Here is a 113,024-nt window from a genome sequence, read left to right as displayed (position 1 = left end):
CGCCCTGGAGGACCGGCGCGAGGGGATGAACGCCTTCGCGGAGAAGCGCAAGCCCGTGTTCCGCAACCGCTGAGCGCGCCCGCGCCTCGGGCGGATCGCCATTCGGGCGGCGACGGACGCGCCCTCCATTCCCTCTCCCGCTCAGGGGGCGGGGGGCTGGCGCCGATGGGCGCGGCCGGGCTCAGCCTGCGGCGATGGCGGCACGTCGGCCGTGAGGGCGCAACACCGGGTGGCCCGGATCCAAGCGCGCTCTTCCCCCCTCGCAAGCCGGAGAGGGGCCGCACGCCCGGATGCGACGGGGACTCTCGAACGTCGAGCCGGCCTGGAACATGGAGCCCAGGCGTCTTCTCGGTGCGAACCGGCGTCCGCCAACCTACACGGCGGCGAGGATGCGCTCCTGCAGGGCGCTCGCGCCGGCGGCGCCCCGGCGCGGGCGCGGCAGGTCCACGGGCACGTCGAGCGCGACCTCGCCGTGCTTCAGCACGATCACGCGGTCGGCGAGGGCCACCGCCTCGGCCACGTCGTGGGTGATGAGGATCACGGTGAAGCCCCGCTCCCGCCAGATGCGTTCGGTGAGGGCGTGCATCTCGATGCGGGTCAGGGCGTCGAGGGCGCCGAAGGGCTCGTCCAGCAGCAGCACCGCCGGATGGCTCACCAGCGCGCGGGCGAGGGCGACGCGCTGCTTCTGCCCGCCGGAGAGCACGAACGGCCACTCCCGGCCGCGATCGGCGAGGCCGACGTCGCGCAGCGCGCCGGCCGCCGTCTCGCGCCAGCCGGGGCCGCGGGCGATGCCCACATTCTGCAGGATGCGCTGCCAGGGCACCAGCCGCGCGTCCTGGAACAGGAGGCGCACCTGGGGCGCGAGGCCGGTGACCGGCTGCCCGCCCACGCGCACGGTGCCGGAGGTGGCGCCGTCGAGCCCGGCGATGAGCCGCATCAGCGTGCTCTTGCCGCCGCCGGAGCGGCCCACCACCGCCAGGAACTGGCCGGCGGGAATGTCGAGGTCCAGCCGGCGCAGCACGGTGCGGGTGCCGAACGCCTTCACCACGCCTTCGAGGCGCACCGCCTCGCCGTGCCAGGGGCGGTCGGCGCGGGGCTCCGGGGCCTCCCCCTGCGCGGGGAAGGCGGCGGCTTCGGGGGTGAACACCTCCATCATCATGCCGGCTCCGCCCCGGCGCGATAGGCCGGGTGCCAAGCGAGCGCCCGCTGCTCGATGGCGCGGGTGAGGCTGTCGGCGAGCTTGCCGAGCAGGGCATAGGCGATGACACCCAGCACCACCACGTCGGTCTGCAGGAACTCGCGGGCGTTCATGGTCATGTAGCCGATGCCGGAGGTGGAGGAGATGGTCTCCGCCACGATCAGCGTCAGCCACATGATGCCGAGCGCATAGCGCAGGCCCACCAGGATGGAGGGCAGCGCCCCCGGCAGGATGATGCGGAAGAATAGCGCCGCGGGGGAAAGGCCGTAGACGCGCGCCATCTCGATCAGTCCGCGGTCCACCGTGCGGATGCCGTGGAAGGTGTTGAGATAGATGGGGAAGGCGACGCCGATGGCGACCAGGAAGATCTTCGCTTCCTCGTCGATGCCGAACCACAGGATCACCAGCGGGATGATGGCGAGGTGCGGCACGTTGCGCAGCATCTGCAGGGTGGAATCGAACGCGGTCTCCGCCGGCCGCCACATGGCGTTGGCGACCCCGAGCACGAAGCCGATGCCGCCGCCGATGGCGAGCCCGATGAGCGCCCGCTGCGTGCTGACGGCGATGTTGGAGACGAGGCTGCCGTCCTTGAAGGTACGCCAGAAGGCGAGCGCCACGTCGCTCGGCGCCGGCAGCACCCGCGAGGAGAGAAAGCCGAGGCTCGCCGCCGCCTGCCACAGCACGATGACGCCGAGCGGCAGCGCCCAGGGCGCCAGCGCCGGGCCCAGCCGGCCCAGCGCCCGCCGGAGGCCCGGCAGGGGCGAGGCCCGCTCGCGCAGGGGCAGGGGCAGGGCGACATCGGAAGGGGCGAAGGATTCGGCCATGGCGTCTCTCCTCGGGGGCGGCCGCGTCAGGACTTCGGCGCGCGCAGCGCGTCGGAGATCTTGATGGGGGCGGGGATCAGGCCGAGCTTGTGGAAGGTGTCGGCCACCTGCTGCTGCTGGGCGGCGACCTCGGGCGTCAGCGGCTTCACGTCATACTGCTGGCGGGCGAGGGCCACTTCCAGGATGGGGGCGGGAATGCCGATCAGCGGCGAGAACTGCGCGGCGGCGGCCTGCGGGTTGGCTTTCGTCCAGGCGCCGATCTCGGAGACGGCGGCCAGCAGCGTGTCCACCACCTGCGGCGCCTTCTCCGCGAAGCTCTTGGTGGTGAAGTAGAACTGGTAGTTGGAGACGATGCCGGTGCCATCGGCGAGGGTGCGGGCCTCGATGGTCTTCTCGGCGGCGGCCTGGTAGGGGTCCCAGATGGCCCAGGCATCCACCGAGCCGCGCTCGAAGGCGGCCCGCGCGTCGGCGGGGGTGAGATAGGCGGTCTTCACCTCGGAATAGGGCACGCCCGCCTTCTCCAGCGCCTTCACCAGCAGGTAGTGCACGTTGGAGCCCTTGTTGAGGGCGATGGTTTTGCCCTTCAGGTCGGCCACGCTCTTCAGCGGGCTGTCCTTGGGCACCAGGATCGCCTCGCCGGTGGGGGCGGCGGGCTCGTAGCCCACGTAGACCAGCGGCGCGCCGGCGGCCTGGGCGAAGATGGGCGGCGCCTCGCCGGTGTTGCCGAAGTCCACCGCGCCGGCATTGAGCGCCTCCAGGAGCTGCGGGCCGGCGGGGAACTCCGCCCATTTCACGGTATAGCCGAGCGGCTTCAGCTTCTCTTCCAGAAGCCCCTTGTTCTTCAGGAGAATGAGGGTGCCGTACTTCTGGTAGCCGATGCGGACCACCTTGTCCTCGGCGGCGGCGGGGGTCTGGAGCGCGGCGCCGAGGCCGAGCGCCAGCAGGCCGGCGCCGGCCGCGCGCGCGAGGGCGCGGCGGGAGAGGGAGAAGGGCATGGGATCCTCCGGGGATGCGGGCGCGCGGGTCAGGCGCCGAGGTTGCGGTAGGCGCCGGCCCAATAGAGCAGGGGCTCGGCGGTCTCGGTGATGCGGCTCGCGACCACGCGGCCGATGATGATGAAGTGGGAGTGCCGCTCGATGGCCTCCTCCAGCTCGCAGTCGAAAGCGGCGAGCGCGTCCGCGAGCACCGGCGCGCCGGTGCCGAGGCGGGTCCATTCGGCGCCCCGGTAGCGCTCGGGCCCCTTCAGGCCGCCCTTTCCGGCGAACTGGTCGGCGAGCGGCTGGTGCTCGGCGCGCAGCACGTTGATGGCGAAGCTGCGGTGGGCGCGGAGCGCGTCGAGGGAGGAGGACGCGCGATTGACGCAGATGAGCAGCGTCGGCGGGTCGATGGAGAGGGACGACACGGAGGTGGCGGTAAGGCCGGTGCGGCTCTCGCCGGTGCCCACGGTGAGCACGCTCACCGCCCCGGCCAGCTTGCGCATGGCGGCGCGATAGGCGAGCACCTCGGGGGAAAGCTCGGGCACGGCGGCGGCCGGCAAAGCGGTGGCCTGCGCGGTGGTGGAATGGGCATTCATGCGGCAACCTCCGGGGGCAGGGGCCGGCAAGACCGGCGCGCGGGATGGCCCCATCACAAAAATAGTTTGTAGATAAAAATAATAGACATTAGATTTATGGCAGTCAACAAAGTTCATGCGTTTACTTTAGTATCGTATGAGGGTGCGTGACCGGGCACGCCGGACGCGTGGGGTATCGCGAAGATATCCGCAGCCGCGCGCGGCGTGGCGATCGTGTCCGGCAAGGGCCCCGCGTTGTGCCGTAGCGGAGAGGGAGACGAGGCATGCTGAACGCCTGGCACGACGGCCGGACCATCCTGGTGGTGGGCGGCGGCTTCACCGGCACGCTGCTGGCCCTGGCGGTGGCGGCCCGGCCCGGCCTGCGCGCCGTGCTGATCGAGCGGGAGCCCCGCGCCGGGCGCGGCCTCGCCTATGGCGCGTGCGCGGATCTGCACGTGCTCAATGTCCCCGTCTCGCGCATGGAGGTGGGGCTGGAGCCCGGCTTCGGCCAATGGCTGGCGCAGCGGCCGCAGGCGCTGGCCGGGGCGCTCGACGAGGCGGGGGGCGATCTCGCCCGCGCCTTCGTCGCCCGCCGCCTGTTCGGAGATTATCTCGCCGCGCGGCTGGAGGAAGCGCTGGCCCGGCCGCAATCCCCGCTCATGCGCGTGCGCGGCGAGGCGGTGCGGGTGGAGGACCGGCCGCGGCCCGCCGTCGTCCTCGCCGATGGGCGGCGCCTGGAGGGCGACGCCGTGGTGCTCGCCACCGGCAACCTGCCGCCCCGGCCCCCGCGTTGCCGCGACGACGGCTTCTACGACACGCCGGCCTTCGTGCCCGACCCCTGGGCGCGCGACGAGCTTGCCGCGGTGGGGGACGACGCTCCGGTTGTCCTCATCGGCACCGGCCTCACCATGGTGGACGTGGCGCTGAAGCTCGCGGCGGGCGGGCACCGGGGACCGCTGGTGGCGGTCTCGCGCCATGGGCTGCTGCCGCACGCCCACCTTCGCCCCGCCGCGCCGGAGGCGGCCGGCGCGGCTCCGGTCCTGGCCGACCTCGCCGGGGCGGGGCCCGCGGAGGTGCTGCGCCGGCTGCGCGCGGCCGTGCGCGCGGCGGGGGTGCCCTGGCAACGGGTGATGGATGCCGTGCGCCCGCAGCTGCCGGGCATCTGGAGCCGCTGGACCCTGGTGGAGAAGGCCCGCTTCCTGCGCCACGGCCGCACCCTGTGGGACGTGCACCGCCATCGCATGGCGCCGCGCATCGCCGCCGGCCTGGACGGCCTGCTGGCGCAGGGGCGGCTGCGGGTGGTGGCGGGGCGCATCGCCGGCTTTCGCCGCGCCGAGGGGGCGGATGGGGCCGTCAGCGTCCAGGTGCGCCCGCGCGGCGGCGGGGCAAGCCTCGCGTTCGAGGCCGCCCATGTGGTGAACTGCACCGGCCCGCGCTCCGATCTCGCGGAGATCGGCGTGCCGCTGTTCGCGGACCTGCGCCGGGCCGGACGCATCGCGCCCGATGCCCTGGGCCTCGGCCTCGAAACGCGGGACTGCGCGGTGGTGGACCGGTTCGGCGCCGCCAGTTCCTGGCTGTTCGCGCTCGGCCCCCTCACGCGCCCGGCGTGGTGGGAGATCACGGCGGTGCCCGAGGTGGCGGTGCAGGTCCACCGCCTGGCGGCGCACCTGGCGCGGCCGCGGGCGGCGGAGCAGGCAGGCACCCTGCTGGAAGACTTCATCCACCTCGGCGAAGGCATCTGACACCGCCGGCCCCGGTCTTGCGGCGGTGGCGGGCGCGTTTCCCGGCGAAGCCGATACCCGCCCGCCTGAAGGCCGCGCATCAATGCAGGGCTCCTGAGCGCCTGCATTGAGGCTGCGCGTGCGCGCCCCGCCGGAGGGCGCTGCGGGGGCCGCACGCAAGCGCGGCGTGGCCCGGCCACCGGCCCGTGCGCCACGCGCGCCGGCCTCCGCGCGGAGCGGTGGGCCGTCAGCGCAGGCCGAAGCCGAGCGCCTGGAGCGCCGCGCGCATGCGGTCGCGGCCGCTCAGGGCCTCCGGCCCGCGCACGCGGTTGAGCGCCGTGCCGGCCCAGCCCACCTGCGGCATGTGCTGGTCCTGCTGGAATGAGGTCAGCGCCGTCTCATAGGCGTCGAGGGCATCCTGGGGCAGGCGCGGGTCGTAGCGCTCGCGGTGCACCACGAGGCGCTGGGAGAGGCGGGGCTTCACCTGCGCCGGCCGCTCGGGATCGGGCCAGCCCACGCACAGGCCGAACACGGCGAGCACGTTCGGCGGCAGGTCCAGGAGCTGCGCCACCTCCTCCGGCCGGTTGCGCAGGGCGCCGATGTAGACTCCGCCGAGGCCGAGGGATTCCAGCGCCACCAGCGCGTTCTGCGCCGCCAGCGCGGCATCGATGATGCCCACGAACAGGGTTTCGAGGAAGCCGAGGGCATCGGTGGGCGCGCCCGCCCGCCGGCCGATCTCCTCCAGCCGCGCGAGGTCCGCGAGCCACACCAGCACCAGCGGCGCTTCCGTCACGTGCTTCTGGCCGCCGGCGATCTCCGCGAGGCGGGCCTTGGTCTCGGGCTTCTCCACCGCCACCAGGGAGAAGGTCTGGAGATTGGAGGAGGAGGGGGCGGACTGGGCCGCCGCCGCCAGGGTCTCCACCAGCCCCTCGGGCAGCGGGCGGCCGGAGAAGGCGCGCACGGAACGGTGGCCGAGCAGGGCGGCGATGGTGTCGTTGACATGCACTCCGGCCGGGGCCTCGGCGGTGCCGTAGCGGGCGTCGAGCAGGGCGCGCAGGTCGTTTACGGGCGCGGGACGGAGCTGGGTGTGGCTGGCGGACATGGGCTTCCTCGCGGAACAGGGGCGGGGTCGGGCCGCCCCGCTTCCGGCGCGGACGATAGCATTTTCGGGGCTTTTCCCATCCGTCCAGTCGTCGACCGGCGTCCGATGGGCTGCGCGCAACGCCACACTGGGTCGGGCGGATGCCCGCGAGCCGGGCTCGCGGGCCCTCGTGCTCAGCTTGCTGCGGTTTGGCGGAGGGCTCGGATGTCGAATGCGCCGCCGGTCTGGGTGCCCTGCTTGGTGACGGCGGCCTTGCCGAGGAGGGGGAACACCAGCTCGGCGAAGCGGATGGATTCCTCGAGGTGCGGGTAGCCCGACAGCACGAAGGTGTCGACGCCCAGCGCCTGGTATTCGCGCAGCCGCGCGGCGATCTGCTCGGGGGCGCCCACCAGCGCGGTGCCGGCCCCGCCGCGCACGAGGCCGACGCCCGCCCACAGGTTCGGCGCCACCTCCAATTGGTCGCGGCGGCCGCCGTGCAGGGCCGCCATGCGCTTCTGGCCCTCGGAATCCATCTTGGCGAAATTGGCCTGGGCGGCGGCGATGTCGGCGTCGCTGAGGCGGGAGATCAGCCGCTCCGCCTCGGCCCAGGCCTCGGCCTCGGTCTCGCGGGCGATGACGTGGAGGCGCACGCCGAAGCGCACGGTGCGGCCGTGGCGGGCGGCGCGGGCGCGCACGTCGGCGATCTTCTCGGCCACGGCGGCGGGCGGCTCGCCCCAGGTCAGGTAGGCATCCACGTGCTTTGCGGCCAGCTCGTGGGCGGCGGGGGAGGAGCCGCCGAAATAGAGCGGGGGATAGGGCCGCTGGACCGGGGGATAATAGTTGCGGGCGTTCTCCACCGTGAGGTGGCGGCCGCTGAAGCTGAAGGCCTCGCCGGTGGCGAGGATCTGCCGCCAGACGGTGAGGAACTCGTCGGCGGCCTCGTAGCGGGCGTCGTGGTCGAGGAAGATGCCGTCGGCGGCGAGCTCGGCGGCGTCGCCGCCGGGCACCACGTTCAGCAGCAGGCGCCCGTCGAGGGCCTGGTCGAGGGTGGCGGCCTGGCGGGCGCAGGCGGTGGGGCCCATGATGGAGGTGCGCAGCGCCACCAGCAGCTTGATGCGGCTGGTGAGGGGGATGAGGCTGGAGGCGGTGACCCAGGGGTCCTGGCAGCTCGATCCGGTGGGGATGAGGAGGCCGTCGTAGCCGAGGCGCTCGGCGGTGACGGCGATCTCGCGCAGGTAGGCGTTGGTGGGCTCGCGCCCGAAATCGGAGGTGCCGAGGTAACGGGTATCGCCCGAGGTGGGGAGGAACCAGAAGACTTCCGGGGAGGGAAGGGTCGCCATCGCATCGATCCTGTCAGAACGGCCGGGCCTGCGCCGTCCGTTCCCGGACGCGCGGCGTCACCTCCTGTGATAGGCGGCACCCGCCGCCACGGCCATTCCAAAGACATAGGGGCGAGAAGAAGAGAATTCTCCCAACGCCCCTATGATGGAGAATTATATTCCAACCCTGGCGGAGTCGCCTGTTCCCGCGAGCTTTGAAAGACCGTCTTCCGGCAGAGGGAGGTCGCGGCGCTCCTGTGCTTGAACTCCGGCGAGGCAGAAAAAATCTTCTCTTTTCGCGCTCATGTTTGGAATGGAGCGCCACTGGCGTGTCCCTCTACATTCCCAGGCATGATGAAACGGGCGCCGTGGCGCCGGGCGTCGCGCGCGGGCTGTCGTTCCGGCGCGGCGCGGGCTTGGCCGAGGCAGCGGGGAAGGCATATGAGCACACCGAAGAAGCGTATCATCCTCAATGCCTTCGACATGACCTGCGTGGGCCACCAGGCGGCGGGCACCTGGCGCCATCCTTCCAGTCAGGCCTCGCGCTACAACGATATCGAATACTGGACGAACCTTGCGATCGAGCTGGAGCGGGGCGCGTTCGACGCCCTCTTCATCGCCGATGTGGTGGGCGTCTACGACGTCTACCGCGGCTCCGCCGAGGCGGCGCTCCAGGATGCGGCCCAGGTGCCGGTGAACGACCCCTTCGGCGCCATTTCCGCCATGGCGGCGGTGACGAAGAACGTGGGCTTCGGCGTGACGGCCGCGGTGACCTTCGAGCACCCCTACCTGCTCGCCCGCCGCCTCTCGACCCTCGACCACCTCACCAAGGGCCGCGTGGCCTGGAACGTGGTGTCCTCCTATCTCGACTCTGCCGCCCGCAACATCGGCATGGACCGCCAGATCGCGCATGACGCGCGCTACGATCTCGCGGAAGAATACATGGAGGTCGTCTACAAGCTGTGGGAAGGATCCTGGGAGGAGGGTGCCGTCCTGCGCGACAAGGAGAAGGGCATCTTCACCGATGCCTCCAAGGTCCACCCCATCCAGCACGATGGCGAATACTTCAAGGTGCCGGGCTTCCATTTGTGCGAGCCCTCGCCGCAGCGCACGCCGCTGATCTTCCAGGCCGGCGCCTCGGCCCGCGGCCGGCGCTTCGCCGCCCGCCACGCGGAGGCGATGTTCGTGCTCGCCACCTCGCCCGAGACCGCGCGCAAGCTGACCGACCAGATCCGCGCCGAGGTGGCCGCCGCCGGCCGCGAGCCCGACGCGCTGAAGATCTTCACCCTGCTGACCGTCATCACCGGCCCCACCGACGAGGCGGCCCAGCGCAAGTATGAGGAATACCTCTCCTACGCCAGCGCGGAGGGCGCGCTCGCCCTCTACGGCGGCTGGACCGGGCTCGACTTCTCCTCCCTCGACCCGGACCTGCCGCTCACCGCGGTGGAGAACGACGCCCTGCGCACCACGCTGGAATCCCTCGCCGCCGACGGCGAGGCCTGGACCGTGCGCGAGGTGATCCGCCGCCGGTCCATCGGCGGGCTCGGGCCGGTGCTGGTCGGCGGGCCGCAGAAGGTGGCCGACGAGCTGGAGCGCTGGGTGGACGAGGGCGGCGTGGACGGCTTCAACCTCGCCTATGCCATCACCCCGGCCTCCACCACGGACTTCATCGATTTCGTGGTGCCGGAGCTGCGCAGGCGCGGGCGGGCGCAGAGCGATTATGCCTCCGGCCCGCTGCGCGAGAAGCTGCTGGGCGATGCCGGCGGGCTGGCGCGCGCCAGCCATCCGGCGGCGCAGTGGCGCAGCCATTACCAGGGCCGGGAAAGCGTCGCCGACGCGAGCCGCGGCCGCCCCTTCGACGCGCCGCCGGCGGGACGCCTCGACGCGGCGGAGTGAGCCGGGCGGGCGAGGGGGCGGTCGTCCCTTCGCCCCGGCCTTGCCCCGGCGGTTCAAGCCAGCGGGCCCGTCCGTGCCGAGGCGCGGGCGGGCCCGTTTTCGTGCGCGCCATGTCCGGCCGCCGCCTGGCGCGCCGGGAGGGCCGCTCCCCTGAGGGCATTCCTCGCGGAGGCTACCGCCGCGCGGCGGTGCGGGTTTCGATGGGATAGGCGGTCGTGAACTTCATCCGCTCCATGGCGAAATGGGAGGTCACGTTGCGCAGCGGCACCGCGTCGGTGAGGCGCCGGTAGAAGTGGTCGAAGGCCGCCATGTCCGGCATCGCCACCCGCAGCAGGTAGTCCATCTCCCCGGCCATGCGGTAGACCTCCAGCACCTCGGGCATGCCGTCCACCACGTGGATGAAGCTCTCCCGCCATTCCTTCGTGTGGTCGGGCGCCTCGATGCCGACGAACACCGCGAGGCCGAGGCCGAGCTTCGCCGGATCGGCGATGGCGACGCGATGCATCAGCACGCCCGACGCCTCCAGCTTCTGGATGCGCTTCCAGCATGGGGTCTGCGACAGGCCGACCTTGTCCGCCACCTGGGCCACGGTCTGGGTCGCGTCGCGCATCAGCTCGGCGACGATCTTGCGGTCGATCTGGTCGAGGCCGCTCATCCATATTGCTCCCGTGGCTTGGCCCGCATGCGGAAAATGTATCTAATCGATCATATTTATAGAGAATAAAATGCGGCACAAGTCAATCGCGCGCAGCCGCGCGATGGCTCAGCCGAAGGTAGCAGTGTCTGGATCGCCGGGCGGGCCTCTTCGGCCGCGCGGGCGCCGCCTTCCGAAGGGGCTCCCCCCTTCACGGCGGCCGGGCCCGCGACGGGCCTTTCAGGAGGGCTTGCCGGCGCGGGTTTCGGCCGCGAGGTGGCGGTGCAGTGTGGAGCGGTGGATGCCGAGCCGCCGCGCCGCCATGGAAATGTTGCCGCCGCAGGCGGCGAGGGTGGCCTGGATGGTGGCGCGGGTGACGGCCTCCAGCTCCTCCCCGGCCGGCGGCTGCGGCGCCGTGGCCGAGGCGGTGGCCTGCTCCCGCACATCGGCGGGCAGCGCGTCCATGTCGACGAGGCCGTCGGGCTCGGCCAAGGCGTGCAGCACCTTCAGCGTGCCCACGAACTCCCGGAAATTGCCGGGCCAGGAGTGGCGCGCCAGGGTCGCCACGCAGTCCGCCGAAAGGGCGGGGCCGCCGGGCCCGCCGGCCAGCTCGCTCCAGAAGCGGCGCACCAGCGCCTCCCGCTCCTGGAGCTGGCGCAGGGGCGGCAGCGCCACCCGGTACTGCGCGATGCGGAAGTAGAGATCGGCACGGAAGCTTCCGGCGTCCACCTGCTGCTTCAGGTCGCGATGGGTGGCGCAGATCAGGCGGAAGTCCACCGGCACCGGCCGGCCGCCGCCCAGCGGCGTCACCTGGCGTTCCTGCAGCACGCGCAGGAGGCGGGTTTGCAGGGAGAGCGGCATGTCGCCGATCTCGTCCAGGAACAGCACGCCCCCGTCCGCCTCGCGCAGCAGGCCCTTGAAGCCGGCGCGGCGGGCGCCGGTGAAGGCGCCTTCCTCGTAGCCGAACAGCTCGGATTCGATCAGCCCCTCCGGCAGCGCCGCGCAGTTCACCGCCGCGAACGGCCGTCCGGCGCGGCTGGAGGAGAGGTGCATCTGCCGGCTGAACACCTCCTTGCCGGTGCCGGTCTCGCCCTGCACCAGCACCGGCACGCCCGCCTCCAGCAGGCGCACCGCGCGCGCGAGCGCCTGGGCGGTGGCGGGGTCGAAGGCGGGGGACGGGCCGCCCTCGGCCGACGGCGGGGCGGGGGCGGCGGGCGCGCCCTCACGGGCGGCGGGGGTGGCGGCGGCCGGCCGCTCCAGGCGCAGGTGGAGCGTGTCGCCGGTGGTGCTGCGCACCCGGCGCTCCTCGCCCGCGCGCCCCAGCGGGCCCTCGAACAGGTCGCCGTAGCGGCGGTTGCGCAGGGCATCCCAGCCGAGGCCGAGCTGGGCGAGGCCGCCGCGGTTGGCGGCCACCAGCCGGTAGTCCTCGAACACCAGGATGCCCTCGCGGCTGGTGCCGAGGAAGCTCGGGTCGGAGTGGAAGCGCACCACGGCGTGGTTCGGGAAGGCGCCCTCGAACAGGCGATGCTCCACCTGGGTCACGGCCAGCTCCAGCAGCCCCATGGCGTGAAGCTGCGCCACCGCCGAGGGGCCGGACAGGTCGATGAGGCCCACCACCTCGCCATAGGGATCGAGGACGGGGGCGGCCGCGCAGCTCAGGATGCCGTGGGCCTCGGCGTAATGCTCGGCGCCGCGCACCTCCAGCGCCCGGCGCTCCACCAGAGCGGTGCCGATGGCGTTGGTGCCGAGCGCGGTCTCGCTCCAGCTCACGCCCGGCAGCAGCGCGACCTTGGCGGCGCGGTCGGCGAAATCGACCGAGCCCACGGTGTCGAGCACGAGGCCGGAGGGATCGGTGAGGATGACGATGGAGCCGGTGGCGGCGGCGTCGGCGCGCAGCGCCTCCAGCTCCGGCCGGCAGCGGCGGCGCAGGGTCTCGGCGCGCTCGCGGTGCTGGCGCAGCTCCCCGGCGGTGAGGGGCTCGGCCCTGGGGCGCCCGCCGGCGGTGAGGCCCTGGGCTGCGCAGCGCGTCCATGAGCGCAGGATGGGCGCCGCGACCCCGCGCGGCTCCGTCTCCCCCGCGAAGAAGCGCTGGCGGGCTTCCGCGAGGGCCTCGTGCGTGAACAGGCGGGCGTCGCCGGACGGAATGGTCTGCAGCATCGGCACCTCGGGGCGGTTTCGTTCCCGTGCGCGGAGGTGTCGCAAGATGCGACACCTGTCGCGCCTGATTGTTCTTATGGGCGACAGTTTCGCACGAGGATTTGCGCCGCGTCCAGCGCCGGCGGAATGGAGCGTTTCAAGTCTAGGTGCTTGGCATTCCCGCGCAATAACTTACCGCAGTGCAAGAACAAAAGTTCGCGGAACTGCCGCCAACTGGCACGGCGGGTGCGATAGGATGCGCCGGCCCAGAAACGGGAGGAAACCATGAACAAGCCAGAATTCCTGAACCAGGATAAGACATCGCCCTTCAAGGCCCGCTACGGCAACTTCATCGGCGGCGCCTTCGTGGAGCCGGTGAACGGGCGGTATTTCGAGAACATCTCGCCCATCAACGGCAAGGTGATCTGCGAGGTGGCGCGCTCCGACGAGCACGACATCGAGAAGGCGCTGGACGCCGCCCACGCCGCCCGCGAGGCCTGGGGCCGCACCCCCGCCGCCGAGCGCGCGCTGGTCCTCACCCGCATCGCCGACCGCATGGAGGCGAACCTCGACCTGCTGGCGCTGGCCGAGACCTGGGACAACGGCAAGCCCATCCGCGAGACCACCGCCGCCGACATCCCGCTCGCCATCGACCACTTCCGCTACTTCGCCGCCTGCGTGCGCTCCCAGGAAGGCGCGCTCTCCGAGATCGACCACGACACCATCGCCTACCATTTCCACGAGCCGCTCGGCGTGGTCGGCCAGATCATTCCCTGGAACTTCCCCATCCTCATGGGCGCCTGGAAGCTGGCGCCCGCCATCGCCGCCGGCAATTGCGTGGTGCTGAAGCCGGCCGAGCAGACCCCGGCCTCCATGCTGCTGCTGGCGGAGCTGATCGCCGATCTCCTGCCGCCGGGCGTGCTCAATGTGGTGAACGGGTTCGGCCTGGAGGCCGGCAAGCCGCTCGCCTCCTCCAAGCGCATCGCCAAGATCGCCTTCACCGGCGAGACCGGCACCGGCCGCCTCATCATGGGCTATGCCAGCCAGAACCTCATTCCGGTGACGCTGGAGCTGGGCGGCAAGTCGCCCAACATCTTCTTCTCCGACGTGGCGGCGGAGGATGACGACTTCTTCGACAAGGCCATCGAGGGCTTCGTGATGTTCGCCCTCAACCAGGGCGAGGTGTGCACCTGCCCCAGCCGCGCCCTGGTGCAGGAGAGCATCTACGACCGCTTCATGGAGAAGGCGCTGCAGCGGGTGGCCGCCATCAAGCAGGGCTCGCCGCTCGATCCCTCCACCATGATCGGCGCCCAGGCCTCCAGCGAGCAGCTCCACAAGATCCTGAGCTATATCGAGATCGGCAAGGCGGAAGGCGCCAAGGTGCTGGCCGGCGGCGAGCGCAACACGCTGGAGGGCGATCTCGCGGAAGGCTTCTACGTGAAGCCCACCGTGTTCCTCGGCGACAACTCCATGCGCATCTTCCAGGAGGAGATCTTCGGCCCCGTGGTGTCGGTCACCACCTTCAAGGACGAGGCCGAGGCGCTCCACATCGCCAACGACACGCTGTTCGGCCTCGGCGCCGGCGTGTGGACGCGGGACGGCTCGCGCGCCTACCGCTTCGGCCGCGCCATCGAGGCGGGCCGCGTGTGGACCAACTGCTACCACGCCTACCCCGCCCACGCGGCCTTCGGCGGCTACAAGCAGTCCGGCATCGGGCGCGAGACCCACAAGATGATGCTCGACCATTACCAGCAGACCAAGAACCTCCTGGTCAGCTACAGCCCGAAGAAGCTCGGCTTCTTCTGATCGCGCCGCGCCCTCCCGCGGGAGGGCGCGGCCCCGGTTCCGGCCGGCGGCGGGGCGGGGATGCCCGGCATCCTCAACACTTCCGTCCCGCCGCCGGGGGAACTTGAGGTGCGCGGCGTCGTTTCTTCGGCAGCGGACTCCATCCTGCCGCGGGCGGCGTCTCGGACGACGTAAGCTCAAACGCGCTCAAGGGAGGACCTGACGGCCATGACTGAGGCCGGAAGCCAGTTTCCCCCTGGTTTCCGGCGGCCGTCGCGACCCAGGGCGTGAATGTGAACGGCGCGCCTTCCTGCCCCGGGCGCGCCCTGCCGCGGGCTCTCGCCCTGCTCCCTCTTCCCGCCCCTGCTGCCCGGAGCCGCCGCCACGGGCCTGCGCGCGGAGGGCGCGCGTCCTGCGGGATGCCAGCTTCCGCCGCCGCCTGCCGCGGCGCGCCGGAGGACCGGCGGCGCGGGCGCTCAGCCCCGCGCGCCGCCGCATACAGGGACCGAAAGGGAAAAGCATGACGAAGACCATGAAGGCCGCTGTCGTCCACGCGTTCGGGAAACCCCTGTCCATCGAGGAGGTTCCGGTGCCGACGCCGGGGCCGGGGCAGGTCCTCGTCAAGATCGCGGCCAGCGGGGTGTGCCACACCGATCTCCACGCCGCCGAGGGCGACTGGCCGGTGAAGCCGCAGCCGCCCTTCATTCCCGGCCACGAGGGCGTGGGCACGGTGGTGGGCGTGGGCGCGGGCGTGAGGCATGTGAAGGAGGGCGACCGGGTGGGCGTGCCGTGGCTCTACACCGCCTGCGGCCACTGCAAGCACTGCCTCGGCGGCTGGGAGACCCTGTGCGAGGAGCAGCAGAACACCGGCTATTCCGTGAACGGCGGCTTCGCCGAATATGTGGTGGCGGACCCGAACTTCGTCGGCCACCTGCCCAAGAACGTCTCCTTCACCGAGATCGCGCCCATCCTGTGCGCCGGCGTCACCGTCTACAAGGGCCTGAAGGTGACCGACACCAAGCCCGACGACTGGGTGGTGATCTCCGGCATCGGCGGCCTCGGCCATCTCGCCGTGCAATACGCCAAGGCCATGGGCCTCAACGTGATCGCGGTGGATATCGACGACGCCAAGCTGGAGCTCGCCCGCACGCTCGGCGCCGCGCTCACGGTCAATGCCCGCACCGCTGATCCGGTGGCGTTCGTGAAGAAGGAAGTGGGCGGGGCGCAGGGCGTGCTCGTCACGGCGGTCTCGCCCAAGGCGTTCGAGCAGGCGCTGGGCATGGTCGGGCGCGGCGGCACGGTCTCGCTGAACGGCCTGCCGCCCGGAGACTTCCCGCTCTCCATCTTCGACACGGTGCTGAACGGCATCACCGTGCGCGGCTCCATCGTCGGCACCCGGCTGGACCTCCAGGAGGCGCTGAACTTCGCCGACGAGGGCAAGGTGAAGGCCACCATCCACACCGACAGCCTGGACAACATCAACGACATCTTCGCGCGCATGCATAAGGGCGACATCCAGGGCCGCATCGTGCTCGATTTCGCACGCTGAGGCCCCGATGCGCCCCCGTGCGGGGGAGTGTCGCCGCGAGATGCCGGGGCGGCCCTTTCTTCGAGAAGGGCCGCTCCGGTCGTTTCCGGGCGCGGCGGCCTTGGCTGCCCATTTCTTCGGCACGAGTGCGCAAGGGGGGCGATCCGCCCGAAAAGTGGCCTTGTCCTTGCTCTCCTCCATTCAGGCTTAGGTCCATGGAGAGTTTCGAATGTCAGACGATGTTCTGCACCCGGTCGTGGTCGCGAAGAAGACCGTCGAGGCCGACAACATGGTCTCGCTGGAGCTGGTGGACCCCGCGGGCGCCGCGTTGCCGGCCTTCTCGCCGGGCTCGCACATCGACGTCACGCTCCCCGGCGGGCTGGTGCGCCAGTATTCGCTGTTCAACAGCGCCGCCGAGCGCAACCATTACCTCATCGGGGTGTGGAAGGACGCCAACAGCCGGGGCGGCTCGCTTGCCCTCTACAACGACGTGAAGGTGGGCGACACGCTCACGGTGAGCGCCCCGCGCAACCGCTTCGCGGTGCCGAAGGGCACCGCCCGCGCCGTGCTCATGGCGCGCGGCATCGGCGTCACGCCCATCCTGAGCATCGCCGACCACCTGAAGGCGAAGGGCACGCCGTTCGAGCTGCACTATGTGTTCGCGGGCGGCTCGCCGGGCTCCTTCAAGGGCACCATCGAGGCGTCGAGCTTCGCGGGCGACACCACCTTCTACCTCGAAGGCGCGCAGCCGCCCTTCAACCCCGCCGCCATCCTGGCGGATCGGGCGGACGACACCGAGCTGTTCATCTGCGGTGTGGACTGGTGGATGGACCCCATCGCCAAGACCGCCCAGCAGAAGGGCTTCGGCGCCAACCGCATCCATATGGAGCGGTTCGGCGGCAAGGCGCCCGCGCCTCTGCTCGACAAGGTGTTCTTGGTGAAGATCGCCTCCACCGGCAAGACCTGCGAGATCCCCGGCGACAAGTCGGTCTCGGCGGCGCTGGAGGAGCAGGGGGTGAAGGTGGAGACCGCCTGCGAGCAGGGCGCCTGCGGCACCTGCAAGGTGAAGGTGCTGGAGGGGGACGTGGACCATCGCGACAAGCGCCTCACCGCCGCCCAGCGCGAGGAAGGCTGGATGCTCGCCTGCGTCTCGCGTGCCAAAGGCGACCTGCTGGTGTTGGACTTGTGACAATCCCGGCCCGGGAGCGGCCCGCCCGCGCGGGTGGGCCGCTTCCTTCGATACCGTCCGGCGCAGCGCGGCCCTGGTGAATTCGCGCGCGCCGGCCGGGGAAATTTTGAGCATCGGCGCCTCCGCGCGCCGGGGCACCCGCCCATCTCGATCGGACGTCTCCACCCTGGCCCTTGGAGGGCGCGGACATGGTGAACGAGCAGGACCTGTGGCGCACCGCCTGGATCATCGCCGAGCAGTATGGCGCGGAGGGCGCGGATTTCGCCGCCACCATGGCGCAGAGCTTCGAGAGCGGCGGCAAGCAGGACGAGCAGGAAGTGTGGCTCGCCATCAAGCACCGGGTGGAGGAGATCACCCGCGCCGCGCCCGGCCGCCAGTAGCCGGGGGCCGGCTCCTCAGCGTCCGGCCGGCGCGTCGGCCCGTTCCAGGAGGGCGAGGAGGCCTTGCAGCAGGGCGGCCGGGGCGGGCGGGCAGCCGGGAATGCGCAGGTCCACCGGCACCACCGCCTCCACCGCGCCGACCACCGCGTAGCTGCCGGCGAACGCGCCGCCATTGATGGCGCAGTCTCCCGCCGCCACCACCCATCTGGGCGCCGGGGTGGCGTCGAAGGTCCGCCGCAGCGCCTCCGCCATGTTTCGCGTCACCGGCCCGGTGACCAGCAGCACGTCCGCATGGCGCGGCGAGGCCACCAGCTTCAGGCCGAAGCGCTCCAGGTCGTAGAAGGGGTTGGAGAGGGCGTGGATCTCCAGCTCGCAGCCGTTGCAGGAGCCGGCGTCCACCTGCCGGATGGCGAGGGAGCGGCCGAGCCGCCGGGTGGCGGCGGCGCCCAGCGCGCGCGCGAGGGCGGCGATCTCGTCGGGGGCGGGGGCGGCCTCGGTCAGCGGGCCGCCGAGGAGGTTCTTCAGGAGAAGGCGGCGCATGGGTTCCCCCTGGAGTGTCTTCCGCGCGCACCGGCGCGCGACAGCCGCCATGGATGCTTGAGATCACGCATTTTCTTCACGCGAACCGGTTCCCACTTCGCTTGAACACGCTCTAGAGATCGCAGCCGGCGTAGGAGCAGTTGAACGACTTGTTGCACAAGGGAAAGTCCGCCACGATGTTGCCCTCGATGGCGGCTTCCAGCAATGGCCACTGGAACCAGGAGGGGTCGCGCAGGTGGGCGCGCGCCACCCGCCCCTCGCGGTCGAGCCGGACGAAGGCGAAGATGTCGCCGCGAAAACCCTCCACCAGCGCCACCCCCTCGCCGGGGCCGTCTTCCGCCGGCACGCGGATCTCGCCCTCGGGCAGGGTGTCGAGGAGGCGCGTGACGAGGGAGAGGCTCTCCTCGATCTCCGCGATGCGCACCCGGATCCGGGCGTCCACGTCCCCTTCGTCACGCACGGGCACGGCGAAGGGCAGGCGATTGTAGGGCGGGTAGGGCAGGGCGCGCCGGGCGTCGAAGGCGCGCCCGCTGGCGCGGCCGACGAAGCCGCCGGCCCCGAACCGGCGGGCCAGCGCCGGCTTCACGATGCCGGTGCCCACGGTGCGGTCCTGGATGGAGGTGGTGTCCTCATAGAGCCGCGCCAGCTCCGGGAAGGCGGCGCGCGCGATCTTCACCAGCGCCCGCACGGCGGCCATGCCCTCGCCCGTCAGGTCGCAGGCGAAGCCGCCGGGCACCACCTTGTCCATCATCAGGCGGTGGCCGAAGGCGGCCTCGGCGGCGCGCAGCACGCGCTCGCGCAGCACGCTGCAATGGGCCAGCATGAGGGCGAAGGCGGCATCGTTGCAGATGGCGCCGACATCGCCGAAGTGGTTGGCGAGCCGCTCCAGCTCGGCCGCCAGCGCCCGCAGCCAGATGGCGCGGGCCGGCACCGCGATGCCGCGCGCCGCCTCCACCGCGCGGGCGAAGGCCAGGGCGAAGGCCACCGTGCTGTCGCCCGAGGCGCGGCCGGCGAGGCGCACCGCCTCCGTGACCGAGGCGCCCGCCATCAGCCCCTCGATGCCCCGGTGCACGTAGCCGAGCCGCTCCTCCAGCCGCACCACGGTCTCGCCGTGGCAGGTGAAGCGGAAGTGGCCGGGCTCGATGATGCCCGCGTGCACGGGGCCCACGGGGATCTGGTGCAGCGCCGCGCCTTCCGCGGGCAGGAAGGGGTAGGGCGCGGGCGCGGCGGCGGGGCCGGGCGCGCCGAGGGGCGTGGAAAGTTCCCAGCGGCCATGGTCGAGCCAGGGCCGCGCATCGTCCGCGCCCTCGGGCACGAGGCCGAAGAGGTCGCGCACCGCCCGCTCCAGGCGCTGAGCCGGCGGGTGCAGGCGGCCGACGGAGGGAAAGCGCCCCTCGGGGCAGGGGCAGGTGGCGATGCCCGCCTCGCCGCTCGCCTCATCCAGCAGCGCCATGTGGACCGCGTCCCGCTCGCCCCATAGGTCGCGCTCGCCCCAGAGCGAGACCAGGGTGAAGCGGCCCTGGGCGAGGTGCGCGGCGAGGGCCGACCACGCGCCGGCATCGAGGACGAAACGGCCCCAGGGGCGGCACGCATGGCTGGGCGTGCCGGCGGCGGAAAGGAGGGCGGAAAGGCTCTGCATGCCGTGCTCCTATCCCAAAAGCTGGGCCACGTGCCGCAGCCACGCCACCAGCGGCCCCGGCAGGTAGAGGCCGGCGGTGAGCACCAGCGCCAGATGGACCAGCATGGGCGCATGGGAGGCCCGGACCGGCGCGTCGCCCGGCGAGGGCGCGCCGAAGGCCACGCCGGAGAGCTTCAGCATCAGCGCGCCGAAGGCGACCAGGAGCCCCGCCACCAGCGGCACCGCCAGCAGCAGCGCCGGGAACGGGCGCGCGAAGGTGGAGGTGACGAGCAGGAACTCGCTCATGAACACTCCGCCCGGCGGCAGCCCGGCGATGGCGCACACCCCCGCCACCAGCGACCAGCCCAGCAGGGGGTGGGAGGTGGTGAGCCCGCGGATCTCGGAGAGCTTCTGCGTGCCCTTCACCTGGCACACGTGCCCCACCGCGAAGAAGATGGCGGACTTGGTGAGGGAGTGCATCACCATGTGCAGCAGCCCCGCGAAATTGGCGAGCGGCCCGCCGATGCCGAACGCGAAGGCGATGAGCCCCATGTGCTCGATGGAGGAATAGGCGAACAGGCGCTTGATGTCCCGCCGGCGGTAGAGCATCACGCCCGCCACCAGCAGCGAGGCGAGGCCCATGGCCATCAGCAGCGGCCCCGGCGCCAGCGCGCCGGGGTTCAGCGCCAGCAGCATCTTGAACCGCAGCACCGCGTAGAGCGCCACGTTGAGCATGAGGCCGGAGAGCACGGCGGAGATGGGGGTGGGCCCCTCCGCATGGGCGTCCGGCAGCCAGGCATTGAGGGGGAAGAGGCCCACCTTGGTGCCGTAGCCCAGCAGCAGGAACACGAAGGCGAGGTTGAGCAGCGCCGGATCGAACGCCGCGACGCGGGTGGCGAGTACGCTCCAGACCATGCCCTCCTGCCCCTCGCCCACCACCGGCTGGGCCGCCATGTAGACCAGGATGGTACCGAACAGGGCGAGCGCGATGCCCACCGAGCCGAGCATGAAGTACTTCCAGGCCGCCTCGATGGCCTCCGCCGTGCGGTAGAGCCCCACCATGAGCACGGTGGAGAGGGTCGCCCCCTCGATGGCCACCCACATGACGCCGAGATTGTTGGACAGGAGCGCCATGTTCATGCCGAACGCCAGCACCTGGTACATGGCGTGGTAGATGCGCAGGTTGGCGGGCGAGAGCCGGCCGGTCTCCATCTCGTGGGCGACATAGGTGGCGCTGAACACGGCGGTGGTGAAGGCCACGAAGGTGTTCAGCACCACGAACACGATGTTGAGGTCGTCCACCAGGATGAAGGGCCCGCTCTCCGGCCGGTGGAGGACGAGCCCGAGCGCCCCGAGGAAGGTCACGGCGCAGGCGGCCGCGTTGATCCAGGCGCCGGAGCGCCATGCGGGCCACGCCGCCAGCAGCGCGGCGGCGAGCGCCGGGGTGCCCAGGATGAGCGCGACGGCGGGGGAGAGGCCGGAAAGGCTCATGCGCGCCCTCCCCGGAAGCGGTCGAGGGCGTCCACGTCCACGGTGTCGAACCGCTCGCGGATGCGGAACAGGAACACGCCGATGACGATGAAGGCGATGAGCACCGAGAAGGCCACCGAGATCTCCACCACCAGCGGCATGCCCCGCGCCCCCGCGGCGGCGAGGATGAGCCCGTTCTCCAGCGACATGAAGCCGATGATCTGGCTCGCGGCATTGCGGCGCGTCACCATCATCAGCAGGCCCAGCAGCACCACCGAGAGGGCGAAGGCGAGATCCTCCCGCGCCAGCGGATCGGAGGTGGCGGTGACCGGCAGCATCACCACCAAAGAGAGGGCGACGAGGCCGATGCCGGCGAGCATGGCGGGGCCGGTGGACAGGGCCGTCTCCACCTGCCGGTGGATGCCGAGCCGCGCCACCATGCGGTGCAGGGCGAACGGGATCGCCAGCCCCTTGAACAGGAGGGCGATGAGGGCCGTGACATAGAGGTGCGGCGCGTGCTGGGCGTGGGCCTGCCACGCCACCGATGCGGCGAGGGCCACCGCCTGCAGGGCGAACACGTTGATGAGCGCGGGCAGGCGCCCCTGGTACAGCATCATCAGGCTGATGAGCACCATGGCGCCCGCCAGCAGGTGGGCGATGTCGAAGACGAGATGGGGGGAAATGGGCAGCGGCATGGGTCAGAGCCCCCGCGACACGAACAGGAGCAGCGTGCCGAGCAGCCCCAGCATGAGGGCGGCGCCGAGGAAATCCGGCACCCGGAACACGCGCATCTTGGCCAGCGACACCTCGAACACCGCGAGCAGCCCCGCCCCCGCCGCGAGCTTGCCGAGATAGGCGAGGATGCCGAGCGGCATGTGCATGAGCCCCGCGCCCGCCGGGGCGAGGCCCCACGGCACGAACACGCAGGCGATGAGCGAGATGTAGAGCAAGAGCTTGAGCTGCGCCGAAAGCTCGATGAGCGCGAGGTGGCGGCCGGAATATTCGAGCACCATGGCCTCGTGCACCATGGTCAGCTCCAGGTGGGTGGAGGGATTGTCCACCGGGATGCGGGCGTTTTCCGCCACCGCCACGATCATGAGGCCGATGAGCGCCAAAGCGAGCGACACGCGCAGGCCCACGCCCTCCAGCATCACCCCCGCCACCGTGGAGAGCTGGGTGGAGCCGGCCACCAGCGCGAGGCAGAACACCAGCATGATCATGGCCGGCTCGGCCAGGGAGGAGATCATCATCTCGCGGCTGGAGCCGAGGCCGCCGAAGGGCGTGCCCACGTCCATGCCCGCCAGCGCCAGGAAGAAGCGGGCGCTGCCCAGCAGCGCGGTGATGGCGATGAGGTCCGCCGACCAGGAAAACAGGAGCCCGGTGGCGAAGGTGGGCACCAGCGCCGCCGCCACCCAGGTCATGGCGAAGATGAGATAGGGCGCGGCGCGGAACAGCCAGGAGGCCCCTTCCGCCACCACCGCCTCCTTGCGGAACAGGCGGGCGAGGTCGCGATAGGGCTGGAACACGCCCGGCCCCTGCTTGCGCTGAAGGCGCGCCTTCAGCTTGCGCACCACGCCGGTGACGAGGGGCGCGAGCGCGAGCACCACGCCCATCTGCGTGCCCTGGATGAGGAGGTCGCCGATCAGGGCCATATGGCCAGCACCAGCAGCAGGAGGACGAGCGCCGCGAACACGATGCCCAGATATTGGCGGATGGTGAGGTGCGGCAGCACGTCGGCGCGCGCGGAGAGGGCGGCCACCGCCTGCGCGAGCGGGGTATAGAGGAGCCGCCAGGCGGGGTCGTCCTCGCTCAGGCGGATGCGGGCGGGGGCCATGTCGCCGGGCGGGGGCATGGTCACCTCCTCGCGGGCGCGCAGCAGGCCGGAGGCGAACACCCGGCGGATGGGCTGGGCGAAGCTCGACGCGGTGTATTGGCTCGCGGGGTCGTCGCCGGGGAAGCCGCAGTCCCAGGCCGGGGCCCGCCGCAGCGCGCGGGAGGCGAGCCGGTGGATGAGGAGGGCGGCCAGCCCCGCCGAGAGCGCGATGAAGACGAACACCAGCAGGCCGTTGTAGCTGGAGCGGCTCTCGCCCACCGGGATGATGGAGAGCCAGGCGACCTCGCCCTGGGCCGGCATGCGCGCGCCCATCAGCGGCGACACCACCTGCTGCAGCGCGTCGATGACCGGCCCCGGCAGGATGCCGGCGAGCAGGCACAGGAGCGCGAGGCCGACCATGGCCGTGCGCGACCAGCCGTCCGTCTCGCGCGCCTCGGCCGCCGCCGGGGAGCGCGGCCGGCCGAGGAAGGCGATGCCGTAGAGCCGCACGAAGCAGGCGGCGGCGAGAGCGGCGGCCAGCGCCAGCAGCGCGCCCACCGCCGGCACCAGCAGCTTGAGGCCCCAGGGGCCGAGCGCCGGGCTCAGCAATATGGCCTGGAAGGTGAGCCATTCGGAGGCGAAGCCGTTCAGCGGCGGCAGCGCGGAGATGGCGGCCGCGCCCACCAGCATCACAGCGCCGGTCACCGGCATGCGGTGGATGAGACCGCCGAGCTTCTCGAGATCCCGCGCGCCGGTGGCGCCGAGCACGGCGCCCGCGCCGAAGAACAGCAGGGACTTGAACAGCGCGTGGTTCAGCGCGTGGAACAGGCCGGCGGTGAGCGCGAGCGCGCCGGCGGCCTGAAGACCGTTGCCTTTGAAGGCGAGGGCGAGGCCCAGCCCCACGAACACGATGCCGATGTTCTCGATGGTGGAGAAGGCGAGCACGCGCTTCATGTCCGCCTGCAGCATGGCCTGCAGCACCCCCATGACGGCGGTGACGCCGCCCGCCGCCAGCACCGGCATGCCCCACCACCAGGCGGGCGGGCCGGAAAGATCGAACACGATGCGGATGAAGCCGTAGACCGCCACCTTGGTCATCACCCCGCTCATGAGGGCGGAGACGTGGCTGGGCGCGGCCGGGTGGGCGAGCGGCAGCCACACGTGCAGCGGCACCAGCCCCGCCTTGGAGCCGGCCCCGACCAGCGCCAGCCCCAGCACCAGCGCGGGCACCAGCGCGCCGCGGGGCGTGCCCGCCATGTCGGCGAAGGCATAGGCCCCGGAGGCGCCGGCGAGCAGGGCGAAGGCCAGCATCAGCATCAGGGTGCCGAAGGTGGCCATGACGATATAGACGAAGCCCGCCTTCAGGTTTTCCGCCGACCGGTCGTGGGAGACCACCATGGCCCAGGAGGCGAGCGACATCAGCTCCCAGCCCAGGAGGAAGGTGTAGGCGTCACCCGCCACCAGCACGAGGTTCATGGCGCCGAGGAAGGCGGGGAAGAAGGGCAGCACCCGCTCGGGAGCGGCCTCGTGCCGGCCGTAGCCGATGGCGTAGAGGCTCGCCGCCGCCCCGCCGAGGTTCACCACCGCGAGGAAGAAGGCCGAGAGCGCATCGAGCCGGAAGTGGGCGCCGATCCAGGGCAGGCCCAGGGGCAGCGCCAGCGCCGCCGGGGCCGCGAACAGGCCGATGAGGCCGCAGAGAAATCCGGCGGCGGCGATGATGCCGCTCACGCCATAGACCAGGGGCCGCCCCGCCGGCCGGCGCGCGGTGGCGAGCGCGAGCACGCAGGCGGCCGCGAAGGCCGGGATGATGAGGAGCGCGCCCGTAAGGGCGCCGCCCGCGCCGGCCCCGATCGCCGCCGCCGCGGCTGTCGCGCCTGCGGCCACGGCTCAGCCCTCCGTGCCTGCCGCGGGCGTGCGCGGGGCCTTCAGCCGCACGCCGCGCCCGCCGGCCTCGCTCGTCTCGTTGTCGGCGATGAGAGAGATGCCGGCCGCGTCCAGCGCGGCCACCAGCTTCATGAGGGAATCCACATTGCCGCGAATGACCCCTTCGCTCGCCTCCATGCGCTGGATGGTGGGCACGGAAAGGGTGGAAATGGCCGCGAGACCCTTCTGGTCGAGACCGAGCAGGGCACGGGCGGCACGGAGCTGGGCGGCTGTGATCACGGGCGCACGATGAGGCTGTGGATCTATCGGCTGTTAGAGCTACACCCCATCTTATCAGATTTCAACATCAATTTCTGATGTTTAAAACATCAAAATCCATGTGCGCCGCCGCCCCGGCCAGCGGGCGGGGCGGCGGCGTGGCCTCAGGCGATGAGCCGGTAGGCCGGCAGGGTGAGGAACTCCTCGAAGGTGTCGGCCAGCGACATCTGCGAGAACAGGGCGATGGCCTCGGGGAAACGGCCGGCGTCATAGGCGGCGGCGCCCAGCACGTCGCGCAGCTTCGCCATCTCGTCGTCCAGCAGGGCCTTGAACAGGTCCGCCATCACGGTGCGGCCGTCGTCCAGCGCGGCCTTCAGGTGGATCCACTGCCACACCTGGGCGCGGCTGATCTCGGCGGTGGCGGCGTCCTCCATCAGGTTGTAGAGCGGCACCGCCCCGCGCCCGCGCAGCCACGCCTCGATATATTGAACGCCGACGCGGATGTTCTCGCGCAGGCCCGCCTCGGTGCGGGCGCCCCGGTGCATCTCCAACAGGTCGTCGCGGGTCACGCCGGAGGGCGCGCGCACGGCGTCGCGCTGGTTGGCGTTCGGCATCAGGCGGTCGAACACCTCGCGCGCCACCGGCACGAGATCGGGGTGCGCCACCCAGGTGCCGTCGCAGCCGAGGCCGGCCTCGCGCTCCTTGTCGGCCTTCACCTTGGCGAAGGCTGCGGCGTTGGCGGCGGCGTCGCCCTTCACCGGGATCTGCGCGGCCATGCCGCCCATGGCGAAGGCGTTGCGGCGGTGGCAGGTTTCCACCAGCAGCAGGCAATAGGCCTTCAGGAAGGCCTCGCTCATCACCATGCGTCCGCGATCCGGGGTGAGGAAGCGCGCGTTCTTGCCCAGCCGCTTGATGAAGGAGAAGATGTAGTCCCAGCGGCCGAGGTTGAGGCCCGCCGCATGGTCCTTCAGCTCGAACAGGATCTCGTCCATCTCGAACACGGCCGGCAGGGTCTCGATGAGCACGGTGGCCTTGATGGTGCCGTGGGCGAGGCCGAGTTGCTGCTCCGCGAAGGTGAAGACGTCGTTCCAGAGCCGGGCTTCCAGGTGGCTCTCGGTCTTCGGCAGGTAGAAATAGGGGCCGGAGCCCTGGGCGAGCGCCGCCCTGGCGTTGTGGAAGGCGTAGAGCCCGAAGTCGAACAGCGCGCCGGACATCTCCTCCCCGTCCACCAGCACGTGGGCCTCCGGCAGGTGCCAGCCGCGCGGGCGGATGATGAGCACCGCCGGATTCGGCCCGAGCCGGTAGCTCTTGCCGCTGGCGGCGTCGGTGAAGTCGATGGCGCCGGCCCAGCGGTCCTTCAGGTTGAGCTGGCCCTCGATCATGTTGGCCCACGTGGGGGCGGAGGCGTCCTCGAAGTCCGCCATGAACACCTTGGCGCCGGAATTGAGCGCGTTGACGATCATCTTGCGGTCCACCGGTCCGGTGATCTCCACGCGCCGGTCGAGGAGATCGGCGGGCAGGTCCGCGATGGTCCATGCGCCGGCGCGGACGGCTTCGGTCTGCGGCAGGAAATCGGGCAGGGCGCCGGCGTCGAACTCCGCCTGCCGCGCGGCGCGGCGGGCGATGAGCGCGGTGCGCGTGGCGTTGAACCGGCGCTGCAGGGCGGCGACGAAGTCGAGCGCCTCGGGCGTCAGGATCTCGTCGAAGCGGGGGCCGGGGGCGCCGGTCACGGCGATGCCGGCGGGCGCGGGGTGCTGAGTGGTGTGCTGAGAGGTGTTCTTGGCGGCGGACAGAGTCATGGCGTGCGGCCTCCTTGAGCCACGCGGAGCGGAAAGAGCAAAAATGGGGGGGCGCGGCGGGGCCGCGCGGCGTTCAGCGCGCGGCCGATACGGCGGCGCGCAGGTGTTTGGCGGCGGCCTCGGGATCGTCCGCCGCGCAGATGGCGGAGATGACGGCGACCCCGTCCGCGCCGGCGCGGATCACGTCCGGCGCGATGACGGCGTCCACCCCGCCGATGCCCACCAGGGGCAGGCGCGTCAGCGCCCGCACGGCGGCGATGCCGGCGGGGCCGATGGCGGCGCCCGCATTGGCCTTGGTGCCGGTGGCCTTCACCGGGCCGACGCCGAGATAATCCACGCCCGAAAGGTCCGAGCCCGCGTATTCGGCGGGGCTGCCCACGGAGAGGCCGAGGATGCGGCCGGGCCCCAGCAGCGCGCGCGCGTCGCCGGGCGCCATGTCGTCCTGGCCCAGGTGCACGCCGTCGGCCTCCGCCGCCACCGCCACGTCCACCCGGTCGTTGACGATGAGCGGGATACCGAGGGGCGCCAGCAGCGCCTTCAGCGCGCGGGCCTGCTCCACCAGGGCGCGGCCGTGGGCATGGGGATCGCGCAGCTGCACCAGGGTGGCGCCGCCCTTCACCGCCGCCGCCACCGTCGCCGCGAGCCCGCGCGCCGCGGTGAGGCGCGGGTCGGTGACGAGGTAGAGCGAGAGGTCGAAGGCGGGAGCCATCGCGATGAGCCTGGATTGCACGGGACGGCGGAAGGCCGCCCCTTCCCTCTCTGGTAGCGCCGCGCGCGGGCGCTGTCCAACGGCGCGCGGGCAATGCACTTTCGTTGACGAGGCAATAATCTGATCGGGAATGATGCCGACTGTTGCCGTCCAGCTCTTAGCGACGTCACGCGCCCGCCGCCTCCCGGCCCAGCGCGGCGGGGCGGGGCCCGCCGGTGGCCCAGTCGAGCAGTTCCACGGTGTGGACCGCCGGCAGGGCCGTGCCGCTGGCGATCTGGGTGAGGCAGCCGATGTTGCCGGCGGCGATCACCTCCGCCCCCAGCGCCTCCAGGCTCGCCACCTTGCGGGCCTTGAGCGCGTCGGCGATCTCGCTCTGCAGCAGGTTGTAGGTGCCGGCGGAGCCGCAGCACAGGTGCGGGTCGGCCGGCTCCACCACCGTGAAGCCCGCCCGGCGCAGCAGGTCGGGGGGCGGCGCCTTCACCTTCTGCCCGTGCTGGAGCGAGCAGGCGGAATGATAGGCGACCCGCATCCCCCGCGCGGGGCCCACCGGCAGATCGAGGGTGACGAGGAATTCGGTGATGTCGCGGGCGCGGGCGGCCACCCGCGCCGCCTTCTCCCCATAGGCGGGATCGTGGCGCAGGAGGTGGCCGTAGTCCTTCAGCGTGGTGCCGCAGCCGGAGGCGGTGACGAGGATGGCGTCAAGCCCCTCGCCCTCCATCTCGCGGATGAAGGCGTCCACGTTGGCGCGGGCGAAGGCATGGGCCTCTCCCGCGCGGCCCAGGTGATGCACCAGGGCCCCGCAGCAGCCCTGGCCGGGCAGGCGCGCCACCTCCACCCCCGCCCGGTTCAGCAGGCGGATGGCGGCGGCGTCGATCTCGGGCCGGAGCACCTCCTGGGCGCAGCCCTGGAACAGCGCCACCCGCGCCCGGCGCGGCCCCTGTGCCGGGTGGACGCCGGGCCCGGCGTGGGCCGGCGCGACGGTGCGGGGCGCGAGGCGCAGCATGGCCGCGAGGGGCTTCAGCGGCCCGCGCGCGAGGAGGCCGGCGAACGGCCGCCCCAGGGCCGCCGCCTTCAGCGCGAGGCGCAGGCGGCTGGGATAAGGCAGCACACGGGCGAGGAGGCCGCGCACCAGCCGCTCCGCCGCCGGCCGCGCATGGGTGGCCTCGATGTGGGCGCGGGCATGGTCCACGAGGTGCATGTAGTGCACGCCGGAAGGGCAGGTGGTCATGCAGGAGAGGCAGGAGAGGCAGCGGTCGATGGGCTCCACCTCCTCCCGCGCGGCGGGGCGGCCGGCCTCCAGCATGTCCTTGATGAGGTAGATGCGCCCGCGCGGGCTGTCGCGCTCGTCGCCCAGGAGCACGTAGGTGGGGCAGGTGGCGGTGCAGAAGCCACAGTGCACGCAGGCCCGCAGGATCGCGTCCGCCTCCGCGATGGCGGGATCGGCGAGCTGGGCGGGAGAGAAATGGGTCTGCATCAGCGGCCTCCCGGCGGCTGGGGGAGCGGCTGGGGCCCGCGCGGTTCGGCCGGAAGTTGCGCGCGGGCGGTGCGTGCGGGCCGTGCCGGCACCGGGCAGGCGGCGCGTGGCGAACGAGCGGGCTCTGTCGCGCCGTGGACCGCCGCCCTGCCTGTCCTCGCGCGAAGGCTCTCGGGGCCACGGGCCGCCGGCGTGGGCACGGTCACGCCATGAGTCGTCGCGCGGGGCGCCTCCGCGCCGCGGGCTGTCGCCCTGCTGGTTCTCACACGAAGGCTCTCCAGGCCATGGGCCGCCGGCGTGGGCGTTGTCACGCCATGAGTCGTCGCGCGAGGCGCCTCCGCACCGAGGGCCGCCGCCCTGCGTGTCCTCGCGTGAAGGCTCTTCGGGCCATGGCCCGCCGGCGTGGGTGCTGTCACGCCAGGAGTTGTCGCGCGAGGCGCCTCCGCACCGAGGGCCGCCGCCCTGCGGATCCGCGCGTGAAGGCTCTCGGGGCCATAGGTCGCGGGCCTGGGGGCCGTCACACCATGAGTTGCCGCGCGGGGAACCTCCGCGTTGAGGGCTGTCGCCGTGCGTGTTCTCGCGTGAGGGTTCTCGGGGCCATGGCCCGCCGGCCTGGGCGCTGTCACGCCAGGAGTTGTCGCGCGGGGCGCCTCCGCGCCGCGGGCTGTCGCCCTGCGGGTTCTCACACGAAAGCTCTCCAGGCCATGGGCCGCCGGCTTTGGCACTGTCACGCCGGGAACCTCTGTGCCGAGGGCCGTCGCCGTGCGTGTTCTTGCGTGAAGGCTCTCGGGGCCGTGGGCTGCTGGTCCGGGCGCTGTCACGCTGGGACTTGTCGCGCGAGGCGCCTCCGCGCCGTGGGCTGTCGCCGTGCGTGTTCTTGCGTGAAGGCTCTCGGGGCCATTGCCCGCCGGCGTGGGCGCCGTCGCGCCGGGACTTGTCGCGCCGGGCGCTTCCGCGCTGAGGGTCGTCGCCCTACGCGTCCTCGCGCGAAGGTCCCGGGGGCCACGGGCCGCCGGCCCAGGTGCCATCGCGCCAGGACTTGCCACGCAAAGAGCCGCCGCGCCGAGGGAGCGTCGAGCCGAAGGGGGGCTGCGCGACGCCATCACCAGTCCTCGTGCATGCGGCGGGGGTTGAGCACCCCGGCCGGGTCGAAGCTCGCCTTCACCCGCGCCGCGAGCGCGGCGAGCGCGCCCTGCGGGGGCTGGAACACGGCCGTGCGCGCCCGTTCGGCGGCGGTGGCGCGCAGCAGGGTGGCGTGGCCGCCGTGGGGCGCCAGCGCGGCGCGCACCTGCCCCGCCGCGCTGTCCGCGCCGGCAAGCTCCAGCCAGACGAGGCCGCCGGCCCAGTCGCAGAACGCCTCGCCGCCCAGTTCGTCCGCGAGCCGCGCCGCCAGCGGCGGCCCGGCCATGGGCGCGGTGGAGATGCGCCACAGCGGCCGCGCGCCGCCGCTCGCGAAGGGAAGGGCATCGCGCACGGCGCGCCATAAGGCGGCGGAGGGTTCGCTTGCCAGCGTCTCGGCGGGGCCGAAGGGGGCGAGGGCGCGCGCCAGCGTCTCGCGCCGGGCGCGCACCGAGGGCTCCACCCCTTCGAGCCGCAGCGCCACCGCGCCGTTTCCCTGGAGGCCGGGCAGCCGCGCCGCGACCGGCGCCGGCAGGTGGGCCGCGCCCGAGACCTCGCAGGGCGCGCCCATGGCGGCGCTCATGGCCTGGGCCGCGCGGGCGGGCGCAAGGCCGGGCACCAGCAGGGTGCATTCCGTCTCGGGCCGGGGCAGCACCTTCAGCGTGATCTCGGTGGCGACGCCGAGAGTGCCGAAGGCGCCGGCCAGCAGGCGCGGCAGATCGTAGCCGGTGACGTTCTTCACCACCCGCCCGCCGGCCTTGAACACCTCGCCCCGGCCCGATACCGCCCGCACGCCCAGGGCGTGGTCGCGCAGGGAGCCCGCGGAAAGGCGGCGCGGCCCGGAGAGGTTCACCGCGAACGTGCCGCCGAGCGTGCCCGCCCGCGCCGGCCCGCCCAGCATCGGGCCGGGGTCCATGGGCTCGAAGGCCAGCATCTGCCCGCGCGCGGCCAGCATGTCCTCGATGTCGGCGAGCGGGGTGCCGCAACGGGCGGAGAGCACCAGCTCCTCCGGCTCGTAGAGGGTGACGCCCGTGAGGGCCGAGAGATCGAGCGCCGTGTCCGCCGCCGCCGGGCGGCCAAGGGCGTGCTTGGAGCCAGCGCCGGTGACGGCGAGGGTGCGCCCGCCGGCCGCCGCGGCTGCGACCATCTGCGCCGCCTCCTGTTCGTCGCGGGGGCGCAGGGCTTGGGTCCGGGTGTCGGCCATGGCTCAGAACCGCGGCAGGTCGGGAAAGGGCAGGGCGCCGCCGCTCACATGCATCGCGCCCAGCTCGGCGCAGCGGTGGAGGGTGGGGAATACCTTGCCGGGATTGAGCAGGCCCTCGGCGTCGAACGCGCACTTGAGGCGCTGCTGCTGGGCGAGGTCGGCCGCGTTGAACATCACCGGCATCAGGTCGCGCTTCTCGACGCCCACGCCGTGCTCGCCGGTGAGCACGCCGCCCACCTCCACGCACAGGCGCAGGATGTCGGCGCCGAACGCCTCCGCCGCCTCCAGCTCGCCGGGGGCGTTGGCATCGTAGAGGATGAGCGGGTGCAGGTTGCCGTCCCCGGCGTGGAACACGTTGGCGACCCGCAGCCCGTGGTGGCGCGACAGCTCGCGCATGCGCGCCAGCACGAACGGGAGCTGGCGGCGGGGAATGGTGCCGTCCATGCACAGATAGTCGGGCGAGATGCGCCCCACCGCCGGGAATGCCGCCTTGCGCCCGGCCCAGAAGCCGAGCCGCTCCTCCTCGCTGCGCGAGACGCGCAGGGTGGTGGCGCCGCAGTCGCGCGCCAGCGCCTCCACCGCGCCCAGCAGGTGCGCGCACTCGGCCTCCGGCCCGTCCAGCTCGACGATGAGCAGCGCCTCCACATCCAGCGGGTAGCCCACCTGCACGAAGGCCTCGGCGGCGGCGATGGCGTCCTTGTCCATCATCTCGATGCCGGCGGGAATGATGCCGGCGGCGATGACGCGCGCCACGCATTCCCCCGCGCTCTCGGAGGAGGGAAAGCCCACCAGCACGGCGCGGGCGGTCTCGGGCCGGGGCAGCAGCCGCACCGTCACCTCCGTCACCACCCCGAGCAGCCCCTCCGAGCCCACCACCACGGCGAGCAGGTCGAGCCCGCCGGCGTCGAGGTGGCGACCGCCGAGGCGCACGATCTCGCCGGTCATCAGCACCAGCTCGGCGCCGAGCACGTTGTGGGTGGTGAGGCCGTACTTCAGGCAGTGCACGCCGCCGGAATTCTCCGCCACGTTGCCGCCGATGGTGCAGGCGATCTGCGAGGAGGGGTCGGGCGCGTAATAGAAGCCCAGGTGCTCCACCGCCTTGGTGATGCCGAGGTTGGTCACCCCCGGCTCCACCACCGCGCAGCGGTTGGGGATGTCGATCTCGCGGATGCGCGTGAACCGCGCCATGCCCAGCAGCACGGCATCCTCGAGCGGCAGCGCGCCGCCGGAGAGCGAGGTGCCGGCTCCGCGCGGCACCACGCGGATGCGGTTCTCGTGGCAATAGGCCAGCACCGCCGCCACCTCCCGCGTGGTGGCGGGCAGCACCACCACGAGGGGAAGCTGCCGGTGGGCGGTGAGGGCATCGGATTCGTAGGGGCGCATGGCCCGCTCATGGTCGATCACCGCCCCGTCACCCACCAGCCGGCGCAGGTCGGCGGCGATGTCCGCGCGGCGGGCGAGCACCCGCGCGTCCGGCTCGGGCATGGCGAGGCGTGAGGATTGGCGTGAGAATTGGGCCACGGCACCCATGAGGCGTTTCCCTGTTTGGTCTTGTTTGGACGAATTATAAGGGGTTCGGCGGGAAAAGCGGTCGCCGATTGTTGCCTCGGCGGATAAAGTCTTCCGGCATGCGGCAACAATCCGCGCCGGAGGCGGGATGATCGACAATCTGGCGGACCTGGAGATCTTCGCCCGCATCGTCACCGCCGGCAGCCTTTCGGCGGCGGGGCGGGAGCTGGGCCTGACCCCGCCGGTGGTGTCGAAGCGGGTGCAGCGGCTGGAGGAGCGGCTCGGCGCGCGCCTGTTCCAGCGCACCACGCGCAAGGTGACCCTGACCGAGGCGGGCGAGGGCTTCTACGAGCGGGTTGTGGGCATCCTGGCGGCGGTGGAGGAGGCGGAGAACCAGCTCGCCCACGGCACCGCCGAGGCGCGCGGCCTGCTGAGGGTTTCGGCGCCCACCTCCTTCGGGCGCATGCATATCGCGCCCCACATCGGCCCGCTGCTGGCCGCCAATCCCGGCCTCGCCATCGACATTGAGCTCACCGACGCCTTCGTGGACATCGTGGGGGAGGGGTTCGACCTCGCCATCCGCATCGCGGACCTGGACGATTCCAGCCTGGTGGCGCGGCGCCTCGCGCCCGTGCACCGGGTGCTGTGCGCCACGCCCGAATACCTCGCCCGCGCCGGCACGCCCGGCTCCATCGGCGACCTTTCCGCCCATGTGCTGCTCGCCACCCACAGCCAGGACCCCTGGCGCCTCGAAGGGCCGCAGGGGCCGGTGACGCTGCGTATTTCCGCCCCCCTGCGCACCAATTCCAACGAGGTGGTGCGCGCCGCCGTGCTCGCCTCCGTGGGCATCGCCCTGCGCTCCACCTGGGACGTGGGGCCGGAGCTGCGCTCCGGCGCGCTCAAGGTGGTGCTGCCGCAGTGGCGGGCCTCCCACCGTGTGGGGGTGTTCGCGGTCTATCCCTCGCGCCGCTTCCTGCCGCGCAAGGTGCGCCTGCTCATCGACCACCTCGCCGCCCTCTACGGCCCGGTGCCCTCCTGGGACGAGGGGCTGGAGGATCTGTTCGGCACCGCAGCATCGAAAGCCGGTGCCGACGCGTGAAATCGGGTTGGCCGGGGCGGGGTACCGGGCCTAAGGAGAACATATCGTTTCCATTCCATTGCGCGCCCCGCCCCCCGCATGCACCGCTCCGATCATCCCCCCACCACGCTCACCCTCGCGGGCTTCATCGAGGGCGCGCGCACCATCTTTCCCCTCATGCCGGGCCTCGTGGTGTTCGCCATGGCGTTCGGCGCGGCGGCGGCCCAGAAGGGGCTGAGCCTGACGGAGGCGGGGCTGTTCAGCGGCCTCGTGTTCGCGGGCCTCGCGCAGATGGTGGCGCTGGAAGGCTGGTCCACCCACTGGACCGCGGCCTCCCTGCTCGCCCTCGGCTTCCTCACCATGACCGTGAACATGCGCCACGTGCTGATGGCGGCGGCGCTGCGGCCGTGGTTCGCGCCGCTGCCGGCGTGGCAGTCCTATTCCTCGCTGGTGCTGCTGGCCGACAACAACTGGGCGCTCGCCATGCGCTATTACGGCCAGGGCGGGCGGGACGCCGGCTATTTCCTCGGCGCCGGGGCCGTCACCTGGCTGCTGTGGGTGGCGGGCACGCTGGCCGGGCACGTGGTGGGCGGCGGCATCCCCGATCCCAAGGCGGTGGGGGTGGACCTGGTGGTGCCGGCCTTCTTCATCGCCATGCTGCTGCCCAACTGGCGCGGCCGGCGCGAGGCGGTGGGCTGGGGCGTGGCGGCGCTGGTGGCCGTCGGCGCCTCGTTCCTGCTGCCGGGCTGGTGGTTCATCGTCATCGGCGCCCTCGCCGGGGCGTTCGCCGGAGGCTTCACCGATGAGCGTTGACGCCGGCACCCTCGCCGCCATCTGCATCATGGCGCTGGCCACCGTGTTCAACCGCACCGCCGGCTTCTTCCTGATGCGCCTCATCCCGGTGACGCCGCGGGTGCGCAAGATCCTGGACTGCCTGCCGGGCTCGGTGCTGGTTGCGCTGCTGGCGCCCGGCGCCGTGCACGGCGACAAGGGCATGATCGCCGGCCTCGCGGCGGCGCTGGTGACCGCCAAGCTGGTGCGCAACGACATCATGCCGGTGGCGGCGGCCATGGCGGCGGCTGCCGCCGTCCGCGCCTTCGTGCCCTGAGGCGCGAAGGTTCCGCGGGCGGGTCCTCAGGCCAGGGGCCCACGAGCCTCACTCATGGGCCTGACTTGTCGGCCTTATTTCCGGGCCTTCGGCCGGGCCCGCGCTGCGTTTGAGCGAAGCCCGCCCGGCGCCGGTCCGGGACCGGGCTCGATGGCTTGAAACCCGCGCGGCGCTTGGGCGAATCCCGGCCGCCCCGGTCAAGGACCGGGGCCGGCGGCATCAGTGGTCGTCGTCGCGGTCGCGGCCGAAGGAGAGGATCTCGCGCTTGCCGGCATGGTTGGCCGGGCCCACGATGCCCTCGTTCTCCATGCGCTCCATGAGGCTGGCGGCCTTGTTGTAGCCCACCTGGAGGCGGCGCTGGATGTATGAGGTGGAGGCCTTGCGGTCGCGCAGCACGATGGCCACGGCCTGGTCGTAGAGGTCGCCGCCGGTCTCGCCCATCTCGCTCTTGTCGAACACGGCGTCGTCATTGCCGGAGGGGCCGTCGGCCTCCTCGTCCTGCACCACGTCCTCCAGATACTCGGGCCCGCCCTGGGCCTTCAGGAAGGCCACCACGTGCTCCACCTCCTGGTCGGAGACGAAGGGGCCGTGGACGCGGGTGATGCGCCCGCCGCCGGCCATGAACAGCATGTCGCCCTGGCCCAGCAGCGTCTCGGCGCCCATCTCGCCGAGGATGGTGCGGCTGTCGATCTTGGAGGTGACCTGGAACGAGATGCGGGTGGGGAAATTGGCCTTGATGGTGCCGGTGATGACATCCACCGAGGGGCGCTGGGTGGCCATGACGAGGTGGATGCCGGCGGCGCGGGCCATCTGGGCGAGGCGCTGGATGGCGCCCTCGATCTCCTTGCCGGCCACCATCATCAGGTCCGCCATCTCGTCCACGATGATGACGATGTAGGGCAGCGGGGAGAGGTCCATCTGCTGCTCTTCGTAGAGCGCCTCGCCGCTTTCCTTGTCGAAGCCCACCTGCACCTGGCGGGTGATGACCTCGCCCTTGTCTCGGGCCTCCGCCATGCGGGCGTTGTAGCCGTCGATGTTGCGCACCGCGAGGCGCGCCATCTTGCGGTAGCGGTCCTCCATCTCCTTCACCGCCCACTTGAGGGCGATGATGGCCTTCTTCGGGTCCGTCACCACGGGGGTCAGGAGGTGCGGGATGCCCTCGTAGACGGAGAGCTCCAGCATCTTGGGGTCGATCATGATGAGCCGGCAGGCTTCCGGCGTGTGCCGGTAGAGCAGGCTCAGGATCATGGTGTTGATGGCCACCGACTTGCCAGAGCCGGTGGTGCCGGCCACCAGCAGGTGGGGCATGCGGGCGAGATCGGTGATGACAGGCGCGCCGCCGATGGTCTTGCCCAGGCACAGGCCGAGCTTGGTGCGCGCTTCCTCGAACTCGTGGGAGGCGAGCAGCTCGCGCAGCCACACCGTCTCGCGCCGCCGGTTGGGCAGCTCGATGCCGATGACGTTGCGCCCTTCCACCACCGCCACGCGGGCCGAGACCGCGCTCATGGAGCGGGCGATGTCGGCGGCGAGCGCGATCACGCGGGAGGATTTCACCCCCGGCGCTGGCTCGAACTCGTAGAGGGTGACCACCGGGCCGGGATTGGCGTCGATCACCTCGCCGCGGATGCCGAAGTCGCGCAGGATCTGCTGCAGCATGGCCGAGCTCTGGTCGAGGAACTCCTCGGAAAGCTCATAGTCCGGCTCCACCTGCGGCGGCTCGCGCAGCAGGTCGAGGGCGGGCAGGTGATAGGCGAAGGGGTCGTGGCCCGGCTCCAGAACCTCCACCACGGCGGGAAGGTTCGCGGTCTCGGCGACGGCGGGCAGGGACGGGACGGACGTCTCGGGCGCGGGCAGCGCCACTTCCGCCACTTCCGCCGTCTCGGCCAGCGGCTCGGGCGCGGCGGCGCGGGGCTCGCCGCCGATGTTCAGGCGGTAGGGCTGCCAGGCGAAATGGGCGCTGATCTGGCTTGCCGCCCGCGCGGCCGCTTCCGCCTCGGGGGCGGGCTCCGCGGGCGGAAGGGGCGCGAGATCCTGCCCGCCCACCTCCGGCAGGGCGAGCGGCCCCACCACGATCATGCGCGTCAGCGCGCGCAGGTGCGCCGGGGCCGGGTCTTCCTCCACCGGCTCGGCGAGAGCGGCGGCGAGCGGCATGCCGCCGTCGAGCAGGGCGGTCGCACCCTCCAGGGCCGCCGCCGCGAGCTGGGCCAGGGTGCCGTCGAGCGCGGGCGCGTCGAGGGCCTCGCCCGTTTCGCTCGCCATTTCGGCGTCGTCCGAGGAGGCGGCCATCTCCGTGCCGGCGGTGAGGCCGGCGGTCGTCGCGGCGGCATCGTCCGCCGTGGTCTGCGTGGGCATTTCGAAAGCTGCGTCCTGGGGCGCGCCGGCGGACCAGCCGCCCTCGGTGGCCGCCGGCATGGCCTCGGCGTCCGCCATCGGGGCGTCCGCGGCGGCGGTGTCGGTGGCGAAGCCGGTGGTCACGGGCTCGATCACGGGCAGGTCGCCGTCCATGGGCGTCTCGATGACTGCGGTGTCGGCGATGAAGCCCGGCGCGATGAACTCCGGGTCGGCGGAAAGGGTGTCCGTCCCGCTCTGCACGGCAGGCGCGTCGGCGAAGCCTGCGTCAGCGGCGGGCGCGGCATCGGCGATGAAGCCCGTTGCGCTGAACTCCGGGGCGGCGGGAAGGGCTTCCGTCCCGTCCTGCATGGGGGGGGCCTCGGCGAAGCCGGTGTCGATGGCGGGCGCCGCGTCGGCGCCGAAGCCCGTGGCGATGAACTCCGGCACGGCGGGATGGGTTTCCATCCCGTCCTGCAGGGCAGGCACCTCGGCGAAGCCAGCATCGGGCGCAGCGATGGGGGCGGCGTCGGCGATGGCGCCCGTGGTCTCGAACGCCGGTGCGGCCGGGAAGATGGTGCTTTCGCCCTGGGTGACGAAGCCGGCATCCATGGGCTCGGGCGCGGCGAAGCCTGTGTCGCAGACCGGCGTGGTGTCGGGGGTGAAGTCTGTCATGGGGGCGGGCTCGGCCGGCGCCCAGACGGCGGCCGGCTGGGTGAAGCCCGTGGCCGGGGCCTCGGCGGGCGCCAGGGCGGCCCAGGGGGCCTGCGCGCCGGCTTCAGAGGTTTCGGGGAGCGGGGCCGGCTGGGGCTGGGCTTCGTCCGTGAACAGGGGTGCGGGCGTCATTCCGGCGGCCGGGAGGGCGCCGTCCATCCATGCGCCCATGGCGCCGGCGGGCTGGACCGGCATCGGTTCGAAATGGTCGGCTTGGAAAGGCGCGGCCGGAGCCTCGATCTCCACGGGCGTGAAGGCGGACGGCAGGGGCGCCATCGGCCCCATGTCCGCGACCGGCTCGGGCAGGGTCTGGAAAGCGGTATCGGCGGCCTCCGAGGGGAAGGCCGGCGCCTCGGCGCGCGGCGCGTCGGGGGCGGGCTCCTGCGTGTCGTGCCAGGAGAGCACCGTCTCCACCCCGTTCTCGTCCACGCTCCAGCCTTCCGCGTGGTGGGCGGTGAGGGGCATTCCGGCCGCGCCGTCGCCCTGGGCGCTCTCGCGCGCGGCGCGCAGGGCCGGAAGATCCGCGAACGCTTGCTCCAGCGCCGCGAGGTCCGCCCTCACGCTTGGCAGCGCCGGCGCATCGTCCTGGACGTCGAGCGGCATCTCCAGGAAGTGCCACGATGCCCCCGCCGTGCCGTAGCTGGGGAGGGGCTGGTCCGGGTCGTGCGCCTGGCCGCCGCCCTGGGCCGGCTGCTCCTCCGGCGGGCGCAGCAGGTGGTCCGGCGTGCGGGTGAAGCGCGTGTTCTGGTCGAGCGTGAAGGGCCGCAGCCAGCTCGGCACGAAATCGGCGTTGATCCAGCTATGGACCGTGGAGGCGCCCGGAGAATCGAAGGCCGCCTCCTCGTCCTCCGAAACCAGGAGCGAGGGGAAATTCACCATTCTCGGAGGCTGGTTCGAAGAGGACATCGGCGCAATTCCAGGGCTACGCGGTACTCTTCAAGGCATAGGCCGCCGACCTTAAAAGGAGGTTTCGCGCCCGGCCCCGTGGGTGCCTGCCGGGGGCGGATTCCTGTGCACGGTGCCCGCGGCCGGGCGCTCTTTTCCGCTTCAAGGCGCCGGTAAAAGGTTCTAATGGCGAGCGCCTGTGGCGCGCGGCCGGGGTGGCGGCGGCCGCATCGGGGGGCGAGGGTCCGCGCATCCATGGCTTCAGCATCCGTCTGCATCATCGGCGCCGGCCCGGCCGGGCTCATGGCCGCCGATCGCCTCTCCGCCGCCGGGCTGGCCGTCTCGGTCCACGAGCGCATGCCCTCGCCGGCGCGCAAGTTCCTGATGGCGGGGCGCGGCGGGCTCAACCTCACCCATTCGGAGCCGTTCGAGCGCTTCCTCTCGCGCTACGGGCCCGAGGCGGGGCGGCTGGAACCGGCGCTGCGGGCCTTCACGCCGCAGGATCTGCGCGCCTTCGCGGAGGCCCTGGGCGAGCCCACCTTCGTGGGCACCAGCGGCCGGGTCTTCCCCGAGAGCTTCAAGGCGAGCCCGCTGCTGCGCGCCTGGCTCCGCCGGCTCGCGGCGCAGGGCGTTTCACTCCATGTCCGCCACGACTGGCTGGGGTGGGACGCGGCGGGCCGCCTGCGCTTCGCCACGCCGGAAGGGGAGATCACCCGCGCGCCGGATGCCACGCTGCTCGCCCTCGGCGGCGCCTCCTGGCCGCGCCTGGGGGCGGACGGCGGCTGGGTGCCGCTGCTGCGCGCGCGGGGCGTGGCGGTGGCGCCGTTCGCGCCCGCCAACATGGGGGTGCGCATCGCGTGGTCGGAGCCGTTCCGCGCCCGCTTCGCCGGCGCGCCGCTGAAGCGCATCGCGCTGGCCTGCGGCGCGGCGCGCGCGCGGGGCGAGGCGGTGGTGACCGAGGCGGGGCTGGAAGGCGGCGCCATCTATGCGGTGTCGCGGGCGGTGCGGGAGGCGCTGGGCACGCCGGGCGCCACCCTGTGCATCGACCTGCGGCCGGATCTCGACACGGCGACGCTTGCCGCCCGCCTCGCCGCGGCGCCGTCCCGGCTGTCCTTCGCCAATGTGCTGCGCAAGGCGGCCGGGCTTTCTCCCGTGGCGGCGGGCCTGCTGCGGGAAGCGCTGGGCACCGCCCGCCCCGCCGGGCCGCGGGCGCTCGCCGAGGCCATCAAGGCGGTGCCCCTGGCGGTGGCGGGGGTGGGGGATCTCTCCCGCGCCATCTCCAGCGCCGGCGGCCTCGCCTGGGACGAGGTGGGCCCCGATTTCCAGTTGAAGCGGCTGCCGGGGGTGTTCGCGGCCGGCGAGATGCTGGATTGGGAGGCGCCAACCGGCGGCTACCTGCTGCAGGCCTGCCTCTCCACCGGCCGCGCCGCCGCCGAGGGGATACGCGCCGCTTTGGGCGCATCTTCCGCCCGCACGGAAGCGCGGCCGCCGTTTTAGTCTTCGGGCCGGTGCTTTTTCCGCACGCGAAGCGGCTCCACTTCGCTTGAAAACGAGAGCTAGCCGCTGAAGCCCCCGGCATCGAGATAGGCCTGCTCCTCCACCGTCATCGCCCGGCCCAGGATGGGGTTGCGGTGGGGAAAGCGGCCGAAGCGGGCGATGGCCTCCTGGTGGACGAGGGCGTAGGCCAAGCCGTCCGCGTCACCCGCCGCGCGGTAGAGCGCCACGCATCGCGCCTGACAGGCGGTGTCCTCCGCATGCATGAGCGGCAGGTAGAAGAAGCCGCGCAGGCTGGGCGGCGCGTTCACCTCCGGCGCGGCGTCGAAGCCCCGCGCCACGGCGCTCTCGGCTTGGGCGAGGGCCGCCCCGTCGGTGGCGAAGGCGGCCGGCGTGCCGCGGAACACGTTGCGCGGCACCTGATCGAGCAGGATCAGCAGCGCCGCCGCGCCCTCCGGCGTCCCCGCCCAGGTGTCCAGCGCGCCGGCGGCGGCAGTCCTGTAGGCCGGCAGCAGGCGGGCCCGCACCTCAGCGTCGAAGGCCGGCTCGCCGCCGAACCAGCGCGCGCGCCCCGCCGCGCGCCACCAGGAGAGAATGGCGCCGGGCGTCTCGTCGGGCGTGCTCATCGGGCCATCCCCGGCGGGGCGAGGGGATTGTCGGTGAGGGCGGCGCGGTCGGGCGCATCCACCTGCGGCACGCCCAGGAAGGCGTTGAACAGGCGCTGGATCACCTCGGGGGCGAGATCGCGCACGATCATCACCAGCCGCGTGCGGTGGTCGTCGTCGGGCCAGGCGGAAAGCCGCGCGGGCGGGTGCAGCACATGCTGCACGGCGTGCAGCACCACCGGCGCGCTCTCGTCCTCCTTCACCTTCACGATGCCCTTCAGCCGCAGCAGGCTGGCGCCGTGGGTGGCGCGCAGCAGCTCCAGGAACAGGTCCAGGGTGGCGGCGGGAATGGCGGCATCGGTGGCGAGGGTAAAGGCGCGGATGCGCCCGTCGTGATGGTGGGGCGCGGGCCCGCTTTGCTCGGCCTGGGCGGCGGCCACCGCCTCGTCGGCGAGCCAGCGGGCGACATCGGGCGTCTTGGCGGAGGGGTCGTAGAGCCCGGCTCCGAGCAGCGCGTCGGCGGAAGCGTCCGCCGCCCCGAGCATCACCGCGCCGGGGGCGAGGCGGGCGAGGCGCGCGCGCAGGGCGTCGAGCCTCGCGCGGTCGTCGGGAGTGGTCAGAAGGTCGGTCTTGGAAAGCACGAGGCGGTCGGCCATGGCGGCCTGCTTCACCGCCTCCTCGTGGGCATCGAGGGTGGCATCCCCGTTCACCGCGTCGATGACGCAGACGAGCCCGTCCAGCCGGTAGCGCAGGGCAAGGTAGGGGTGGGTCATCAGCGTGTGCAGCACCGGGGCCGGATCGGCGAGGCCGGTGGTTTCGATGAGGACGCGGCCGAAGGGCGGCAGGCGGTCGTTGTCGCGGCCGCGCAGCAGGTCCTCCAGCGCCGCCACCAGATCGCCGCGCACGGTGCAGCACAGGCAGCCGGAGGAGAGCATCACGATGCCTTCCTCCACCGGCCGCACGAACAGATGGTCGAGCCCGATCTCGCCGAACTCATTGATGAGCACGGCGGTGTCGGCCAGCGCCGGGTCCGCCAGCAGGCGGTTGAGCAGCGTGGTCTTGCCCGCGCCCAGGAAGCCGGTGAGCACGGTGACGGGGATGGGCGGCGGCGGGCCGCGGCGGCGCGCGGCGGTATCTTCGGAGGCGGGATCAGGCATGGCCGCAGGCTAGAGCGTTTCCCGGCGTCATGGAATCGGGGAAACGCTCCGGATTCTCGCGACGCCCGTTTTCATCGTGCGAACCGGTTTCTGCCTCGCTCGAAAACGTTCCAGCCCATGCCGCCTGTCGCACATCCGGCTTGGTCCGGGACGATGCCGCATGGCGAGGGGCCCGCCGCTTCGGTTGCCGGGCGGGCGCCATGGCGCCGGGATACCCCCGTCTCGCGCGGGGCACAGCTCGTCCGCTTGCCGCCGCGCCTCGGCGCATATGGCACGGCGCCATGCCTGTGGCGGAAGGCGCCTCATGCCGAAGCCGATGGGCCGTGCCGCGCCGGACCGGCGGCGGGGCGCGACCCCGCGCGCCGAGCGCTCGCGACCGGCGTTCCGGCTATTCGTCCGCCTGGGCCGGGGCGGCGGAGCCGGCGTCGAGGTCCGGGCGCGGCATGGCGAGCGGCTTGGGGGAGAGCTTCGGCTTCGGCGCGGGGTTGGCGGAGGCCGTCTGCGGCTTGGTGGCGGCAGGCTTCTTGCCGTCCGTGCCGGCGGCGGCCGTCGTGCCGTTGGGCTTCTTGGCATTCGGCTTGGCGGTGGCAGCCTTCGTGTCGGCGCTCGCGGCCTTGGTGTCGGGCTTCGCGGACGCCGGCTTCTTGGCGCCATTGGCTACGGCCGCGGGCTTCTTGGGCTTCTCCTCCACCGGATAGGCGGAGTCGAGGTCCTGCTGCGAGGCGCGGGTGCCCACGTAGACCGGCACCGGAGGCATGGAGGGCGGCAGGGCCTGCAGCAGGTCGGCGCCCGAGCGCGGCAGGGTGGGGTTGCCCGCCGCCAGCGCGAAGGAGATGGCCCGGCTGCTGACGCCCGGCGCGTCCTCATCCGCCTCGGAGGCGGTCACCGCGCGCTTGCCGCCGCAGACGTAGGGCTTCATGTCGAACGGCTCGCCGCCGGTGTTCTGGATGGCGGAGAGCGTGGGCGCGGCGTTGCCGAAGATGCCCCAGGAAGACTGGAAGCCCTTCTCGAACAGCATGGCCGCCTCTTCCGCGCGCAGGGTGCCGGAGCGCGCGCCCAGCACCACGGCGATGAGGCGCTTGCCGCCGCGGGTGGCGGTGGCCACCAGATTGTAGCCCGAGCCGCAGACGAAGCCGGTCTTCATGCCGTCGGCGCCGGGGTAGCGGTCGATCAGCCGGTTGTAGTTCCGCAGAACGCTCTTGCCGAGCTTGATGGACGGGATGCGGAACAGCATCTCGTGCTCGGGGAAATGGTAGATGAGCGAGCGCGCGAGAATCGCGAGATCGCGGGCGGTGGAGATCTGCCCCGGATCCGGCAGGCCGTTGGGGTTGGAATAATGGGTGCCGCTCATGCCCAGGTGGGCGGCGGTGGCGTTCATCTCGTCCACGAAGGCGGGCATGGAGCCGCCCACGCCCTCGGCCACCACCATGGCCATGTCGTTGGCCGATTTCACCAGCACCATCTTCAGGGCGTTGTCGAGCGTCACCACGGTGCCGGGCTTGAAGCCCATCTTCGAGGGCTGCTGGGAGGCCGCGAAGGCGGACACGGTGAGCGGCGTGTCCATGGTGAGGCGGCCGGTCTTGACCGCGTTCAGCGCCACGTAGACCGTCATCAGCTTGGTGACGGAGGCCTGGTACCAGGGCTTGCCGGCGTCCTGCTGCTCCAGCACGCGGCCGGTGTCGGCCTCCACCAGCAGCACGGGATTGGCGCGCGCCGCGCCCGCGGCGAGCGAGGCCGCCATCAGCCCCGCGACCAGAAGGCGCGCCCCCGCGAGGGTCGCGCTCATGAAGGACGCGGCCTTGTGGGATGCGGCCAGAAGGGATTTCGAGCGCGCCAAGCTGTTCCGCTCCTCGTGTTGGAAGGAGGCCCCCGCCTGAATGCCCCTTTCCTAGCCGGTTTCGCAATCGCGGGAAAGTCGAAACCGCGGCCGTGCGCTGCGGTATGGGCTGAAATCGCCGCGCGCGGGCGTCGAACTTTGCCACATTCTTGCCGAATTCTGGCGTGCGCGCGGGAAACCTTGGGTGGAGGCCCCTCAGGCGTCCGCCGCCGGAACCTCCGGCCGGGCCGCGCCGGCCATGAACTGGGCCCGCGCCAGCGCGGCGAAGCGCCCGCCCTGGGCCACCAGCGCGTCGAAGCTGCCGGCCTCCACCACCTGCCCGTGCTCGAACACCAGGATGCGGTCGGCGTTGCGCACGGTGGCGAGGCGGTGGGCGATGACGAAGGTGGTGCGGCCCTTCATCACCTCGTCCAGGGCGGCCTGCACCTTGGCTTCGGTGGCGGCGTCGAGGGCGCTGGTGGCCTCGTCCAGGATCAGGATGGGCGGGTTCTTCAGCAGGGCGCGGGCGATGGAGAGGCGCTGGCGCTCGCCGCCGGAAAGGGCGCGCCCGCGCTCGCCCACCACCGCCTTCAGGCCGAGCGGGTTGCGCTCCACCAGCTCCAGCGCCTGGGCGCGGGCGAGGGCCTCGCGCAGCTCCGCCTCGGTGGCGTCTGGCTTGCCCACGCGCAGGTTGTCCTCGATGGAGCGGTTGAACAGCAGCGGTTCCTGGAACACCACGCCGATGCTCTTGCGCAGGGAGGAGAGGGTGGCCTCGCGGATGTCCATGCCGTCGATGCGGATGGTGCCCGACTGCGGATCGAACACCCGGTGCAGCAGCGCGAGGGCGGTGGATTTGCCGGCCCCTGTGGTGCCCACGAAGGCGAAGGTCTGCCCCGGCGCGGCATGGAAGGAGACATCCTCCACCGCCGGCCTTTTCCCGTCATATGAGAAGGAGACGTCGTCGAACGTCACGTCGCCCTTTACGACGGGGAGGGGCCGCGCCCCCGGCCGGTCGCGCACGGCGCCCACCGTGTCGAGCACCTCGAAGAACTGGGCGAGGCGCGGCGCTGAGAGCATCATGCGATTGAAGAAGCTCACCGTGTAGTCGAGCCGGCCGATGAGCATGTTGGCGAAGGCCACGTAGGTGACGATCTCGCCGATGCCGGCGAGGCCGTGCAGGTAAAGCCAGGTGCCGATGAGCAGGATGGCGAGGATGGTGAGGGTGGTGGCCGCCCGCGTGGCCATGGAGACCACCGCCCACCAGGAGAGCACGGGGATCTGCACCTGCAGCACCCGGTTCACGGTGTCCTTCAAGCCGCCCACCTCCGCCTCGATGCGGGTGTAGCTCTGGATCACCGCCACGTTGCCGAGGGCGTCGGAGGTTTGCTCGGCGAGGTCGGAATTATATTCCTCCACCTGGCGCTGCATGGTCTCCGTGCGGCGGATGACAAAAGCGGTGACGACGCCGAACACCGCCATCAGCACGATCAGCACCAGCCCCAGCCGCCAGTTGATCCAGATGCCCACGGGCACCAGCACCACCAGCGAGAAGATGGCCGCGCAATCGTCGCGGAAGAAGGAGAGCCACAGGCCCCACAGGGCGTCCACCCCCTCCAGCATCACCTTCAGCAGGCGGCCGGAATGGGTCTCGCCGTGGAACGCGAGCGGGAGCTGGAGCACGTGCTCGAAATACTGGGTCAGCACCCCCAGCCGGCGGCGGTGGGAGAGGCGGTCGGCGTGGAGCGAGATGGTCACGCCGGCGCCGATGTTGAACAGGCCGAAGGCCACCCAGGCCGCGAGCAGGGGCGTCAGCTCCGCGAAAGTGGGCATGCGGGCGGCGGCCTGGGCGCCGGCCAGCGCCTCGATGATGCGGCCGAACAGGATCGGCTCGGCGAATTGCGCCATGGCCAGCAGCAGATTCGCGATGGCGAGCACGGCGCCCATCCGCGCCTGCGGTCCGAGCAGGGAAATGGTGCGCAGGTAGACGCGGATCATGTTCATGGAGGCACCCCGCCAGCTTGGCCGCTACATGAGCCGACGCCCGCCCCGCGCGCAAGCGCCCGGTTGCGGCGTCTTCCCCGCAGCCCACCTTCAGATCCTGAGCCGGAGATTGACGGGCGGGCGCCGCGCCCCTATAAGCGGCGCCAACTCAGGCGGCTGCGGCGGCCGGAGCCCAGTGGATTTTTGCGTGCCGTCCCCGCTCCGCGCGGCGTCACCTCAGGCGCAAGCCTTTCCCGTGCTGGGCGCCGTCCCCTTGGCCGCGATGACCCGGCACGACCCAGAATTCGGAGAAGAGACCCGTGAAGCGCACCTATCAACCCAGCAAGCTCGTGCGCAGCCGTCGGCACGGCTTCCGTGCGCGCATGGCGACCCGCAATGGCCGCAAGATCATCGCCTCCCGCCGCGCGCACGGCCGCAAGCGCCTGTCCGCCTGACGGCGGGCCAGAGCGGAGCCCGGCCGATCGTGGATCAGCTCCGCAAGCGGCGTGATTTCCTGGCCGCAGCGAAGGCGGAACGCGCAGGCGTCTCCGCCTTTCTTCTGCAGGGCCGGGATCGCGGCGACGGCGGCACCGTCCGAATCGGCTACACGGTCACCAAGAAGACCGGCAACGCGGTGGTGCGCAATCGCATCCGCCGCCGTTTGCGCGAGGTGGCCCGGCAGGTGGTGCCGCAGGCCGGGCAGGCCGGCTACGATTACGTGCTGGTCGCCCGCGAACAGGCCCTTTCCGCGCCTTTCGGCGGCCTCCTGAGCGATCTCGCCAAGGCCCTGCGCAAGCTGCACGATCCCGCCCGCGCGGGACGCCCGGCCGGCGGGCGCCGCGGGCCGAAGCCGTCCGGCGGCCCCAAGGCGGGTCGCGCCCCGGGCGCGCACGAGGGCGCCGAAGGCGGCGCGAGTTCCCGTTCGCCATCCCTGTCCGGCCCTGCCGATGCGCCGCCCGGCGGATCGCCGCAGGCGCATATACCCGGGCCGCAGGCGCTTGCATCCGGCAGGGGCGGCGCCCCACATGGCGATTCGGGAAACAGTTCCGATCCCCACATCAGTTCCGACCCCCAGGCGCCATCCGCCGACGGAGGCCATTCGGCATGAGCGACAACCGCAACATGATCATCGCCATCGCAATGTCGGTGGCGATTCTCATTGGCTGGCAGTATTTCTTCGGCATGCCCCAGGCGGAGCGGCAGCGTCAGGCGGCTGAGCAGCAGCGCATCGCCGCCCAGCACGAGGCGCAGAAGGCCGAGGGCGCGACCCCGGCTTCGAGCGCCGCGCCGGCTCCCGGAGCCGTGCCGGGCGCGGTGCCCCAGGCCGGCGGCGCGCCGGGCGTCACCAAGCCCATGACCCGCGAGCAGGCGGTGGACGCCGCCCCGCGCGCCCTCATCGAGACCCCGCGCCTGAAGGGCTCGATCTCGCTCAGGGGCGCCCGCGTCGACGACCTCCTGCTCACCGAGTACCACGAGACCGTGGATCCCAAGAGCCCGAACATCGTGCTGCTCTCGCCTTCGGGCGCGCCCAATCCGTTCTATGCGGAGTTCGGCTGGGCTTCGGCCGCCGGGGCCGGCGTGAAGGTGCCGGGGCCGGACACGGTGTGGACCTCCGCCGGCGGCGCGCTGACGCCGGAGGCGCCCCTGGTGCTCACCTGGGACAATGGCGAGGGGCTCACCTTCCGCCGCACCTTCACGGTGGACGACCACTACATGTTCGCGGTGAAGGACGAGGTGGACAACAAGACCGCCACCGCCGTCACTCTCTATCCCTACGCCCTGGTCTCGCGCCATGGCGTGCCGCACACCTCCGGCTTCTACATCCTGCACGAGGGCCTCATCGGCGTGCTGGGCGACAACGGCCTGCAGGAGGTGACCTACGCCAAGATGGACAAGGAGAAGCCGCAGACCTTCTCCGCCACCGGCGGCTGGCTCGGCATCACCGACAAATACTGGGCGGCGACCGTCATTCCCGAACAGAACGTGAAGTTCGACGCCAAGTTCTCCAGCGCCATGCTGGGCGGCGTCCAGACCTTCCAGACCGACTTCCTCGCCGCCCCCAAGACGGTGGAGCCCGGCGCCAGCATCGCCTCCCGCTCGCAGCTGTTCGCCGGCGCCAAGGTGGTGCAGGTGGTTGACGGCTACCAGAAGACCTACGGCATCGACCGCTTCGACCTGCTCATCGACTGGGGCTGGTTCTACTTCATCACCAAGCCTTTGTTCCTGGTGCTGGACTGGATCTACAAGCTGGTCGGGAACTTCGGCGTCGCCATCCTCATCGTGACGGTGATCCTGAAGGGCATCTTCTTCCCGCTGGCCAACAAGTCCTACGCCTCCATGGCGAAGATGAAGGCCGTGCAGCCCGAGCTCACCGCCATCCGCGAGCGCTACGCCGACGACAAGGCGAAGCAGCAGCAGGCGATGATGGAGCTGTACAAGAAGGAGAAGATCAATCCGGTGGCGGGCTGCCTGCCCATCGTCATCCAGATCCCGGTGTTCTTCGCCCTCTACAAGGTGCTGTTCGTGACCATCGAGATGCGGCACGCGCCCTTCTTCGGCTGGATCCGCGACCTCTCCGCGCCCGACCCCACCACCGTCTTCAACCTGTTCGGCCTCATTCCGTGGGATCCGGGCTCGGTTCCTGTGCTCGGCGCCTATCTGATGCTGGGCGCGTGGCCCATCATCATGGGCATCACCATGTGGGTGCAGATGAAGCTGAACCCGGCCCCGCCGGACCCGACCCAGCAGGTCATCTTCAACTGGATGCCCGTCATCTTCACCTTCATGCTCGCGCACTTCGCGGCTGGCCTGGTGATCTACTGGGCGTGGAACAACACCCTCTCGGTGGCCCAGCAGGCGCTCATCATGAAGCGCAACGGCGTGAAGATCGAGCTGTGGGACAACATCAAGGGCGCCTTCAAGAAGAAGGCGCCAGCCAAGGGCTGAGCCCGGCGTCGTTCCGCAGCTGTGTTTCCGCATCTCGCCGCCGTTCCTCCGGGAGCGGCGGCGTTTCTCTTTGGTCGGCGCCGATAAATGTGACCATATTGACACGTGATAAAATCGGCACATAATAAGCCATGGATGATGTGTTCACGGCGCTCGCCAACCCCATCCGCCGCCGGCTCCTGGATCTTCTGATGGAGAGGGACGGCCAGACTCTCGGTGCACTGGAGCGACAGACCCAGCTCACCCGGTTCGGCGTCATGAAGCATCTGAAGGTTTTGGAGGCCGCGCATCTGGTACTCACCCGCAAGGTGGGGCGAGAGAAGCTGCATTATCTGAACCCGGCCCCGATCCAGCTCGTGAGCGCGCGCTGGATTTCCCGCTATGCCGCGCCACAGGTCGCGGCCATGGCCAATCTGAAGCTGTTGCTGGAAGGACCCGCCGCCATGGCCGTCGCTGCGCCGAAGCATGTGTATGAGCTGTTCATCAGGGCCACGCCCGACGCCCTATGGTCTGTGCTCACCGATGATGGCAAGACGCCCCTCTACGAGCATTTCAACATGACTAGCCGGACTGATTGGCGCGTGGGTGGCGCGCGCGAATACTTCATGGGCGAGCGCCGGGTGATCGCCGCCACGCTGGTGGAGATCGACGCGCCGCAGCGGCTGGTCATGACCTTTTCGGCCCAATGGGCACCGGATGTGGCGGGGGACAAGCCGTCTCGCGTGACCTGGGAGATCACGCCGGTCGGGGCCGACGCGTGCAAGCTCACCCTGACCCATGACGATTTCGACGGCGACACAGCGACCTCCCGCGCCGTGGTTCACGGGTGGCCCGAAGGCCTGTCTCGCCTGAAGACCCTGGTGGAGACGGGGGTGCCGTTCCAGATGGCGCCGCCGGCGGCGTGACGCCGAAACAAAAATGCCCCGGCGTGAGCCGGGGCATGGGGTTGTAGGAGTAGGTCGTGGTCAGCCGCCGGCCACCGGCAGCGGAATCGGCTGCGGGCCCAGGGCCACGCGCCGCGAATCAGGTCGTTCCACCACCCGGTCCGCATAGGGCAGCTCCAGGCGCTCCCACACGTCGGACAGCGCCTTGGCGAGGTGCGCGATGAGCGCGTCGTCGTGGAAGGGGGTGGGGGTGATGCGCAGACGCTCGGTGCCGCGCGGCACGGTGGGGTAGTTGATGGGCTGGATATAGATGCCGTACTCGGCCAGCAGCAGGTCGCTCGCCATCTTGCAGGCCTTGGCGTCGCCCACCATCACCGGAACAATGTGGGTGGGGGTGTCCATCTGCGGCAGGCCGGCGGCGGCGAGCGCGGCCTTCACCTTGGCCACCTGGGCGCGCTGGCCCTCGCGTTCCGCCTGGGAGGACTTGAGGTGGCGCACGGAGGCGGTCGCGGCCGCGGCCACGGCGGGGGGCAGGGCGGTGGTGAAGATGAAGCCCGGCGCATAGGAGCGCACCGCATCGATGACGACGCGCTTGCCGGTGATGTAGCCGCCGACCACGCCGAACGCCTTGCCCAGCGTGCCCTCGATCACGTCGATGCGGTGCATGACGCCGTCGCGCTCGGCCACGCCGCCGCCGCGCTCGCCATACATGCCGACGGCATGGACCTCGTCGAGATAGGTCATGGCGCCGTATTTTTCAGCGAGATCGCAGATGCCGGCCATGGGGGCGATGTCGCCGTCCATGGAATAGACGCTCTCGAAGGCGATGAGCTTCGGCCGGTCGCCGGCCGCCTTCAGCAGTTCTTCCAGGTGGTCGAGGTCGTTGTGGCGGAAGATGGCCTTCTGCCGCCCGCCGTGGCGCACGCCCTCGATCATGGAGTTGTGGTTGAGCTCGTCCGAGAACACCACGCAATCGGGAATGAGCTTCACGATGGTGGAGATGCCGGTGTCGTTGGAGATGTAGCCGGAGGTGAAGACCAGGCCCTGCTCCTTGCCGTGCAGGTCCGCCAGCTCGCGCTCCAGGGCCACGATCTCGTGGCTGTTGCCGGAGATGTTGCGGGTGCCGCCGGCGCCGGCGCCGCGGGCGCGGGCCGCCTCGCACATGGCGTCGATCACCTTCGGGTGGCTGCCCATGCCGAGATAGTCGTTGGAGCACCACACCACGATGTCGCGCGGGCCGCCCGGGGAGTGCCACACGGCGCGCGGAAAGTGGCGCGCGTCACGCTCGATCTCGGCGAAGGTGCGGTAGCGGCGCTCCTTGCGCAGAGCGTCGATGGCATCAGCGAAGAAATGATCGTAATTCATTCCGGACCCTGCAGCGGCGCGCGGATCGCGGGCGCACGATCCGGCGTTCTTTTCATGCTTATAGATACACCTTGCTCCTTGTATTGATACCAATCAAGGCCGGGCGGGCCATGCGCGGCGATCCGGCGCGCCTGCCGCCCGGCGAGCGGCGCCACGCAATGGTTTGCCGGTGCCCGGAGGCCGCCTTGATTTTCATCAAATTGCCTCTTGCGCCGGCAGGCGGAATCCCCTAAATCCCGCTCGCCCAAATTCGCACGTGCCTGTGGTCGCGTGTCGGTCGGTAGGATCTCCGGACAAGAGGCCGGAAAGCTGCCAGGCGACCGATAGCCGGAGGGAACCGGCCCACCCCGCTCCTCAAACGCGGGGGACGTGACTTGAAGCAACGACGTAAGGGCTTTTTTGGTCTCAGCCGTCCCTCCAAAGGTCGGCGACACTGAAGAGGCGCTACATCTTGCCGGCCGTGCGGAGCGGGATTCCCCCTCTCCGAACGTGCGCAGTCTTTTCTCCCGCGGGACATCTGCTCGCGCGGGCCGGATCGGCTGCCGTTCGGTCCCATGATGCGGCCGGTTGAGAGACCGGCGAAGCGGGCATGACCCGCGGTCGTTCCGGCGTGTCCACATCGCCGCCCGGCCGCAGGTGCATGCCCCGAACGGGCCACCATTCCACCTTCGTGGCGAAGGCGGAAGCGGCTTCGTTCGTCCTGTCGGCGCGCGGCCTCGCCGCGCTTCAGAGGCTTCAGGTCACGGGGAGGACACCATGACCGATCGCATCCGCGAGTTCCTGCGTACCCGACGAGAGGATGGCCCCTGCGTGGTGGTGGACCTCGACGTGGTCCGCACCAATTACCAGGCCTTCGCCCGCGCCCTGCCCGACACCCGCGTGTTCTACGCGGTGAAGGCGAACCCCGACGCCGCCATCCTGAAGGCGCTGGAGGAATTGGGCTCCTGCTTCGACTGCGCCTCCACCGGCGAGATCGACATGGTGCTCGCCACCGGCGCCGGGGCCGAGCGCATCTCGTTCGGCAACACCATCAAGAAGGAGCGCGACATCGAGCGCGCCTACCGGCTGGGCGTGCGCCTGTTCGCGGTCGACTCCTACGAAGAGGTCGAGAAGGTCGCGCGCGTGGCGCCCCGCTCCAAGGTGTTCTGCCGCATCCTGTGCGACGGCGCGGGCGCCGAATGGCCGCTCTCGCGCAAGTTCGGCTGCGAGCCGGAGCTGGCCGTGGAGGTGCTGGAACATGCCCACCGCCTGGGCCTTACGGCCCATGGGGTGTCCTTCCACGTGGGCTCCCAGCAGAAGAACGTGCACGCCTGGGACAGCGCTCTCGCCTCCGCCGCGACCATCTTCCGCGCGTGCGCCGAGCGGGGCATCTCGCTCTCCATGGTGAACCTGGGCGGCGGCTTCCCCACCCGCTACCTGCAGGACGTGCCGGCCGCGAAGTCCTATGGCGAGGCCATTTTCTCCTCGCTGCGCAAGCATTTCGGAAACCGCATTCCCGAGACCATCATGGAGCCGGGGCGCGGCATGGTGGGCAACGCCGGCCTCATCGAGGCAGAGGTGGTGCTGATCTCCAAGAAGGCCGACACCGACGCCATGCGCTGGGTCTATCTCGACATCGGCAAGTTCGGCGGCCTGGCCGAGACCATGGACGAGGCGATCCGCTACCCGCTGCGCACCCCGCGCGACGGGGACGACACCGCCCCCTGCGTGCTCGCCGGCCCCACCTGCGATTCGGCCGACGTGCTCTATGAGAAGACGCCCGTGGAGCTGCCCCTGTCGCTCGCCATCGGCGACAAGGTCATCATCGAGGCCTGCGGCGCCTACACCACCACCTATTCGGCGGTGGCGTTCAACGGCTTCCCGCCGCTGCGGTCCTACGTGATCTGATCCGCCCGCGGCGGATGCTTCCGCCGCCCGGCAAGCCGGCGGCGTCGCGGCCGGGATGCGTCCTCGCATCCCCCGGCCCGCCCCGCGCCTGCCGGCGCGAGGTTCCCCCGGCAACGGCCCGTGCCGCCCGGAGGCGATGAGGAGGGGATTGTCCCCTCGTCTTCCGCACCGTCCCTCTCAAGGCTGAAGCCTCCTTCAGCCCGACCGCCCCGCGCGGCCGGGGACGGCATTCTTCACGTCTCGGCTTTGGCACGGGAGGTGCCGATGACTGACATTGTGCTGGAATCCGTGGAAGATGCGCCCGCGCGCGAGGCCCTGCTCGACCTGTGCATGGGCGAGGACTGGCGGGCGAAATCCTCCGAGCGCCTGCGCGAGGGCCGCCTGCCGGCCGAAGGGCTCGCCTTTTCGGCCCACGGCCCCGATGGCCGGCTGGTGGGCACCGTGCGGCTGTGGAACGTCTCGGCGGGGCCGGGCAAGCCGGCGCTGCTGCTGGGCCCGCTCGCGGTGCACCCCTGGTTCCGGAAGGACGGCCTCGGCGGCGCCCTCATGCACGCCGCCCTCGATGCCGCCCGCGCGAAGGGTCACGGCGCCGTGGTGCTGGTGGGCGACGCGCCCTATTACGCGCGCTTCGGCTTTTCCGCCGCCGGCACCGGCGACCTCTGGATGCCCGGCCCGTTCGCCCGCGACCGGCTGCTGGGCCTGGAGCTGAAGGCCGGTGCCCTTGAGGGCGCGCATGGCCTCATCAGCCCCACGGGCGTCGAGATCGCCCGTCCCACCCTCGCCGAGCTCATCGCCGGCGCGCAGCGCCGCTCGGCCTGACGTCGGTTTGCCCCGGCCATCCGGCCGGCCGCGGGTGGTTCGGGATGCGTCCCGCTCCCGCCGCGCGCGTGGTTCTGCGCTCAGCGCCGGTCGCGGGGGGCTTGCCGCAGCTCCCTCTTCGCTCACGCGGACGCAAGGGAGCGATGCCTCCATGCGTGCGGCGAGGGGATGTCGTGGGTGAAACACTGGCCTGACCGGCTTCCGCTTCCCTCGCGCGCGCAGGCGGGGGCCGCATGACCTGCTGCTTCTGTCTGGCTGTCGGACCTGCGCCTCGCGCGGACATGCGGGGAGAGGGGGCCACGAGATTTCCGCTCCGCAGCTTTGGTACCCCGCGCTTCGCGCGGGCACGCCGATCGCGGGGGCTTTGCCTTTTGTCACAGGCGCGGGCGGCTTCGCAGCCCCTCTCATTCACAGGCAGCCGCTTTGCGCCCTGTCGTGCCGCAGGCCCGTGAGCGTGGCTCATGGGCCTGCGCTCATGCCCGCGCGGCGTTCGGGCGAAGCCCGGCTGGCGCCGGCCGAGCAACGGGCCGACGAGTCCCGGACAGAAAAACCCCTCCTCCCGGCCGGGAGGAGGGGCTGCTGTGGCACCGGGTGCGGTTCAGCGCACGATGATGTTCTTGAACTGCCAGGGGTCCTCGAGGTCGATGTCTTCCTGGAACAGCTTCTGTCGGTCGGTCAGGGGCGTCCAGTCGGTGTAGATGCCCTCCACCGGGCCGAGATAGGGCTTCTGCACCGCGAGGCAGCGATGGAAGTCGATCTCGTCGGCCTCGACGATGCCCGCGTTCGGGTTCTCCAGCGCCCACACCATGCCCGCGAGCACGGCCGACGACACCTGCAGGCCGGTGGCGTTCTGATAGGGCGCAAGCTCGCGCGCCTGCTCGATGGAGAGGCGGGAGCCGAACCAGTAGGCGTTCTTCGCGTGGCCGTAGATGAGCACGCCCAGCTCGTCGATGCCGTCGACGATCTCGTGCTCGCCCAGGATCTTCCACTTGCCCTGGAAGTGCCAGCCGTTGCCGAACATCTCGTGCAGCGACAGCACCGCGTCGTTGCAGGGGTGGTAGGCGTAGTGGCAGGTGGGGCGGTAGACCACGTCCTCCCCGTCGCGCACGGTCAGGTAGTCGGCGATGGAGATGGCCTCGTTATGGGTGACGAGGTAGCCGTACTGCGGGCCCGGCGTGGGGGTCCAGGTGCGCACGCGGGTGCCGGCGCCGGGGGAGAGCAGGTAGATGGCCGCGCCGCAGCCGTCCTTGTGGGTGCGCGCGTCCGGCGGCAGCGCCTTCTCATGGGTGCCCCAGCCGAGCTCGGCGGGCTGCAGCCCCTCGGAGACGAAGCCTTCCACCGACCAGGTGTTCCAGAACTCGCCCATGGCCTTGGGATCGCGCGAGCGCTGGGTGTCGCGCTCGGCCACGTGGATGCCCTTCACCCCCAGAGCGCGGGCGAACTGGGCCCACTCCTCGCGGCTCGCGGGCTCGGGCCGGTCGAGGCCGGTGTCGGCGGCGATGTTGAGCAGGGCCTGCTTCACGAACCAGGAGACCATGCCCGGATTGGCGCCGCAGGTGGAGACGGCCGTGGTGCCGCCGGGGTTGCGGCGGCGGGCGTCGAGCAGGCTCTCGCGCAGCGCGTAGTTGGTGCGCGCGGCATTGTCGACGGTCTCGTCGAAATAGAAGCCCTTCCAGGGCTCGGTCACGGTGTCCACGTAGAGCACGCCGAGCTCGCGGGTGAGCTCCATCACCGCCACCGAGGACACGTCCACGGAGAGGTTCACGCAGAAACCCTGGCCGCTGCCGTTGGTGAGCAGGGGAGTGAGAAGCTCGCGGTAGTTCTCGGCCGTCACCTCGGCCTGGATGTAGCGGATGCCGCGGGCATCGAGCAAGGTGCGGTGCTCCGCCACCGGGTCGATCACCACCATGCGTTCACGGTCGAAGTCGAAGTGCCGTTCGATCAGCGGCAGCGTGCCGCGACCGATGGAACCGAAACCGATCATCACGATGGGGCCGTCGATCGTCGCGTGTACCGGCCAGTCGCTCATAATATGGAACACTCCTCCTGAATGGGCTGTCCATCCTGTGGACCCGGGCACCATGGGGGATGCAAAGCGCTGCCGTCAACAGACATTCGGCCGCGCCATGCGTGCCGCTGCATGAAATTGCGGCAGGAGGCGCCGCCGCATCCGGCCGGATCGACTTGGTGGCAGGTGTAAATCCAGCATTTCCTGCTGCGTTGCGGCGCAACGATGATTTTCCGTGGGCCGCAACTTGTAATCAGTGGCGAGCGCCGATGAAAGTTATCCTGCCGTGGTGCGGCGTGTCACAATAGCTTCACTTGTGTTGATCTGCCTTTTTCGGACATTTTTGCTGCCCGGCCGGCGCGCCATTGCTTTCCCGGCGCTCCGCACGCGTGGTCCGGGCGCGCCGCGGGGAGGGCCTCAGGCGCCGCGCGGCCCGGCCGCCGGGCGGGGCATCTCGTCCACCCGCCGCAGCTCGGGGAAGAGGCGCATCCAGGCGGCGACCACCAGCAAGGTGCCGATGCCGCCCACCAGCCCTGCGCCCATCGGCCCCAGCAGCGCCGCCACCATGCCGGATTCGAACTCCCCGAGCTGGTTCGAGGTGCCGATGAACAGGGAGTTCACCGCGCTCACCCGCCCGCGCATCTCATCCGGCGTGGAGAGCTGCACCAGCGAGGAGCGGATCACCACGCTCACGTTGTCGGCCGCGCCGGTGACCAGCAGGGCGAGAAGCGAGAGGATGAAGCTCTGCGACAGGGCGAACACGATGGTGGCGACGCCGAACACCGCCACCGCCGCGAACATGGTGGGGCCCACCGCCCGGCTCAGCGGCAGGCGCATCAGCACCAGCGACATCAGCATGGCCCCGACCGCCGGCGCCGCCCGCAGCAGGCCCATGCCCTGCGCCCCCACGTGGAGCACGTCGCGCGCGAACATGGGCAGCAAGGCGGTGATGCCGCCGAGCAGCACCGCGAACAGATCGAGCGAGATGGAGCCGAGCACCACCTTCTGCCGCCGGATGAAGGAGAGCCCCGCCAGCAGCGATGCGACCGTCAGCGGCCCGCGCCGCTCCAGCGGCGCGCGATGGCGGATGGCGAGGATGGAGAGGGTGGCCGCGCCGTAGAAGGCGGCGGCCCCGACGATGGGCGCGACCGGCCCCAGCACATAGGCGAGCCCGCCCAGGGCCGGGCCGATGATGGTGGCGGTCTGGATGGCGGAGGAGGAGACCGCGAGCGCCTTGGGCAGCGCCGCGCCCGGCACCAGACGCGGCAGCAGCGCCGAGAGGGTCGGGTGCTCGAACGCCCGCACCGCGCCGATGATCGCCACCGCCCCGTAGAGGCCGGCGATGCCCACCGCCCCGGTGGCGAGCCCGGCCGCGAGCCCCGCCAGGGTGGCAGTGGCGACGGCGAGGCTGGCGGCCACGATGCGCCGCCGGTCGAAGGTGTCGGCCACATGGCCCACCAGCAGCGACAGGCCGAGCATGGGCAGGAACTGGCACAGGCCCACCAGCCCGAGCGCCACCGCGCTGCCGGTGATCTCGTAGATGAGCCAGCCGACGGCGACGCCCAGCATCTGGAAGGCGAGGGAGGACGCCACCCGGCCGATCCAGAACAGGATGAAATCCGGATGGTCGCGCAGGCGCGCGTCGGCGGGCTGGGTCACGTTCGGGCTCCGGCGCGGGGCGGCCGCTCAGGCGATCCCGTCGGAGCGTGTTCAAGCGAAGCGGATGCCGGCGCGCAAGGAAAAAGCGCGCCGGTTCCGGCGGCGGTGCTCAGTCGCTGGCGAGGATGTGGTTGCGGACGATGGGATAGACCTGCCCGGCCCACTTGCGCCCGGAGAACACGCCGTAGTGGCCGACGCCGGCCTGCATGTGGTGGCGCTTGCGGTGCGGGCGCAGGTTGCTGCAGATGTCCTGCGCCGCCACGGTCTGGCCGAGGGAGCAGATGTCGTCCCGCTCGCCCTCCACCGTGAGCAGAGCGGTGCGGCGGATGGCGCCGAAGTCCAGCGGCCGGCCGCGATAGGTCAGCTCGCCCTTGGGCAGCCGGTATTCCTGGAACACGTAGCGCACGGTCTCAAGGTAGAAATCAGCGTCGAGGTCGAGCACCGCGAAGTATTCGTCATAGAAATTCTTGGTGGCCTCGGCCTTTTCCGCCTCGCCTTCTGCGAGGTCGTTGTAGAGGTCGAAGTGCGCCTTCATGTGGCGGCTGAGATTCATGCTGACGAAGGCGGAAAGCTGCATGAAGCCGGGATAGACCCGCCGCCCGGAGCCGGCGAACCCGCGCGGCACCCGCGAGATGAGGTTGCGCTCGAACCATGCCATGGGCTTGGTGGTGGCGAGCTTGTTCACCGCCGTGGGATTGATGCGGCAGTCGATGGGCCCGGCCATCAGCGTCATGGAGCGCGGGGTGGCGGGGTTGTTGTCCTGGGCCATGACGGCGGTGGCGACCAGCGCCTGCACGCAGGGCTGGCACACCGCCAGCAGGTGCGCGCCCGGCCCCAGGATCTCCAGGAAGCGGATGACGTGCTCGACATAATCGTCGAAGCCGAAGCGCCCGGCGGAAAGCGGCACGTCGCGGGCGTTGTGCCAGTCGGTGATGTAGACGTCGTGGTCCGGCAGCAGGGTCTTGACCGTGTTGAGGAGCAGGGTCGCGAAATGGCCGGAGAGGGGCGCCACCACCAGCACCCGCGGCTGCGCCACGTCGGTGTCCTTGCGGAAGCGCAGCAGGGTGCCGAAGGGGAGGACGGCGGTCTTCTCCTCCCGCACGGGGACTTCGTGGTTGCCCACCTCCACGCTGCGGATGCCGAAATCGGGCCGGGCGTGGCTGAGGCCGGCGCGCTCCACCAGCTCGCAGGCGGCGGAGAAGTGGCGCAGCCCGGCGTGGGCGTAGCCGTTGACGAGGGGACCATTGATGGTCTGGCGGGCGAGCCCGGCGGCGAAGCGCATGGGCTGCATCAGGTCGGCCTGGGTCTGGTATGCCAGATACATCATGGCATCCTGTACCAACGGGCGCCGGCGGATGCCGGCCGCATCGAACACAGCATAGACCCGGTCATAAGGCTGAACCATCCTTCCGCTTCATCCCCGGCTGCCATGTCCGCACGCTGGAGATGAAACCTTAAGTTATTGTCGCAGGGGCACTTTTTCTCTTTCCTGGTGGCGAGATCAGTTGTACCTGTTGAAAGAGATATTGAAGCGGGGCGTGGTGCATTGCAACATGCTTCGTATCTGGGTTCGAAGGTTTGCCGCTGCCTCCCCACCGAGGCCCGGCAGCGCGGACCCGCAAACGTCCCTCCGTCGTCCCGAAGCCCGTGAAACAGCCGAGGCGCATGGCAAGCATGGCAACTCTCACCATCTCCAGCAAGAATTACTCATCCTGGTCGCTGCGCGGCTGGCTCTTGTGCAGGATGGCGGGCCTCGCCTTCGAGGAGGAGCGCGTGCCGGCGGACGACCCCGGCGCGCGGGCGGAGCTGCTGCTGCTGTCGCCGTCGTTCCTGGTGCCGCGCCTGGTGCTCGACGACATCACCGTCTGGGACACGCTCGCCATCGGCTCCGTGCTGGCCGAGATCTTTCCGCAGGCGGGGCTGTTGCCGGCCGACCGGGCGGTGCGCGCACACTGCCTCTCCATCTCCGGCGAGATGCACTCGGGCTTCGCCAACCTGCGCTCGGCGCTGCCCATGAACATCAAGGCCCGCTACCCCGGCTTCAAGGTCTGGGCCGGCGCCCAGGCGGATATCGACCGCATCCTCGCCATCTGGCGCGGCTCCCTCACCGCCCACGGCGGCCCGTTCCTGATGGGCGCGGCGCCGACCCTGGCCGACGCCATGTATGCGCCGGTCTGCTCGCGCTTCACCACCTACGACGTGCCGCTCGACGCCGAGACGGCCGCCTATCGCGACCGCATCATGGCGCTGCCCGCCATGCAGGAGTGGATCGCCGGCGCCTTCGACGAGCCCGAGGAGCTGGAAGAGCTCGACGTGGAGTTCTGATCCGCCGCCGGCCGCGGGGTGTCGCCGGGCCGTTTTCGGCGCCGTTATCCTGTTGCAGGCGCGGACAGGGTGCGATTGCAACCTTTGCGTGCTGGTGGATGCGGGGCGACCGAACGATACCTCCCGCCGGTGGTGCCGGAGCCCGGTGCCCTTCGCGGTTTCGGGATTGGCGTTCCGGCCGGTGGCCCGCGTGGCGCCGGGCCGGGCCCGCTGCGGAGCCGCGAGTGCCGGTTGCCGTGAGGGGCGGTCCAGGATCACCGCCAGACCATGTCCTGCCAGAGGTTCCCATTGATGGCGTCTCCCGCTCGTCTCCTGAAGTCCCGTCGCGTTTCCGCGCTGGTGCTGGCGCTCGGCCTCGCCGCCATGGGCGGTGCTGACGCACTGGCGCAGGCCGCCGCCCCCGCGCAGCCGGCCGCTTCGGCACAGGCCAAGAAGCCCGCTGCCGCGCCCGCGCCGGCGGCTGCCGAAGCCAACCCGCAGGCCACCACCGCCACCTATGGCGACTGGACGGTGCGCTGCGTCACCGCCCAGCCGCAGGGCGGGAAGATCTGCGAGGCGGCCACCGGCGTCCAGGCTCAGGGCCAGCAGGGGCTGCTGGCGCAGGTGGTGGTGGGGCGCCTCGCCAAGGACCAGCCGCCGCGCCTCGTGGTGCAGCTGCCCGCCGGCGTGTTCCTGCCGCCGGGCGCGACCCTCTATGCCGACGAGAAGGCCCAGAGCGGCATCGACACCGCCTTCTCCACCTGCCCGCGCAGCTGCTTCGCCGATGTCGAGCTGAAGGCCGACCAGCTCGCCGCCCTCAAGGCCGCCAAGGGCCCGGGGCGCCTGGAGTTCGTGGACGGCGCCCGCAAGCGGGTGGCGGTACCCATCTCCTTCAACGGTTTCGCCGCCGCCGCCGACGCGGCCCTCAACGCCAAGGACTGATCCGCCGGCCGGCGCCTGCAAGGCCTTGTGGCGGCGGGGGCCGGCGTGTTCCTCTGCGCGGGCCGGCGGCCCTGGGCGGGGCAGGCGGCGATGTGCTATATGCCGTCGCGTCGGGCTCCGCGGGGCCCGGCGCCCGTTGTCGCGCCGCGTTTTCCCGGCGCCGGCGCGCGTGGGCTCACCAGTTTCGGCTGAACGTCTCGACCCTCGGGGCGGGACCTGGGCAAGGGAGAAGACTATGAAGGCGGCTCTCATCGCGGGTGCCATGGCGCTCGCTCTCGCCGGTTGCAGCGAGTATTCCCGTCAGGACCGCGCCGTGGGCGGCGCCCTGCTCGGCGGCGGCGCGGGTGCCGCCATCGGCGCGGCGGCGACCGGCTCCGGCACCGGCGCCCTGGTGGGCGGCCTGATCGGCGCCGGCACCGGCGCCATCATCGGCGCCGAGACCACCCCCAGGGCGTGCTGGGCGCGCGATGCCTATGGCAACCGCTACCAGGTGCAGTGCCGCTGATCCCATGCCCCCCGTGTTCCATGCCCCGTGGCCGTACGCCTGGGGGTGGACGGCATGGCTTCGATGCACGCAATGACGAAGGGCGCTCCACGAGCGCCCTTTTTCGTTTCCGGCCGGGGCTGCGGCGTCATGCCTTCGCGAGTCCGGGCCCGCGGGGAACCGGCGTGAGGATCACGCGTTATGACCGCGATGATGGGCACGGAGGATGCCATGAAGGAAACGCAACCCGCAGCGGGGCCTACGCCCCCATCCGCGCGGCCCGCGAGCGGGGTCCACCACGGCTACGACACGATGGAGTTCTCGCCGCAGGAATGCGCGCGTGATTTTCCGCGCCCGGCGGCTCGGCGCGTCCGGGTGCGGATGGCCGATGAGGAGCAGGCGCTGCTGCGCCGGGTGGCGGTGGAGTTCTCCGCGAACAACGTGGTCCGCGAGGCGGCCGACGCCGATGCGGCGGAGCCGCCTTTGACCGATGGCTCCAGCCGGCTGTACCGGGATTGAGCCGGCGGTGGGGAGGACACCCGCGCATGGCAGATGCGGGGTTCCCCCATATTGAAACGCCGGTGGGGGAATGCAACACGGGGGGCGCCGGGCGTGGAGGTGGAAAGTCACCTCCACACGCGGCGCATGCGTCGCGAGGCCGGCGCGCGTCGGCGGGTGTTTCCGCCAGGCGCCGCGGGGTGGCCGCGCGATGATCCTATCGCCCTTCCCCAAGATCATGCGGGACCAGAAAGAGGCCGGCGGCATGCGCACTCCTCATCGACGCGACATCTCCGCGCGGCAGGATCTGCTGGGCCGCGAACTGCGCCAGCTGTTCGACGACTACAGCCAGGAAGACATGCCGGAGGAGCTGCGCCAGCTCGCGCTCAGGCTGCAGTCGGCGGTGGAGGAGCGGCCCGATGCCGCGCCCGCGCCGGGGGACGCGGCCACGAGCCCCCGGCCGCGCGCGACGAACGCCACCGCTGCCGTTCCCGCCGGCGAGACCGAGACGGCCGGCAGCGCGGCGGACAAGTCCTCCCTGCCGGGCTGACCAACGGCGGCCGCGCGGTCGGAACACTGGAAATCTCGCCCCTCTTAACTTCTCCGCAAGGCCGCATCCGCCAGTGTTCCGCCCATGATGCGCGGCGGTCACTGGTATCTTTTTGCTCCGCTCGTCGGCGCCCTCCTCCTCACCGGCTGCCGCTTCGGCGAAAGCGGGCGGGAGGCCTGGCGCGTCGAGGCCGAGGAGCAGTGCCTGGCGGAAAAGGGCGTGGTGCCCTCCGCCTTCATGGAGCCGTTGTCCGCCATTGGCGGCGAAGGTGCCTGCGGCATGGAGCACCCCTTCCGCGTGCATGCCTTCGCCGAGGGCAACGTGGTGGTGGAGCCGTCCGCCCGGCTCGCCTGCCCGGTGATCCGCGAGCTGGACGCCTGGGTGCAGCAGGTGGTGGAGCCGGCCGCCGAGGCGTGGCTGGGCCAGCCGGTGGTCGCCGTCCGCCAGATGTCGTCCTACTCCTGCCGCAACATGAACGGGCAGGCCAACACCAAGATTTCCGAGCACGCCTTCGGCAACGCGCTGGACGTGGGCGCCTTTCGCACCGCCGACGGGCGCTGGATCACCGTCAAGGACGGCTGGAAGGGCAAGCCGGAGGAGCGCGGCTTCCTGCTCCAGGTGCAGGCGGGCGCCTGCGACCGCTTCACCACCGTGCTCGCGCCCGGCTCCAACGTCTTTCACTACGATCACATCCATGTGGACCTGATGCGGCACGCCAAGGGCCGCACCATCTGCAAGCCCGCGCCCAAGCCCATGCCGGCGCCCGCCATGGCGGCCATGCAGCCCCTGCCGGCGGCTCCGCCCGCGCAGCCGCCCATGCAGCCGGAGCCTCCGCAGGCCGCTCCGGAACCCGCGCCCGAGCCGCCGCGCCCGATGGCGCAGCCGCCGGTCTATGCGCAGCCGCCGGTCTATGCGCCGCAGCCCGTCTATGCGCCGGAGCCGCCGCCGGCGCCGCTGCCGCCGCAGTCGCAGCCCAGCCGGGCGCCCGCGCCCCGGCCGGGCCCGAACCAGCTGCCGCCCGGCTGGCAGGTGGGCCCGGAGGGCCAGCGCCCGCCCGGCCCCATGTCCTATGCGCCGGGGGCTGGCGGCGATGTCACGGGCTCCGTGCCCAAGCGCAAGTATTATTCGGCGCCGGCGCCCCAGCCCTCCACCATCCCCCTGCCGCAGGCGCGGGCGGGCGAGGACTGAGGACCCGCCCCAAGCCGTCGCCCCAAGCCGTCGCCCGGCCGGAAATTCGGCAGGGGGCGCCGTGGAATGACGGGCCGCTCCATGACGACGACACTGGCGCCCCCTGCGGGAAGCGCGCATCCGGGCCCCGGCTTCGTGGGCATCGACGGCTGTCGCGGCGGCTGGATCTGCGCGCGCTGGGATGGCGGATCGCGCCTGGAGCTGAGCCGCCTCGCGCGGCTTGAGGATCTCCTCGCGGAGCCGCCCTTTCCCGTGGTCGCCATCGACATTCCCATCGGCCTGCCGGAGCGGGTGGGGCCGGGCGGGCGCGTGCCCGAGGGGCTGGTGCGGCCCCAGCTCGGCGCGCGGCAGTCCAGCGTCTTTTCCGTGCCCGCGCGTGCGGCGGTGATGGCGGGCCTCGCCGATGGGGAGGACGAGGGCGCGCGCTATCGCGCCGCCTGCGCGGCGGCCCGCGCCACCTCCGATCCGCCGCGGGCGGTGGCGAAGCAGTGCTTTCACCTGTTTCCGAAGATCGGCGAGGCGGATGCCCTGCTGCGCGCGCGGCCGGAACTCGTCGGTATGGTGCATGAATGCCACCCCGAGGTGGCCTTCTGGGCCATGAACGGCGGCCAGCCCCTGGCGCTGCCGAAGAAGGTGGGGAATCGCCCGCATCCGCCCGGGCTGGAGCTGCGGCGGTCTCTGCTCGCGTCCCATGGAATACCGGTGGATGCGCTTGTGGTGCAATGCGCCCTTGCGCTCAAAGCAGGGCTGGACGACCTGATCGATGCGTGTGCCTGCGCGTGGAGCGCCGAAAGAGTGGCATATGGCAAGGCTTTGCGCTTTCCCGACCCGCCGGGGCGCGACATATTCGGCCTGCCGGTTTGCATCATGGCCTGAGGGGCGTATTGCCTTTAGTCGAATTCCGAGGAACGCACCGCGCTCGCTATGCGCGACGAGAAGACTGACTGAGGAAACCCTCGGGGGAACGCCGCCATGCCTCAAGATCGTATTCGCCTCGCCTCCCTGCGCGACAAGATCGTGTCCGCCGAGGAAGCGGCCAGCCACATCAAGGACGGGATGATCCTCGGCATGAGCGGGTTCACCCGCGCCGGCGAGGCGAAGGCGGTGCCCATGGCGCTCGCCGCCCGCGCCAAGGACGCCCACGCCAGGGGCGAGCCGCTCAAGATCACCCTCATCACCGGCGCCTCGCTGGGCAACGACCTCGACAAGCAGATGGCGGAAGCCCACCTGCTCTCGCGCCGCATCCCCTTCCAGTCGGACCCGGCGCTGCGCAAGGCCATCAATTCCGGCGAGGTGATGTTCGTCGACCAGCACCTGTCGGAGACGGTGGAGCACCTGCGCACCCACCAGCTCGGCCCCATCGACGTGGCGGTGATCGAGGCGGTGGGCATCACCGCGTCCGGCGGCATCGTGCCCACCACCTCGGTGGGCAATTCGGCCACCTTCGCCATCCTGGCGGAGAAGGTGATCGTCGAGATCAACCTGACCCAGCCGGCCGAGCTGGAAGGCCTGCACGACATCTACATCCCCACCCGCCGCCCGTTCCGCGAGCCGATTCCGGTGGTGACGCCCGAGAGCCGGGTGGGCCTGCCCTTCATCCCGATCCCGCCGGAGAAGATCGCGGCCATCGTCATCACGGAGAAGCTGGATTCGGCCTCCAACGTGCTGCCGCCGGACCACGAGACCGCGGCCATCGCCTCCCATCTCATGGAGTTCCTGAAGCACGAGGTGAAGATCGGCCGCCTCACCGAGCGGCTGCAGCCGCTCCAGGCGGGCATCGGCACCATCGCCAACGCGGTCATGCACGGCTTCATCGAGAGCCCGTTCCATGACCTCACCATGTATTCCGAGGTGCTCCAGGATTCGACCTTCGACCTGTTCGACGCCGGCAAGATGAACTTCGCTTCCGGCTCGTCCATCACGTTGTCGAAGGCCAAGCACGACCAGGTGATGCCGCACATCACCGACTACAAGTCGCGCCTCATCCTGCGGCCGCAGGAGATCTCCAACCATCCGGAGATCATCCGCCGCCTCGGCATCATCGGCATCAACACGGCTCTGGAATTCGACATCTACGGCAACGTGAACTCCACCCATGTGGGCGGCACCCACATGATGAACGGCATCGGCGGCTCGGGCGATTTCGCCCGCAACGCCTATCTTTCGGTGTTCGTCACCAAGTCCATCGCCAAGGGCGGGGCGCTCTCCTCCGTGGTGCCCATGGCGAGCCACGTGGACCACACCGAGCACGACGTGGACATCCTCATCACCGAGGTGGGCCTCGCCGACCTGCGCGAGCTGGCGCCGCGCGAGCGGGCGCGCGTCATCATCGACAATTGCGTGCACCCCACGTTCCGCGACGAGATGGAAGACTATTTCGCCCGCGCCACCGCGCGCGGCGGCCACACGCCCCACATCATCGAGGAGGCCCTCTCCTGGCATGTGCGGGCGCGCGAGACCGGCTCCATGCACGCCAAGGCGGAACGCAAGATCGCCTGAGCGCGGCCCCGCGCGAACGGCCCTCTCCCCGAGGGGAGGGGGCTGGCCGCGGCCGGCTTTTCCCGGCATGAACCTGCCCATGAGCATCGGTGTCTTCGATTCGGGAAGCGGCGGCCTCACGGTCATGCGCGCCCTCGATGCGGCCCTTCCGGACCGGAACCTCGTCTATCTCGGCGACCACGCCCACGCCCCCTATGGCGACAAGTCGCCCGAGGAGATCTACGCCCTCACTGTGCGCGCCGTGGAGCGGCTGTTCCGCGAGGGCTGCGGGCTGGTGATCCTCGCCTGCAACACGGCGGCGGCGCGTGGCCTGCGCCGGCTGCAGCGCGAATGGCTGCCCCGCGCTTATCCCGCGCGGCGGGTGCTCGGCGTCATCGTGCCGGTGGTGGAGGAGGTGACGGGCGTGCCCTGGATCGCCGACCAGCCGCCGCTGGCGCGTCCGGCGAGGGAGGCCGAGGTGGCGGCGGCGGTGTTCGCCACCCGCCACACGGTGGAGAGCGGCGCGTTCGCGGGGGAGATCCACAAGCGCGCGCCCCACGTGGAGGTGTGGCAGCAGGCCTGCCCCAGCCTCGTGCGGCTGATCGAGGACGATGCGGGGGAAGCGGCGCTCGCCCGCGCCGTGGAGGGCTATGCGGCCGACCTGCTGGCGGGGATGGGGGGCCGCGCGCCCGATGTCTGCATCCTCGGCTGCACCCATTATCCGCTGGTGGAGCCGCTGTTCCGCCGCGCGCTGCCGGCCAAGACGCGCATCCTGTCCCAGCCCGAGGTGACGGCGCGCAGCCTCGGCGCCTACCTCGGCCGCCACCCGGAGCTGGACACGGGCGGCGCCGGCGCGCGGCGGTTCCTCACCACGGGCGATCCGGTCCTCGCCTCGCGCATCGCCTCGCGCTTCTTCGGCCGCACGGTGGCCTTCGCGCCCGCGCCCTGACGCCGAAGGCCCGCGAACGTCCTCACGGGCCGTTCCCTTGGGCTTCCGGCGGGGCCGACGCGGCGTTCGGGCGAACCCGACTTGCAGGCGAAACACGCCTCGCGCCGGCCGGAGACCGGAGCCGATGGCGTGCCGGGCCGCGGTTCAGGCGGCGGCGGCCGCGCCGGTGGCGGCGCCGATCTCGCGCTTCATGGCGGCGATGGTGGCGGCATAGTCCTTCGCGCCGAAGATGGCGCTGCCGGCCACGAAGGTGTCCGCCCCCGCCGCCGCGATGGCGCCGATGTTGTCCACCTTCACCCCGCCGTCGATCTCCAGGCGGATGTCGCGGCCGGTGGCGTCGATGCGCTCGCGGATGGCCTTCAGCTTGCCGAGCGCGCCGGGAATGAACGCCTGCCCGCCGAAGCCGGGGTTCACCGACATCACCAGCACCAGGTCGAGCGCGTCCAGCGTGTAGTCGAGCACGGAGAGGGGGGTGGCGGGGTTCAACACGAGGCCCGCCTTCACGCCCTTGGAGCGGATGAGCTGGAGCGAGCGGTCCACATGCTCGCTCGCCTCCGGGTGGAAGGAGATGAGGTCGGCGCCCGCGCCCGCGAAGGCCTCGATCATGCCGTCCACCGGCTTCACCATCAGGTGCACGTCGATGAAGGCGTCGGTCGCCTTGCGCAGGGACTGGAGCACCAGCGGGCCGATGGTGAGGTTCGGCACGTAGTGGTTGTCCATCACGTCGAAATGGATCCACTCGGCCCCGCCGGCGAGCACCGCGTCCACCTCCGCGCCGAGGCGGGTGAAGTCGGCCGAGAGGATGGACGGGGCGATGACGGGGTGCGCGCGGGCCATGGGAGCCTCCTCGATGCTCAGAATCTGCGGTCTTCATAGCCGGCCTGGGGCCGGTTCTCCACGGCGGGGCGATGAAAGGTGCGTGTCGTCCCGCCGGCCGGGGCTCCGGGGGAGGGCGCTCCCGGAGCCCCGGCCCGGCCCGGCGGCCTCGTGCCGGGAACCACGGGCTGCGCCCATGGTCCTCTCGCCGCCCCGCGCGGCGTCCGGGCCCGCTCGATCAGCCCCGGTCCGGGGACCGGGGCCGATGGCGTCAGGGCATGTCCCCGTCGCATGGAGTCGGGGAAATGCCCTGGATTCCCGAGATCACGCATTTTCTTCACGCGAACCGGGATCCACGTCGCTCGAAAATGCTCTAGTGCACCGTCTGGGCAAGGCTGCCGGCGGCGTAGCGCCGGGCCATGTCGTCGAGATCGATGGGGCGGATCTTTTCCGCCTGGCCGGCGGAGCCGAACGCCTCGAAGCGGGAGATGCACACCTTCTTCGCCTCGTCCATGGCGGCGGAGAGCAGCTTGCGCGGGTCGAACTCCGAGGGGTTCTTCGCCGCCACCCGGCGCATGGCCGCGGTCATGGCGAGGCGGATGTCGGTGTCGATGTTCACCTTGCGCACGCCGTGGCGGATGCCTTCCTGGATCTCCTCCACCGGCACGCCGTAGGTCTCCTTGATGTCGCCGCCGTAGGTGCGGATTTCCTCCAGCAGCTCCTGGGGCACGGAGGAGGAGCCGTGCATCACGAGGTGGGTGGTGGGGATGCGTTGGTGGATGGCCTTCACCCGCGCGATGGAGAGGATGTCGCCGGTGGGCTTGCGGGTGAATTTGTAGGCGCCGTGGGAGGTGCCGATGGCGATGGCGAGGGCGTCGCACTGGGTCGCCTTCACGAACTGCGCGGCCTCGTCGGGATCGGTCAGCAGCTTGGAATGGTCGAGCGCGCCCTCGGCGCCGTGGCCGTCCTCGGCCTCGCCCTTGCCGGTCTCCAGGGAGCCGAGGCAGCCGAGCTCGCCCTCCACCGAGACGCCCACCGCATGGGCGAGCTCCACCACCTTGGCGGTGACGGCGGCGTTGTAGTCGTAGTCGGCCGGGGTCTTGCCGTCCTCCTTCAGCGAGCCGTCCATCATCACCGAGGAGAAGCCGGAGCGGATGGCCGCGAGGCACACGGCGGGAGAGGCGCCGTGGTCCTGGTGCATCACCACCGGAATCTCCGGATAGGCCTCCACGGCGGCGGCGATGAGGTGGCGCAGGAACGCCTCGCCCGCATATTTGCGCGCCCCGGCGGAGCCCTGGAGGATCACCGGCGAGGAGGTGGCGCGGGCCGCCTCCATGATGGCCTTCACCTGCTCCATGTTGTTCACGTTGAAGGCCGGCAGGCCATAGGAATGCTCCGCCGCATGGTCGAGCAGCTGGCGCATGGACACGAGGGCCATCATCCTCTCCTTGGGTTCGCGATGTCGTTCGTTCGGGAGCGCGGCGTGCGCGCCCCTCCCGGCGGTGTTCACGCCGTCGCGCGGCGCACGGCCTCGGCCACCTTCTCGGCGGTGAAGCCGAACAGGGGCCACAGCTCCTTCTCCGGCGCGGATTCTCCGAAGCGGTCGATGCCGATGGCGGTGACGGTGGAGCCGCCTAGCCCGCGCCAGCCCCGCGTCACTCCCGCCTCCACGGTCACGATGGGCACGATGTCCGGCACCAGGGCCGCGCGGGCGGCGGCGGAGAGCGCCTCGAACCGCTCGCGGCAGGGCATGGAGACGAGGCGGGTGGAGATGCCCTCCGCCTCCAGCAGCTCGGCGGCGGCGGCGGCGAGCTTCACCTCCGAGCCGGTGGCGACCAGCACCGCCTGGGGCGTGCCGGCGCCTTCGCGCAGCACATAGGCGCCGTCGGCCATGGCGTCGGCCTGGGCGGGGGTGTGGGCCCAGGTGGGCAGGTTCTGGCGGGAGAGGATGAGGGCGGTGGGCCCGTCCCTGCGGGTGAGGGCGGAGCACCACGCCGCCAGCGTCTCCACCGTGTCGGCGGGCCGCCACACGTCGAGATTGGGGATGAGGCGCAGGCTCTCCACATGCTCCACCGGCTGGTGGGTGGGCCCGTCCTCCCCGAGGCCGATGGAATCGTGGGTGAGGATGTAGATGACCCTCTGCCCCATCAGCGCGCTCATGCGCATGGCGTTGCGGGCGTAATCGGAGAACACCAGGAAGGTGGCCACGAACGGGATGAAGCCGCCGTGCAGCGCGATGCCGTTGGCGATGGCCGACATGCCGAACTCGCGCACCCCATAGAGCACCTGGTTGCCGGCCGCATCGCGCGTCACCGGCGTCGCGCCGGGATAGGTGGTGAGGTTGGAGTGGGCGAGGTCCGCCGAGCCGCCCAGGAATTCCGGCACCGCGGGGGCCAGCGCCGCCAGCGCCTGCTGGCTGGCCTTGCGGGTGGCGATGGTCTCGCGCTTGGCGATGGCGGCCTCGCGCGCGGCGTCGAAGGCGGGCGCGAACGCGGACGAGAGGTCGCCGGAAATGCGGCGGCGGAACTCGGCCGCCTCCTGCGGATAGGCGCGCTCATAGGCGGCCATGCGCGCCTCCCAGGCCTGCTGGCGGGCGGCGCCGGCCTTGCGGGCGTCCCAAGCGGCATAGACCTCGGCGGGCACCTCGAAGGGGGCGTGCGTCCAGCCCATGGCCTCGCGGGTGCGGGCGATCTCCTCCGGCCCCAGCGGCGCGCCGTGGGTGTCCTGGTGGCCCTGCTTGGTGGGGGCGCCGCGGCCGATGACGGTGCGGCAGCAGATGAGCGACGGCCTGCCGGTCTCGGCGAGCGCGGCCTCCACGGCGGCGGCGATGGCGGCGGGGTCGTGGCCGTCCACGGCGCGCAGCACCTGCCAGCCATAGGCCTCGAAGCGGGCGGGGGTGTCGTCCGGGAACCACTCCTCCACCTTGCCGTCGATGGAGATGCCGTTGTCGTCGTAGAAGGCGACGAGCTTGCCGAGGCCGAGCCGCCCGGCCAGCGAGCACACCTCGTGGCTGATGCCCTCCATCAGGCAGCCGTCGCCCAGGAACACGAAGGTGCGGTGATCGACGATGGACAGGCCCGGCCGGTTGAACTGGGCCGCCAGCGTCTTCTCCGCCAGCGCCATGCCCACCGCATTGGCGAGGCCCTGGCCGAGCGGCCCGGTGGTGGTCTCCACGCCGGGCGTCATGCCCAGCTCGGGATGGCCGGGGGTCTTCGCGTGGAGCTGGCGGAAGCGCCTCAGCTCGGCGATGGGCAGGTCGTAGCCGGTCAGGTGCAGCAATGCATAGATGAGCATGGAGCCGTGCCCGTTGGAGAGCACGAAGCGGTCGCGGTCCGGCCAGGCGGGATCGGCGGGATTGTGCCGCAGGTGCCCGCGCCACAGCACGGCGGCGATCTCCGCCATGCCGAGCGGCGCGCCGGGGTGGCCCGACTTCGCCTGCTCCACGGCGTCCATGGCCAGCGCCCTGAGGGCGGCGGTCACGGGCCAGGAGAGCGCACCCGGCGCGCCGGGGGCGGGCGCGGGGGCCGGTGGGGTCGGCATGGCATGGGCGGTCATGGTCTTCTCTCCCTGTGGCGGCGTCCGCCGGCCTGCTCCGCGGCGCGCGGCGGGCTGGATTCTCGTGGGTGCCGTTGGCCGGTCGGCGCGCGGCCGGCATCGGGGCGGCACCGCGCCCCGCGGGACAGCGCCCGCGCCTCGATCCGGGCGCGCGGCGGGGACGTGGGGGAGGATGGCTGCCACGCGTCCCAGGGCTCTTGGAACGTGCCATCCTCCCCCGTCTCCCCCACGCGCGCGGGAGAGGGGTCGCGGCCTTTTCCCCGTGCGCCGGGAAGGGGCCGCGAAGGGCAGGGCCGGAGCGCCGCGGGCGAGAGAACGCGCTCGCCCGAAGCCGGCGCCCCGGCCCCTGGGGCATCTTCAGGCGAAGCGGATGCCCGTTCGCGTGAAGGATGCTCCAGCCGGGCTCATTCGGCCCGGCGCTTGCGGTCCATCAGCTTCATGATGAGCGGGGTGAGCAGGAGCTGCATGGCGAGATCCTGCTTGTTGCCGGGGATGACGATGGAATTCGCCCGCGACATGAAGCTGTTGTGGATCATGGAGAGCAGGTACGGGAAATCGATGCCGTGGGGGTCGCGGAAGCGGATCACCACCATGGATTCGTCCGGCGTCGGGATCCACCGCGCGATGAAGGGGTTGGAGGTGTCCACCGTGGGCACGCGCTGGAAGTTGATGTCGGTCTCGGTGAACTGCGGGCAGATGTAGCGCACGTAGTCCGGCATGCGGCGCAGGATGGTGTCGGTCACGTCTTCCGTGGAATAGCCGCGGGTCGCCTTGTCGCGGTGGATCTTCTGGATCCATTCAAGGTTGATGACCGGCACCACGCCGATCTTCAGGTCCGCGTGGCGGGCGATGTTGATGTCGTCGGTCACCACCGCGCCGTGCAGGCCCTCGTAGAACAGCACGTCGGTGCCTTGCTCCACGGCCTCCCAGCCGGTGAAGCGGCCGGGCTCGGCGCCGTAGAGCTTGGCCTCGCCGGCGTCGTGCACATAGTGGCGGAAGCGGCCGGAGCCGGTGGCGCCGTAGTCCCGGAAGAGGGTCTCCAGCTCGCCCAGCAGGTTGGTCTGCGGCGAGAAATGGGAGAAGTGCTTGTTGCCCTTGGCCGCCTCGGCGGCCATCAGCTCGCGCATTTCAAGCCGGTCGTGGCGGTGGAAGGCGTCGCCCTCCACATAGGCCGCCTTCACGCCCTCGCGGCGGAAGATCTGCTCGAAGGTACGCTTGACCGAGGTCGTCCCCGCGCCCGACGAGCCGGTGACGACGATGATGGGATGCTTGACCGACATTTTGAGCCCCGCCGGAAATCAGATGAAAAGCCCGCGCCGCGCGAACAGGGGAGAGCGCTCGCCGTGGCCGGCGGGCGCGAGGTGGTAGCGCGCGACGCGGGCCACCTCGTCCCTGGCGCCGAACACGAACGGCACGCGCTGGTGCAGGGCGTTGGCGGTGCGCTCCAGGATGGCCGCGCGCCCGTCGGTGGCGGCGCCGCCCGCCTGCTCCATCAGGAAGGCGACGGGGAAGGCCTCGTAGAGCAGGCGCAGGCGGCCCTGGGCGTAGCCCTTCCGGCCGTCGCCGGGATAGAGATAGATGCCGCCGCGGCGGAAGATGCGGTGGGCATCCGCCACCATGGAGGCCACCCAGCGCATGTTGAACGCGCGCTCGCGCGGGCCGGACATTCCGGTGAGGCAATCGTCCACATAGGCGCGCACCGGCTCGTCCCAGTGGTGGTAGTTCGACATGTTGATGGCGAACTCGGCGAGGCCCTCCTTCACGCTCACGCGCGGGTCGGCCAGGCGGAATTCGCCGGCGCGGTCGAGCGCGAAGTGCCAGGTGCCGGCGCCCACCGTCAGCATCAGCGCCACGTGCGGCCCGTAGACGACATAACCCGCCGCGAGCTGGTCGCGCCCGCTTTGGAAGAAGGCGGCGGCATCGCTGGCGCTGACACCCTCAGGCCGGAGGAACACGGCGAAGATGGTGCCCACCGACATGTCGGTGTCGATGTTGGAGGAGCCGTCGAGCGGGTCGATGGCCACCAGCAGCGGCGCGTTTTCGTCGAGCACCACGCTCGCCTCGTTCTCCTCCGAGGCCACGGCCGCCACGGGCGCTTCGGCGAGGGCGGAGATGACGATGTCGTTGGCGATCACGTCGAGCGCCTTCTGCCCCTCGCCGGCCTCGCCGCTGGAGAGGGTGGCGGCGAGATCGCCGCCGAGCGGGCCTTCGCCGATCTTGGCGGCGAGCGCCACGGCGCCCTTCGCCAGCGCTTCCAGCGTCCGGGCCACCTGCCGGCGGGCGCCGTCGCCGCCCGCCCATTCATCGAGCGCGGCGGCAAGGGTGATGCCGGGCGCGGCACGGCTTTCGGCGGCCGGCGCCGCCTGAGGCTCCAACATGGCGTTCTTCTCCCTGGGTCTTCGGCCCTGCGGCCCGTTCGGCGGGCCGTCATGTGGTCTGGTTCGTATCGAACTTTAGTCTTAAATGCGTGCGGCGGCGTGCGGCGTATCGATGCCGCCGGAGAACACGCGGCTTGCCCGCACGTCCCCCTCGGTGAGGGTTTCCAGCGCCGCGCGGTCGGTGAGGCCGCCGGCGTCGAACAGGCGCAGCGACTGGCGCAGGCGCATGCGGTCGAAGGCGTTGCGGATGGAGCGGGCGTTGGCGAAATTGGGCTGCGCGCGGCGCGTCGTCACATATTCCGCGAGCGCCTGCTCGGCCTCGGGGCTGAAGCGGTAGTCCGCTGCCTCGGCCATGGTCCTGGCGATGGCCACCAGCTCGTCGTCCTCATAGTCGGGGAAGTCGATGTGGTGGGCGATGCGGGAGCGGAAGCCGGGATTGCTCTCGAAGAAGCGGTCCATCCGCTCCTTGTAGCCGGCGAGGATCACCACGAGGTCGTCGCGCTGGTTCTCCATCACCTGCAGCAGGATCTCGATGGCCTCCTGGCCGTAGTCGCGCTCGTTCTCGGGCCGATAGAGGTAATAGGCCTCGTCGATGAACAGCACGCCGCCCATGGCCTTCTTCAGTATCTCCTTGGTCTTCGGAGCGGTGTGGCCGATGTACTGCCCGACCAGGTCGTCGCGCGTCACCGAGACCAGATGTCCGCGCCGGACATAGCCGAGGCGGTGGAGGATCTGCGCCATCTTGAGGGCGACCGTGGTCTTGCCGGTGCCGGGGTTGCCGGTGAACGTCATGTGGAGCGTGGGCGCGCCGGCGTTGAGGCCCAGCGTCTCGCGGGCGCGGCCGATGACGAGATGGGCCGCGATCTCGCGGATGCGCCGCTTCACCGGCTTCAGGCCGATCAGCTCGGCTTCGAGGTCGGCCAGGAATTCCGGCACCTCGCTCTCCTGGAAGAGAGCACCGAGGTCGAGCCTGCCGTCGGCGTCCCCCGCCGGCAACGCGGCGGTCGGGGCGGAGAGGGTTGCGTCAAGCATCGCTCGATCCTCGGCTAAGTTGCGCGGTGGGAACAGCCGCGCTGGTGAAGCGGGTGGTGGTGAAGGCAAGGCCCTGAGCTGGCCTCATGGGTCTTGTTCAAGGTTCTTGTTCAAGGTTCTTGTCCAAGGTTCTTGTCCAAGCCCCGCGCGGCGCCGGCCGAAGGCCGGGCCGGGGGCATGAGGGGCCGCCCGCGGAGGCAGACGGGTCGCGGGCGGCCGGCGCTTTCGTTCGAGGTCAGCGCGCCTCGAACTGGGCGCGGTGGCGCATGGCGTAGCGCTGGACGCGGCCTTCTCCCTCGGTGCGGTCGAGGCGGAAGCCGTCCTCCTTCTCCGGCCGCTGCACCAGGAAGGAGAGGCGCACCGTCTCCCAGCCGCGGGTGGAGTCGAAGGCGTTCACCCGCACATACTGGTTGGGGAAGGTGGCGCGGCAGGCGGCGATCTCGCCGAACACGCCGGCCGCGTCCTTCAGGTCGAACATGGGCAGGCCCCACATCTCCCAGTAATTGTTCCGGGGGTGCGGATCGTCCGTGTATTCGACCGAGACCGCCCAGCCCTGCTCCAGGCAATACTGCACCTGGGCCTTGATCTGCGCGTCGGTGAGGTCCGGCAGGAAGGAGAAGGTTCCTTGGGTGATGCGCATCTTCTCTCTCCTCAGGCGACGGACGCGGTGGGCACGTAGTCGGACGTGTCGGTGGAGGCGTAGTTGAAGGTCACCTCGCCCCAGGTATCGAGCGCGGCCTTCAGCGGGGCGCACGACTTGGCGGCGTCGATGAGGATCTCCGGGCCCTCGTTGCGGATGTCCCGGCCCTCGTTGCGGGCGAGGATCATGGCTTCCAGCGCGACGCGGTTGGCGGTGGCGCCGGCCTGGATGCCGTCGGGGTGGCCGATGGTGCCGCCGCCGAACTGAAGCACCACGTCGTCGCCGAACAGGTCGATGAGCTGGTGCATCTGGCCGGCGTGGATGCCGCCGGAGGCCACCGGCATCACCTTCCTGAGGCCCGCCCATTCCTGGTCGAAGAACAGGCCGCGGGCGAGGTCGGTCTTGGTCGTCATCTCGCGGCAGACGTTGTAGTAGCCCTGCACGGTCATGGGGTCGCCTTCCAGCTTGCCCACCGCGGTGCCCGCGTGCAGGTGGTCGACGCCCGCCAGGCGCAGCCACTTGGCGATGACGCGGAAGGAGACGCCGTGGTTCTTCTGCCGCGTGTAGGTGCCGTGTCCCGCGCGGTGCATGTGCAGGATCATGTCGTTCTCGCGGCACCAGTGGGAGATGGACTGGATCGCGGTCCACCCCACGATGAGGTCCACCATTACGACGCAGGAGCCGAGCTCCTTCGCGAACTGGGCGCGGCGGTACATCTCCTCCATGGTGCCGGCGGTGATGTTGAGGTAGTGCCCCTTCACCTCGCCGGTCTCGGCCTGGGCCTTGTTGACGGCCTCCATGCAGTAGAGGAAGCGGTCCCGCCAGTGCATGAAGGGCTGGGAATTGATGTTTTCGTCGTCCTTCACGAAGTCGAGGCCGCCCTTGAGCGCCTCGTAGACCACGCGGCCGTAGTTCTTGCCGGAAAGGCCGAGCTTCGGCTTGGTGGTGGCGCCCAGGAGCGGACGGCCGAACTTGTCGAGGCGCTCGCGCTCCACCACGATGCCCGTGGGCGGGCCCCGGAAGGTCTTCACATAGGCCACCGGCAGGCGCATGTCCTCCAGTCGGGCGGCCTTCAGCGGCTTGAACGAGAAGACGTTGCCGATGATCGAGGCGGTGAGGTTCGCGATCGAGCCTTCCTCGAACAGGTCGAGGTCGTAGGCCACGTAGCAGAAGTACTGCCCCGGCTGGCCGGGCACCGGCTCCACCTTGTACGCCTTGGCGCGGTAGACGTCGGCGGCGGTGAGGCGGTCGGTCCACACCACGGTCCAGGTGGCGGTGGAGCTTTCGCCGGCCACGGCGGCGGCGGCCTCGATGGGGTCCACGCCCTCCTGGGGGGTCACGCGGAACAGGGCGAGGACATCGGTGTCCTTCGGCTGGTAGTCGCCGTCCCAGTAGCCCATCTGGGCGTACTTCAGCACGCCGGCGGCGTACCTCTTCTTTGCATCCTTGATCTGCCCGATGGCGGCGTCGGCACCCATGTTGGCGGCCCTCCTGTCTTGTTGGACAAAAGTTGCACCGGGCCGCGGATTAGGTAAATTTGAATGATCTGAACTTCGCATTCACGATAACTGAATATGGCAGTGCACTGGACCCTGAAGCAGCTCCGCGTGGTGGCCCTCGCCGCGGCCTCCGGCTCCTATGCCAAGGCCGCGCAGGAGCTGAATTTGAGCCCGCCCGCCGTCACCGCGCAGATGAAGGCGCTGGAGGATGCGCTGGGGGTGCCGGTGTTCGAGCGGATCGCCGGCCGGCTGCGACCGACCGCCGCGGGACGGGAGCTGGTTGCTGCATCGCAGCGCGTGTTTCAGGCCCTCGGCGAGGCGGAGCGGGCCATCGCCGCCCTCAAGAGCCCCGATGCCGGCGCGGTGGTGGTGGGGGTGGTCTCCACCGCGAAATACTTCGCGCCCATGGCCCTCGCCGCCTTCCGCAGGCGCCATCCGGGCATCGAGCTGAAGCTCGTCATCGGCAACCGGGCCGAGATCCTCTCGGGGCTCGCCAGCCTCGATCTCGACCTCGCCGTGATGGGGCGGCCGCCCGCCGATCTCGATGCGGAGATGGAGGTGATCGGCGACCATCCCCACGTCATCATCGCGCCCACAGACCACCGGCTGGTGGGCCGCCGGCTCACCCCCGCCGACCTCGCGCGCGAGCCGTTCCTGATGCGGGAGGAGGGCTCCGGCACGCGCATCTTGATGGCGCGGGTGTTCGAGGAGGCGGGCGCGGCGGCGCCGCCCATCGCCATGGAGATCGGCTCCAACGAGACCATCAAGCAGGCGGTGATGGCGGGGCTGGGGGTCAGCTTCATCTCCGCCCACACGGTGGCGGCGGAGGTGGCGGACGGGCGCCTCGCGGTGCTGGAGGTGGCCGGGCTGCCGGTGATTCGCCAATGGCTGGTGGTGCGCGCGCGGGAAAAGCGCCTGCTGCCGGCGGGCCGGGCGCTCCAGGCCTTCCTGGCCGAGGAGGGGCAGGCCTTCCTGCCGCGCATGCAGCCGGGCCCGAAGACATGAACGGCGGGCGTGCCGAGGCACGCCCGCCGCAGGAAGGGACGATCAGGGCGGCGAGAATCCCTTCCTTTCGAACGCCCCCTGCGAGAGGGGCGAGGTTCAACCCTCGGCGCCGTGGTTCCGGCCACCGGGGGGCGGCGGCGCGGAGCGGTGGGAGAGAGGTGGCAGGTCCCTGCCATGGATGTCCCCGGTTCGGGGCCATTTCAAAAACGCATTCCGTGCGTTGCGAAGGTGGGCAGCGAGCGTGCCGGAGCACGCCCGCTGCCGGGAAGGGACGATCAGGGCGGCGAGAATCCCTTCCCTTTCGAGAGCCCCCGGTCCGGGGCTGTCCTCAATCCTCGGCGCCAGGGCCGCCGGGCGGTGGCGGCGGAGGGAAGCGTCCGCCCGGTGGCGGCAGCAGGGCGGGGCCCAGCCGGGCCACCCGGTCGAGCTGCTCGGGTGTGAGCCGGGCCTTCAGGGCGGCGACGGCGCGGGCGAGCCGCTCGCCGGTGCGGCCCTGCTCCTGCAGGCGGCCGGCCAGCGTGTCGACGGCGGCGAAGGGGGCCGCCTCGCCGGTCCTCGCGGCGCCGGCGGCGGGCCGGGGCGGGGGCGGCAGGCTGGCCTGGAGCGCATCGGTGAGGTCGCGCCAGGCGTCGAGCTGGTCGGCGCGGATGCCGATGGCGGTCTCCGCGCCGGCGAGGGCGCGGGCATAGCCGAGCGGGTCGGGGGGCGGTCCGGGCGGGCCCGGCCGGCGGGGGCCGGGGCCCCTCAGCGGCCGCGCTCCGGGGCCGGCCGCCGGGTCCGCGGGCGGCGGCTCGGGCGGGGCGTCGGCGGCCGCGATGAGCAGACCGCCCGCCTCCGGCGGCGGCGCGCCGGGGGGCATGTCGAGCTCCGCCACCTGCACGAATGGCCGCGCGGCATGGGTGGAGGCGGCCACCGGCAGGCGATCCTGCGTCTTGGCCGCGCTGCCCTGCGCCGCGGCTCCGCCCACCAGGCAGGCGGCGACGCCCGACAGCAGCAGGACCCGGATGGCTCGAAACGTCATCTCCATCGCTCCGGCGATGATTGCGATGGGGAGACACTGGACCGGCTCTGTTGCGCGCGAAGGTCCGGCCATATCCCAACGTGTCCGGCACGGGCGGATTTGTAATTCAATGTTGCCAATCGCGTTCCGGCAAAGAAACGTTGCACGCGCGGGCGCCGGAAGCCCGGCGGGGGCGTCTAATACCGGTGACCCGCGGGATGCCTCGCTCGCCGCCGGTCGCGGACGGGGGCGCTGGTGTAAGCTGCGCGGGGGAGAGGAGCATGAAGCCGGTGGAGAGCGGAGCGCACATTCTCGTCGTGGACGACGACCTGGAGATCCGCAAGCTGCTGGGCCGCTACCTGGTGGGCCAGGGCTTCCGCGTGACCATGGCCGGCGACGGCCGCGAGATGGGCGAGAAGCTCGCCACCCAGCGCATCGACCTCGTGGTACTGGACCTGATGCTGCCCGACGCCTCCGGCCTCGACCTGTGCCGCGAGCTGCGCGCCTCCTCCAACGTGCCGGTGATCCTGCTCACCGCCCTCAAGGAGGATGTGGACCGCATCATCGGCCTTGAGATCGGCGCCGACGACTATCTGGGCAAGCCCTTCAACCCGCGCGAGCTGGTGGCGCGCATCCGCGCCGTGCTGCGCCGCGCGGCGCCGAGCGAGCCGGAGCAGGCACCGCCGCGCGCCTTCCGCTTCGCCGGCTTCCGCGCCGAGCCGGACCTGCGCCGCGTCACCGCCGACGACGGCCGCGAGGTCACGCTGACCGGCGCCGAGTTCGACCTGCTGATGGCGTTCCTGGAGCGGCCCGGCCGCATCCTCTCCCGCGACCAGCTTCTCGATATCACCAAGGGGCGGGAGGCCGGCCCGTTCGACCGCTCCGTGGACGTGCTGGTGAGCCGCCTGCGCCGCAAGCTCGGCGACCAGGGCGCCTACCAGATCCTCAAGACCCTTCGGAACGGCGGCTATCAGCTCGCCGTGCGGGTCGAGCTGGAGGAGGCCTCGTGAGGAGCCTGCGCGCCCAGGTCACGGCGCTGCTGGTGGTGGCCATGGTGCTGGTGGTGGCGTTCGCCAACGTGGCCTCCTTCTTCCTCACGGCGCCATCGGGACCCCCGCCCTTCATCGCCGACGACGCGGCGACCCAGTTCGCTTTGGTCGCCGCGCTCGCGGCGCGCACCCCCCGTGACGGCGATCCGGGCGAACCGCCACACAACTTGCCACAAGACCTGCCCAATGACCTGCCGGGCGTCGCCGTGCGCGCCCACCGGCCGGAAGGCGAGCGCAACCCCTTCGCCACCGAGCAGATGCGGGAAGCCCTGCGCCGGCTCGGAAAGCCGCTTCCGGTCGAGGTGGTGGACGCGCCCGAAGGGGGCCCGCCCATGGCGACCCTGCGGCTGGCGGACGGCCGCTGGCTGGTCACCCGGGCCCACATCTTCGGCCTGCGTCCGCCCCCGCCTCCCGGCATTCTCGGCCGCCCCGGCTGGACGCTGAACCTCGCCACCTGGCTCATCCTGATGGTGGCCGGCATCACCGCGGTGGTGCTGCTGGTGATGCGCCGCATCATGAAGCCGCTCTCCCTCATCGAGGAGGCGGCGGCGCGGATCGGGCCCGACGGCGAGCCGCCGGTGCTGCCGGAGGAAGGACCGGAGGAAGTGCGCGCCGCCGCCGCCGCCATCAACCGCCTTTCCGCCCGCCTCAAGGGCGCCATGGAAAGCCGCATGCGCATCGTCGCCGGCGCCGCCCACGACCTGCGCACCCCGCTGACCCGGATGCGGCTGCGCGCCGAGTTCATCCCCGACGAGGAGGAGCGGGCGCAGTGGCTCTCCGATCTCGCGGAGCTGGACCGCATCGCTGACAGCGCCATCCGCCTGGTGCGCGAGGAGGTGGAGGCCGGAGCCGGCGCGCCGGTGCGGCTCGACCTGATGGCGGCGGAGGTGGTGAGCGAGGTGGTGGAGATGGGCCGCCCCGCGGTGCTGCTCAATGCCGAGCCGGTGACGGTGCTGGGGCGCCCGCTGTCGCTGAAGCGGGCGGTGCGCAACCTCGTGGTCAATGCCGCCACCCACGGCGGCGGGGCGCGGGTGACGGTGCGCCTGAACAGCGTGGAGGCGGACGGCCCGCTGCGCGCGGTGCTGGCCATCGAGGACGACGGGCCCGGCATTCCGGAGGCGCTGATGGGGCAGGTGTTCGAGCCCTTCTTCCGGGTCGATCCGGCGCGCCAGACCAAGATTCCCGGCGCCGGGCTCGGCCTCGCCATCGCCAATGAGATCCTGGCCCGGCACGGCGGGCGCCTCACCCTGGTGAACCGCCCCGGCGGCGGCCTGCTGCAGCGGGCGGACCTGCCGGCGGCGCCGGTGGAGGCTGGGCCCTCCGTCGGCCCCGTGGCGGGCGTTTCTGGCGCCTGAGCCGGGGCTCGGCCAGCAGGGGCCGCGCTGGCCTGAAGCCGCCATGTTCAGGGGGCGGGGCGATCCGGCGGATCGGGGCCGTGCTGTCATGACCATTGCCGCGGGTCGTCAGCCGGGGGCTGCTGCAGCGGGCGGACCTGCCGGCGGCGCCGGTGGAGACTGGACCCTCCCTCCGCCCCGTGGCGGGCGTTTCGGGCGGCTGAGCCGGGGGACACGGCCAGCGGGGGGCCGCGCTGGCCTGAAGCCGTCAGGTTCAGGGGGCGGGGCGATCCGGCGGATCGGAGCCGTGCTGTCATGACCATTGCCGCTGGTCGTCGGCCGGCGGTGGGCAGGTCTCGCCCAAGCTTCGCCCAAGCCTCGCGCGGGGCTTGGGCGAAGGCCGGAGAGGCAGGCTCATGGGCTTTGGCCGAGCCGGTCGCGACACTGGCTTCAGCGGCCGGCGTTTTCCCGCGCGCCCTGTCCATGCTCTCCCGCGCGGCGGCCGGGGATCGCGCCCGCGATCGGGACATCGCCGCTCCGTTCCGGGGCCCGGATGCGAAAAGGCCCGGCGCGGGGCCGGGCCTTCGGAACGCTTGGCTTTCAGAATGCCCGGCGTGCGGAGCGCCCCTCAGCGGGTGGGCACCGGCTTCTCGCCGCGATAGTCGTAGAAGCCGCGCTTGGTCTTGCGGCCGAGCCAGCCGGCCTCGACATACTTCACCAGCAGCGGGCAGGGGCGATACTTGGAATCGGCCAGCCCCTCGTGCAGCACCTGCATGATGGCGAGGCAGGTGTCGAGGCCGATGAAGTCCGCGAGCTGCAGCGGGCCCATGGGATGGTTGGCGCCGAGCCGCATGGCCTTGTCGATGGCGTCCACCGAGCCCACGCCCTCGTAGAGGGTGTAGATGGCCTCGTTGATCATGGGCAGCAGGATGCGGTTGACGATGAAGGCCGGGAAGTCCTCGGCCACCGCATAGGTCTTGTGCAGGTTGGAGACGAAGGTCTTGGTGGCCTCGAAGGTCTCGTCATCGGTGGCGATGCCGCGCACCAGCTCCACCAGCTCCATGATCGGCACCGGATTCATGAAGTGAATGCCGATGAAGCGCTCCGGCCGGTCGGTGGCCGCGGCGAGGCGGGTGATGGAGATGGACGAGGTGTTGGAGGCCAGCACGGCTTCCGGGCGCAGCACGGTGCACAGGCCGGTGAAGATCTTGCGCTTCACTTCCTCGCGCTCGGTGGCCGATTCGATCACCATGTCGCAGGGAACGAGGTCCTCGTTGGCGGCGGCGGCGATGATGCGGCCGAGCGCGGCCTGGCGAGCGTCCTCGGTGATGGTGCCCTTGGAGACCTGGCGCGCCATGTTGCCGTTGATGGTGGCGATGCCGGCGCGGATGCGCTCGGGATCGGCATCGTTCAGGTACACATCGTAGCCGGCGAGGGCGCAGACGTGGGCGATGCCGTTGCCCATCTGGCCGGCGCCGATGACCCCGACCTTCTTGATCTCGATCGGCATGATTCTCTCATTTCGCCTGAGGGGCCGCTTGGGCTCCCGGATGAGGATGGCCTGGGCGGCGGGCACCGCGGGGCCGTGATGTGTTTCATCCGAGCACGAGGACGCGGCGCCCCCGTGCTCCTTCTCGTCTCCTGGCCGCCGCCGCTCCGGGGCCGGATGGCGCCCCGCGGCGGCCGGTCGGTCCCGCCGGCGGACCGGCGGGACGGGCGGTCAGCCCTTCACCTTGGCGAGTTCCGCCTTCAGCTCTGGTACCACGGTGAAGATGTCACCCACGAGACCATAGTCGGCAACCTGGAAGATCGGCGCCTCCTCGTCCTTGTTGACGGCGACGATGACCTTGGAGTCCTTCATGCCGGCCAGGTGCTGGATGGCGCCGGAGATGCCGAGCGCGATGTAGAGCTCGGGCGCGACCACCTTGCCGGTCTGGCCCACCTGCCAGTCGTTGGGGGCGTAGCCGGCGTCCACGGCGGCGCGGGAGGCGCCGACGGCAGCGCCCAGCTCGTCCGCAAGCGGCTCGATGATCTCGGCGAACTTCTCGCGCGAGCCCACCGCGCGGCCGCCCGACACGATGATCTTGGCGGCGGTCAGCTCGGGACGGTCGGAGGCGGCGATGCTCTCTTCCACGAAGGTGGAGAGGGCGGGGTCCCCCGCCACGGCCACGCTCTCCACCGGCGCCGCGCCGCCCTCGGCGGTGGCGGCGAAGGAGGCGGTGCGCACCGTGATGACCTTCTTGGCGTCCTTGGACTTCACGGTCTGGATGGCGTTGCCGGCATAGATGGGCCGCTCGAACGTGTCGGCGCTCTCCACCTTGATGATGTCGGAGATCTGCATCACGTCGAGGAGGGCCGCGACGCGGGGCAGCACGTTCTTCACCATGGCGGTGGAGGGGCCGACGATGGCGTCGTAGCCGGGCGCGAGCGACACGATGAGCGCCGCCAGCGGCTCGGCCAGGCGGTGCGCGTAGAGCGCGTCGTCGGCGAGCAGCACCTTGTTGACGCCGGACAGCTTGGCGGCGGCCTCGGCCACGGCCTTCGCGTCCTTGCCGGCCACCAGCACGTCCACCGGCGCGCCGAGGGCGGCGGCGGCGGTCAGGGCCTTGGCGGTGACGCCGTTGAGGGCGGAATTGTCGTGTTCCGCCAGAAGCAAAGTCGCCATCAGATCACCCCCGCCTCGTCCTTGAGCTTCGCCACCAGTTCGGCCACCGAGGCCACCTTCACGCCCGCCTTGCGGCCGGCCGGCTCGGCGGTCTTCAGCACCTCGAGGCGCGGCGCCACGTCGACGCCGTAATCGGCCGGGGTCTTCTCGCCGATGGGCTTCTTCTTGGCCTTCATGATGTTGGGCAGGGAGGCGTAGCGCGGCTCGTTGAGGCGCAGGTCGGTGGTGACGATGGCCGGGCCCTTGAGCTTCACGGTCTGCAGGCCGCCGTCGATCTCGCGGGTGATGGCGAAGCCGCCGTCCTCCACGATCACCTTGGAGGCGAACGTGCCCTGGGGCCAGCCCAGCAACGCGGCGAGCATCTGGCCGGTCTGGTTGGCGTCGTCGTCGATGGCCTGCTTGCCGAGGATCACGAGGCCGGGGGCCTCTTCGCCCACCACGCCCTTCAGGATCTTGGCGACGGCGAGCGGCTCCACCAGCTGGTCGGTCTTCACCAGGATGCCGCGGTCGGCACCCATGGCGAGGGCGGTACGCAGGGTCTCGGAGGCCTGGGCCGGGCCGATGGACACGGCCACCACCTCGGTCGCCTTGCCGGCTTCCTTGAGGCGCAGGGCCTCTTCCACGGCGATCTCGTCGAACGGGTTCATCGACATCTTGATGTTGGCCAGCTCGACGCCCGAGCCGTCCGACTTCACCCGCACCTTGACGTTGTAGTCCACCACCCGCTTCACGGGCACCAAGATCTTCATTAAGGCGTGCTCCCCGTCTGACACCACGGAGGTCCGGACGCGCGCGAGCCGCGCCGGAGACTCCTGCTTCCTTCAGGTTCCCTGCATTGCAGCAAACCTTGGGGCCGGCAACGTAGGAGGGGCCCGAAACCGTGTCAACGCTGGCGAAAATCGCCTCGGTGCCCGTCCTCGCCCGGCGCCGCGGGCACGCCCGAGGGATCGGGGTCGAGCAGGGCCACGCCGCGCCGGCGCAGCACCGGCACCAGCGCCGCGCCGGCCGCGAAGCCGCCGAGGTGGGCCCACCACGCGGTCTCGCCCTCGCCGGCCTGGAGCACCTGCCACACCTGCACCGCGAGCCACAACCCGATGACCAGATAGGCCGGCACCTTCAGCGGCACCTTCATGAACACCAGCGCCCACAGGCGGATGTTGGGATGCAGCAGCAGGTAGGCGGCGATCACTCCGGCCACCGCCCCCGAGGCCCCCACCAGCGGCGCCTCCGCCTCCGGCTGGGCGAGCACGTGGACGAGCCCGGCCGCCGCCCCGCACAAAAGGTAGAACAGGAGGAAGCGGGCATGGCCCATGGCATCCTCCACATTGTCGGCGAATACCCACAGGAAGGCCATGTTGCCGATGAGGTGCAGCCAGCTCCCGTGCAGGAACATGTAGGTGAGGAGGGTGAGGTCCGGCGGCACGGCGAGGTAGCCTTCCGGCAGCACCGCCGCGCCCGAGACCACCGCCGGAATGGCGCCGAACGACACCATGCCCGCCTCCGCCGGCGCGCCCGAGATGCCGCCCTGCAGCACCGCGAACACCAGCACGTTCAGCATGATGAGGCCGTAGGTCACATACGGCCGGAGGACGTGCTCCAGCGGGTTGATGTCGGCGATGGGCACGAACATGGGCGGCCTCGGCGCGGCGGCTGCAGCGGGATCGCCGCACTCTACCGCGCCCGCGCCGGCCGTGGAACCGCGCCGCCCGGCGGCTCAGCGGCTGCCGCCCGGCACCCACAGCACGTCGTGGGCGCCGCGCGCGTTGGCGAAGCGGCTCGCCACGAACAGCAGGTCCGACAGCCGGTTCACGTACTGGATGGCGCTCGCGCCCACCGCGTCCTCGGCGCTGTGGGAGAGGGCGACCATCTCCCGCTCCGCCCGCCGGCAGATGGTGCGGGCGAGGTGCAGGTGGGCCGCCGCCGGCGTGCCGCCGGGCAGCACGAAGGAGGTGAGGGGAGCGAGCTCGGCGTTGAGGGCGTCGATGTCGCGCTCCAGGCGCTCCACCTGGGCCGGCACGATGCGCAGCGCGTCGCCGGGCGCCTCGTTGGCGGCGGCGGGGGTGCACAGGTCGGCCCCGAGGTCGAACAGGTCGTTCTGGACGTTCTTCAGCATGGCATCGAGCACCGGCTCGCCGGCGAGGTGCAGGCGGGCGATGCCCACGGCGGCGTTGGCCTCGTCCACCGAGCCATAGGCCATGACGCGGATGTCGTACTTCGCCACCCGCGCGCCGGTGCCGAGCCCGGTGGTGCCGTCGTCGCCGGTGCGCGTGTAGATCTTGTTGAGCTTCACCATGGGGTTGCCTCCAGAAACGGGAAAGGGCGCGGGGCCTCAGCGATGCATGGCGAACACCGTGGCCGCCACCAGCGCCACGGCGATGAGCTGGGCCAGCACCCGCAGCCGCATCAGCCTCTGCGCGCGCCGGGGCGAGCCGCCGGACGCGAGATTGAGCAGGCCGAGCAGCAGCACCCCCGCCACCACCGCCAGGGCGAGCGGGATGAAGACATAGATGGACCAGTGCAGCATGGCCTCCTCCCCGTCTCCCGCCCCGCGCGCGCCGTCAGTTGAGCGCGACGATCGCCCCGTTGAGGGCCGTGGCGTAGCACACCCAGAGAAGATACGGCACCAGCAGCGCGCCGGCGAGCCGGTCCACCGCGAAGGCCGCCCGCAGCGCCGCGGCGAGCGCCGCCACCAGGGCCAGGACGACGAGCAGCCCCGCGAACGGCGCCCTGAGGCCGAAGAACACCGGCGACCACGCCGCGTTGAGCGCGAGCTGTACGAGGAAAAGGAGGATGGCCCGCCTCTGCGCCGGGCCCGGCGGCGCGCGGTCCCACAGGCGCCAGAGGGCGAGCGCCATCAGGGCATAGAGCAGGCTCCAGGCGATGGGAAAGGCCGCGTCGGGCGGGGTCCACGCGGGCTTGGCGAGGCCCGCGTACCAGCCGGGGATGGCCGGAGCGGTCACCGCTCCGCCGATGGCCGCGACGATGGTGACGAGGGCGGCGCAGGCGCAGAGCCGCAGGAAGGCGCGCACCGGCCCGAAGCGGGCGGAGGCCGTGGGTTTCAGGGCCACTCGCGGCTTCTCGGGCGAGGACGCGTCGGGTTCGGGGGTGTCGGGCAAGGGCAGGCTCCGCGTTCGGCCCAGGCCGGGAGCTTAGTCGATCCCGGCGGGCACGGGCAGTGGCCTGCATGCGCGATCGTCCTTGGTGCGCCGCCTGAGCGCCATCGCGGAGCATTGCCGCTCCCGCGATGGCGCATGTCCGTCAGGTGGCGATGCGCCGGGTGATCTCGTCCACCGGCAGCTTCACGAGGTCCTTGGCCACCTCTCCCTCCACCACGGCGCGGGCCTGCGGGCCCAGGGCCTCACGCAGCACGCCGAGGGCCTTGGGCGGGGCCACCAGCAGCAGGCGGCGCACCTCGCCGGCGGCAGCCAGCGCCTCCAGCCGCTCGGCAAGGCGCCGCAGGAAGGCGGCTTCCTCGGCGGTGTGGATGTCCGTGACCTCCACCGCGCTGCGCGACACGCCCGCCGATTCGTGGACCCGGCCGGGGCGGTCCGTGCCCTGGGCGGCCGTGGTCTCGTGGGGCTCGCTCACGGTGTCCACCACCGCGAGCTTCGGCGCCGGGGGAATGCCGGTGTCTGCCAGCAGCAGGGCCTTGGCGCCATCGGCGACCACCACCACGCGATTGCACTTGGTCAGCAGTTCCTTGGCGAGCGTTCCCATGACGTTTCTCCTCCATGCCTCTGCCATGGCGCGCGTGCGGCCGCGCCGTCCCGCGCCGGAACCCGCAGCTTCGGCGCCGCGGGCCGGCCGCGCCTTGCGCCGGATCAAGCCACCCCTCCGCCGCGACGTCATGACGGAAGGTCTTGCTTGCGCGCCGGGCGTGGCGCGTGAGATCATCATATTTCCAGTTGCGCCCGCAGCAATCGGGATGGTCCGCCGGGCGCGCAAGAGGGGAAGGGACGATGCCTTTTCTCGTCAGGTTTCTCGTGACTCACGCGGTGATCGGCGTGTCGCTGGCGGTAGTGCTCGTGGGCGCCATGGTGGCGTTCGACGTCGCCGGCCTCGGCGGCCTGCTGACCGGCTCCGAGGACGGCGTGCTCGCCCTGGTGCTGCTTACCTTCGGCCTCGGCGTCACCTTCGGCAGCGTGCAGATGGGCTTCGCCGTGATGCTGATGAGCGAGAACGATGAGCCGCCGCGCGGCCGCCGGGTGCTCTCGCGCCTCGTGCCGCGTCCGGTGAAGGTCACCGCCGGCCGTTGATCTTCGGCCGGGGCGGGCGGAAGCGCGCTTCCGCGCTTTGGAAAAGCGCCGTCGCGCCCCCTGTGCGCGGGGGCGGCGCTTCACGGCCGGCTCCGGTGCTGTCGATCTGCCGAATGTCCCGCTCGCTTGCGCCCGCCCGCCGGCCCGATCCCGGCAGGCGGGCGTTTTGCTGTCCGGGCCCGCGTCCGGCGCAGCTCGGCGGTGGCCGGTGTCGCGATCGCGCGGAGGCTGCGCGCTCCGGACGGAACGCCGCGTCCGATGTCGGACATCGTGGCACGCGCCGGCCCGCTGCCGGACGACGGTGCTCTCGGCCACGCCGGTGCGGTCCTTGAGCGAGGCTCGCGTTTTCGAGCGACGTGGAACCCGGTGCGTGTGAGGAAGACGCGTCACCTCAAGAAACTGGCGGGCTTCCGCGATCCCATGAAACGGGGAAACGCTCCAGGGCCGGGATGCCGTGACGTGCGTTGGTCCATCGCCGGAGGCCGGCGCCCCTGCCGCATCCGCGCGGTGCCCGCGCGCGGCGCGCCCGGCATCAGGTGGCGACCCGCGCCGGTGGCCTCATGCCAACGACCCAAGGGGGTCTTCGCCGGACCCGCTCTCTCGGGTCGTTCTCTCCGCTCCCCAGCTACGCCTGCGGGGCGTCTGAGCGAGATCCGCCGGGCGCCGGCCGAAGACCGGCGCCCGTGGCGTCACTTGTCCTTGCGGCGCATGGCCTCCGCCATCGCGGCGGCGAAGGCGCCGCCGCCGCTCTGGTCGCGGCCCGCCGGGCCCCGTCGCCCGTCGCGCCCGCCGGGATTGGGCGCGGCCGGGCGCGGCGCGCCCTGGTCCGGCCGCCGGCCGTCGCCGCCCGCCGGCCGGGCTCCGGCGTCGTCCTTGCGCATGGAGAGGGCGATGCGCTTGCGCTTCACGTCCACGTCCACCACCCGCACCTTCACGACATCGCCGGCCTTGACCACCTCGTGGGGGTCCTTCACGAACCGGTCCGCCAGCGCCGAGACATGGACCAGCCCGTCCTGGTGCACGCCGATGTCCACGAAGGCGCCGAAGGCGGCGACGTTGGTCACCGTGCCCTCCAGCACCATGCCGGGCTTCAGGTCGCTCATCTCGTGGACGCCCTCGGCGAAGGTGGCGGTCTTGAAGGCCGGGCGCGGGTCGCGGCCGGGCTTCTCCAGCTCGCTCAGGATGTCGCGCACCGTGGGCAGGCCGAAGCGCTCGTCCACGAAGGCGCGCGGGTCCAGCGCCTTCAGCGCCGCCGTGTCACCCATGAGCGCGCGCACGTCGCGCCCGCAGGCGGAAACGATCTTCTTGGCGAGGTCGTACGCCTCCGGATGCACCGCCGAGGCGTCGAGCGGCTCCTTGCCGTCGGGGATGCGCAGGAAGCCGGCGGCAAGCTCGAACGTGCGCGGGCCGAGGCGCGAGACCTTGAGCAGCTCCTTGCGGGTCTTGAACGCGCCCACGGTGTTGCGGTGGGCGACGATGGCCTCCGCCAGCGAGGTGCCGAGGCCCGACACGCGGGCGAGCAGGGAGGCGGAAGCGGTGTTGAGGTCGACGCCCACCGCGTTCACGGCATCCTCCACCACCGCGTCGAGGGCCTTGGCGAGGCGAGCCTGGTCCACGTCGTGCTGGTACTGGCCGACGCCGATGGATTTCGGCTCGATCTTCACCAGCTCTGCCAGCGGGTCCTGCAGGCGCCGGGCGATGGAGACTGCGCCGCGCAGGGAGACGTCGATGTCCGGCATCTCGGCGGCGGCCATGGCGGAGGCGGAATAGACCGAGGCGCCGGCCTCGCTCACCACCACCTTGATGGGCTTCCGGCCTTCGGCGTCCGGCGGCAGGGCGGCGAGGATGTCGGCGGCGAGCTTGTCGGTCTCGCGGCTGGCGGTGCCGTTGCCGATGGCGATCAGCTCCACATGGTGCCGGCGGATGAGGCTGGCCAGCTCGGCCATGGCGCCCTGCACGTCGTTGCGCGGCTGGAAGGGATAGACGGTGGAGGTGGCGATGAGCTTGCCGGTGCCGTCCACCACCGCCACCTTCACGCCGGTGCGGATGCCGGGGTCGAGGCCCATGGTGGCGCGCGAGCCCGCCGGGGCGGCCAAAAGCAGGTCCTTGAGGTTGCGGGCGAAGACGTGGATCGCCTCCTCCTCCGCGCGCTCGCGCAGCTCGCCCATGAGGTCGATGGTGAGGTGGAGCGAGAGCTTCACCCGCCACGCCCAGCGCGCCACGTCGAGCAGGTAGGCATTCGCCGGACTGCCGTTGGCGAGCGGAATCTCGTAGGCCTCGGCGACGATGCGCTCCACCGGCTTGATGGGGCTGGTCGCCTCCTCGTCCACCACCAGGTCGAGGGTCAGCATCTCCTCGTTGCGCCCGCGCAGCATGGCGAGCACGCGGTGGCTGGGCGCGCCGGCCCATTTCTCGGTGTGGTCGAAATAGTCGCGGAACTTGGCGCCCGCCTCCTCCTTGCCCTCGGCCACCCTGGCCTTGAGCACGGCATTGCCCTTCATGTAGGTGCGCAGGCGGCCCACCAGGTCGGCATTCTCGGCGAAGGTCTCCACCAATATGTCGCGGGCGCCGTCCAGGGCGGCCTTCACGTCCGCCACCTGGTCGTTCAGGAAGCGGGCGGCCAGCTCCGCGGGCACCGCCTTGCGGTCGGAGAGGATGGCTTCCGCCAGCGGGCCGAGGCCCTTCTCGCGGGCGATCTCCGCCTTGGTGCGGCGCTTGGGCTTGTAGGGGAGGTAGAGATCCTCCAGCTCGGCCTTGGTGGGCACGGCGAGGATCCTGGCGCGCAGGTCGTCGGTGAGCTTGCCCTGGCCCTCGATGGAGGCGAGCACGGTGGCGCGGCGCGCTTCCAGCTCGCGCAGGTAGGAGAGGCGCTCCTCCAGGGTGCGAAGCTGGGTGTCGTCGAGGCCGCCGGTCACTTCCTTGCGGTAGCGGGCGATGAAGGGCACGGTCGCGCCCTCGTCCATGAGGCCCACCGCCGCGCTCACCTGGGCCGGGCGGGCGCCGATCTCGCCGGCGATGATGCGGGCGATCGCTTCGGCGTCCCCCGCCTTGGGGTTGCCTGTGGACTGCGCGGCCATGGCGGCTCCTCGAAGGTTCGTTTCGGGGGCACGGCCATAGCCCAGGGTTGCGGCGCTGTCACGGCAGCGGGGTGGGAAAGGCCACAGGAAAGGGCCCCTCCCGCCACGCATCAGGCGGAAAGGACCTCCGCCAACGCATCGGCGAAGCGGTCCGCCTGCGCGAGGGTGAGGCAGAGCGGCGGGCGTACCTTCAGCACATGGCCGAGGGGCCCCGCCGCGCCGATGAGGATGCCCTTCTCCCGCAGCGCGTTGATGAGGGCGGAGGCGCCCGCCGGGTCCGCCGCGCCATCCTCCCGCGCCACGATCTCGACGCCGAGATAGAGCCCGGCGCCGCGCACCTCGCCGATGGCGGGGCAGCGCGCGCGCATGGCGTTGAGGTGCTCCACGATATGGGCGCCGACCGTGCGGGCGTTCTCCATCAGCCCGTCCTCGGCGATGGCGTCCAGCACCGCGAGGCCGGCGGCGCTGGCCACCGGATTGCCGCCGAAAGTGTTGAAATAGCCGAATTCGTCGGCGAAGCGGGTGAGCAGCTCCGGCCGCGTCACCACGCCGCCCATGGGGAAGCCGTTGCCCATGGGCTTGCCCATGGTCACCACGTCCGGCACCACGCCGTGGCGGGCGAAGCCCCACATGGCGGTGCCGGTGCGGGCGAAGCCCGGCTGCACCTCGTCGGCGATGACGAGGCCGCCCAGCGCCCGTGTCGCCGCATAGGCCGGGGCGAGGAAGCCCACCGGGTCCGCATAGACCCCGTCGGAGGAGAAGATGCTGTCCACCAGCAGGCCGGCGAAGGGGATGCCCTGGGCCGCCATGGCGGCGGCGGCGGCGGTGATGGCGGCGGCGAAGCCCGCCCCCACGTCCGCCCCGTAATGGCGCGGGTGGGGCGGGGGCACGGCGCGCACATGGGCCGGCGGCGCGCCGGTCCTGTAGGAGGAGGGGGAGACCTCGGTCACCGCCAAGGTGTTGCCGTGGTAGGCGGTCTCGGTGACGACGATGCCCATGCCGCCGGTCGCCCCGCGCACCAGCCGCAGGGCGAGGTCGTTGCTTTCCGAGCCGGTGCAGGTGAAGGCGACGTTGGTGAGCGGCGCGGGGAAATGCGCGAGCAGCCGCTCGGCATAATCATGCACCTCGTCGAACAGGTAGCGGGTGTGGGTGTTGTAGCGCCCCATCTGGCGGGAGACGGCCTCCACCACACGCGGGTTGCAGTGCCCCACAGAGGGGACGTTGTTGTAGAGGTCGAGATAGGCGCGCCCGTCGGCGGTGAAGATCTCGGCGCCCTGCGCGCGCACGATATGCAACGGCTCCTCATAGAACAGCACGGAGGTGGCGCCGAAGCTCCGGCGCCGGCGGGCGACCAGCCGCGCCACGTCTTCGGAGAGCGCGGCGCCGCCGTCGGCGGCGAAGGCGTTGAGGGCGAGGATCTGCTTCTTCGCGCGAGCCGTCTGGCCCATGGGTGCACCTTTTCTCTGTGTTCGTCTCCTGCCCACGGGGGCGGGAGACGCTCCAAGTCTTCGCGTCACCAAGTCTTCGCGTTACCGCGTCTTCTTCAGGCGAGGCGGGTCCGCCCCGCCTGAAGATGCCTCCATCGTCAGCCGTGGCGGGCGAGGAAGGCGTCCGCCAGCCCCAGCGTGCCCTCGGTGTAGGGGATGCCCATGGCCTGCCCGGTGGGCGTCTCGGCATGGGAGGCGACCCAGGCCGTGAGCTGGATGCGCCGCAGCATCACGAACAGGTCGAGCTGGTCGGAGGCGTCGGCCGGCAGCGGCGCCTCGGCGCGGTAGCCCTCCATCCAGGCCGCCTTGAGCGCGGGCACGTAGGGCTCGTGCTCCAGGAAGGAGATGGAGGCCGCGAAATCGAACAGGAACCAGGAGAAGCCGCAGTCGTCGAAATCGATCAGGGCGAGCCTGTCGCCCTCCACCAGCAGGTTGGCGAGCCGCAGGTCGGCGTGCACGAGGCCGAAGCTGTCGGGCTGCGACAGGGGCCGCAGCTTCTCCTTCAGCAGCGCCGCCGTGCGCTCCAGCAGCGCTCGGCCTTTCTCGTCCAGACCGAGACTTAAGCGGAAGTCACCCCAGTGGGGCGCCTCGCCGAGCGTGGTGTCGAAGTTCCACACCTTGCGGGTGAAGCCTTCCGGCCGCGTCCAGCCGCGCGCATGGGCGTGGAGGCGGGCATGGATGGCGCCGAGCTGGCGGAACCAGCCCACCAGGTCCTCGCCCTCCGCCGGCTCCGCGCCGCCGAGGAACTCGAAGCCCACCACGTGGCGGGTGGTGCCGCCGTCGTCGATGTCGGCGATGAGGCCGCCGTCCGCCAGCTCCAGCGGGCGGGGCGTGGTGATGACCTCGTCCGCGCGCAGGGCCGCGATCCAGGCCAGCTCGGAGGCGATCTCCTCCCGGCTGTGGTAGCCCGGCCGGTGGACGCGGAACACGAGCCGGCCGGCCTGCGCGTCGGTGACGCGGAAGGTGGCGTTCTCGGAGATGGTGAGCAGCTTCACCTCGGCGTCGGAGCCGAGCCCCCAGCGGGGCAGGGCGCCGCGCACGCCGTCCTCGAGCCGCTTCAGGAAATCGTCGTCGTAGAGCACTCGTCCCTCCCGCAAGGCTGCCGGTCCAGCAACGCCTTGAATTCGTTCAGCTCCATCACGTTGCAATAGATCATGTTGATGATGTCGAGCTCGGCCTCGTGCAGGGCCATGGAGGCGGCCGCGCAGCAGTCTTCCAGCACGATCACGTCGAAGCTCTCGTCGGCGAGGCTGCGCACGGTGGAGGCCACGCACTGGTCGGTGAAGATGCCCGCGCACACCACCGTGCGGATGCCGAGATTGTGCAGCATCAGCCGCAGGCTGGTGCCGGTGAGGGCGGAGTCCGTGGTCTTGGTCACCACGATCTCGTCGCCCTCTGGCGCCACCTGCGCGACGATCTGGCTCGCGTGCTTGTCCTTGGGCAGCAGCAGGTTGTTGAAGCCGGGCTTCTTCTGGCTCAGCGAGCGCTCGCGCCCGTCGCAGGTGGCGCAGGCGATGCGGGCGTGCAGCACCTCCATGCTGCGGGCGCGGAAGGCGGCGAGCGCATGGGCGATGTTAGGGAGCACCACCTCGCCCATGCGGGCGTGGAAGGGCGTCCAGGCATCGTAATGGGCTCGCGCCTCTGGCGCCAGGCTCTCGCGCGCGGGGCGCTCCAGATAGGTGTTCTGCACGTCGATGACGAGCAGCGCGGTGGCGGCGGGCGTGACGACCGGGTCGTCCGGCTCCGGCGCGGCGGCGTAGTAGAGGGAGCGGTGGCGCCTCTTCCAGCCGCTGTTGGTATCGTCGGTCATTGGCCGCTCCGTGGGCCGGCGATCACCACCTCCACCCGCGCCCGCTCCAGCGCGCGGGCGACGGCGGGCGGGGGCGGCGCATCGGTGACGAGGCGGCCGATGTCGTGCCAGCGGCCCCAGATGGCGAGCGCCTGCTGGGCGAACTTGGTGTGGTCGGCCACCACCAGGGTCTCGGCCGCGCGCAGCACCATGGCCTTGTAGACGGAGGCGGCGCCGCGCTCGGCCTCGCTCAGCCCCTCGGCGGTGATGCCGCTGGCGCCGAGGATGGCCCAGTTGGCGTTGTAGGACTGCAGGAACTCGATGGTCTCCGAGCCCGTCATCATGCCCTCGCGCCCGTTGTAGCGGCCGGGGCACATGAGCACGGTGATGGTGGGATTGGCCGCGAGCACGGTGGCCACCGAGAAGGAATGGGTGATGACGGTGACATTCCGGCACTCCGCCGCCATGCGCCGCGCCACATGGGTGGTGGTGGCGCCGGCGCCCACCGCCACCACCTCGTTGGGCTTGATGAACCGCACGGCGGCGGCGGCGATGGCCTCGCGCTCGGCCACCATCATCAGGTGGCGCTCGCTCACCGAGGGCTCGGTGCCCAGCGGGCGCACCGCGCCGCCATAGGTGCGGCTGATGAGCCCCTTCTCGGACAGCTCGAACAGGTCGCGCCGGATGGTCTCGGTGGAGACCGCGAGCTCGGCCGCCAGCTCCGACACGCGCAGGGTGGAGGAGGCCATGAGCTCGCGCACGATGCGCTCGTGCCGGGCGGTCTTGGAGAGCCGGGCGCGCTCCGCCTCGGGGGCGTCCGGCAGGTCGGCGGGATCGTCCGCGCTCATGCCGCCCGCGCCTTCCTGACCGCGAAGCCGAGAAGCGCGCCGCCCAGCAGCACGGCGGCGGCCGCGAGCGTCGCCATGGTGCCGAGCGCCGGCACCATGGGCGTGTAGCCCGCCACCATCTTCGCATAGAGCCACTTCGGCACCGTGGAATCCGCGCCGGCGGTGTAGAGCGAGAGCGGGAAGTTGCCCCAGGAGAGCAGGAAGGCGAACAGCGCCCCCGACCAGATGCCCGGCCACAGCAGCGGCAGGGTCACGTTGGTCATCACCTCCAGCCGCGAGGCGCCGAGATCGAACGCCGCCTCCTCCAGCGAGGGATCGAAGCCATAGACCTTGATGGCGATGACGAGGGTGACCACCGGCACGATCCACACCATGTGGGCGAACACCGCGGTCATCCACGATGTGGTGATGCCGAGCGCCGAATAGGCGAGCAGCAAGGCGAGCCCCAGCACCGGCTGCGGAAAGAAGACGGGAAGAAGAATGAGCTTCTGGTAGAGCTTCCGGCCCTTCCAGTCATAGCGGGCGAAGGCCAGCGCGCCGAAGAAGGCGATGACCACCGAGAATACCGTGACCACCGCCGCCACCAGCAGCGAGTTCTGCACGATCATCGTGATCTCGATGGAATCCGCCGTCTTCTCCCACCATTCCGTGGAGAAGGCGCGGATGGGGAAGGCGAAGTAGCGGCCCTTCGAGACGCTCGCCAGCGCCACGCAGGCGATGGGCAGGTAGACGAGGAGCACCACGAAGGCGGTCCAGGCGGAAAGAAGCACGCGGGTGCGCAGCTTGTCCTGTTCCATCAGCGCCTCCCGAGCAGCCGGTCGAGATCGAGCCGGGCGAAGACGAGAAGGGTGAGCGCGCCGATGAAGGCCGTCACCACCACCGCCAGCGCCGAGCCGAGCGGCCAGTTCTGGGCATAGGTGAAGGCGATCTCGATGTCGTGGGAGATCACGATCACCGATTGTCCGCCGAGGATCTTGGCCTCCGAGACCGCGCCGATGGCGAGCACGAAGGTGAGCAGCATGCCGATGAGGATGCCCGGCATGGCCAGCGGCACTTCCACCTCGCGCCAGATCTGGAACCGGTTGGCGCCGAGGTCGCGGGCCGCGTCGATGAGATCGCGCGGCACCATGGAGAGGCCGAGCGTGAGCGGGAACAGCATGAACGGCAGGTAGGTATAGACCATGCCGGCCAGGATCATGCCCGGCGTGTAGAGCAGCGTCGGCGCGCCATCGAGCCCGAGCGCCTTCAAGGTGCCGTCGAGCACGCCGTTCTTGATGAAGAACAGCACCCAGCCGTAGAGCCGCACGTTCTCCGACACGAACAGCGGGAACACGAACAGCACCGAGACCAGGGACGACCAGCGCCCGAACAGGAACACCATGCCGTAGGCGATGGGATAGGCCACCACCGCCAGGATGGCGCAGGTGAGGAGCGCGAAGCCCACCGACCACGCGAACGAGAGCCACACCGTGTTGCCGGCCGAGAACAGCTCCGCATAGTTCGCGAGGGAGAAGGCGCGGAACACATCGAACGTGCGCGGCGGCGCGAACGAGAAGGCGAGGATGGCGACCAGCGGCGCCAGGAACCCCGCCGCCAGCAGCACGGCGACGGGCAGGGCGCAGCGGGCGCCGGCGGCGGCCCACAGCGCCGCGAGGCGGGCGGAGAGCGGCGCGCTCTCCCGCGCGGTGGGGGCGGAGGGCAGGGCGGTTTCGCCGAGGGCGTCGCTCATGGCCTCACGCCTTCACCGAGATGGCGTCGCGCACGTCCCAGCCCAGGCGCACGTTGCGGTTGGCGGCGGCGGTGAGCGCCTTGGCGCGGGAAAGCTCCACCAGCATCACCTTCTCGCCCACGCGCACCTGGTACTGGATGCGCGAGCCGAGGGAGTATTCATTGTAGACCACGCCTTCCAGCACGTTGTCCGCCTCCTCTCCCGCGCCGAGGAAGCGCATGTATTCGGGGCGCACGACCACGAAGGCGGAGGAGGCCTGCGGATGGTCCTTCGGGGCGGCGGCGCGGAAGGCGCCGGGCACGTCCACGCCGCGCCAGTCCTCGCCCTCGCGCTTCAGCTCGATCACGTTCACCTCGCCCACGAACTCGGAGACGAAGCGGTCCACCGGGGCGGCGTAGATCTCCTCCGGCGTGCCCACCTGCACCAGGCGCCCGGCGCGCATGACGCCGATGCGGTCCGACATCACCATGGCTTCTTCAAGCGAATGGGTGATGTAGATGAAGGTCTTGCCGGTCTCGCGGTGCAGATCCTTCAGTTCTTTTTCGAGAACCTTCTTCAGCTTGTAGTCGATGGCCGAGAGCGGCTCGTCGAAGAACAGCACCTCGGGGTCGTAGGCGAGCGCGCGGGCCAGCGCCACGCGCTGGCGCTCGCCGCCGGAGCACTTCATGACATTCTTGCCGTAATAGCTCGCCGGCAGGCGCACCACGGCCATCAGCTCCAGCGCGCGGGCCTTGCGGGCGGCGGCATCCACACCCTTGATCTTCAAGGGAAACTCGATGTTCTGCCCGACGCTCATGTGCGGGAACAAAGCGAGCGACTGGAACACGAGGCAGGTGGGGCGCTTGTTGGCGGGCACGTCGTTGATGCGCTCGCCGTGCAGCGTGATGTTGCCCTCGCTCGGCGCCTCCATGCCGGCCAGCATGCGCAGCATGGTGGTCTTGCCCGAGCCGGAGGGGCCGACGATGGTGAAGAACTCACCCTCCATGATGTCGAGGTCGATCCGCTCCACGGCGGCGAAGTCGTTGAACGTCTTGCGCACGCCCACGAGCTGGAGGATGGGCTTCTTGTCCTTGGTGTCGCTCGCCATTGTCTTGCTCATGTGTCGTTCGCGCCGTGCGGCGGCGGGACCAGGGCGCGCCGGCGGGGCGCGCCCTGTCGCGAAGGAGATCAGCCGCGCACGCGCTTGGCGGCGGTCATGATGTCGAGGGCCTGGTCGTAGTCGGGCACGATGTCGTATTCGACGCTGCGGGCCATGTCCTCGTCCAGGCTGTCCCACTGGATGGCTTCCAGCTCCTTCTTGGAGAACAGCTTGAAGCACTCGGGATTGCCCATCTGGGTGACGGGGTTGTAGGTGCCCTCGGCGAACGCCACCGTGTGCGCCACCTCCGGCTGCTGCACGTATTTCAGGAAGGTCTCCGCCAGCGGCGAGAGCTGCGGATTGTTGACGAGAGAGGTCACCTCGATCCAGGCGATGCCACCCTTGCCGCCGGCCATGGGGCCCTTCAGGGGCGTGATGCCGCGCATCTGCGGATAGCCGTCGGCGCGGGCGGGGGAGACCGAATAGGTGCCGCCGGTGAGGTGCAGGTCGATCTCGCCGGAGATGAGGGCCTGGTTCATGGCGGCGATGTCGCCGATCAGCTTCGCGCCCTTGAACACGCGCTTGGCGGTTTCCTCGAACTTCGCCATCTCGTCGGGCGTGTGCTTCTTGAACGGGTCGATGCCGGCCACCACGAACAGGCCGAAGACGTTCCAGTCATCGGATTCGAGAATGCCGTACTTGCCGGCGAGCTTGGGATCGTTGAACAGGTCCCAGCCCACCTCTTCGGCGGTCTTGCGGGAGATCTTGTCGGTATTCACCACGAAGGAATAGGGCCCGAACCGCTGGACCATGCCCAGAAGTTCCTTGCCGCTGTCGTCCATCGCCCACTTATACGGCGGCTTGAACTGGGGCAGCATCTTGTCGAAATAGGGCTCGAAGGTCTCGCGCGGGAGCGGCCGGATCAGCTTCTCCGGGTACATGACCTTGCGGGCCCAGGGATTGTTGACGTTGATGAGGTCCCACACATTGGTCTCGCCCGCCCGGAGGCGGTTGATCATGGTGGGGTCGTTGGTGAGGCTTTCCGCCTTCACGGTGGCGCCATGGGCCTTGCGGAACGGGTCCAGCACCTGGGCCGAGTTGTAGCCCTCCCAGCACAGGATGTTCAGCTCCTTGTCGCGGGCCGCGAAGGCGTCCCGCACGCCCGCGAAAGGCCCGGCCGCGAGGGCGAGGCCCCCCGCCGCCATTCCCTTGAGAACTGACCGCCGATTGATCGTCATGGAGTTCGCCTCTGGCTGCTCACGCGTCTGGAAGGGGTCCCCGCGGCATGCCTCCTCGCTTGCCGCGCCGGCGGGGCCGGGCGGTGGAGGGGATGCCTGTTTGTGGGACTCTTGTTGAACTGTGTTGGATGTTAAACGCCGTGAGTTGGGCTTTACAACATCTTTTTCGCCGGGCAAGGTGGTTTTTGCCAACTTTCGCGCCAGAAGGCGCAGCTGCACAAAACTCATCCAGAAGCTCACCTAGAGCGCTTTCCGCTCGCGCTGGCTCGCGGCAACCGCTCTAGATCATTGAAATCACGCATTTTCTTCACGCGAACCGGGATCCACTTCGCTTGAAAATGCTCATAAGAGGGAACTCATCATGCTGAAGGCGCTCGCGGGGCGGACCGTCATCGTCACCGGCGGCAGCAAGGGCATCGGCAAGGGCATCGCCAAGCGCTTCGGCGCGGCCGGTCTCAACGTGCTGGTGGTGTCGCGCGCGCTGGTGGAAGCGGAAGCCGCCGCCGCCGAGATCGGCCCCAATGCGTCGGGCTTCGCGGCCGACGTGTCCGATCCCGAGGGGTGCAAGGCGTTCGCGGCGGCGGCGCTGGAGCGCTACGGGCGCATCGACGTGCTGTGCGCCAATGCCGGCATCTTCCCCGCCGCCAAGCTCGACGTGATGACGGCGGCGGACTTCGACCACGTCATGAACGTGAACCTCAAGGGCACCTTCCTCTCGGTGGCGGCGGTGCTGCCGGCCATGAAGGCGGCGAAGTGGGGGCGGATCGTGGTGACGAGCTCCATCACCGGCCCCATCACCGGCTATCCCGGCTGGGCGCACTACGGTGCCTCCAAGGCGGGCCAGCTCGGCTTCGTCCGCACCGCCTGCATCGAGCTGGCGCCGTGGGGCATCACGGTGAATGCGGTCATGCCCGGCAATATCCGCACCGAGGGGCTCGACGGCCTGGGCGCCGACTATCTCGCGAAGATGGAGGGCTCCATTCCGCTGAAGCGCCTCGGCAGCGTGGACGACATCGCCAACGGCGCCCTGTTCTTCGCCTCGGAAGAGGCGGGCTTCATCACCGGCCAGACCCTGGTGATCGACGGCGGCCAGGTGCTGCCTGAATCCCTGATGGCGCTGGAAGAGATGGCCGTGGTGTGAGGCCGCGGGCGCGCCACGAGAAAAGGCCCCGCTCCCGGCCGGGAGCGGGGCCTTCCTGTCTTGCCCTCGGGCCGTGGGCTCATACCAAAGGCCCATGAGTTTGCCTCATGGGCCTTTGGTATGAGCCTGCGCGGCGCTTGAGCGGAGCCACTTGGTACCGGTCAAAGACCGGGGTCGATGGTATTATAGAACGCCGCCGATGATAGCGAGGCCAGCCACAGCCACCGCCGCGCCGGCGCCGCGCACGTATTTCTCGCCGTGGGTCTCGCCGAAGCGGCCGATGGCCATGCCGATGCCCGCGAGGTGCAGCAGCGCCGTGGCGCTCATGAAGCCGAGGCCATAGGCGAGGCCGGAAGCGTCCGTGGGAATTTCCGAGCCATGGGCATGGCCGTGGAAGATGGCGAAGAAGCCGACGACGGCCATGGCCACCGCCGGCGGCGCCTTGAGGCCGACGGCCACCACGGCGCCCAGCACCACCACGGAAAGGCCGATGCCCAGCTCCACGAACGGCACGTCCGCGCTGGAGACGCCGAGCGCGCCGCCCACCGCCATCAGGGCCACGAATGTGCACGGCACCGCCCAGACGGCGTGCCCGCCGAGCTGCCAGGCGAAGGTGCCGACGGTGACCATGGCCAGCAGGTGATCGAGCCCGCCCAGCGGGTGGTCGAAGCCGTGCATGAAGCCGTGGGTGTCGCCCACGCCGGTGTGGGCGAAGGCGAGGGAGGGCAGCAGGGTGGCGGCAGCAGCCAGGAGGGGCGTTCGGGAAAGCGACGCATCGAGGGGCTCTTTAGGGCCTTGGCTGTCCTCAATCTGAAAGGGGTCAACAGATCCGGGGAAGCTGATCGCCGACCAGCATGTCGACGATGCGCTCACCCCCGAAACGGGTTTCCATGGTCACGCGGCCGGGCCGGTCCGCGCGCACCGTGCCGATGATGGCCGCCTCGCGGCCGAGGGGGTGCGCCTTCAGGGCGGCCAGCGCCGCGTCCGCCTCCTCCGCCGGCACCACCGCCAGGATCTTGCCCTCGTTGGCGAGATAGAGCGGATCGAGGCCGAGGATCTCGCAGAAGCCCCGCACCTCGGGGCGCATGGGCAGGGCCAGCTCGCGCAGGCGCACGCCGACGCCGCTCGCCTCCGCCAGCTCGTTCACCACCGCCGCGACCCCGCCGCGCGTCGCGTCGCGCATCATGCGGATGCCGGGGGCGGCGGCGATGAGTGCCCCGATCAGCCCGTTGAGCGGCGCGCAGTCGCTCGCGATGGCGGTGTCGAGGGCAAGGTCGCCGCGGGCGTTGAGGATGGCGGCGCCGTGGTCGCCCAGAAGGCCGTTCACCAGCACCACGTCGCCGGGGCGCGCCCTGGCGATGCCCACATCGAGCCCCGGGCGCACCACGCCGATGCCGGTGGTGGTGAGGAACAGCTTGTCGCAGGCACCGCGCGCCACCACCTTGGTGTCGCCGGTGGCGATGGAGACGCCCGCCGCCCGCGCGGTTTCGGCCATGGAGGCCGCCACCCGGCGCAGCACCTCCACCTCCAGCCCCTCCTCGATGATGACGGCGCAGGAGAGGGCCACCGGCTCGGCCCCGCCCACCGCGAGGTCGTTCACCGTGCCGCATACGGCGAGCTTGCCGATGTCGCCGCCGGGGAAGAACAGCGGGTCCACCACGAAGCTGTCGGTGGTGAAGGCGAGGCGGTCGCCCATGGACGCCAGGGCGGAGAGATCGAAGCGCGCCTGATCCTCCGGAGCGGAGCGGCCGGCGCCGGAAAAGGCGGAGAGGAACACGTCGTCGATGAGATCGCGCATGGCGCTGCCGCCGCCGCCGTGGGCGAGGGTGACGGTCCTGGCGCCGAGGGCGCGGCGGGCGGGCGCGGGGTGGGCGGTCATGCGGCTTCTCCCCTCAGGCCGCCATATTGGTAATAAGCGGCGCAGGCGCCCTCGGACGAGACCATGAGCGCGCCGAGCGGCGTCTCGGGGGTGCAGCCCTTGCCGAACTCGGGGCACGCCCAGGGCTTGGCGGCGCCGGTGAGCACCTGGCCGCAGCGGCACTGGGCGGGGTCCGCCACCTTCACGTCGGGCACCGCGAAGCGCCGCTCGGCGTCGAACGCCGCATAGGCTTCCCGCAGGCGCACGCCGGAGCCGGCGATGGAGCCCAGGCCCCGCCACTCGAAGGTGGCGCGCGGCTCGTAGACCTCGCTTACCGCCTTCAGCGCCGCCGGGTTGCCGAGCGCCGGCACCACGCGGGCATATTGGTTCTCGATGCGGGCGGCGCCCGCATCGATCTGCCGGAGCACCATGAGCAGGGACTGCAGCAGGTCGATGGGCTCGAAGCCCGCCACCACCAGGGGCTTGCCGAACTCCTCGGCGATGAAGCGGTAGGGCTCCGTGCCGATGACCATGGAGACGTGCCCCGGCCCGATGAAGCCGTCGATGCCGAAATCCTCCTGGGAGAGCAGCGCCCGCAGGGTCGGGATGATGGTGATGTGGTTGCAGAACAGGAAGAAGTTCGAGACCCCCTCACGCGCGGCGCGCTGCACCGTGAGGGCGGTGGAGGGCATGGTGGTCTCGAACCCCAGGCCGAAGAACACCACCTGCCGCTCGGGATTGCGCTTGGCCAGGGTGAGCGCGTCGAGGGGCGAATAGACCATGCGCACGTCGGCGCCCTCGGCCTTGGCTTGGAGCAGGCTCTTCTTCGAGCCCGGCACCCGCATGGCGTCGCCGAAGGTGGCGAAGATGACCTCCGGCCGCTCGGCGATGGCGACGCAATCGTCCACCCGCCCCATGGGCAGCACGCACACCGGACAGCCGGGGCCGTGCACGAACTCGACGAGATCGGGCAGCAGCCCTTCGAGGCCATAGCGGAAGATGGCGTGGGTGTGCCCGCCGCACACCTCCATGATGGCGAAGGGCTTCTCACGCCCGCGCTCCAGCCGGGCGGAGACGGCCTCGATCTCCTTCACCAGCGCGCGGGCAAGCTCGGGGTCGCGGAATTCGTCGACGAAGCGCATGGGCGTCACTCCTGGCCTGGGATCTGGTCCGACACCTGCCCGGCGGGCGCGGTCGGGAGCAGCTCGACGCTGCCGGTGGTGAGCGCTTCCATTTCCGCCGCCGCCTCGCCGATCTCGCTGAGCACCTTGAGGGTGGCGGCGGCCTCCTCCTCGTCGATCACGCTCATGGCGAAGCCCACGTGCACCAGCACCCAGCTTCCCACCAGCGCGGCGAGCGGCGCGCCGGGCTCGGCCACGCACACCACGTCCACGGTGCGGCGCACGCCAGAGACGTCCACCACGCACAGCATGGCGTCTTCGTCCGCCACGGAAACGATGCGTCCTGGAATGCCGAGGCACATGGCGTCTCTCCTGTCCGGATCAGTGCGAATTGGCGAAGGTGGCGCCGCGGGCGATGCCGTAGCGGTCGAGCTTGGCCCGCAGGCCGACGCGGGAGAGGCCCAGCTCCTCCGCCGCCCGGCTCTTGTTCCAGCGGCAGCGCACCAGCGTTTCGGTGAGGATGGAGGCCTCCATGCGCTCGATGCGGTCCTTGAGCAGCCCGCCGCCCGGCAGGGCGATGGCGTCGGGCTCCGCCTTGGCGGTGATGGCGGCGGCGGCGCGCAGCACGTGGGGCGAGAGCAGGTCGGCGCCCAGCACGTCGCGCTCGGCCAGCACCAGCATGCGGGTGATCTCGTTCTGCAGCTCGCGCACGTTGCCGGGCCACTCATAGGCCCTCATGCAGCCGAGCGCCTCCTCGCTGAAGCCCTTGGCGCGCTTGCCGTGCTGGCTCGAGAGCGCATCGAGGATGCTCTGGGCGAGCACGGGAACGTCCTCGCGCCGCTCCCGCAGGGCCGGCAGGGTCAGCACCATGGCGCAGAGACGGTAGTAGAGATCCTCCCGGAACCGCCCGCGCGCCACCTCGCCGTGGAGATCGCGGTGGGTGGCGGCGAGCACGCGCACGTTCACGCGCTTGGATTCGTTGGAGCCCACCGGGCGGATCTCCCCCTCCTGCAGGAAGCGCAGCAGCTTCACCTGGAAGGCGGGGGAGATGTCGCCGATCTCGTCGAGCAGGATGGTGCCGCCGTCGGCCTGGTCGAGCAGGCCGATGCGGGTGACGTGGGCGCCGGTGAAGGCGCCCTTCTTGTGGCCGAACAGCTCGGATTCCAGGAGCTCGTCGGGGATCGCCCCGCAGTTCACGGCGAAGAAGGGCCGGTCCGAGCGCAGGCTGGAATAGTGGATGGCGCGGGCCAGCAGCTCCTTGCCGGTGCCGGTCTCGCCGTGGATCAGCACCGGCACGTCGAAGGTGGCGACCTGGGCGGCGCGGGTGCAGGTTTCCGAAAGCGGGCTGCCGGGCGCGCGGATGAGGGTGTCGAAGTGGAAGATCTGCGCCACCCGCTCCCGCCGCGCGGCGAGCCGCGCCTCGGCGGTGGCGGCGGTGATCTTCATCTCCAGGCTGAGGCGCTCGTGCTCGCGCTGGAGCTGGAACAGGTGCGCCGCGTTGCGGGCGGCCAGCAGGAGCTGGTCCGGGTGCCAGGGCTTGGGGATGAACTGGTAGATGCCGGCGGCATTGATGGCGCCGATCATGTCCTCCGGCTCCGAATAGCCGGTGACGATGATGCGCAATATGTCCGGCCAGCGCTCGCGCACCTCGGTGAGCAGGGCGACGCCCGAGGTGCCCGGCATGCGCTGATCGCAGAAGATCACCTGGATCCACTCGTTCTCCAGGATGCGGCGCGCCTCGTCCGCATCGAGCGCGGTGAAGACGTCGAACTCCTCGTCGAGCACGCGGGCGATGACCTCCACCGAGCGCGGCTCGTCGTCCACCACCAGGAGCGCGGGGCGGCGACTCATCTCAGGCCTCCCGCGCGGTGCCGGCGGCCGCGCGCAGGGCGCGGGCGCGGGCCTCGGCGGCGCTCGCCAGCGCCTCCAGCCGCGCGGCGCGCGCGGCCTCCAGCCAGGAGAGCCAGGGGGACAGGCCCACCTCCCCGCGCGACGACACGCGCAGGATCTGGGCCTTGGGGTTCACCCGCGCGATGTTGCGCTCCAGCACCGCCATGTCCGCGTCCACATGGGGCGCGAGATCGGCCTTGGTGATGAGCACCAGGTCGGCGCCCTCGAAGATATCTGGATATTTCAGCGGCTTGTCGTCGCCCTCGGCCACCGAGATGAGGGTGACGCGGCGCGTTTCCCCCAGGTCGAAGGCGGCCGGGCACACGAGGTTGCCCACGTTCTCGATGAACAGCACGCCGCCTTGGGGCAGCGGCAGCTTTTCGAGGGCGTGGCCCACCATGTGGGCATCGAGGTGGCAGCCCTTGCCGGTGTTGATCTGCACCGCCGGCACGCCCACGGCGCGGATGCGCGCGGCGTCGTTGTCGGTCTGCTGGTCGCCCTCGATGACGGCGCAGGGGAGGGCCCCCGCGATGGCTTTCAGTGTTTCGACGAGGAGGGTGGTTTTCCCCGCCCCCGGACCGGAGAGGAGATTGAGTGCGAGGATGCCGGCCGCTTCCAGGCGGGACCGGTTATCCGCGGCGTAGCCGTCGTTCTTGGCGAGGATTCCGGTTTCGATCTCGACCATTCGTGCCTGGGAGAGTCCGGGCGCGTGGGCGCGGGCGGGGCCTTGTCCGTAGTCCAGGGTCGCCGCGCCCGCGTGATCACCACCATGATGACGATGATCGTCAGCGTGGCGATGGCCGCCGTGATGAGCGTGATGGCGAGATGCATGATGTGGCGCAGGGATTCCGGGAACGTCCTGGGCATCACTATAGCCCAGGTTGTCCGCAGCGCCATGCTCGTGCCCGCCTTCATGGGCGCCGTGGGGATGGCTGTGGGTGGTGCCGTCCGCATGGGTATGGGTGTGCGCGCCATGGTCATGATTGTGGTCGTGGCCATGACCATGGTCGTGCGGGTGGCCGTGGGCCTCGGAAATGGTGGCGCCGTCGCCGCCGCAGCCGCAAACCGTGCACATCACATCACCTCCAGGTCCTTGATGGTCATTTCGGTGCCGCCATTGGGCAGAAGGCGCTCGCCGCCGCAGCGGGGGCAGGGGTCGAGCCGTTCCGCGAGGGGCACCGTGTCGTTGCAGTCGAAGCACCAGGCGGTGCCGGGCTCGTCCAGCACCACCAGCTCGGCGCCTTCGGCCAGCGAGCCCTTCATCACCACGTCGAAGCCGAAGCGCAGCGCCTCCACCTCCACGCCGGCGAAGCGGCCCAGCCTGAGGCGCACCTTGGTCACGCGGGAGAAGCTCTGCGCCCGCGCCGCGTCTTCCAGCGCGCTCCGGAGGCTCTCGCACAGGGACATCTCATGCATGGCGGGATGCCCCTTCCAGATCGAGCGTGACCGGCACGCAGGGGTTGATGGCCGACAGCAGGAAGCGCGCCAGCAGCGGGGTCCGGGGGGAGGCCGCGTCGAGCGTCGCGAAGGCCCGTTCCAGCAGGCCGCCGGGGGCGAGGTTCCAGGCGCTGGGAGAGAGGATGCGGTAGCGCGCGACGCGCCCGCCCTCCACCCGCGCCCCGTGGCCGAGCAGCCCGCGCGCCGCCTCCGCGAGGCCCGTGCCCGCCGGCGACGCGTGCGAGGCGGGGGCGGGGGCGGCCAGGAGCGCGAGGAGATCGGCAAGGCGCGCCAGGAGGCGCACGAAGATGCCGGGGCCGTCCCGTTCGAGCAAAGCGTGAAACAGCGGCGTGCCGGCCATCCGCCCGAGGGCGCCGGTCTCGCGCAGGGGAGTGCGCGGCTCCGACGAGGCGCGCTCGGCATGCGGCTGCGTGGGCGCGCGGAGGCAGTCGCCCGCCTCAGGGCAAAGCGGTGCCGTGTCCCGGAGGGGAGCCGTTGGCGCGGCGGTTCCGTCCGGCGCCCCGGCAGGGACGCCGCGGGGCCCATGCCCGGCCGCCGGCTCATGGCCGCCGGACGGCGCGGCCCCATCCTCGGCCAGGGCGCGGACGAGGTCGGCGGCGGTCAGCTCGGGCAGGCCGGCGCGGCCCTCGGCGGGGTCGTTCTCGCGCCGCAGGCGGCGGAGGATACGCGCCGTGGCGGTTTCCCCCGTATGAAGCCAGGCTTCGAGCGCGGCGGGCGTCAGGGCGCAGAAGTCGCGTCCCGCCATCCCCTCGCCCGCGAGGGCGGCGGCGAGGGCGCGGTCCGCCTCAGCCCCCGGCCGCGCGAGGGCGCCGAGAGCCGCGCGGTCCGGCGCGCCGCCGAGCAGGGCGGGCCAGCCGTGGAGGATGGCGAGGGCATGGTCGCGCACGCTTTCGCGCGCCATCGCCGCCCCGTTCTCGGCTGCGGGCAGGCCGAGGGCGCGGCGGGCGGCGAGGCCGTGGGCCGCGCCGCACAGGTTGAACACCAGCGGCACGAGGCGCGCGGCTTCCTCGGCCGTCCGCCCCGCGAGCGCCTGCGCCGGGTCCGGCCCCTCCGTGCGCACGAAGCGCCACGCCCGCGGCCCGCCGGCGGGATCGCGGAGAATGGCGAGGCGCTGGAGGGCGGTCGCGGTCATGGCTACTCGCTGGCCTCCGCCTGCGCGGGGGCCGCATCCGCCGCTTCGCGCGCGGCGCGGCCCGGCCCGAAGATCATGGCGCGGCGCGAGAGGGCCGTGGGCGCGCCGTCGGCGGGCGCCTGCGCGGCGCGCTCCTGCTCCTCCCGGCGCGCGGCCTCCTCCTCCGCCCGGCGGCGGATCTCGCCGGAGCGGCTGCCCTCGGCGCGGTTGGCTGCATCGAGCAGGCCGGGGATGACCGCCTGCGCCGTCTCCACCGCCTGCAGCATGGAGGAGAAGTCGAACATGGGGGAGAACAGGGAGCAGGCCTTGTAGGGGCCCGTCTCCGGCCGCTCGGCGGACAGGAATTCGTACGTGCCGGAGGGAAAGTCCATCAGCTCGCGGGTGCCGGTGGGCAGGCCCGACCAGTCCTCGCCGGGGCCGGGCAGGATGATGACGTTCATGAACCACGGCGTCACCAGCACGCCGATCACCCGCCCCTCGTGGATGCGGAAGCCCACCGCCTTCACCGAGAGCGCGCCGTTCACGAACGGCACGCCCTTCATGCGCGCGGCGTTGATCTCCTGGAACACCGCCTCGAACCGGCCGGGCGCGGTGGCGAGGGTGCGGGAGAGGGCGGCTTCCTCCGCCGTCGGCTCCATAAGCACGGCCGAGGTGCCGGCGGCACCGCCGTCGAGCACCATGAACTGGTCGCGCGGGCCGTCGCACACCGGGCAGCGCCAATGGGCGGGCAGGTCGTTGAAGGCGGTGCCGGCGGGCACCTGCCACGTCTCGCAGCCCTCGGCGGGGTCGTAGACGTGCCAGCACACCTTGCATTCGAGCCGGGCCGTGGGCGCGAGGCGGGCCCGGTCGCCGAGGTAGGAACCCTCGAAGGTCTGGAGCAGGGCAGAGGCGCTCATGGGGCCCTCACGCGATGGCTTCGAGCACTTCGGTGAGGCGCTCGGCGGAATCGCCGATGTCCTCCGCCGCCGCGCAGGCCACTTCCGGGACATCGCACACCTCGATGGTGTCGAGGATGAGCACGTCGGTGGAATTGTAGAAGCGCACCCGCCACACCCCCTTCAGGGCCGTGGCGTCGATGCGGCAGTTGCCGTAGCCGCGCGAGAGCACCACCGTGGCGCCCCGGCCAAGCTTCTCATCCAGCATGGCGAGGTCCTCCGGCGTGTGGGGCAGGAGGGAGAGGTTGATGACGTGGGGCGCGTCACCGGCCTTGCGGGTGGCGGCGCGGTGGTCGATCTCCACCAGCAGCGCCGGGGCGTTGAAGATGCCGGGGCCGGCGGCCTCCGCGAGGCGGGCGGTGTCGATGGCCCAGGTCTCGTCATGGGCGCGCAGGATGGCGCCGCGCGGGAAGGCGGAAACCTCCACCCGGTCCGCCCCCTCGGTGCCGGAAAGGCGCCACACCCCGGCGAAGGTCGCCTCCTGGATGTCCATGGCGCGGCCGGGCGCGGACACCTTCACCGCCACCTCGCCCTCGCCCAGGGTCTCGTCCACCAAAGCGAGGTTCGCCGTGTCGAGATGGGCGAGCGTGACGGTGAGGCTCTCGCCCGGCGTCCAGTTCCGCAGGGCTGCGAGGATCTCGCCCAGCGCCGCCAGAGCGGGGGCGAAGCGGGCCGTGTCCTCCACCTCCGGCAGGTGCGCCTCGAAGGTGCGCATGCCCGACGGCAGCGGCATGTAGGCGAGGCCCTCGTCCTCGGCGGTGGGCTGGCTGCCGGGGCCGAAGCCGATGGGCGCCTGGGTGGCGAAGGGGCTGGAGGACATGGGGGCAGACCTCGGTAGGGGCGGGCGGCGTCAGTGGGTGGCGGTGGAAGGCGCGCCCAGGAGCGTGCCCAGCCGGTCGAGATATTCGTCCCAGTCCCGCATGCGGGAGATGGCGCCGAGGGGCACTCCGCCGCGCAGCACCACGATGGCCGGCAGCGCGAGGTTCAGTGCCTCGCGGAAGCTCGCCTCCGCCCTGGGGCCGGCGACGGCGCCGCCGATGCGCGCCGCTCCGCCCAGCGCCTCCACCAGCTCGGGCAGCACCACGGCGATGTCCGGGCTTTCCAGGTGGTTCTTGCCGTGGGCGGGCAGCAGCACGAGCTGGTCGCGCCCGTCGAGGGCGGCGCCGTCCTCGGCCGCGTCGAGCCAGGCATAGGCGCGCTCGGTGATGAGCCGGCGCACGAGCGGGTGGAGCGCATCCTGGGACATCAGGCTTCCTTTCGGCCGGCGGCGTAGGCGGCGGCGAGATGGGGCGGCAGCTCCGGCTCGCGGTGCGCGAGGTCGGCGAAGGCGCGGTCGATGAGCGCGGTGTCGGCGGTGCCGGCCATCACGGCGGCGATCCCGTCGAGCGCCTGCGTGATGAGGCTGGCCTCATCCGCCTCCAGCCGGCGCCGCGCCGTCCCCTGGAACACCAGAACGTGGTCGCCGGCGCACGCGTCTGGCACCAGCGCGAGGTCCACCTTCTCGGTGCGGCCGGCGGCGGAGCAGAAGGCGAACGCGCCGTCGACGGCATCGATGCGCATGGGAAGGCCGAGGCACATGATCGGGGTCTTTCGGGCGACTTCAGGAGCGGCCGAGGATGCGCGGGTCGCCGACGCGGCAGGCGTCCTCGGCGCTGGGGCGCTCGGCCTCGTAGGGGTCGCGGGCGATGGGAGCGGCCAGGAGGCCCTCCGGCAGCTCCGCGCGCGGGGTGGTCCACACGTTGAAGTCGGCGCGCAGGACCTTGAGCACGCGGGCGGCGGCGGCCTCGATCTGGCCGGCCACGGTGGCGGTGAGGCCGCCGCCGTAGTCGTCGAGCACCTCCGGCTGCACGCCCACCAGAACGATGCGGGCGGGGGTGTGGCCGCGCAGGGCGAGCAGGCCGAGGATTTCCTGGAAGCCGGTCTGGTGCAGGCTCACCTTGCGGGTTGCGAGCACGGCGGGCACCTCCGCATCCACCAGCACGTGGAGGGTGCCGGGGGGCAGGCCGTAGTCCACCGCGTCGATGATCACCAGCCCGTCGGTCTCCTCCAGATAGGGCAGGAGGTAGAGGCCCTGGGTGCCGCCGTCGAGCAGGGTGACGTGATCGGGGAAGTCATGGTCCCGGTCCAGCGCTTCCAGCACCCGGACGCCGAAGCCTTCGTCGGCCCACAGGATGTTGCCGATGCCGAGCACGAGGATGCGCGGATGTATACCTTTATCAGACATGCAACTACTCGCCTCCGGCTCACCCTCCCGCAGCGGTCTGGCGCCGCCTGATTTGAAGTGCTTCAATTCAAGGACTGTGCCAGCGGCGTGGGCAACTGGTAACGCCTTGATCGACCAGAGCGGCATTGCATGCCGATAAGATGGCGGTGGGGTGACAATTGGAATTTACAATTCCAAATCTACCACAAAATGGAAGGATATCTCGCAATTCTGCGGCTCACGCGCGGCGCGCGGTAGCCCCGTGCGGCGTGTCCGCGGCCGGGCGCCGGCAAAGAAAAAGGGCGCGGCTCGCGCCGCGCCCTTCCCTTGCGGAGCCTTTCCGCCTCACTCCGGATCGTCGTCCCGGAAGCTGCGGTAGCCGTTGGTGATGGCGGAGATCATGGTCTGGCGGGACATGATGTCCTCGCGGATCACCGTGTAGACGTGGATGATGACGAACAGGATGATCGCCCACATGCCGATGTGGTGGAGCGTGTGCACCTGCATCGAGCCGCCCAGCAGCGGGATGACCCAGCCGAACATGCGGCTCTGCCAGCTTCCGAGCCCCGTGCCCTCCGAATAGAGGGCGAAGCCGGTGACGATCATGAAGATGGTGCCGAGCACCATCACCAGGAACAGGAAGGTCTGGGCGAGCGGGTTGTGGCCCATGAACTTCATGGGCCGCGGCTTCAGGAAGGCATACCACGCCATCTCCGCGAACAGGCCGCGCCAGAAGCTCTTCTTCCACACCGGCAGGGTGAACAGCTCGCGGGAATATTCATTGCCCGCGAACGCCCACAGGATGCGGCCGATGAAGGCGACCGCGAAGATGTAGCCCGCCGAGAAGTGGATGAAGCGGATGGTGCCCATGAGGTAGTGGTCGCTCGGCTGTCCCGACAGGGTCGGGAACGGCGAGGCGATGAGATAGCCGGTGATGCAGAGCACCACGATGCACAAAGCGTTCACCCAGTGCCAGAGGCGCACCGGCGCTTCGTAGATGTAATAGGTGGTCAGGTTCCTTCCACCCTTCGCCGCCCCTTCGGCGGGGGCGGCGCCGGCCGGCGCAGGGGGGGCCTGCGGCGGGGCCGTGCCGGGGAGCGATGCGTCGGTCATGGCTCAGCCTCCCTTCAGCGTACAGTGACGCGGGCCAGTTCCTCCCCATCGTCGGACATGACGTGGGTGGAGCAGGCAAGGCACGGGTCGAACGAATGGAGCGTGCGCAGGATCTCCACCGGCTCTTCGGGGCGCTGCATGGGCGTGTTGAGGAGCGAGGCCTCGAACGCGCCGATGTTGCCCTTGGGATCGCGCGGGCCGCCGTTCCAGGTGGAGGGCACCACGCACTGGTAGTTCTCGATGCGCCCGTCCTTGATCTTGATCCAGTGGCCGAGGCCGCCGCGCGGTGCCGCCACGGTGCCCACCCCCTTGGCCTCCTTCGGCCAGGTGGAGGGGTCCCACTTCTCCATGTTGGCGGTGGAGGTGTCGCCGGCCTTGATGTTGGCGATGAGGGCGTTGAAATCGTCCAGCATCATGTGAGCGCAGTAGTGCGCCTCCAGCGCGCGGGCGAGGGTGCGGCCGATGGTGGTCGGCAGCGCCTGCTTCACGGTGAGGTTCGTGCCCGCGAGGCTGTTGAAGCGGCCGAGCGCCTCGTCCACCTGCCCCTTCACGAAGGGCACCCCGTGGGAATAGGCCAGGATGTAGCGGGCGAGCGGGCCCACTTCCACCGCGTGGCCGCGCCAGCGCGGCGCCTTGATCCACGAATACTTGGCGTTCTCGTCCACCTGCTCGATGTTGGTGCGGGTGCCCTTGAAGTTGGGGCCGAGATCGAACTTCGGGTCGGTGATGCCGTCCCAGGGGTGCAGGCCCCTGTCCTTGTCGGCATCGCCGTAGGTGTACCAGGAATGCGCCACGAACTCCTGCACCTGATCGGGGTCGCGCGGGTCGATGGGGTGGATCTCGTCCCAGTTGCCGTTGACGATGACGCCGCCGGGCAGGCGGTCGGTCTTCTTCTGGCCCTGGATGGCGGCATAGTCGCCGTAGTCCATCAC

General features: G+C 71.2%; 101 protein-coding genes (2 of these 101 running past the window's edge). 31 read left to right on the top strand and 70 right to left on the bottom strand.

What is annotated here, in order from left to right; translation table 11 throughout:
- Positions 1–73 carry the 3' end of an enoyl-CoA hydratase-related protein gene (locus tag V5F75_RS02280; protein WP_394037820.1) on the top strand. 704 nt of this gene lie to the left of the window's left edge, so 73 of the gene's 777 nt are visible here — the last part of the coding sequence; its start codon lies off the left edge, out of view; its stop codon occupies positions 71–73.
- Positions 74–373: 300 nt separating this feature from the next.
- Here V5F75_RS02280 and V5F75_RS02275 read toward each other — a convergent pair whose 3' ends face one another.
- Genes V5F75_RS02275 through V5F75_RS02260 form a run of 4 tightly spaced genes read right to left on the bottom strand, consistent with a single transcriptional unit; the run spans position 374 to position 3,595 of the window.
- Positions 374–1,159 (bottom strand): ATP-binding cassette domain-containing protein, encoded by a 786-nt coding sequence (locus V5F75_RS02275; protein WP_394037808.1) that lies wholly within the window; start codon positions 1,157–1,159, stop codon positions 374–376.
- Complete coding sequence (ssuC, locus tag V5F75_RS02270; protein WP_394037810.1) at positions 1,156–2,022, bottom strand: aliphatic sulfonate ABC transporter permease SsuC; 867 nt, start codon at positions 2,020–2,022, stop codon at positions 1,156–1,158. The genes V5F75_RS02275 and ssuC overlap by 4 nt, the downstream gene beginning before the upstream one ends.
- A 26-nt stretch (positions 2,023–2,048) precedes the next feature.
- On the bottom strand, positions 2,049–3,017 hold the full coding sequence (locus V5F75_RS02265) for a sulfonate ABC transporter substrate-binding protein (protein ID WP_394037812.1): 969 nt from the start codon (positions 3,015–3,017) through the stop codon (positions 2,049–2,051).
- Between the two features lie 29 nt (positions 3,018–3,046).
- Positions 3,047–3,595 carry a flavin reductase family protein gene (locus tag V5F75_RS02260; RefSeq protein ID WP_394037814.1) on the bottom strand — a complete coding sequence of 183 codons (549 nt, stop codon included), beginning with the start codon at positions 3,593–3,595 and terminating at the stop codon, positions 3,047–3,049.
- 263 nt (positions 3,596–3,858) lie between these two features.
- On the opposite strand from V5F75_RS02260, the gene V5F75_RS02255 reads away from it, so the two are divergent.
- On the top strand, positions 3,859–5,316 hold the full coding sequence (locus V5F75_RS02255; RefSeq protein ID WP_394037816.1) for an FAD/NAD(P)-binding protein: 1,458 nt from the start codon (positions 3,859–3,861) through the stop codon (positions 5,314–5,316).
- 226 nt (positions 5,317–5,542) lie between these two features.
- Here the strand turns inward: V5F75_RS02255 and V5F75_RS02250 are convergent, their stop codons facing one another.
- The gene (locus V5F75_RS02250) at positions 5,543–6,397 is read right to left on the bottom strand and encodes an NADPH-dependent oxidoreductase (protein WP_394037818.1); all 855 of its coding nucleotides are present in this window, start codon (positions 6,395–6,397) and stop codon (positions 5,543–5,545) included.
- Positions 6,398–6,570: 173 nt separating this feature from the next.
- Complete coding sequence (ssuD, locus tag V5F75_RS02245) at positions 6,571–7,716, bottom strand: FMNH2-dependent alkanesulfonate monooxygenase (protein WP_509212122.1); 1,146 nt, start codon at positions 7,714–7,716, stop codon at positions 6,571–6,573.
- A gap of 420 nt (positions 7,717–8,136) precedes the next feature.
- On the opposite strand from ssuD, the gene V5F75_RS02240 reads away from it, so the two are divergent.
- Entirely contained in the window at positions 8,137–9,591 is a 1,455-nt protein-coding gene (locus tag V5F75_RS02240) for an LLM class flavin-dependent oxidoreductase (RefSeq protein ID WP_394038119.1), read from the top strand.
- Between the two features lie 172 nt (positions 9,592–9,763).
- On the opposite strand, the gene V5F75_RS02235 is transcribed toward V5F75_RS02240, so the two are convergent.
- Positions 9,764–10,246 carry an Lrp/AsnC family transcriptional regulator gene (locus V5F75_RS02235; RefSeq protein WP_394038117.1) on the bottom strand — a complete coding sequence of 161 codons (483 nt, stop codon included), beginning with the start codon at positions 10,244–10,246 and terminating at the stop codon, positions 9,764–9,766.
- A gap of 219 nt (positions 10,247–10,465) precedes the next feature.
- Complete coding sequence (locus V5F75_RS02230) at positions 10,466–12,382, bottom strand: sigma-54-dependent Fis family transcriptional regulator (RefSeq protein WP_394038115.1); 1,917 nt, start codon at positions 12,380–12,382, stop codon at positions 10,466–10,468.
- A 264-nt stretch (positions 12,383–12,646) separates the two neighbouring features.
- Here V5F75_RS02230 and adh point away from each other — a divergent pair, with 264 nt between their 5' ends.
- The 4 genes from adh to V5F75_RS02210 all read left to right on the top strand — a co-directional run bounded on the left by adh (position 12,647) and on the right by V5F75_RS02210 (position 17,243).
- Positions 12,647–14,167: an aldehyde dehydrogenase gene (adh, locus tag V5F75_RS02225; RefSeq protein ID WP_394038113.1), complete on the top strand. Its 1,521-nt coding sequence runs from the start codon at positions 12,647–12,649 to the stop codon at positions 14,165–14,167.
- Between the two features lie 499 nt (positions 14,168–14,666).
- Complete coding sequence (adhP, locus tag V5F75_RS02220; RefSeq protein ID WP_394036236.1) at positions 14,667–15,695, top strand: alcohol dehydrogenase AdhP; 1,029 nt, start codon at positions 14,667–14,669, stop codon at positions 15,693–15,695.
- Between the two features lie 208 nt (positions 15,696–15,903).
- Positions 15,904–16,863 carry a PDR/VanB family oxidoreductase gene (locus V5F75_RS02215; protein WP_394036238.1) on the top strand — a complete coding sequence of 320 codons (960 nt, stop codon included), beginning with the start codon at positions 15,904–15,906 and terminating at the stop codon, positions 16,861–16,863.
- A gap of 188 nt (positions 16,864–17,051) precedes the next feature.
- Complete coding sequence (locus V5F75_RS02210; RefSeq protein WP_394036240.1) at positions 17,052–17,243, top strand: hypothetical protein; 192 nt, start codon at positions 17,052–17,054, stop codon at positions 17,241–17,243.
- Positions 17,244–17,258: 15 nt separating this feature from the next.
- Here V5F75_RS02210 and V5F75_RS02205 read toward each other — a convergent pair whose 3' ends face one another.
- The 12 genes from V5F75_RS02205 to V5F75_RS02150 form a co-directional block, all read right to left on the bottom strand.
- Positions 17,259–17,783, bottom strand: coding sequence for an NADH-quinone oxidoreductase subunit B family protein (locus tag V5F75_RS02205; protein ID WP_394036242.1), 525 nt, complete (start codon positions 17,781–17,783; stop codon positions 17,259–17,261).
- Positions 17,784–17,895: 112 nt separating this feature from the next.
- Positions 17,896–19,422, bottom strand: coding sequence for a hydrogenase large subunit (locus V5F75_RS02200; protein WP_394036244.1), 1,527 nt, complete (start codon positions 19,420–19,422; stop codon positions 17,896–17,898).
- Positions 19,423–19,431: 9 nt separating this feature from the next.
- Complete coding sequence (locus tag V5F75_RS02195) at positions 19,432–20,892, bottom strand: hydrogenase 4 subunit F (protein ID WP_394036246.1); 1,461 nt, start codon at positions 20,890–20,892, stop codon at positions 19,432–19,434.
- Positions 20,889–21,566 (bottom strand): hydrogenase-4 component E, encoded by a 678-nt coding sequence (locus V5F75_RS02190; RefSeq protein WP_394036248.1) that lies wholly within the window; start codon positions 21,564–21,566, stop codon positions 20,889–20,891. Before V5F75_RS02190 ends, V5F75_RS02195 begins: the two co-directional genes overlap by 4 nt.
- 3 nt (positions 21,567–21,569) lie before the next feature.
- A complete protein-coding gene (locus V5F75_RS02185; RefSeq protein ID WP_394036250.1) occupies positions 21,570–22,523 on the bottom strand; it encodes a respiratory chain complex I subunit 1 family protein in 954 nt (317 codons plus the stop codon).
- Entirely contained in the window at positions 22,514–24,535 is a 2,022-nt protein-coding gene (hyfB, locus tag V5F75_RS02180) for a hydrogenase 4 subunit B (protein ID WP_394036426.1), read from the bottom strand. Before hyfB ends, V5F75_RS02185 begins: the two co-directional genes overlap by 10 nt.
- Before the next feature lie 36 nt (positions 24,536–24,571).
- Positions 24,572–24,847, bottom strand: coding sequence for a transcriptional regulator (locus V5F75_RS02175; RefSeq protein WP_394036252.1), 276 nt, complete (start codon positions 24,845–24,847; stop codon positions 24,572–24,574).
- Between the two features lie 143 nt (positions 24,848–24,990).
- Positions 24,991–26,625 carry a malate synthase A gene (gene aceB / locus V5F75_RS02170; RefSeq protein WP_394036254.1) on the bottom strand — a complete coding sequence of 545 codons (1,635 nt, stop codon included), beginning with the start codon at positions 26,623–26,625 and terminating at the stop codon, positions 24,991–24,993.
- 73 nt (positions 26,626–26,698) lie between these two features.
- The gene (gene thiE, locus V5F75_RS02165; RefSeq protein WP_394036256.1) at positions 26,699–27,334 is read right to left on the bottom strand and encodes a thiamine phosphate synthase; all 636 of its coding nucleotides are present in this window, start codon (positions 27,332–27,334) and stop codon (positions 26,699–26,701) included.
- Between the two features lie 166 nt (positions 27,335–27,500).
- Positions 27,501–28,808 carry a glycolate oxidase subunit GlcF gene (glcF, locus tag V5F75_RS02160; RefSeq protein WP_394036258.1) on the bottom strand — a complete coding sequence of 436 codons (1,308 nt, stop codon included), beginning with the start codon at positions 28,806–28,808 and terminating at the stop codon, positions 27,501–27,503.
- Positions 28,809–29,910: 1,102 nt separating this feature from the next.
- Complete coding sequence (gene glcE, locus V5F75_RS02155) at positions 29,911–31,131, bottom strand: glycolate oxidase subunit GlcE (protein WP_394036260.1); 1,221 nt, start codon at positions 31,129–31,131, stop codon at positions 29,911–29,913.
- Positions 31,132–31,134: 3 nt separating this feature from the next.
- Positions 31,135–32,661: an FAD-linked oxidase C-terminal domain-containing protein gene (locus V5F75_RS02150; RefSeq protein WP_394036262.1), complete on the bottom strand. Its 1,527-nt coding sequence runs from the start codon at positions 32,659–32,661 to the stop codon at positions 31,135–31,137.
- A 127-nt stretch (positions 32,662–32,788) separates the two neighbouring features.
- Here V5F75_RS02150 and V5F75_RS02145 point away from each other — a divergent pair, with 127 nt between their 5' ends.
- From V5F75_RS02145 to V5F75_RS02135, 3 genes are all read left to right on the top strand, one after another.
- On the top strand, positions 32,789–33,739 hold the full coding sequence (locus V5F75_RS02145; protein ID WP_394036264.1) for a LysR family transcriptional regulator: 951 nt from the start codon (positions 32,789–32,791) through the stop codon (positions 33,737–33,739).
- 78 nt (positions 33,740–33,817) lie between these two features.
- Positions 33,818–34,531 (top strand): AzlC family ABC transporter permease, encoded by a 714-nt coding sequence (locus tag V5F75_RS02140; RefSeq protein ID WP_394036266.1) that lies wholly within the window; start codon positions 33,818–33,820, stop codon positions 34,529–34,531.
- Positions 34,521–34,826: a branched-chain amino acid transport AzlD family protein gene (locus V5F75_RS02135; RefSeq protein ID WP_394036268.1), complete on the top strand. Its 306-nt coding sequence runs from the start codon at positions 34,521–34,523 to the stop codon at positions 34,824–34,826. The genes V5F75_RS02140 and V5F75_RS02135 overlap by 11 nt, the downstream gene beginning before the upstream one ends.
- 219 nt (positions 34,827–35,045) lie before the next feature.
- On the opposite strand, the gene V5F75_RS02130 is transcribed toward V5F75_RS02135, so the two are convergent.
- On the bottom strand, positions 35,046–38,747 hold the full coding sequence (locus tag V5F75_RS02130) for a DNA translocase FtsK (protein WP_394041012.1): 3,702 nt from the start codon (positions 38,745–38,747) through the stop codon (positions 35,046–35,048).
- Positions 38,748–39,008: 261 nt separating this feature from the next.
- Between V5F75_RS02130 and V5F75_RS02125 the strand changes: the two genes are divergently transcribed.
- Positions 39,009–40,250: a BaiN/RdsA family NAD(P)/FAD-dependent oxidoreductase gene (locus tag V5F75_RS02125; protein ID WP_394036270.1), complete on the top strand. Its 1,242-nt coding sequence runs from the start codon at positions 39,009–39,011 to the stop codon at positions 40,248–40,250.
- 59 nt (positions 40,251–40,309) lie between these two features.
- Here the strand turns inward: V5F75_RS02125 and V5F75_RS02120 are convergent, their stop codons facing one another.
- From V5F75_RS02120 to V5F75_RS02105, 4 genes are all read right to left on the bottom strand, one after another.
- Positions 40,310–40,873, bottom strand: coding sequence for a DUF924 family protein (locus V5F75_RS02120; RefSeq protein WP_394036272.1), 564 nt, complete (start codon positions 40,871–40,873; stop codon positions 40,310–40,312).
- Positions 40,870–42,009 carry a CobW family GTP-binding protein gene (locus tag V5F75_RS02115; protein ID WP_394036274.1) on the bottom strand — a complete coding sequence of 380 codons (1,140 nt, stop codon included), beginning with the start codon at positions 42,007–42,009 and terminating at the stop codon, positions 40,870–40,872. Before V5F75_RS02115 ends, V5F75_RS02120 begins: the two co-directional genes overlap by 4 nt.
- Before the next feature lie 388 nt (positions 42,010–42,397).
- Positions 42,398–43,795 carry a serine hydrolase gene (locus V5F75_RS02110; RefSeq protein WP_394036276.1) on the bottom strand — a complete coding sequence of 466 codons (1,398 nt, stop codon included), beginning with the start codon at positions 43,793–43,795 and terminating at the stop codon, positions 42,398–42,400.
- Between the two features lie 246 nt (positions 43,796–44,041).
- Positions 44,042–45,826, bottom strand: coding sequence for a glucan ABC transporter ATP-binding protein/ permease (locus V5F75_RS02105; RefSeq protein WP_394036278.1), 1,785 nt, complete (start codon positions 45,824–45,826; stop codon positions 44,042–44,044).
- 299 nt (positions 45,827–46,125) lie between these two features.
- On the opposite strand from V5F75_RS02105, the gene rpmH reads away from it, so the two are divergent.
- The 4 genes from rpmH to V5F75_RS02085 all read left to right on the top strand — a co-directional run bounded on the left by rpmH (position 46,126) and on the right by V5F75_RS02085 (position 49,656).
- A complete protein-coding gene (gene rpmH / locus V5F75_RS02100) occupies positions 46,126–46,260 on the top strand; it encodes a 50S ribosomal protein L34 (protein ID WP_393989414.1) in 135 nt (44 codons plus the stop codon).
- Between the two features lie 29 nt (positions 46,261–46,289).
- Positions 46,290–46,913, top strand: a complete 624-nt coding sequence (rnpA, locus tag V5F75_RS02095) for a ribonuclease P protein component (protein ID WP_394036280.1) — start codon at positions 46,290–46,292, stop codon at positions 46,911–46,913.
- Positions 46,910–48,751, top strand: coding sequence for a membrane protein insertase YidC (gene yidC / locus V5F75_RS02090; RefSeq protein WP_394036283.1), 1,842 nt, complete (start codon positions 46,910–46,912; stop codon positions 48,749–48,751). The genes rnpA and yidC overlap by 4 nt, the downstream gene beginning before the upstream one ends.
- 131 nt (positions 48,752–48,882) lie before the next feature.
- Entirely contained in the window at positions 48,883–49,656 is a 774-nt protein-coding gene (locus V5F75_RS02085; RefSeq protein ID WP_394036285.1) for an ArsR/SmtB family transcription factor, read from the top strand.
- Positions 49,657–49,716: 60 nt separating this feature from the next.
- On the opposite strand, the gene hemA is transcribed toward V5F75_RS02085, so the two are convergent.
- Entirely contained in the window at positions 49,717–51,000 is a 1,284-nt protein-coding gene (gene hemA, locus V5F75_RS02080) for a 5-aminolevulinate synthase (RefSeq protein ID WP_394036287.1), read from the bottom strand.
- Positions 51,001–51,756: 756 nt separating this feature from the next.
- Between hemA and V5F75_RS02075 the strand changes: the two genes are divergently transcribed.
- On the top strand, positions 51,757–52,887 hold the full coding sequence (locus V5F75_RS02075; protein WP_394036289.1) for a type III PLP-dependent enzyme: 1,131 nt from the start codon (positions 51,757–51,759) through the stop codon (positions 52,885–52,887).
- 264 nt (positions 52,888–53,151) lie between these two features.
- Entirely contained in the window at positions 53,152–53,706 is a 555-nt protein-coding gene (locus V5F75_RS02070) for a GNAT family N-acetyltransferase (protein ID WP_394036291.1), read from the top strand.
- A gap of 598 nt (positions 53,707–54,304) precedes the next feature.
- On the opposite strand, the gene V5F75_RS02065 is transcribed toward V5F75_RS02070, so the two are convergent.
- From V5F75_RS02065 to V5F75_RS02055, 3 genes are all read right to left on the bottom strand, one after another.
- Positions 54,305–55,735 carry a homospermidine synthase gene (locus V5F75_RS02065; RefSeq protein WP_394036293.1) on the bottom strand — a complete coding sequence of 477 codons (1,431 nt, stop codon included), beginning with the start codon at positions 55,733–55,735 and terminating at the stop codon, positions 54,305–54,307.
- Between the two features lie 396 nt (positions 55,736–56,131).
- Positions 56,132–57,373 carry an MFS transporter gene (locus V5F75_RS02060; RefSeq protein WP_394036295.1) on the bottom strand — a complete coding sequence of 414 codons (1,242 nt, stop codon included), beginning with the start codon at positions 57,371–57,373 and terminating at the stop codon, positions 56,132–56,134.
- Between the two features lie 109 nt (positions 57,374–57,482).
- Positions 57,483–58,700 carry a polyhydroxyalkanoate depolymerase gene (locus V5F75_RS02055; RefSeq protein ID WP_394036430.1) on the bottom strand — a complete coding sequence of 406 codons (1,218 nt, stop codon included), beginning with the start codon at positions 58,698–58,700 and terminating at the stop codon, positions 57,483–57,485.
- A gap of 347 nt (positions 58,701–59,047) precedes the next feature.
- On the opposite strand from V5F75_RS02055, the gene V5F75_RS02050 reads away from it, so the two are divergent.
- The 9 genes from V5F75_RS02050 (at position 59,048) to murI (ending at position 66,766) form a co-directional block, all read left to right on the top strand.
- On the top strand, positions 59,048–59,698 hold the full coding sequence (locus V5F75_RS02050; protein WP_394036297.1) for a glutathione S-transferase family protein: 651 nt from the start codon (positions 59,048–59,050) through the stop codon (positions 59,696–59,698).
- Positions 59,699–59,989: 291 nt separating this feature from the next.
- On the top strand, positions 59,990–60,619 hold the full coding sequence (locus V5F75_RS02045) for an invasion associated locus B family protein (RefSeq protein WP_394036299.1): 630 nt from the start codon (positions 59,990–59,992) through the stop codon (positions 60,617–60,619).
- Positions 60,620–60,854: 235 nt separating this feature from the next.
- The gene (locus V5F75_RS02040; protein WP_393989427.1) at positions 60,855–61,124 is read left to right on the top strand and encodes a YMGG-like glycine zipper-containing protein; all 270 of its coding nucleotides are present in this window, start codon (positions 60,855–60,857) and stop codon (positions 61,122–61,124) included.
- A gap of 180 nt (positions 61,125–61,304) precedes the next feature.
- The gene (locus V5F75_RS02035) at positions 61,305–61,622 is read left to right on the top strand and encodes a hypothetical protein (protein ID WP_394036301.1); all 318 of its coding nucleotides are present in this window, start codon (positions 61,305–61,307) and stop codon (positions 61,620–61,622) included.
- A 244-nt stretch (positions 61,623–61,866) separates the two neighbouring features.
- Complete coding sequence (locus V5F75_RS02030; RefSeq protein ID WP_394036303.1) at positions 61,867–62,151, top strand: hypothetical protein; 285 nt, start codon at positions 61,867–61,869, stop codon at positions 62,149–62,151.
- An 84-nt stretch (positions 62,152–62,235) separates the two neighbouring features.
- A complete protein-coding gene (locus V5F75_RS02025) occupies positions 62,236–63,339 on the top strand; it encodes an extensin-like domain-containing protein (protein ID WP_394036305.1) in 1,104 nt (367 codons plus the stop codon).
- 81 nt (positions 63,340–63,420) lie between these two features.
- On the top strand, positions 63,421–64,215 hold the full coding sequence (locus tag V5F75_RS02020; protein WP_394036307.1) for a DUF429 domain-containing protein: 795 nt from the start codon (positions 63,421–63,423) through the stop codon (positions 64,213–64,215).
- A gap of 96 nt (positions 64,216–64,311) precedes the next feature.
- Positions 64,312–65,838 carry a succinyl-CoA:acetate CoA-transferase ScpC gene (gene scpC, locus V5F75_RS02015; RefSeq protein ID WP_394036309.1) on the top strand — a complete coding sequence of 509 codons (1,527 nt, stop codon included), beginning with the start codon at positions 64,312–64,314 and terminating at the stop codon, positions 65,836–65,838.
- A gap of 79 nt (positions 65,839–65,917) precedes the next feature.
- Positions 65,918–66,766 (top strand): glutamate racemase, encoded by an 849-nt coding sequence (gene murI / locus V5F75_RS02010; protein WP_394036311.1) that lies wholly within the window; start codon positions 65,918–65,920, stop codon positions 66,764–66,766.
- Between the two features lie 144 nt (positions 66,767–66,910).
- Here murI and rpe read toward each other — a convergent pair whose 3' ends face one another.
- The 8 genes from rpe to V5F75_RS01970 form a co-directional block, all read right to left on the bottom strand.
- Positions 66,911–67,603 carry a ribulose-phosphate 3-epimerase gene (gene rpe / locus V5F75_RS02005; protein ID WP_394036313.1) on the bottom strand — a complete coding sequence of 231 codons (693 nt, stop codon included), beginning with the start codon at positions 67,601–67,603 and terminating at the stop codon, positions 66,911–66,913.
- Positions 67,604–67,955: 352 nt separating this feature from the next.
- Entirely contained in the window at positions 67,956–69,020 is a 1,065-nt protein-coding gene (fba, locus tag V5F75_RS02000) for a class II fructose-bisphosphate aldolase (protein ID WP_394036315.1), read from the bottom strand.
- Positions 69,021–69,088: 68 nt separating this feature from the next.
- A complete protein-coding gene (gene tkt / locus V5F75_RS01995; protein WP_394036317.1) occupies positions 69,089–71,137 on the bottom strand; it encodes a transketolase in 2,049 nt (682 codons plus the stop codon).
- Positions 71,138–71,541: 404 nt separating this feature from the next.
- Positions 71,542–72,417: a phosphoribulokinase gene (locus V5F75_RS01990; protein WP_394036319.1), complete on the bottom strand. Its 876-nt coding sequence runs from the start codon at positions 72,415–72,417 to the stop codon at positions 71,542–71,544.
- Positions 72,418–72,435: 18 nt separating this feature from the next.
- Positions 72,436–73,515, bottom strand: coding sequence for a class 1 fructose-bisphosphatase (locus tag V5F75_RS01985; protein WP_394036321.1), 1,080 nt, complete (start codon positions 73,513–73,515; stop codon positions 72,436–72,438).
- Positions 73,516–73,596: 81 nt separating this feature from the next.
- Positions 73,597–74,547 (bottom strand): CbbX protein, encoded by a 951-nt coding sequence (gene cbbX / locus V5F75_RS01980; protein ID WP_394036323.1) that lies wholly within the window; start codon positions 74,545–74,547, stop codon positions 73,597–73,599.
- Between the two features lie 235 nt (positions 74,548–74,782).
- The gene (locus tag V5F75_RS01975) at positions 74,783–75,187 is read right to left on the bottom strand and encodes a ribulose bisphosphate carboxylase small subunit (protein ID WP_394036325.1); all 405 of its coding nucleotides are present in this window, start codon (positions 75,185–75,187) and stop codon (positions 74,783–74,785) included.
- Between the two features lie 11 nt (positions 75,188–75,198).
- Complete coding sequence (locus tag V5F75_RS01970; RefSeq protein ID WP_394036327.1) at positions 75,199–76,665, bottom strand: form I ribulose bisphosphate carboxylase large subunit; 1,467 nt, start codon at positions 76,663–76,665, stop codon at positions 75,199–75,201.
- Between the two features lie 96 nt (positions 76,666–76,761).
- On the opposite strand from V5F75_RS01970, the gene V5F75_RS01965 reads away from it, so the two are divergent.
- A complete protein-coding gene (locus V5F75_RS01965; protein ID WP_394036329.1) occupies positions 76,762–77,691 on the top strand; it encodes a LysR family transcriptional regulator in 930 nt (309 codons plus the stop codon).
- 328 nt (positions 77,692–78,019) lie between these two features.
- Here V5F75_RS01965 and V5F75_RS01960 read toward each other — a convergent pair whose 3' ends face one another.
- The gene (locus V5F75_RS01960; RefSeq protein ID WP_394036331.1) at positions 78,020–78,712 is read right to left on the bottom strand and encodes a hypothetical protein; all 693 of its coding nucleotides are present in this window, start codon (positions 78,710–78,712) and stop codon (positions 78,020–78,022) included.
- Positions 78,713–78,972: 260 nt separating this feature from the next.
- On the opposite strand from V5F75_RS01960, the gene V5F75_RS01955 reads away from it, so the two are divergent.
- Positions 78,973–79,701, top strand: coding sequence for a response regulator (locus tag V5F75_RS01955; RefSeq protein WP_394036333.1), 729 nt, complete (start codon positions 78,973–78,975; stop codon positions 79,699–79,701).
- Positions 79,698–81,095: an ATP-binding protein gene (locus tag V5F75_RS01950; RefSeq protein WP_394036336.1), complete on the top strand. Its 1,398-nt coding sequence runs from the start codon at positions 79,698–79,700 to the stop codon at positions 81,093–81,095. Before V5F75_RS01955 ends, V5F75_RS01950 begins: the two co-directional genes overlap by 4 nt.
- Before the next feature lie 607 nt (positions 81,096–81,702).
- Here the strand turns inward: V5F75_RS01950 and V5F75_RS01945 are convergent.
- The 8 genes from V5F75_RS01945 to V5F75_RS01910 form a co-directional block, all read right to left on the bottom strand.
- A complete protein-coding gene (locus tag V5F75_RS01945; protein ID WP_394036338.1) occupies positions 81,703–82,584 on the bottom strand; it encodes a 3-hydroxybutyryl-CoA dehydrogenase in 882 nt (293 codons plus the stop codon).
- Positions 82,585–82,794: 210 nt separating this feature from the next.
- Entirely contained in the window at positions 82,795–83,739 is a 945-nt protein-coding gene (locus tag V5F75_RS01940; RefSeq protein WP_394036340.1) for an electron transfer flavoprotein subunit alpha/FixB family protein, read from the bottom strand.
- Positions 83,739–84,488, bottom strand: coding sequence for an electron transfer flavoprotein subunit beta/FixA family protein (locus V5F75_RS01935; protein WP_394036342.1), 750 nt, complete (start codon positions 84,486–84,488; stop codon positions 83,739–83,741). Before V5F75_RS01935 ends, V5F75_RS01940 begins: the two co-directional genes overlap by 1 nt.
- A gap of 134 nt (positions 84,489–84,622) precedes the next feature.
- Positions 84,623–85,369, bottom strand: coding sequence for a rhomboid family intramembrane serine protease (locus V5F75_RS01930; protein ID WP_394036344.1), 747 nt, complete (start codon positions 85,367–85,369; stop codon positions 84,623–84,625).
- A gap of 84 nt (positions 85,370–85,453) precedes the next feature.
- Positions 85,454–86,032 carry a cob(I)yrinic acid a,c-diamide adenosyltransferase gene (locus V5F75_RS01925; RefSeq protein WP_394036346.1) on the bottom strand — a complete coding sequence of 193 codons (579 nt, stop codon included), beginning with the start codon at positions 86,030–86,032 and terminating at the stop codon, positions 85,454–85,456.
- Positions 86,033–86,068: 36 nt separating this feature from the next.
- On the bottom strand, positions 86,069–86,263 hold the full coding sequence (locus V5F75_RS01920; protein ID WP_394036348.1) for a twin transmembrane helix small protein: 195 nt from the start codon (positions 86,261–86,263) through the stop codon (positions 86,069–86,071).
- A gap of 34 nt (positions 86,264–86,297) precedes the next feature.
- Complete coding sequence (locus tag V5F75_RS01915) at positions 86,298–86,801, bottom strand: TspO/MBR family protein (protein ID WP_394036432.1); 504 nt, start codon at positions 86,799–86,801, stop codon at positions 86,298–86,300.
- Between the two features lie 196 nt (positions 86,802–86,997).
- Entirely contained in the window at positions 86,998–87,456 is a 459-nt protein-coding gene (locus V5F75_RS01910; protein ID WP_394036350.1) for a host attachment protein, read from the bottom strand.
- A gap of 242 nt (positions 87,457–87,698) precedes the next feature.
- On the opposite strand from V5F75_RS01910, the gene V5F75_RS01905 reads away from it, so the two are divergent.
- Entirely contained in the window at positions 87,699–87,995 is a 297-nt protein-coding gene (locus V5F75_RS01905; protein ID WP_394036352.1) for a hypothetical protein, read from the top strand.
- A gap of 689 nt (positions 87,996–88,684) precedes the next feature.
- On the opposite strand, the gene V5F75_RS01900 is transcribed toward V5F75_RS01905, so the two are convergent.
- The 9 genes from V5F75_RS01900 to V5F75_RS01860 form a co-directional block, all read right to left on the bottom strand.
- Positions 88,685–91,072 (bottom strand): Tex family protein, encoded by a 2,388-nt coding sequence (locus tag V5F75_RS01900; RefSeq protein WP_394036355.1) that lies wholly within the window; start codon positions 91,070–91,072, stop codon positions 88,685–88,687.
- Between the two features lie 110 nt (positions 91,073–91,182).
- A complete protein-coding gene (locus tag V5F75_RS01895) occupies positions 91,183–92,520 on the bottom strand; it encodes an aspartate aminotransferase family protein (RefSeq protein ID WP_394036357.1) in 1,338 nt (445 codons plus the stop codon).
- Positions 92,521–92,657: 137 nt separating this feature from the next.
- Positions 92,658–93,641 carry a phosphotransferase enzyme family protein gene (locus tag V5F75_RS01890; RefSeq protein WP_394036359.1) on the bottom strand — a complete coding sequence of 328 codons (984 nt, stop codon included), beginning with the start codon at positions 93,639–93,641 and terminating at the stop codon, positions 92,658–92,660.
- On the bottom strand, positions 93,617–94,369 hold the full coding sequence (locus V5F75_RS01885; protein ID WP_394036361.1) for a cysteine hydrolase family protein: 753 nt from the start codon (positions 94,367–94,369) through the stop codon (positions 93,617–93,619). The genes V5F75_RS01890 and V5F75_RS01885 overlap by 25 nt, the downstream gene beginning before the upstream one ends.
- Positions 94,366–95,196 carry a DeoR/GlpR family DNA-binding transcription regulator gene (locus V5F75_RS01880; protein WP_394036363.1) on the bottom strand — a complete coding sequence of 277 codons (831 nt, stop codon included), beginning with the start codon at positions 95,194–95,196 and terminating at the stop codon, positions 94,366–94,368. The genes V5F75_RS01885 and V5F75_RS01880 overlap by 4 nt, the downstream gene beginning before the upstream one ends.
- The gene (locus V5F75_RS01875; protein ID WP_394036365.1) at positions 95,193–95,993 is read right to left on the bottom strand and encodes an ABC transporter permease; all 801 of its coding nucleotides are present in this window, start codon (positions 95,991–95,993) and stop codon (positions 95,193–95,195) included. Before V5F75_RS01875 ends, V5F75_RS01880 begins: the two co-directional genes overlap by 4 nt.
- Positions 95,993–96,925, bottom strand: a complete 933-nt coding sequence (locus V5F75_RS01870) for an ABC transporter permease (RefSeq protein ID WP_394036368.1) — start codon at positions 96,923–96,925, stop codon at positions 95,993–95,995. The genes V5F75_RS01875 and V5F75_RS01870 overlap by 1 nt, the downstream gene beginning before the upstream one ends.
- 4 nt (positions 96,926–96,929) lie before the next feature.
- Entirely contained in the window at positions 96,930–98,024 is a 1,095-nt protein-coding gene (locus V5F75_RS01865) for an ABC transporter ATP-binding protein (protein WP_394036370.1), read from the bottom strand.
- Between the two features lie 68 nt (positions 98,025–98,092).
- Positions 98,093–99,241 carry an ABC transporter substrate-binding protein gene (locus V5F75_RS01860; protein ID WP_394036372.1) on the bottom strand — a complete coding sequence of 383 codons (1,149 nt, stop codon included), beginning with the start codon at positions 99,239–99,241 and terminating at the stop codon, positions 98,093–98,095.
- Positions 99,242–99,602: 361 nt separating this feature from the next.
- On the opposite strand from V5F75_RS01860, the gene fabG reads away from it, so the two are divergent.
- Positions 99,603–100,382, top strand: coding sequence for a 3-oxoacyl-ACP reductase FabG (fabG, locus tag V5F75_RS01855; protein WP_394036374.1), 780 nt, complete (start codon positions 99,603–99,605; stop codon positions 100,380–100,382).
- A gap of 183 nt (positions 100,383–100,565) precedes the next feature.
- Here fabG and V5F75_RS01850 read toward each other — a convergent pair whose 3' ends face one another.
- The 15 genes from V5F75_RS01850 to V5F75_RS01780 all read right to left on the bottom strand — a co-directional run.
- Positions 100,566–101,192: a HupE/UreJ family protein gene (locus V5F75_RS01850; protein ID WP_394036434.1), complete on the bottom strand. Its 627-nt coding sequence runs from the start codon at positions 101,190–101,192 to the stop codon at positions 100,566–100,568.
- Between the two features lie 10 nt (positions 101,193–101,202).
- Entirely contained in the window at positions 101,203–102,261 is a 1,059-nt protein-coding gene (gene hypE / locus V5F75_RS01845) for a hydrogenase expression/formation protein HypE (RefSeq protein WP_394036376.1), read from the bottom strand.
- On the bottom strand, positions 102,258–103,382 hold the full coding sequence (gene hypD, locus V5F75_RS01840) for a hydrogenase formation protein HypD (protein ID WP_394036378.1): 1,125 nt from the start codon (positions 103,380–103,382) through the stop codon (positions 102,258–102,260). Before hypD ends, hypE begins: the two co-directional genes overlap by 4 nt.
- A 5-nt stretch (positions 103,383–103,387) precedes the next feature.
- Complete coding sequence (locus V5F75_RS01835; protein ID WP_509212136.1) at positions 103,388–103,690, bottom strand: HypC/HybG/HupF family hydrogenase formation chaperone; 303 nt, start codon at positions 103,688–103,690, stop codon at positions 103,388–103,390.
- A gap of 52 nt (positions 103,691–103,742) precedes the next feature.
- Positions 103,743–105,212, bottom strand: coding sequence for a sigma-54-dependent transcriptional regulator (locus V5F75_RS01830; protein ID WP_394036382.1), 1,470 nt, complete (start codon positions 105,210–105,212; stop codon positions 103,743–103,745).
- A gap of 1 nt (position 105,213) precedes the next feature.
- Positions 105,214–106,326 (bottom strand): hydrogenase nickel incorporation protein HypB, encoded by a 1,113-nt coding sequence (gene hypB / locus V5F75_RS01825; RefSeq protein ID WP_394036384.1) that lies wholly within the window; start codon positions 106,324–106,326, stop codon positions 105,214–105,216.
- Positions 106,326–106,667, bottom strand: a complete 342-nt coding sequence (gene hypA, locus V5F75_RS01820; RefSeq protein WP_394036386.1) for a hydrogenase maturation nickel metallochaperone HypA — start codon at positions 106,665–106,667, stop codon at positions 106,326–106,328. The genes hypB and hypA overlap by 1 nt, the downstream gene beginning before the upstream one ends.
- A complete protein-coding gene (locus V5F75_RS01815; RefSeq protein WP_394036388.1) occupies positions 106,660–107,841 on the bottom strand; it encodes a nickel-dependent hydrogenase large subunit in 1,182 nt (393 codons plus the stop codon). The genes hypA and V5F75_RS01815 overlap by 8 nt, the downstream gene beginning before the upstream one ends.
- Positions 107,842–107,843: 2 nt before the next feature.
- Positions 107,844–108,737 carry a [NiFe]-hydrogenase assembly chaperone HybE gene (locus V5F75_RS01810; RefSeq protein ID WP_394036390.1) on the bottom strand — a complete coding sequence of 298 codons (894 nt, stop codon included), beginning with the start codon at positions 108,735–108,737 and terminating at the stop codon, positions 107,844–107,846.
- 7 nt (positions 108,738–108,744) lie between these two features.
- On the bottom strand, positions 108,745–109,596 hold the full coding sequence (locus tag V5F75_RS01805; protein WP_394036392.1) for a hydrogenase expression/formation protein: 852 nt from the start codon (positions 109,594–109,596) through the stop codon (positions 108,745–108,747).
- A 30-nt stretch (positions 109,597–109,626) separates the two neighbouring features.
- Positions 109,627–110,022: a thioredoxin domain-containing protein gene (locus V5F75_RS01800; RefSeq protein WP_394036394.1), complete on the bottom strand. Its 396-nt coding sequence runs from the start codon at positions 110,020–110,022 to the stop codon at positions 109,627–109,629.
- A complete protein-coding gene (locus tag V5F75_RS01795; protein ID WP_394036396.1) occupies positions 110,022–110,354 on the bottom strand; it encodes a HypC/HybG/HupF family hydrogenase formation chaperone in 333 nt (110 codons plus the stop codon). Before V5F75_RS01795 ends, V5F75_RS01800 begins: the two co-directional genes overlap by 1 nt.
- Positions 110,355–110,376: 22 nt before the next feature.
- A complete protein-coding gene (locus V5F75_RS01790) occupies positions 110,377–111,000 on the bottom strand; it encodes a HyaD/HybD family hydrogenase maturation endopeptidase (protein ID WP_394036398.1) in 624 nt (207 codons plus the stop codon).
- Between the two features lie 324 nt (positions 111,001–111,324).
- Positions 111,325–112,092, bottom strand: a complete 768-nt coding sequence (cybH, locus tag V5F75_RS01785; RefSeq protein WP_394036400.1) for a Ni/Fe-hydrogenase, b-type cytochrome subunit — start codon at positions 112,090–112,092, stop codon at positions 111,325–111,327.
- Positions 112,093–112,106: 14 nt separating this feature from the next.
- Positions 112,107–113,024, bottom strand: partial view of a nickel-dependent hydrogenase large subunit gene (locus tag V5F75_RS01780; RefSeq protein ID WP_394036402.1) — the 3' portion only. It continues 897 nt past the right edge of the window; 918 of the gene's 1,815 nt are visible here — the last part of the coding sequence; the start codon falls outside the window, past its right edge — the gene reads right to left on this strand; it ends in the stop codon at positions 112,107–112,109.

This window comes from Xanthobacter albus (genome assembly GCF_043194895.2).
Lineage (GTDB): Bacteria > Pseudomonadota > Alphaproteobacteria > Rhizobiales > Xanthobacteraceae > Xanthobacter.
This window is presented reverse-complemented; position numbering and strand designations above follow the sequence as displayed.

Coding starts and splice junctions, on each gene's coding strand:
- V5F75_RS01985 (WP_394036321.1), bottom strand. CDS start 73,515: ATGTTGGAGCCTCAGGCGGCGCCGGCCGCCGAAAGCCGTGCCGCGCCC.
- V5F75_RS02055 (WP_394036430.1), bottom strand. CDS start 58,700: ATGATGTATCTGGCATACCAGACCCAGGCCGACCTGATGCAGCCCATG.
- thiE (WP_394036256.1), bottom strand. CDS start 27,334: ATGGCTCCCGCCTTCGACCTCTCGCTCTACCTCGTCACCGACCCGCGC.
- V5F75_RS01815 (WP_394036388.1), bottom strand. CDS start 107,841: ATGACCGCGACCGCCCTCCAGCGCCTCGCCATTCTCCGCGATCCCGCC.
- hypD (WP_394036378.1), bottom strand. CDS start 103,382: ATGCGCTTCGTCGACGAATTCCGCGACCCCGAGCTTGCCCGCGCGCTG.
- V5F75_RS02110 (WP_394036276.1), bottom strand. CDS start 43,795: ATGAGCGCGACCCTCGCGGGGGCGCGCCTTCTGGTCGCGGGGCTGATG.
- yidC (WP_394036283.1), top strand. CDS start 46,910: ATGAGCGACAACCGCAACATGATCATCGCCATCGCAATGTCGGTGGCG.
- V5F75_RS02020 (WP_394036307.1), top strand. CDS start 63,421: ATGACGACGACACTGGCGCCCCCTGCGGGAAGCGCGCATCCGGGCCCC.
- V5F75_RS01860 (WP_394036372.1), bottom strand. CDS start 99,241: ATGACGATCAATCGGCGGTCAGTTCTCAAGGGAATGGCGGCGGGGGGC.
- V5F75_RS01910 (WP_394036350.1), bottom strand. CDS start 87,456: ATGGGAACGCTCGCCAAGGAACTGCTGACCAAGTGCAATCGCGTGGTG.
- V5F75_RS01870 (WP_394036368.1), bottom strand. CDS start 96,925: ATGAGCGACGCCCTCGGCGAAACCGCCCTGCCCTCCGCCCCCACCGCG.
- cybH (WP_394036400.1), bottom strand. CDS start 112,092: ATGACCGACGCATCGCTCCCCGGCACGGCCCCGCCGCAGGCCCCCCCT.
- tkt (WP_394036317.1), bottom strand. CDS start 71,137: ATGACCGCCCATGCCATGCCGACCCCACCGGCCCCCGCGCCCGCCCCC.
- V5F75_RS02215 (WP_394036238.1), top strand. CDS start 15,904: ATGTCAGACGATGTTCTGCACCCGGTCGTGGTCGCGAAGAAGACCGTC.
- V5F75_RS01795 (WP_394036396.1), bottom strand. CDS start 110,354: ATGTGCCTCGGCCTTCCCATGCGCATCGATGCCGTCGACGGCGCGTTC.
- V5F75_RS02115 (WP_394036274.1), bottom strand. CDS start 42,009: ATGCCTGATCCCGCCTCCGAAGATACCGCCGCGCGCCGCCGCGGCCCG.
- V5F75_RS02150 (WP_394036262.1), bottom strand. CDS start 32,661: ATGGGTGCCGTGGCCCAATTCTCACGCCAATCCTCACGCCTCGCCATG.
- V5F75_RS01830 (WP_394036382.1), bottom strand. CDS start 105,212: ATGAGTCGCCGCCCCGCGCTCCTGGTGGTGGACGACGAGCCGCGCTCG.
- V5F75_RS02185 (WP_394036250.1), bottom strand. CDS start 22,523: ATGGCCCTGATCGGCGACCTCCTCATCCAGGGCACGCAGATGGGCGTG.
- ssuD (WP_509212122.1), bottom strand. CDS start 7,716: ATGGCGACCCTTCCCTCCCCGGAAGTCTTCTGGTTCCTCCCCACCTCG.
- V5F75_RS01865 (WP_394036370.1), bottom strand. CDS start 98,024: ATGAGCAAGACAATGGCGAGCGACACCAAGGACAAGAAGCCCATCCTC.
- V5F75_RS01940 (WP_394036340.1), bottom strand. CDS start 83,739: ATGGCGACTTTGCTTCTGGCGGAACACGACAATTCCGCCCTCAACGGC.
- hemA (WP_394036287.1), bottom strand. CDS start 51,000: ATGAATTACGATCATTTCTTCGCTGATGCCATCGACGCTCTGCGCAAG.
- V5F75_RS02250 (WP_394037818.1), bottom strand. CDS start 6,397: ATGTCCGCCAGCCACACCCAGCTCCGTCCCGCGCCCGTAAACGACCTG.
- V5F75_RS02040 (WP_393989427.1), top strand. CDS start 60,855: ATGAAGGCGGCTCTCATCGCGGGTGCCATGGCGCTCGCTCTCGCCGGT.
- V5F75_RS01900 (WP_394036355.1), bottom strand. CDS start 91,072: ATGGCCGCGCAGTCCACAGGCAACCCCAAGGCGGGGGACGCCGAAGCG.
- scpC (WP_394036309.1), top strand. CDS start 64,312: ATGCCTCAAGATCGTATTCGCCTCGCCTCCCTGCGCGACAAGATCGTG.
- hypB (WP_394036384.1), bottom strand. CDS start 106,326: ATGTGCACGGTTTGCGGCTGCGGCGGCGACGGCGCCACCATTTCCGAG.
- V5F75_RS01970 (WP_394036327.1), bottom strand. CDS start 76,665: ATGGGTGCCGACGCCGCCATCGGGCAGATCAAGGATGCAAAGAAGAGG.
- hypE (WP_394036376.1), bottom strand. CDS start 102,261: ATGACCGCCCACCCCGCGCCCGCCCGCCGCGCCCTCGGCGCCAGGACC.
- rpe (WP_394036313.1), bottom strand. CDS start 67,603: ATGGCCCGCGCGCACCCCGTCATCGCCCCGTCCATCCTCTCGGCCGAC.
- V5F75_RS02130 (WP_394041012.1), bottom strand. CDS start 38,747: ATGGTGAATTTCCCCTCGCTCCTGGTTTCGGAGGACGAGGAGGCGGCC.
- V5F75_RS02140 (WP_394036266.1), top strand. CDS start 33,818: ATGCACCGCTCCGATCATCCCCCCACCACGCTCACCCTCGCGGGCTTC.
- V5F75_RS01905 (WP_394036352.1), top strand. CDS start 87,699: ATGCCTTTTCTCGTCAGGTTTCTCGTGACTCACGCGGTGATCGGCGTG.
- cbbX (WP_394036323.1), bottom strand. CDS start 74,547: ATGCTTGACGCAACCCTCTCCGCCCCGACCGCCGCGTTGCCGGCGGGG.
- aceB (WP_394036254.1), bottom strand. CDS start 26,625: ATGACTCTGTCCGCCGCCAAGAACACCTCTCAGCACACCACTCAGCAC.
- V5F75_RS02230 (WP_394038115.1), bottom strand. CDS start 12,382: ATGCTGCAGACCATTCCGTCCGGCGACGCCCGCCTGTTCACGCACGAG.
- V5F75_RS01935 (WP_394036342.1), bottom strand. CDS start 84,488: ATGAAGATCTTGGTGCCCGTGAAGCGGGTGGTGGACTACAACGTCAAG.
- V5F75_RS02190 (WP_394036248.1), bottom strand. CDS start 21,566: ATGCCGCTGCCCATTTCCCCCCATCTCGTCTTCGACATCGCCCACCTG.
- V5F75_RS02265 (WP_394037812.1), bottom strand. CDS start 3,017: ATGCCCTTCTCCCTCTCCCGCCGCGCCCTCGCGCGCGCGGCCGGCGCC.
- V5F75_RS02210 (WP_394036240.1), top strand. CDS start 17,052: ATGGTGAACGAGCAGGACCTGTGGCGCACCGCCTGGATCATCGCCGAG.
- V5F75_RS01790 (WP_394036398.1), bottom strand. CDS start 111,000: ATGTCTGATAAAGGTATACATCCGCGCATCCTCGTGCTCGGCATCGGC.
- V5F75_RS01895 (WP_394036357.1), bottom strand. CDS start 92,520: ATGGGCCAGACGGCTCGCGCGAAGAAGCAGATCCTCGCCCTCAACGCC.
- V5F75_RS02065 (WP_394036293.1), bottom strand. CDS start 55,735: ATGAGCGACTGGCCGGTACACGCGACGATCGACGGCCCCATCGTGATG.
- V5F75_RS02275 (WP_394037808.1), bottom strand. CDS start 1,159: ATGATGATGGAGGTGTTCACCCCCGAAGCCGCCGCCTTCCCCGCGCAG.
- V5F75_RS02050 (WP_394036297.1), top strand. CDS start 59,048: ATGGCAACTCTCACCATCTCCAGCAAGAATTACTCATCCTGGTCGCTG.
- V5F75_RS02125 (WP_394036270.1), top strand. CDS start 39,009: ATGGCTTCAGCATCCGTCTGCATCATCGGCGCCGGCCCGGCCGGGCTC.
- V5F75_RS01990 (WP_394036319.1), bottom strand. CDS start 72,417: ATGTCGGTCAAGCATCCCATCATCGTCGTCACCGGCTCGTCGGGCGCG.
- V5F75_RS02260 (WP_394037814.1), bottom strand. CDS start 3,595: ATGAATGCCCATTCCACCACCGCGCAGGCCACCGCTTTGCCGGCCGCC.
- glcE (WP_394036260.1), bottom strand. CDS start 31,131: ATGGCCGACACCCGGACCCAAGCCCTGCGCCCCCGCGACGAACAGGAG.
- V5F75_RS01955 (WP_394036333.1), top strand. CDS start 78,973: ATGAAGCCGGTGGAGAGCGGAGCGCACATTCTCGTCGTGGACGACGAC.
- V5F75_RS02205 (WP_394036242.1), bottom strand. CDS start 17,783: ATGCGCCGCCTTCTCCTGAAGAACCTCCTCGGCGGCCCGCTGACCGAG.
- V5F75_RS02195 (WP_394036246.1), bottom strand. CDS start 20,892: ATGAGCCTTTCCGGCCTCTCCCCCGCCGTCGCGCTCATCCTGGGCACC.
- adh (WP_394038113.1), top strand. CDS start 12,647: ATGAACAAGCCAGAATTCCTGAACCAGGATAAGACATCGCCCTTCAAG.
- fabG (WP_394036374.1), top strand. CDS start 99,603: ATGCTGAAGGCGCTCGCGGGGCGGACCGTCATCGTCACCGGCGGCAGC.
- V5F75_RS02045 (WP_394036299.1), top strand. CDS start 59,990: ATGGCGTCTCCCGCTCGTCTCCTGAAGTCCCGTCGCGTTTCCGCGCTG.
- V5F75_RS02030 (WP_394036303.1), top strand. CDS start 61,867: ATGCGCACTCCTCATCGACGCGACATCTCCGCGCGGCAGGATCTGCTG.
- murI (WP_394036311.1), top strand. CDS start 65,918: ATGAGCATCGGTGTCTTCGATTCGGGAAGCGGCGGCCTCACGGTCATG.
- V5F75_RS02070 (WP_394036291.1), top strand. CDS start 53,152: ATGACTGACATTGTGCTGGAATCCGTGGAAGATGCGCCCGCGCGCGAG.
- ssuC (WP_394037810.1), bottom strand. CDS start 2,022: ATGGCCGAATCCTTCGCCCCTTCCGATGTCGCCCTGCCCCTGCCCCTG.
- V5F75_RS02255 (WP_394037816.1), top strand. CDS start 3,859: ATGCTGAACGCCTGGCACGACGGCCGGACCATCCTGGTGGTGGGCGGC.
- V5F75_RS02075 (WP_394036289.1), top strand. CDS start 51,757: ATGACCGATCGCATCCGCGAGTTCCTGCGTACCCGACGAGAGGATGGC.
- V5F75_RS02120 (WP_394036272.1), bottom strand. CDS start 40,873: ATGAGCACGCCCGACGAGACGCCCGGCGCCATTCTCTCCTGGTGGCGC.
- V5F75_RS02200 (WP_394036244.1), bottom strand. CDS start 19,422: ATGCAGAGCCTTTCCGCCCTCCTTTCCGCCGCCGGCACGCCCAGCCAT.
- V5F75_RS01800 (WP_394036394.1), bottom strand. CDS start 110,022: ATGTCCCAGGATGCGCTCCACCCGCTCGTGCGCCGGCTCATCACCGAG.
- adhP (WP_394036236.1), top strand. CDS start 14,667: ATGACGAAGACCATGAAGGCCGCTGTCGTCCACGCGTTCGGGAAACCC.
- V5F75_RS02135 (WP_394036268.1), top strand. CDS start 34,521: ATGAGCGTTGACGCCGGCACCCTCGCCGCCATCTGCATCATGGCGCTG.
- V5F75_RS02240 (WP_394038119.1), top strand. CDS start 8,137: ATGAGCACACCGAAGAAGCGTATCATCCTCAATGCCTTCGACATGACC.
- V5F75_RS01920 (WP_394036348.1), bottom strand. CDS start 86,263: ATGCTGCACTGGTCCATCTATGTCTTCATCCCGCTCGCCCTGGCGGTG.
- V5F75_RS01880 (WP_394036363.1), bottom strand. CDS start 95,196: ATGAGCGCGGACGATCCCGCCGACCTGCCGGACGCCCCCGAGGCGGAG.
- V5F75_RS01930 (WP_394036344.1), bottom strand. CDS start 85,369: ATGTTCGTGCCCATCGCCGACATCAACCCGCTGGAGCACGTCCTCCGG.
- V5F75_RS02145 (WP_394036264.1), top strand. CDS start 32,789: ATGATCGACAATCTGGCGGACCTGGAGATCTTCGCCCGCATCGTCACC.
- V5F75_RS02035 (WP_394036301.1), top strand. CDS start 61,305: ATGACCGCGATGATGGGCACGGAGGATGCCATGAAGGAAACGCAACCC.
- fba (WP_394036315.1), bottom strand. CDS start 69,020: ATGGCCCTCGTGTCCATGCGCCAGCTGCTCGACCATGCGGCGGAGCAT.
- V5F75_RS01925 (WP_394036346.1), bottom strand. CDS start 86,032: ATGGTGAAGCTCAACAAGATCTACACGCGCACCGGCGACGACGGCACC.
- V5F75_RS01810 (WP_394036390.1), bottom strand. CDS start 108,737: ATGAGCGCCTCTGCCCTGCTCCAGACCTTCGAGGGTTCCTACCTCGGC.
- V5F75_RS02105 (WP_394036278.1), bottom strand. CDS start 45,826: ATGAACATGATCCGCGTCTACCTGCGCACCATTTCCCTGCTCGGACCG.
- V5F75_RS01885 (WP_394036361.1), bottom strand. CDS start 94,369: ATGACCGACGATACCAACAGCGGCTGGAAGAGGCGCCACCGCTCCCTC.
- V5F75_RS02235 (WP_394038117.1), bottom strand. CDS start 10,246: ATGAGCGGCCTCGACCAGATCGACCGCAAGATCGTCGCCGAGCTGATG.
- V5F75_RS01945 (WP_394036338.1), bottom strand. CDS start 82,584: ATGCCGATCGAGATCAAGAAGGTCGGGGTCATCGGCGCCGGCCAGATG.
- V5F75_RS02025 (WP_394036305.1), top strand. CDS start 62,236: ATGATGCGCGGCGGTCACTGGTATCTTTTTGCTCCGCTCGTCGGCGCC.
- V5F75_RS01805 (WP_394036392.1), bottom strand. CDS start 109,596: ATGTCCTCCAGCCCCTTCGCCACCCAGGCGCCCATCGGCTTCGGCCCC.
- V5F75_RS02085 (WP_394036285.1), top strand. CDS start 48,883: ATGGATGATGTGTTCACGGCGCTCGCCAACCCCATCCGCCGCCGGCTC.
- V5F75_RS01875 (WP_394036365.1), bottom strand. CDS start 95,993: ATGGAACAGGACAAGCTGCGCACCCGCGTGCTTCTTTCCGCCTGGACC.
- V5F75_RS01965 (WP_394036329.1), top strand. CDS start 76,762: ATGGCAGTGCACTGGACCCTGAAGCAGCTCCGCGTGGTGGCCCTCGCC.
- V5F75_RS01975 (WP_394036325.1), bottom strand. CDS start 75,187: ATGCGCATCACCCAAGGAACCTTCTCCTTCCTGCCGGACCTCACCGAC.
- hypA (WP_394036386.1), bottom strand. CDS start 106,667: ATGCATGAGATGTCCCTGTGCGAGAGCCTCCGGAGCGCGCTGGAAGAC.
- V5F75_RS01960 (WP_394036331.1), bottom strand. CDS start 78,712: ATGACGTTTCGAGCCATCCGGGTCCTGCTGCTGTCGGGCGTCGCCGCC.
- glcF (WP_394036258.1), bottom strand. CDS start 28,808: ATGCAGACCCATTTCTCTCCCGCCCAGCTCGCCGATCCCGCCATCGCG.